The sequence below is a fragment of the Lentzea sp. NPDC020367 genome, from assembly GCF_044387305.1.
Classification (GTDB): Bacteria; Actinomycetota; Actinomycetes; order Mycobacteriales; family Pseudonocardiaceae; genus Lentzea.
This window is the reverse complement of sequence record NZ_JBIRVV010000001.1, coordinates 1-113,669: the sequence shown is the minus strand read 5'-3', so window position 1 is coordinate 113,669 and position 113,669 is coordinate 1. Positions and strand designations below refer to the sequence as shown.

Annotated in this window: 106 protein-coding genes, 1 tRNA gene and 1 pseudogene (1 of these 108 running past the window's edge); 49 read left to right on the top strand and 59 right to left on the bottom strand. The window is 68.6% G+C overall.

What is annotated here, in order from left to right; translation table 11 throughout:
- The 3 genes in view from ACH413_RS00540 to ACH413_RS00530 are tightly spaced (at most 27 nt apart) and all read right to left on the bottom strand, a layout consistent with a single transcriptional unit that may run on beyond the window.
- A protein-coding gene (locus ACH413_RS00540; RefSeq protein WP_360029457.1) for a sporulation protein crosses the window boundary here: on the bottom strand, positions 1-855 show its 5' portion. 93 nt of this gene lie to the left of the window's left edge; only the first 855 of its 948 coding nucleotides appear in the window; the start codon lies at positions 853-855; the stop codon falls past the left edge of the window.
- 27 nt (positions 856-882) lie between these two features.
- Positions 883-1,914 (bottom strand): hemolysin family protein, encoded by a 1,032-nt coding sequence (locus tag ACH413_RS00535; protein WP_360029456.1) that lies wholly within the window; start codon positions 1,912-1,914, stop codon positions 883-885.
- The gene (locus ACH413_RS00530; RefSeq protein WP_360029455.1) at positions 1,911-3,152 is read right to left on the bottom strand and encodes a hemolysin family protein; all 1,242 of its coding nucleotides are present in this window, start codon (positions 3,150-3,152) and stop codon (positions 1,911-1,913) included. The genes ACH413_RS00535 and ACH413_RS00530 overlap by 4 nt, the downstream gene beginning before the upstream one ends.
- Positions 3,153-3,261: 109 nt before the next feature.
- On the opposite strand from ACH413_RS00530, the gene ACH413_RS00525 reads away from it, so the two are divergent.
- The 7 genes from ACH413_RS00525 (at position 3,262) to ACH413_RS00495 (ending at position 10,622) form a co-directional block, all read left to right on the top strand.
- Positions 3,262-3,657 carry a MerR family transcriptional regulator gene (locus ACH413_RS00525; RefSeq protein ID WP_360029454.1) on the top strand — a complete coding sequence of 132 codons (396 nt, stop codon included), beginning with the start codon at positions 3,262-3,264 and terminating at the stop codon, positions 3,655-3,657.
- 33 nt (positions 3,658-3,690) lie between these two features.
- A complete protein-coding gene (locus ACH413_RS00520; RefSeq protein ID WP_360029453.1) occupies positions 3,691-5,394 on the top strand; it encodes a dihydroxy-acid dehydratase in 1,704 nt (567 codons plus the stop codon).
- A 298-nt stretch (positions 5,395-5,692) separates the two neighbouring features.
- Positions 5,693-7,258: an ABC transporter substrate-binding protein gene (locus ACH413_RS00515; RefSeq protein ID WP_360029452.1), complete on the top strand. Its 1,566-nt coding sequence runs from the start codon at positions 5,693-5,695 to the stop codon at positions 7,256-7,258.
- The gene (locus ACH413_RS00510; RefSeq protein WP_360029451.1) at positions 7,225-8,229 is read left to right on the top strand and encodes an ABC transporter permease; all 1,005 of its coding nucleotides are present in this window, start codon (positions 7,225-7,227) and stop codon (positions 8,227-8,229) included. The genes ACH413_RS00515 and ACH413_RS00510 overlap by 34 nt, the downstream gene beginning before the upstream one ends.
- Entirely contained in the window at positions 8,222-9,106 is an 885-nt protein-coding gene (locus tag ACH413_RS00505) for an ABC transporter permease (protein ID WP_360029450.1), read from the top strand. The genes ACH413_RS00510 and ACH413_RS00505 overlap by 8 nt, the downstream gene beginning before the upstream one ends.
- Positions 9,100-10,002, top strand: a complete 903-nt coding sequence (locus ACH413_RS00500) for an ABC transporter ATP-binding protein (protein WP_360029449.1) — start codon at positions 9,100-9,102, stop codon at positions 10,000-10,002. Before ACH413_RS00505 ends, ACH413_RS00500 begins: the two co-directional genes overlap by 7 nt.
- A complete protein-coding gene (locus ACH413_RS00495) occupies positions 9,984-10,622 on the top strand; it encodes an ATP-binding cassette domain-containing protein (RefSeq protein ID WP_360029448.1) in 639 nt (212 codons plus the stop codon). The genes ACH413_RS00500 and ACH413_RS00495 overlap by 19 nt, the downstream gene beginning before the upstream one ends.
- Here the strand turns inward: ACH413_RS00495 and ACH413_RS00490 are convergent.
- From ACH413_RS00490 to ACH413_RS00475, 4 genes are read right to left on the bottom strand one after another with little or no spacing between them, the layout of a single operon-like run.
- Positions 10,594-11,118, bottom strand: a complete 525-nt coding sequence (locus tag ACH413_RS00490) for a class F sortase (protein ID WP_360029447.1) — start codon at positions 11,116-11,118, stop codon at positions 10,594-10,596. The two genes, ACH413_RS00495 and ACH413_RS00490, sit on opposite strands and share 29 nt — an antisense overlap.
- On the bottom strand, positions 11,118-11,861 hold the full coding sequence (locus tag ACH413_RS00485) for a DUF4397 domain-containing protein (RefSeq protein WP_360029446.1): 744 nt from the start codon (positions 11,859-11,861) through the stop codon (positions 11,118-11,120). Before ACH413_RS00485 ends, ACH413_RS00490 begins: the two co-directional genes overlap by 1 nt.
- A 45-nt stretch (positions 11,862-11,906) precedes the next feature.
- On the bottom strand, positions 11,907-12,656 hold the full coding sequence (locus ACH413_RS00480; protein WP_360029445.1) for a hypothetical protein: 750 nt from the start codon (positions 12,654-12,656) through the stop codon (positions 11,907-11,909).
- Positions 12,657-12,681: 25 nt separating this feature from the next.
- Entirely contained in the window at positions 12,682-13,806 is a 1,125-nt protein-coding gene (locus tag ACH413_RS00475; RefSeq protein ID WP_360029444.1) for a GAF domain-containing protein, read from the bottom strand.
- A gap of 128 nt (positions 13,807-13,934) precedes the next feature.
- Between ACH413_RS00475 and adh the strand changes: the two genes are divergently transcribed.
- The 6 genes from adh to ACH413_RS00445 all read left to right on the top strand — a co-directional run bounded on the left by adh (position 13,935) and on the right by ACH413_RS00445 (position 19,343).
- Positions 13,935-15,458: an aldehyde dehydrogenase gene (gene adh / locus ACH413_RS00470; protein WP_360029442.1), complete on the top strand. Its 1,524-nt coding sequence runs from the start codon at positions 13,935-13,937 to the stop codon at positions 15,456-15,458.
- Positions 15,458-15,808, top strand: coding sequence for a DUF779 domain-containing protein (locus ACH413_RS00465; RefSeq protein WP_360029440.1), 351 nt, complete (start codon positions 15,458-15,460; stop codon positions 15,806-15,808). Before adh ends, ACH413_RS00465 begins: the two co-directional genes overlap by 1 nt.
- A 9-nt stretch (positions 15,809-15,817) precedes the next feature.
- On the top strand, positions 15,818-16,672 hold the full coding sequence (locus ACH413_RS00460; RefSeq protein ID WP_360029439.1) for a DUF2199 domain-containing protein: 855 nt from the start codon (positions 15,818-15,820) through the stop codon (positions 16,670-16,672).
- Positions 16,669-17,520 carry a hypothetical protein gene (locus tag ACH413_RS00455; protein ID WP_360029438.1) on the top strand — a complete coding sequence of 284 codons (852 nt, stop codon included), beginning with the start codon at positions 16,669-16,671 and terminating at the stop codon, positions 17,518-17,520. Before ACH413_RS00460 ends, ACH413_RS00455 begins: the two co-directional genes overlap by 4 nt.
- Positions 17,521-17,588: 68 nt before the next feature.
- Positions 17,589-18,860: a hypothetical protein gene (locus ACH413_RS00450; RefSeq protein ID WP_360029437.1), complete on the top strand. Its 1,272-nt coding sequence runs from the start codon at positions 17,589-17,591 to the stop codon at positions 18,858-18,860.
- 96 nt (positions 18,861-18,956) lie between these two features.
- Positions 18,957-19,343 (top strand): SgcJ/EcaC family oxidoreductase, encoded by a 387-nt coding sequence (locus ACH413_RS00445; protein ID WP_360029436.1) that lies wholly within the window; start codon positions 18,957-18,959, stop codon positions 19,341-19,343.
- Here ACH413_RS00445 and ACH413_RS00440 read toward each other — a convergent pair.
- Complete coding sequence (locus ACH413_RS00440; protein WP_360029435.1) at positions 19,340-20,383, bottom strand: chitinase; 1,044 nt, start codon at positions 20,381-20,383, stop codon at positions 19,340-19,342. The genes ACH413_RS00445 and ACH413_RS00440 overlap by 4 nt on opposite strands.
- Before the next feature lie 102 nt (positions 20,384-20,485).
- On the opposite strand from ACH413_RS00440, the gene ACH413_RS00435 reads away from it, so the two are divergent.
- Positions 20,486-20,995: a hypothetical protein gene (locus ACH413_RS00435; RefSeq protein WP_360029434.1), complete on the top strand. Its 510-nt coding sequence runs from the start codon at positions 20,486-20,488 to the stop codon at positions 20,993-20,995.
- Positions 20,996-21,004: 9 nt separating this feature from the next.
- Here the strand turns inward: ACH413_RS00435 and ACH413_RS00430 are convergent, their stop codons facing one another.
- Positions 21,005-21,928: an NADP-dependent oxidoreductase gene (locus ACH413_RS00430; protein WP_360029433.1), complete on the bottom strand. Its 924-nt coding sequence runs from the start codon at positions 21,926-21,928 to the stop codon at positions 21,005-21,007.
- A 106-nt stretch (positions 21,929-22,034) separates the two neighbouring features.
- The gene (locus ACH413_RS00425) at positions 22,035-22,430 is read right to left on the bottom strand and encodes a MerR family transcriptional regulator (RefSeq protein WP_360029432.1); all 396 of its coding nucleotides are present in this window, start codon (positions 22,428-22,430) and stop codon (positions 22,035-22,037) included.
- Positions 22,431-22,508: 78 nt separating this feature from the next.
- Between ACH413_RS00425 and ACH413_RS00420 the strand changes: the two genes are divergently transcribed.
- Positions 22,509-23,558: a serine hydrolase domain-containing protein gene (locus tag ACH413_RS00420; RefSeq protein WP_360029431.1), complete on the top strand. Its 1,050-nt coding sequence runs from the start codon at positions 22,509-22,511 to the stop codon at positions 23,556-23,558.
- Between the two features lie 18 nt (positions 23,559-23,576).
- Here ACH413_RS00420 and ACH413_RS00415 read toward each other — a convergent pair whose 3' ends face one another.
- Positions 23,577-24,317, bottom strand: a complete 741-nt coding sequence (locus ACH413_RS00415) for a maleylpyruvate isomerase family mycothiol-dependent enzyme (RefSeq protein ID WP_360029430.1) — start codon at positions 24,315-24,317, stop codon at positions 23,577-23,579.
- A 142-nt stretch (positions 24,318-24,459) separates the two neighbouring features.
- Positions 24,460-25,935: a class I SAM-dependent methyltransferase gene (locus ACH413_RS00410; RefSeq protein ID WP_360029429.1), complete on the bottom strand. Its 1,476-nt coding sequence runs from the start codon at positions 25,933-25,935 to the stop codon at positions 24,460-24,462.
- Between the two features lie 796 nt (positions 25,936-26,731).
- On the opposite strand from ACH413_RS00410, the gene ACH413_RS00405 reads away from it, so the two are divergent.
- The 5 genes from ACH413_RS00405 to ACH413_RS00385 all read left to right on the top strand — a co-directional run bounded on the left by ACH413_RS00405 (position 26,732) and on the right by ACH413_RS00385 (position 30,700).
- Positions 26,732-27,142, top strand: a complete 411-nt coding sequence (locus ACH413_RS00405) for a hypothetical protein (protein ID WP_360029428.1) — start codon at positions 26,732-26,734, stop codon at positions 27,140-27,142.
- A 125-nt stretch (positions 27,143-27,267) separates the two neighbouring features.
- The gene (locus ACH413_RS00400; RefSeq protein ID WP_360029427.1) at positions 27,268-27,996 is read left to right on the top strand and encodes a DUF2695 domain-containing protein; all 729 of its coding nucleotides are present in this window, start codon (positions 27,268-27,270) and stop codon (positions 27,994-27,996) included.
- Positions 27,997-28,288: 292 nt separating this feature from the next.
- Positions 28,289-28,645 (top strand): hypothetical protein, encoded by a 357-nt coding sequence (locus ACH413_RS00395; RefSeq protein WP_360029426.1) that lies wholly within the window; start codon positions 28,289-28,291, stop codon positions 28,643-28,645.
- Positions 28,626-29,837: a hypothetical protein gene (locus ACH413_RS00390; protein ID WP_360029425.1), complete on the top strand. Its 1,212-nt coding sequence runs from the start codon at positions 28,626-28,628 to the stop codon at positions 29,835-29,837. The genes ACH413_RS00395 and ACH413_RS00390 overlap by 20 nt, the downstream gene beginning before the upstream one ends.
- Positions 29,834-30,700, top strand: coding sequence for a transporter substrate-binding domain-containing protein (locus ACH413_RS00385; RefSeq protein ID WP_360029424.1), 867 nt, complete (start codon positions 29,834-29,836; stop codon positions 30,698-30,700). Before ACH413_RS00390 ends, ACH413_RS00385 begins: the two co-directional genes overlap by 4 nt.
- Before the next feature lie 365 nt (positions 30,701-31,065).
- On the opposite strand, the gene ACH413_RS00380 is transcribed toward ACH413_RS00385, so the two are convergent.
- The gene (locus tag ACH413_RS00380) at positions 31,066-31,470 is read right to left on the bottom strand and encodes a DUF4231 domain-containing protein (protein ID WP_360029423.1); all 405 of its coding nucleotides are present in this window, start codon (positions 31,468-31,470) and stop codon (positions 31,066-31,068) included.
- Positions 31,471-31,619: 149 nt separating this feature from the next.
- Here ACH413_RS00380 and ACH413_RS00375 point away from each other — a divergent pair, with 149 nt between their 5' ends.
- Positions 31,620-32,090 carry a DUF2716 domain-containing protein gene (locus tag ACH413_RS00375; RefSeq protein ID WP_360029422.1) on the top strand — a complete coding sequence of 157 codons (471 nt, stop codon included), beginning with the start codon at positions 31,620-31,622 and terminating at the stop codon, positions 32,088-32,090.
- A 217-nt stretch (positions 32,091-32,307) separates the two neighbouring features.
- On the opposite strand, the gene ACH413_RS00370 is transcribed toward ACH413_RS00375, so the two are convergent.
- The 3 genes from ACH413_RS00370 to ACH413_RS00360 all read right to left on the bottom strand — a co-directional run bounded on the left by ACH413_RS00370 (position 32,308) and on the right by ACH413_RS00360 (position 35,491).
- Complete coding sequence (locus ACH413_RS00370) at positions 32,308-32,997, bottom strand: M15 family metallopeptidase (protein ID WP_396424838.1); 690 nt, start codon at positions 32,995-32,997, stop codon at positions 32,308-32,310.
- Between the two features lie 608 nt (positions 32,998-33,605).
- Positions 33,606-34,550, bottom strand: a complete 945-nt coding sequence (locus ACH413_RS00365) for an SDR family NAD(P)-dependent oxidoreductase (protein WP_360029420.1) — start codon at positions 34,548-34,550, stop codon at positions 33,606-33,608.
- Positions 34,547-35,491: an SDR family NAD(P)-dependent oxidoreductase gene (locus tag ACH413_RS00360; protein ID WP_360029418.1), complete on the bottom strand. Its 945-nt coding sequence runs from the start codon at positions 35,489-35,491 to the stop codon at positions 34,547-34,549. The genes ACH413_RS00365 and ACH413_RS00360 overlap by 4 nt, the downstream gene beginning before the upstream one ends.
- A gap of 113 nt (positions 35,492-35,604) precedes the next feature.
- On the opposite strand from ACH413_RS00360, the gene ACH413_RS00355 reads away from it, so the two are divergent.
- Positions 35,605-36,156, top strand: a complete 552-nt coding sequence (locus ACH413_RS00355; RefSeq protein ID WP_360029417.1) for a helix-turn-helix domain-containing protein — start codon at positions 35,605-35,607, stop codon at positions 36,154-36,156.
- On the opposite strand, the gene ACH413_RS00350 is transcribed toward ACH413_RS00355, so the two are convergent.
- On the bottom strand, positions 36,092-36,562 hold the full coding sequence (locus ACH413_RS00350) for a MarR family transcriptional regulator (RefSeq protein ID WP_360029416.1): 471 nt from the start codon (positions 36,560-36,562) through the stop codon (positions 36,092-36,094). The two genes, ACH413_RS00355 and ACH413_RS00350, sit on opposite strands and share 65 nt — an antisense overlap.
- A 65-nt stretch (positions 36,563-36,627) precedes the next feature.
- On the opposite strand from ACH413_RS00350, the gene ACH413_RS00345 reads away from it, so the two are divergent.
- Genes ACH413_RS00345 through ACH413_RS00335 form a run of 3 tightly spaced genes read left to right on the top strand, consistent with a single transcriptional unit; the run spans position 36,628 to position 39,790 of the window.
- Positions 36,628-37,146 carry an FAD-dependent oxidoreductase gene (locus tag ACH413_RS00345; protein ID WP_360029415.1) on the top strand — a complete coding sequence of 173 codons (519 nt, stop codon included), beginning with the start codon at positions 36,628-36,630 and terminating at the stop codon, positions 37,144-37,146.
- Between the two features lie 11 nt (positions 37,147-37,157).
- Entirely contained in the window at positions 37,158-38,672 is a 1,515-nt protein-coding gene (locus ACH413_RS00340) for an alkaline phosphatase D family protein (protein ID WP_360029414.1), read from the top strand.
- Complete coding sequence (locus ACH413_RS00335) at positions 38,669-39,790, top strand: hypothetical protein (protein ID WP_360029413.1); 1,122 nt, start codon at positions 38,669-38,671, stop codon at positions 39,788-39,790. The genes ACH413_RS00340 and ACH413_RS00335 overlap by 4 nt, the downstream gene beginning before the upstream one ends.
- A 1-nt stretch (position 39,791) precedes the next feature.
- Here the strand turns inward: ACH413_RS00335 and ACH413_RS00330 are convergent, their stop codons facing one another.
- Positions 39,792-40,826 carry an aldo/keto reductase gene (locus ACH413_RS00330; RefSeq protein WP_396424909.1) on the bottom strand — a complete coding sequence of 345 codons (1,035 nt, stop codon included), beginning with the start codon at positions 40,824-40,826 and terminating at the stop codon, positions 39,792-39,794.
- 68 nt (positions 40,827-40,894) lie between these two features.
- On the opposite strand from ACH413_RS00330, the gene ACH413_RS00325 reads away from it, so the two are divergent.
- Genes ACH413_RS00325 through ACH413_RS00315 form a run of 3 tightly spaced genes read left to right on the top strand, consistent with a single transcriptional unit; the run spans position 40,895 to position 42,515 of the window.
- On the top strand, positions 40,895-41,425 hold the full coding sequence (locus ACH413_RS00325) for a hypothetical protein (protein WP_360029411.1): 531 nt from the start codon (positions 40,895-40,897) through the stop codon (positions 41,423-41,425).
- A 21-nt stretch (positions 41,426-41,446) separates the two neighbouring features.
- Positions 41,447-41,836 carry a MerR family transcriptional regulator gene (locus ACH413_RS00320; protein ID WP_360029410.1) on the top strand — a complete coding sequence of 130 codons (390 nt, stop codon included), beginning with the start codon at positions 41,447-41,449 and terminating at the stop codon, positions 41,834-41,836.
- A gap of 10 nt (positions 41,837-41,846) precedes the next feature.
- On the top strand, positions 41,847-42,515 hold the full coding sequence (locus ACH413_RS00315; protein WP_360029409.1) for an MOSC domain-containing protein: 669 nt from the start codon (positions 41,847-41,849) through the stop codon (positions 42,513-42,515).
- Here the strand turns inward: ACH413_RS00315 and ACH413_RS00310 are convergent.
- Positions 42,512-42,934: a protein-tyrosine phosphatase family protein gene (locus ACH413_RS00310; protein WP_396424837.1), complete on the bottom strand. Its 423-nt coding sequence runs from the start codon at positions 42,932-42,934 to the stop codon at positions 42,512-42,514. The genes ACH413_RS00315 and ACH413_RS00310 overlap by 4 nt on opposite strands.
- Before the next feature lie 97 nt (positions 42,935-43,031).
- On the opposite strand from ACH413_RS00310, the gene ACH413_RS00305 reads away from it, so the two are divergent.
- A complete protein-coding gene (locus ACH413_RS00305; RefSeq protein ID WP_360029407.1) occupies positions 43,032-44,366 on the top strand; it encodes a hypothetical protein in 1,335 nt (444 codons plus the stop codon).
- Here the strand turns inward: ACH413_RS00305 and ACH413_RS00300 are convergent.
- On the bottom strand, positions 44,332-44,805 hold the full coding sequence (locus ACH413_RS00300) for a hypothetical protein (protein WP_360029406.1): 474 nt from the start codon (positions 44,803-44,805) through the stop codon (positions 44,332-44,334). The genes ACH413_RS00305 and ACH413_RS00300 overlap by 35 nt on opposite strands.
- Before the next feature lie 30 nt (positions 44,806-44,835).
- Positions 44,836-45,240 carry a VOC family protein gene (locus ACH413_RS00295; RefSeq protein WP_360029405.1) on the bottom strand — a complete coding sequence of 135 codons (405 nt, stop codon included), beginning with the start codon at positions 45,238-45,240 and terminating at the stop codon, positions 44,836-44,838.
- Positions 45,241-45,348: 108 nt separating this feature from the next.
- Here ACH413_RS00295 and ACH413_RS00290 point away from each other — a divergent pair, with 108 nt between their 5' ends.
- The gene (locus tag ACH413_RS00290) at positions 45,349-46,314 is read left to right on the top strand and encodes a WYL domain-containing protein (RefSeq protein WP_360029404.1); all 966 of its coding nucleotides are present in this window, start codon (positions 45,349-45,351) and stop codon (positions 46,312-46,314) included.
- On the opposite strand, the gene ACH413_RS00285 is transcribed toward ACH413_RS00290, so the two are convergent.
- Positions 46,268-46,933: a Clp protease N-terminal domain-containing protein gene (locus ACH413_RS00285; protein ID WP_360029403.1), complete on the bottom strand. Its 666-nt coding sequence runs from the start codon at positions 46,931-46,933 to the stop codon at positions 46,268-46,270. The genes ACH413_RS00290 and ACH413_RS00285 overlap by 47 nt on opposite strands.
- Positions 46,934-47,026: 93 nt before the next feature.
- Between ACH413_RS00285 and ACH413_RS00280 the strand changes: the two genes are divergently transcribed.
- The 3 genes from ACH413_RS00280 to ACH413_RS00270 all read left to right on the top strand — a co-directional run bounded on the left by ACH413_RS00280 (position 47,027) and on the right by ACH413_RS00270 (position 51,022).
- Entirely contained in the window at positions 47,027-48,829 is a 1,803-nt protein-coding gene (locus ACH413_RS00280; RefSeq protein ID WP_360029402.1) for a serine/threonine-protein kinase, read from the top strand.
- A gap of 7 nt (positions 48,830-48,836) precedes the next feature.
- Positions 48,837-49,574, top strand: coding sequence for an SDR family oxidoreductase (locus tag ACH413_RS00275; protein ID WP_360029401.1), 738 nt, complete (start codon positions 48,837-48,839; stop codon positions 49,572-49,574).
- A gap of 182 nt (positions 49,575-49,756) precedes the next feature.
- Positions 49,757-51,022, top strand: coding sequence for a glycosyl hydrolase family 18 protein (locus tag ACH413_RS00270; protein ID WP_360029400.1), 1,266 nt, complete (start codon positions 49,757-49,759; stop codon positions 51,020-51,022).
- Here ACH413_RS00270 and ACH413_RS00265 read toward each other — a convergent pair.
- Both ACH413_RS00265 and ACH413_RS00260 read right to left on the bottom strand, forming a co-directional pair.
- On the bottom strand, positions 50,915-51,322 hold the full coding sequence (locus ACH413_RS00265) for an SMR family transporter (protein ID WP_360029399.1): 408 nt from the start codon (positions 51,320-51,322) through the stop codon (positions 50,915-50,917). The two genes, ACH413_RS00270 and ACH413_RS00265, sit on opposite strands and share 108 nt — an antisense overlap.
- A complete protein-coding gene (locus ACH413_RS00260; RefSeq protein ID WP_360029398.1) occupies positions 51,322-51,636 on the bottom strand; it encodes a multidrug efflux SMR transporter in 315 nt (104 codons plus the stop codon). Before ACH413_RS00260 ends, ACH413_RS00265 begins: the two co-directional genes overlap by 1 nt.
- 51 nt (positions 51,637-51,687) lie before the next feature.
- Here ACH413_RS00260 and ACH413_RS00255 point away from each other — a divergent pair, with 51 nt between their 5' ends.
- Positions 51,688-52,560: a 5'-nucleotidase gene (locus ACH413_RS00255; protein WP_360029397.1), complete on the top strand. Its 873-nt coding sequence runs from the start codon at positions 51,688-51,690 to the stop codon at positions 52,558-52,560.
- Here ACH413_RS00255 and ACH413_RS00250 read toward each other — a convergent pair whose 3' ends face one another.
- The 5 genes from ACH413_RS00250 to ACH413_RS00230 all read right to left on the bottom strand — a co-directional run bounded on the left by ACH413_RS00250 (position 52,561) and on the right by ACH413_RS00230 (position 60,816).
- Complete coding sequence (locus ACH413_RS00250; protein ID WP_360029396.1) at positions 52,561-53,247, bottom strand: DUF2625 family protein; 687 nt, start codon at positions 53,245-53,247, stop codon at positions 52,561-52,563.
- A 65-nt stretch (positions 53,248-53,312) separates the two neighbouring features.
- Complete coding sequence (locus tag ACH413_RS00245) at positions 53,313-58,778, bottom strand: carboxyl transferase domain-containing protein (RefSeq protein ID WP_360029395.1); 5,466 nt, start codon at positions 58,776-58,778, stop codon at positions 53,313-53,315.
- Between the two features lie 160 nt (positions 58,779-58,938).
- Positions 58,939-60,162 carry an MFS transporter gene (locus ACH413_RS00240; RefSeq protein ID WP_360029394.1) on the bottom strand — a complete coding sequence of 408 codons (1,224 nt, stop codon included), beginning with the start codon at positions 60,160-60,162 and terminating at the stop codon, positions 58,939-58,941.
- A 1-nt stretch (position 60,163) separates the two neighbouring features.
- Positions 60,164-60,655 (bottom strand): Gmad2 immunoglobulin-like domain-containing protein, encoded by a 492-nt coding sequence (locus ACH413_RS00235; RefSeq protein ID WP_360029393.1) that lies wholly within the window; start codon positions 60,653-60,655, stop codon positions 60,164-60,166.
- 77 nt (positions 60,656-60,732) lie between these two features.
- Positions 60,733-60,816, bottom strand: a tRNA-Tyr gene (locus ACH413_RS00230).
- Between the two features lie 230 nt (positions 60,817-61,046).
- Between ACH413_RS00230 and ACH413_RS00225 the strand changes: the two genes are divergently transcribed.
- Together ACH413_RS00225 and ACH413_RS00220 are read left to right on the top strand one after the other, a co-directional pair.
- Positions 61,047-63,611, top strand: coding sequence for an AAA family ATPase (locus tag ACH413_RS00225; RefSeq protein ID WP_360029392.1), 2,565 nt, complete (start codon positions 61,047-61,049; stop codon positions 63,609-63,611).
- Between the two features lie 48 nt (positions 63,612-63,659).
- Complete coding sequence (locus ACH413_RS00220; RefSeq protein ID WP_360029391.1) at positions 63,660-63,935, top strand: hypothetical protein; 276 nt, start codon at positions 63,660-63,662, stop codon at positions 63,933-63,935.
- On the opposite strand, the gene ACH413_RS00215 is transcribed toward ACH413_RS00220, so the two are convergent.
- From ACH413_RS00215 to lnt, 4 genes are read right to left on the bottom strand one after another with little or no spacing between them, the layout of a single operon-like run.
- Positions 63,928-64,401 (bottom strand): TspO/MBR family protein, encoded by a 474-nt coding sequence (locus ACH413_RS00215; RefSeq protein ID WP_360029390.1) that lies wholly within the window; start codon positions 64,399-64,401, stop codon positions 63,928-63,930. The two genes, ACH413_RS00220 and ACH413_RS00215, sit on opposite strands and share 8 nt — an antisense overlap.
- Before the next feature lie 17 nt (positions 64,402-64,418).
- On the bottom strand, positions 64,419-64,706 hold the full coding sequence (locus ACH413_RS00210; protein WP_360029389.1) for a hypothetical protein: 288 nt from the start codon (positions 64,704-64,706) through the stop codon (positions 64,419-64,421).
- A 56-nt stretch (positions 64,707-64,762) separates the two neighbouring features.
- The gene (locus ACH413_RS00205; protein WP_360029388.1) at positions 64,763-65,527 is read right to left on the bottom strand and encodes a polyprenol monophosphomannose synthase; all 765 of its coding nucleotides are present in this window, start codon (positions 65,525-65,527) and stop codon (positions 64,763-64,765) included.
- A complete protein-coding gene (gene lnt / locus ACH413_RS00200; RefSeq protein WP_360029387.1) occupies positions 65,511-67,058 on the bottom strand; it encodes an apolipoprotein N-acyltransferase in 1,548 nt (515 codons plus the stop codon). Before lnt ends, ACH413_RS00205 begins: the two co-directional genes overlap by 17 nt.
- Before the next feature lie 36 nt (positions 67,059-67,094).
- On the opposite strand from lnt, the gene ACH413_RS00195 reads away from it, so the two are divergent.
- Positions 67,095-68,471: an AMP-binding protein gene (locus ACH413_RS00195; RefSeq protein ID WP_360029386.1), complete on the top strand. Its 1,377-nt coding sequence runs from the start codon at positions 67,095-67,097 to the stop codon at positions 68,469-68,471.
- 27 nt (positions 68,472-68,498) lie between these two features.
- Positions 68,499-69,104 (top strand): TetR/AcrR family transcriptional regulator, encoded by a 606-nt coding sequence (locus ACH413_RS00190; protein WP_360029385.1) that lies wholly within the window; start codon positions 68,499-68,501, stop codon positions 69,102-69,104.
- Here the strand turns inward: ACH413_RS00190 and ACH413_RS00185 are convergent.
- Positions 69,008-70,264 carry a hypothetical protein gene (locus ACH413_RS00185; RefSeq protein ID WP_360029384.1) on the bottom strand — a complete coding sequence of 419 codons (1,257 nt, stop codon included), beginning with the start codon at positions 70,262-70,264 and terminating at the stop codon, positions 69,008-69,010. The genes ACH413_RS00190 and ACH413_RS00185 overlap by 97 nt on opposite strands.
- 135 nt (positions 70,265-70,399) lie before the next feature.
- On the opposite strand from ACH413_RS00185, the gene ACH413_RS00180 reads away from it, so the two are divergent.
- Positions 70,400-70,594 (top strand): PspC domain-containing protein, encoded by a 195-nt coding sequence (locus tag ACH413_RS00180; protein ID WP_319980008.1) that lies wholly within the window; start codon positions 70,400-70,402, stop codon positions 70,592-70,594.
- Positions 70,595-70,663: 69 nt separating this feature from the next.
- Here ACH413_RS00180 and ACH413_RS00175 read toward each other — a convergent pair whose 3' ends face one another.
- Positions 70,664-71,443 (bottom strand): hypothetical protein, encoded by a 780-nt coding sequence (locus tag ACH413_RS00175; RefSeq protein ID WP_360029383.1) that lies wholly within the window; start codon positions 71,441-71,443, stop codon positions 70,664-70,666.
- Between the two features lie 263 nt (positions 71,444-71,706).
- Between ACH413_RS00175 and ACH413_RS00170 the strand changes: the two genes are divergently transcribed.
- The 5 genes from ACH413_RS00170 (at position 71,707) to ACH413_RS00150 (ending at position 78,153) form a co-directional block, all read left to right on the top strand.
- Entirely contained in the window at positions 71,707-73,782 is a 2,076-nt protein-coding gene (locus ACH413_RS00170; protein WP_360029382.1) for a hypothetical protein, read from the top strand.
- Positions 73,783-73,856: 74 nt separating this feature from the next.
- Positions 73,857-74,411 carry an EF-hand domain-containing protein gene (locus tag ACH413_RS00165; RefSeq protein WP_360029381.1) on the top strand — a complete coding sequence of 185 codons (555 nt, stop codon included), beginning with the start codon at positions 73,857-73,859 and terminating at the stop codon, positions 74,409-74,411.
- A gap of 1 nt (position 74,412) precedes the next feature.
- Positions 74,413-75,129 carry a GNAT family N-acetyltransferase gene (locus ACH413_RS00160; RefSeq protein WP_360029380.1) on the top strand — a complete coding sequence of 239 codons (717 nt, stop codon included), beginning with the start codon at positions 74,413-74,415 and terminating at the stop codon, positions 75,127-75,129.
- A gap of 52 nt (positions 75,130-75,181) precedes the next feature.
- Positions 75,182-77,578 (top strand): excinuclease ABC subunit UvrA, encoded by a 2,397-nt coding sequence (locus ACH413_RS00155; protein WP_360029378.1) that lies wholly within the window; start codon positions 75,182-75,184, stop codon positions 77,576-77,578.
- A gap of 17 nt (positions 77,579-77,595) precedes the next feature.
- A complete protein-coding gene (locus tag ACH413_RS00150) occupies positions 77,596-78,153 on the top strand; it encodes an EF-hand domain-containing protein (RefSeq protein ID WP_360029377.1) in 558 nt (185 codons plus the stop codon).
- On the opposite strand, the gene ACH413_RS00145 is transcribed toward ACH413_RS00150, so the two are convergent.
- Together ACH413_RS00145 and ACH413_RS00140 are read right to left on the bottom strand one after the other, a co-directional pair.
- Entirely contained in the window at positions 78,150-78,575 is a 426-nt protein-coding gene (locus ACH413_RS00145) for an SRPBCC family protein (RefSeq protein WP_360029376.1), read from the bottom strand. The two genes, ACH413_RS00150 and ACH413_RS00145, sit on opposite strands and share 4 nt — an antisense overlap.
- A 9-nt stretch (positions 78,576-78,584) precedes the next feature.
- Positions 78,585-79,724 carry a Glu/Leu/Phe/Val dehydrogenase dimerization domain-containing protein gene (locus ACH413_RS00140; RefSeq protein WP_360029375.1) on the bottom strand — a complete coding sequence of 380 codons (1,140 nt, stop codon included), beginning with the start codon at positions 79,722-79,724 and terminating at the stop codon, positions 78,585-78,587.
- Positions 79,725-79,803: 79 nt separating this feature from the next.
- On the opposite strand from ACH413_RS00140, the gene ACH413_RS00135 reads away from it, so the two are divergent.
- Positions 79,804-81,282 (top strand): APC family permease, encoded by a 1,479-nt coding sequence (locus ACH413_RS00135; protein ID WP_360029374.1) that lies wholly within the window; start codon positions 79,804-79,806, stop codon positions 81,280-81,282.
- On the opposite strand, the gene rho is transcribed toward ACH413_RS00135, so the two are convergent.
- The 6 genes and pseudogenes from rho to ACH413_RS00105 all read right to left on the bottom strand — a co-directional run bounded on the left by rho (position 81,263) and on the right by ACH413_RS00105 (position 92,044).
- Positions 81,263-82,288: a transcription termination factor Rho gene (gene rho / locus ACH413_RS00130; RefSeq protein ID WP_396424835.1), complete on the bottom strand. Its 1,026-nt coding sequence runs from the start codon at positions 82,286-82,288 to the stop codon at positions 81,263-81,265. The two genes, ACH413_RS00135 and rho, sit on opposite strands and share 20 nt — an antisense overlap.
- 249 nt (positions 82,289-82,537) lie before the next feature.
- A complete protein-coding gene (locus ACH413_RS00125) occupies positions 82,538-87,646 on the bottom strand; it encodes a hypothetical protein (RefSeq protein ID WP_360029373.1) in 5,109 nt (1,702 codons plus the stop codon).
- A gap of 239 nt (positions 87,647-87,885) precedes the next feature.
- Positions 87,886-88,029, bottom strand: a pseudogene (locus ACH413_RS00120) (thiamine pyrophosphate-binding protein); the annotation flags it as partial.
- A 15-nt stretch (positions 88,030-88,044) separates the two neighbouring features.
- Positions 88,045-88,605: a DUF4360 domain-containing protein gene (locus ACH413_RS00115; RefSeq protein WP_360029372.1), complete on the bottom strand. Its 561-nt coding sequence runs from the start codon at positions 88,603-88,605 to the stop codon at positions 88,045-88,047.
- A 197-nt stretch (positions 88,606-88,802) separates the two neighbouring features.
- Positions 88,803-90,884 (bottom strand): acetate--CoA ligase family protein, encoded by a 2,082-nt coding sequence (locus ACH413_RS00110; RefSeq protein WP_360029371.1) that lies wholly within the window; start codon positions 90,882-90,884, stop codon positions 88,803-88,805.
- Positions 90,881-92,044 carry an acyl-CoA dehydrogenase family protein gene (locus tag ACH413_RS00105; RefSeq protein ID WP_360029370.1) on the bottom strand — a complete coding sequence of 388 codons (1,164 nt, stop codon included), beginning with the start codon at positions 92,042-92,044 and terminating at the stop codon, positions 90,881-90,883. The genes ACH413_RS00110 and ACH413_RS00105 overlap by 4 nt, the downstream gene beginning before the upstream one ends.
- 231 nt (positions 92,045-92,275) lie before the next feature.
- Here ACH413_RS00105 and ACH413_RS00100 point away from each other — a divergent pair, with 231 nt between their 5' ends.
- Positions 92,276-92,668, top strand: coding sequence for a DUF6228 family protein (locus tag ACH413_RS00100; RefSeq protein ID WP_360029369.1), 393 nt, complete (start codon positions 92,276-92,278; stop codon positions 92,666-92,668).
- On the opposite strand, the gene ACH413_RS00095 is transcribed toward ACH413_RS00100, so the two are convergent.
- From ACH413_RS00095 to ACH413_RS00035, 13 genes are all read right to left on the bottom strand, one after another.
- Positions 92,665-93,015 carry a GntR family transcriptional regulator gene (locus tag ACH413_RS00095; RefSeq protein WP_396424834.1) on the bottom strand — a complete coding sequence of 117 codons (351 nt, stop codon included), beginning with the start codon at positions 93,013-93,015 and terminating at the stop codon, positions 92,665-92,667. The genes ACH413_RS00100 and ACH413_RS00095 overlap by 4 nt on opposite strands.
- A gap of 74 nt (positions 93,016-93,089) precedes the next feature.
- Entirely contained in the window at positions 93,090-93,401 is a 312-nt protein-coding gene (locus tag ACH413_RS00090; RefSeq protein WP_360029367.1) for a hypothetical protein, read from the bottom strand.
- A gap of 15 nt (positions 93,402-93,416) precedes the next feature.
- Complete coding sequence (locus ACH413_RS00085) at positions 93,417-94,727, bottom strand: sulfite exporter TauE/SafE family protein (protein ID WP_360029366.1); 1,311 nt, start codon at positions 94,725-94,727, stop codon at positions 93,417-93,419.
- Positions 94,724-95,752, bottom strand: a complete 1,029-nt coding sequence (locus ACH413_RS00080) for a tetratricopeptide repeat protein (RefSeq protein ID WP_360029365.1) — start codon at positions 95,750-95,752, stop codon at positions 94,724-94,726. The genes ACH413_RS00085 and ACH413_RS00080 overlap by 4 nt, the downstream gene beginning before the upstream one ends.
- A 15-nt stretch (positions 95,753-95,767) precedes the next feature.
- Positions 95,768-97,180 carry a DUF4331 domain-containing protein gene (locus ACH413_RS00075; protein WP_360029364.1) on the bottom strand — a complete coding sequence of 471 codons (1,413 nt, stop codon included), beginning with the start codon at positions 97,178-97,180 and terminating at the stop codon, positions 95,768-95,770.
- Between the two features lie 68 nt (positions 97,181-97,248).
- Entirely contained in the window at positions 97,249-97,617 is a 369-nt protein-coding gene (locus ACH413_RS00070; protein ID WP_396424908.1) for a hotdog domain-containing protein, read from the bottom strand.
- Positions 97,618-97,643: 26 nt separating this feature from the next.
- Complete coding sequence (locus ACH413_RS00065) at positions 97,644-98,396, bottom strand: OAM dimerization domain-containing protein (protein WP_360029363.1); 753 nt, start codon at positions 98,394-98,396, stop codon at positions 97,644-97,646.
- Entirely contained in the window at positions 98,389-99,960 is a 1,572-nt protein-coding gene (locus ACH413_RS00060; RefSeq protein ID WP_360029362.1) for a lysine 5,6-aminomutase subunit alpha, read from the bottom strand. Before ACH413_RS00060 ends, ACH413_RS00065 begins: the two co-directional genes overlap by 8 nt.
- A gap of 3 nt (positions 99,961-99,963) precedes the next feature.
- A complete protein-coding gene (locus ACH413_RS00055; protein WP_360030351.1) occupies positions 99,964-101,511 on the bottom strand; it encodes an amidohydrolase in 1,548 nt (515 codons plus the stop codon).
- Positions 101,504-102,514 carry an L-erythro-3,5-diaminohexanoate dehydrogenase gene (locus tag ACH413_RS00050; RefSeq protein ID WP_360029361.1) on the bottom strand — a complete coding sequence of 337 codons (1,011 nt, stop codon included), beginning with the start codon at positions 102,512-102,514 and terminating at the stop codon, positions 101,504-101,506. The genes ACH413_RS00055 and ACH413_RS00050 overlap by 8 nt, the downstream gene beginning before the upstream one ends.
- A 70-nt stretch (positions 102,515-102,584) precedes the next feature.
- Complete coding sequence (locus ACH413_RS00045; RefSeq protein WP_360029360.1) at positions 102,585-106,511, bottom strand: P-loop NTPase fold protein; 3,927 nt, start codon at positions 106,509-106,511, stop codon at positions 102,585-102,587.
- A gap of 30 nt (positions 106,512-106,541) precedes the next feature.
- On the bottom strand, positions 106,542-108,047 hold the full coding sequence (locus tag ACH413_RS00040) for an alpha-amylase family protein (protein WP_360029359.1): 1,506 nt from the start codon (positions 108,045-108,047) through the stop codon (positions 106,542-106,544).
- The gene (locus ACH413_RS00035) at positions 108,044-109,003 is read right to left on the bottom strand and encodes a TIGR03885 family FMN-dependent LLM class oxidoreductase (RefSeq protein WP_360029358.1); all 960 of its coding nucleotides are present in this window, start codon (positions 109,001-109,003) and stop codon (positions 108,044-108,046) included. Before ACH413_RS00035 ends, ACH413_RS00040 begins: the two co-directional genes overlap by 4 nt.
- 101 nt (positions 109,004-109,104) lie before the next feature.
- Here ACH413_RS00035 and ACH413_RS00030 point away from each other — a divergent pair, with 101 nt between their 5' ends.
- Positions 109,105-109,500, top strand: a complete 396-nt coding sequence (locus ACH413_RS00030; protein ID WP_360029357.1) for an SsgA family sporulation/cell division regulator — start codon at positions 109,105-109,107, stop codon at positions 109,498-109,500.
- Between the two features lie 112 nt (positions 109,501-109,612).
- Positions 109,613-110,083, top strand: coding sequence for a hypothetical protein (locus ACH413_RS00025; protein WP_360029356.1), 471 nt, complete (start codon positions 109,613-109,615; stop codon positions 110,081-110,083).
- On the opposite strand, the gene ACH413_RS00020 is transcribed toward ACH413_RS00025, so the two are convergent.
- From ACH413_RS00020 to ACH413_RS00010, 3 genes are read right to left on the bottom strand one after another with little or no spacing between them, the layout of a single operon-like run.
- Entirely contained in the window at positions 110,080-111,339 is a 1,260-nt protein-coding gene (locus ACH413_RS00020; protein ID WP_360029355.1) for a tetratricopeptide repeat protein, read from the bottom strand. The two genes, ACH413_RS00025 and ACH413_RS00020, sit on opposite strands and share 4 nt — an antisense overlap.
- Positions 111,340-111,900, bottom strand: coding sequence for a GNAT family N-acetyltransferase (locus tag ACH413_RS00015; RefSeq protein WP_360029354.1), 561 nt, complete (start codon positions 111,898-111,900; stop codon positions 111,340-111,342).
- Positions 111,897-112,361: an FxsA family protein gene (locus ACH413_RS00010; protein WP_360029353.1), complete on the bottom strand. Its 465-nt coding sequence runs from the start codon at positions 112,359-112,361 to the stop codon at positions 111,897-111,899. The genes ACH413_RS00015 and ACH413_RS00010 overlap by 4 nt, the downstream gene beginning before the upstream one ends.
- A gap of 130 nt (positions 112,362-112,491) precedes the next feature.
- Between ACH413_RS00010 and ACH413_RS00005 the strand changes: the two genes are divergently transcribed.
- Positions 112,492-113,669, top strand: a 1,178-nt coding sequence (locus tag ACH413_RS00005) for a lysine 2,3-aminomutase (protein ID WP_360029352.1), incomplete at its 3' end; no start/stop codon positions are given.

Sequence of the window (113,669 nt, the reverse complement as noted above, 5' to 3'; positions counted from 1 at the left end):
GACGACCGTGCCCATGCCCATGCCGCCGCGACCGTGGTGACCGCCGTGGTGGCCACCGTGCTGGTCGTAGCCGTGCATACCGCCGCCGCGCTGGGCGACCTGGGAAAGCCAGCCGTTGATCGCCGACGCCCAGTCGGTGCCCTCGGACTCCTGGTGGGACACGCGGAAGTGACCGAACGCGTCACCGCCCGACGAGAACATCCCGCCGCGCTTGTCGGCCTCCAGGATCACGAACAGCTCGTGCGGCGAAGCCACGAACGTCAGCTCGACCTGCTGGACGGCACCGGCGAACTGCGCGGGCGGGAAGAACTCGATCTCCTGGTAGAAGCCGAGCTCCTGCGGCACGCCGTGCAGGCGGCCGGCCTCGACGTCGGCGCTGCGGAACGAGAACCCGAGCTGCCCGAACGCGGTGAGCACCGCGTCCTGCGACGGCAGCGGGTGGACCAGCACGGGGTCGAGGTCGCCCTTGTCCGGCGCGCCCGCGATCACGAGCTCGGTCCGCACGCCCACGGTCATGCCGGGCAGCTGGCCGCCGCCGACCGCGGTGATCGGGGTCTCCCACGGGATCGGCAGCTGGAACGGGATCGCGACCAGCTGACCGGCCCCGACCCGCACGCCCTGCTGCACGACGACCCGCAGGAACTCGGACACGCCGCCGTACTCGTGGTCACCGCGCTCGACCTCGACGCGGGTGACGAGCGACAGCACGACCTGGCCGATCTCGGCGTCCGCGCTGCCACCCTGGATGCGCACCTGCCCGGTGACGACCTGACCGGGCGAGGCGTGCGGCGAGTCCAGCACGGTGTCGACCGACGGGCCACCGACGCCGAAGGCGCTGAGCATCCGCTTGAACATTTGTGTTTCCTCCCTGGGAAACTCCGGTCAGCGGGCGCTGACCGGACGGGTGTCGGTTTCATCCTCGAAGTCGCCGATCAGCTCTTCGAGGAGGTCTTCCAGTGCGGCGATACCAACAACACCGCCAGCTTCGACCAGCGCCAGCTGCGAGCGTTCGGCACGCATCGCCGTCACGGCCTGGGCCACCGGCATCGACGCGGGCAGCGTCAGCACCGGGCCCATCAGCTCGCGGGCAGAGGGATCCTCGCCGCGGGCCGTGGCACGCATGGCCTCGCGGATGTGCACGAGTCCGACGTACCGGCCGTCGAGCCCGGTGACCGGGAAGCGCGACCGTCCACACTGGAGGCTGCGCTGCTCGATCTCCCGCGCGGTGGTGTGCTCGGTGACCGTCGAAGTCTCGGCGACCGGCACCATCACCTCGCTCACGGTCGTGCGCTGGACCTGCAGCATCCTGGTCAGCAGCCGTTGCTGGGCCTCGGGAATCAGGCCGTGCTCCGCGGACTGGCGCAGCAGCATCCGCAGGTCGTCCGGCCGGTGCGCCTGCGCCAGCTCGTCCTGCGGCTCGACCTTCAGCAGCCGCAGCAGGGCGTTCGACACCGCGTTGAGTCCACTGAGGAGCCAGCGGACCGAGCGGGCGAACGCGCGGAACGGCAGCGCCAGGATCAGCGCGGACCGTTCGGGGTGCGCGATGGCCCACGACTTCGGCGCCATCTCGCCCACGACCATGTGCAGGAACACCACCAGCACCAGGCTGATCGCGAACGCCACCCCATAGGCGAACGCCTCCGGCAGGCCGGTCAGCCGCAGCGCCGGTTCCAGCAGGTCCGCGACGGCCGGTTTCGCCAGCGCGCCCAGACCCAGCGTGCACAGCGTGATGCCGAGCTGCGCGCCCGCGAGCATCAGCGACAGCTCACGAACGCCCGCCACGGCGGCGCGGGCCGCCCTGGACGTCTCGGCGGCCTGCTCCAGGCGGTGCCGCTTGGACGCGATCAACGCGAACTCGGCGGCCACGAAGAAGCCGTTCAACGCCAGCAGCACAAGGGAGATGACGATGCTCATCGGGACAACACCACCGAGTCAGGCACGTTGCGCGCCACCGTGGTGACCACCAGGCGCACTCCGTTCATCTCGATCTCGTCGCCGGCCTCGGCCACGCGGCCCAGCCGGTGCAGCACCAGACCGGACACCGTGTCGTACGAGTCGTCGGCCGGGAGTTCCACGCCGGTGACGTCCTCGACCTCGTCCAGCCTCATGCGGCCGGGCACGCGCCAGTCGTCGCCGACCTTCTCGATCATGTCGGCCACCCGGTCGTCCTCGTCGTGGATCTCACCGACGAGCTCCTCGGCCAGGTCCTCCAGCGAGATGACGCCGGCGAACCCGCCGAACTCGTCGACCACGCAGGCGAGCTGACGGCGTTCGGTCCGCAGCCTTTCCAGCACCGCGGGCAACGGCAGCGTCGCCGGGACGACCAGCGCGGGCGAGGCGATCTTCCCGATGGCGATGACGGACCGCTGATCCGGCGTCAGGGTCAGCACCTCGGCCAGCCCCACGACACCGCGCAGGTCGTCGAGGTCGTCACCGATCACGGGGAAACGCGAGTTCCCGGTGTCCAGCAACGAGACCACGCGAGCGGCGGGTTCGTCGCACCGCACGGTGTGGACGTTGACGCGCGGCGTCATGGCCTGCTCCGCGACCAGTTCGCGGAAGCCGATGCCGTGCTCCAGCAACCGGGTCAGCTCGGCGTCGAGATGGCCCTGCTCCCCCGCCTCCTCGACGATCTGCCGGAAGTCCTCCGGCGTCGCGCCCTGCGGCAGTTCCTCGACGGGCTCGATGCCGATCGCGCGCAGCAACCGGTTCGCGGCCGCGTCGAACAACCGGATCACGGGACCGGCGATCTTCAGGTACACCAGGGTCGACGAGCTCAGCGCCAGCGCGAGCTGTTCTGGCCGCGCGATCGCGAGGTTCTTCGGCAGCAGCTCACCGAGCACCATCTGCACGAAGGTGGCGAAGGCCAGCGCGATCACCATCGAGCCCGGCACGCCCAGTCCGGTGCCGAGCAGCGGCTCGGCCACGTACCCGACCAGCAGCGCCGTCACCGTGATGCCGAACTGGGCACCGGACAGCATGAACGAGAGCTTCTGGGTCACGCGGTAGGCGCGGTCGGCGGCCTTGGAGCCGCCCTCGGCCATCTGCTGCAGGCGGCCGCGATCGACCGCCATGTACGCGAACTCCTGAGCCACGAAATACCCCGTGGCCACGGTCAGGACCACGATGGCGAGCAAGCCGGATGCGATCAACAAGACGCACCCGGCCACGTACTACAGCCGTCTACACCGGCTTCATCAGGCATGTTCCAACAGTAGCACGTGGCACTGTATGGTTTCGGTGACCGGGGAGGTGACCGCTGTGGCCGAGGCACTGCTGAAGATCGGCGAACTCGCCGCCCGCGCCGGCGTGAGCATCCGCACCGTCGACTACTACACGACGCTGGGCCTGATCAGCCCCGCCCAGCGCACCGCGAGCAACTACCGCCTCTACCGCGGCGACGACGTGGACCGCATCCACCTCGTACAACGCCTGGAGGTCCACGGTCTTCCCCTGGAGGACATCGCCCGCGCGTTCACCGCCGCTCCCGCCGACACCGCGGCCGTTCTCGGGCAGATCGACATGGACCTGCGCACGCTCCAGGAGGCCGCCGACGCCGCGTCGCCGGCGATGCACGGCCTGCTGTCGGTGATCGCGAACCGGGTCCACTCGCTGATCACCATCGCGCTGCAACTGCCGCCGGACCTCCCGATGTAGTTAAGGTCGGAGGTGACCGCAGGGAGGCGCGCAGTGGGACTACGCAGCGAGCACTGGTACGCAGGTCAGGACCGCAACGCCTACATCCACCGCGCCTGGATGCGCCGCGGCGTCCCGGACGACGCCTTCTCCCGGCCCCAGATCGCGATCGCCAACAGCGCGTCGGATCTCACGCCGTGCAACGCGCATCTGAACGAGGTCGCGCAGTCCGTCTCCAACGGCGTGTACGAGGCCGGCGGCATCCCGCTCAACCTGCCCGTGGTGTCGCTGGGCGAGACCAACGTCCGCCCCACCGCGATGCTGTGGCGCAACATGGCCGCGATGGCCACCGAAGAAATGCTGCGCGCCAACCCCGTGGACGGCGTGGTGCTGCTCGGCGGGTGCGACAAGACGATCCCGGCGCTGCTGATGGCCGCCGCGTCCGTCGACATCCCGGCGGTCGTCGTGCCCGGCGGGCCGATGCTGACCGGCACGTTCCGCGGCACTCCCCTGGGCTGCGGAACGGACGTGTGGCGGCTCTCCGAGGAGGTGCGGGCCGGCACGTTGTCGCAGGAGGCGTTCGTCCGCTCGGAGTCGGCGATGATCCGCAGCCGCGGCCACTGCAACACGATGGGCACGGCGTCGACGATGGCGTTGGTCGCGGAGGCCCTGGGCACCACCGTCCCCGGCGTCGCGGGCACTCCGGCGCCGGACAGCAGGCTTCTGGAAGCAAGTCACGGCACCGGACGGCTGATCGTCGAGCTGATCGAGAAGGACCGGCGTCCCAGCACGTTCCTGACCAAGGCGAACTTCCACAACGCGATCGTGGCGCTGGCCGCGATCGGTGGCTCGACCAACGCGGTGGTGCACCTGCTCGCGATCGCCGGGCGCCTGGGCGTCGACCTGACGCTGGACGACTTCGACCGCATCGGCTCCGGCGTGCCGTTGCTGGTGGACCTCCAGCCCGCCGGCCGGTTCCTGATGGAGGACTTCCACCGCGCGGGCGGACTTCTGGCCGTGCTGCGGGAAGTCCGCGACCTGCTCGATCCCAACGCCTTGTCGATCACCGGCAACCCGCTGGTCGACTACCTGGACGACGCGCCGATCTGGGAGCCGGAGGTGATCAGGAGCCGCACCGAGCCGATCATCGCCGAGGGCGGCATCGCCGTGCTGAGAGGCAATTTGGCGCCATCAGGATCTTTGATCAAACCGGCAGCCGCGTCGGCGCATCTGTTGCAGCACCGGGGCAGGGCCGTGGTGTTCGACAGCATCGAGGACTTCCACGCCCGCATCGACGACCCGGATCTCGACGTGGACGCGGACTCCGTGCTGGTGCTGCGCGGTTGCGGACCCCGCGGCTACCCCGGCATGCCGGAGGTCTCGAACATGCCGTTGCCGAAGAAGCTGCTGGAACAGGGCGTGCGCGACATGGTCCGGATCTGCGACGGGCGCATGAGCGGCACCGCGTACGGAACCGTTGTGCTGCACGTCGCACCGGAGGCGGCGGCAGGCGGACCACTCGGGCTCGTCCGGACGGGCGACGTCATCGTGCTGGACGTGGCGAACCGCCGCATCGACGTGGAGGCGCCGGACTTCCTGTCCCGCACGCCGAACGCCGCGACGGTGTCGGCGTTCGCGGCACCGAAACGCGGCTGGGAACGGCTCTATGTCGACCACGTCCTGGGCGCCGACACCGGAGCCGACCTGGACTTCCTGGTCGGCTCCAGCGGTAGCGACGTCACCCGCGAATCACACTGAACTCAGTGCGCGTGCTGGTGTTCCTCGACGTGACCCGCGTCGTGCACGTGCGTGTGTGAGTGCGTTTCTCCGTCGTGCGTATGGGTGTGCTCGTGCTCGACGTGATCGTGCGAGTGTTCGCCATGCGGATGCGTGTGAGTCGTGTCGCCGTGACTGTGCTCGTGGGTGTGCACTCCGTTGGTCATGCCCTTGATGCTGGCATGAGTCCGACTTGAGCGCACAGATGCAAGATCTTGCCTATTGCAACTCCCTTGCTGTTAGCTGCTGGCGGCAACACGGACTTCTGGGGAGGATCTGCATGCGGCGAGCTGTTCTGGCGGCCCTCGTTCTGGTGGCGGGGTGCTCGTCCCCCGACGGCGCGACGACCGGTTCGGCCACGTCGATCGTCATCGGCGCGGGCAGTGAGCCGGAGAACCTCAACCCCGTGCTCGGCTACGCCCCAGATGGCGCCGCGAAGATCTTCGACGGCCTCGTGACGCGGGACGCCTCGCTGGCACTGAAACCGGCGCTCGCCGCGGAACTCCCGACCGCGTCGGCGGACGGGCTGACGTGGACGGCCAAGCTGCGCAAGGACATCACGTTCTCCGACGGCACGCCCGTGACCGCCGAGGACGTCGTGTTCACCTACAAGTCCGTGGTGGACAAGAAGGTGAACTCCACGGTGGCCTCCCGGTTCGACGCGCTGACCGACGTGAAGGCGGTCGACGCGAGCACCGTCGAGTTCACGCTGTCCTACCCGTACGCCCCGTTCGCGCAGCAACTCGCGCTCGGCATCGTGCCCGCCGCGAAGCTCACCGGCACCGACATCAACAGCGCGCCGTTCAACACCGCGCCGGTCGGCACCGGCCCGTACACGGTCGAGTCGTGGCGCAAGGGCGACCGGCTGATCCTCAAGGCCAACGAGAAGTACTGGGGTGGCGCGCCCGCGATCAAGACCGTGACCGTGGTCTTCGTGCCGGACGACAACGCCCGCGCGACCCGCATGGCCGCCGGCGAGTTCGACGGGACGGTGCTGCCACCCAAGCTCGCCCAGACCTACCGCGACCGGTCCGGCTACCAGATCGTGCAGAACCCGTCCGCCGACTACCGCGGTCTCGGCATCCCGTCCGAACTGCCGTTCACCTCGTCCCCGCAGGTCCGGCGCGCGATCAACCTCGGCATCAACCGCCAGGCCATGATCGACGCCGTGCTGGCGGGCTCCGGCAAGCCCGCCTCCACGCCGATCTCGCCGTACCTGAAGGACTGGTACAACGACAGTTCCGCGTTCGGCTACGACGTCGCCGAGGCCGAGAAGCTGCTCGACGAGGCCGGCTGGCGCAAGGGTGCGGACGGCAAGCGCGCCAAGGACGGCCAGCCCGCGAAGCTGCCGGTGCTCTACCCGGCGCCGGACGTGCTGCGCAAGGAACTGGCCCTCGCCACGGCCTCCGACATCGCGAAGCTCGGCATCGACGCGCCCGTCGAGGCCACCACGTTCGAGATCATGCTGCAACGCCAGAAGGAAGCGGCGGCGGTGTGGGGTGGCGGCGACCCGTACGACCCGGACACGGCCGCGTACACGTTGCTGCACTCCCGTTACGCGGGCCAGTCGGGCTACGTGAACATGACGCTGTACAAGAACTCCACTGTGGACACCGCGCTCGACACCGCGCGTCGCAGCCTCGACCCGGCCGCACGCAAGAAGGCCTACGACGACTTCCAGACGGCTTACGCGGCCGATCCCGGCTGGGCGTTCCTGGTGTTCCTCGACCACACCTACGTGCTGCGCGACAAGTGGAACGGCCAGGAGACCCAGGTCGAGCCGCACGACCACGGCCTCGTGCACGCGGTGTGGTGGAACCTCGAGCGCTGGACGCCGAAGTCGTGACCCGGTCGATCGGCCTGGTCGCGTTGCGGCGCCTGGCCTTCGCGGTCCCGGTGCTGCTCGTGGTCAGCTTCGCGCTGTTCGTGCTGGCCAAGGCCAGCCCGTTCGACCCAGTCGAACGCTATTTCGGTGTCCGGATCATCGGCGCCTCCCCGGAACGCGTCGCGCAGCTGCGCGAGAACTGGGGCGTGGACGAGCCCGTCGTCACCCAGTACTGGGCCTGGCTGCGGCACGCTCTGGCGGGCGACCTCGGCGACTCGCTGTCGTTGCAGCAGCCCGTGTCGGCGGTGATCGGCGACCGTCTCGGGTGGACGGTGCTGCTGGTGTCGGTCGGCTTCACGCTGGCGTTGCTGCTCGGACTGGTGCTGGGCACGCTCGCGGCGTGGCGGCAGGGGTCGTGGCTCGACCGTTCGATCACGGGCAGCTGCTACGCGCTGGAGGCCGCGCCGGTCTTCTGGCTCGGCCTGGCGGTGCTGTACGTGTTCGCATTGCAGTTGCGGTGGCTGCCCGGCGGTGGTGTGACCACGGGCTCCGAACCGGTGTCCGTGGGTGGGGTCGCCGTCCACATGGTCCTGCCGGTCGCGGTGCTGGCGATCTCGCAGGCGCCGTGGTTCGTGCTGTTCGTGCGGCAGAACCTCCTCGAATCGTTCACGCAGGACCACGTGATCGGCGCGCGGGCTCGCGGGCTGCCCGACCACCTGGTGGTCTCGGGGCACGCGTTGCGCACCTCGCTGCTGCCGTTCCTGACCCTCCTCGGCGCGCGACTGCCCGAGCTGATCACCGGGGCGTTGCTGGTGGAGACGGTGTTCTCGTGGCCGGGCATCGCGCGGGCGACGGTGGAGGCGGCGCTGAACGTCGACTTCGCGTTGCTGGGCGCGCTGACCGTGATGGCGACGGGTGTGGTGTTGCTGGGCAACCTGCTGGCCGACGTCCTGTACGCGCTGGCCGACCCGAGGGTGGCGCTCGATGGCTGACCTGCTCTGGCGTCCTGCCCCGCGCAGCCGCCTCACCGCCGCGAGCCCGCCGCGGTCGCCTCGCTGGCGGCTGCTGCCGTCCGCGATCATCCTGGGCGTCGTCGCACTGACGGTCCTGATCGTGCCGCTGGTCGTGGAGCTCAACGAGCAGTACGTCGACCTCGCGATCGCCAACCAGCCGCCGTCGGCCGCGCACCTGTTCGGCACCGACGAACTGGGACGCGATGTGTTGCTGCGCTGCGTCTACGCGCTCAGGGTCTCCCTCACCGTCGGTGTGGTCGCCGCCCTGATCTCGGCGCTGGCCGGCACGGCGGTCGGCGCGCTGGCGGGATCGATCGGCGGCTGGTTCGACCGGATCCTGATGCGGGTGGTCGACGCGATCGCGTCGGTGCCGCACCTGTTGCTGGGCATCGTGATCGTCGCGATCCTGCGGCCGAGCCTCTCCGCCGTGATCATCTCGATCGCGCTGACGCACTGGCTCACCGCCGCCCGGATCGTGCGGTCGGAGGTGCTGTCGTTGCGCACCAGGCCGTTCATCGACGCGGCGATCGTCGGTGGCGCTTCGAGACTTCAGGTGATGACCCGGCACCTGCTGCCGAACGTCGCCCCGCAGGTCCTGCTCGCGACCACGCTGATGGTGCCGCACGCCGTGTGGCACGAGACCGCGTTGTCATTCCTGGGTCTCGGTCTGCCGCCGCACGCGGCCAGCATCGGCAACATGATCAACGACGCCCAGCGCTCGTTGCTCATCGGCGGCTGGTGGATGTCTTTGGCGCCAGGACTGCTGCTGATCATCACGACGCTGGCGGTGTCCGGCGTGAGCGGTGTGTGGCGGGATCGGCTGAACCCCAAGCGGCGCACGGAGTTGACGTGGTGAACCTGGAGATCGACCGGGTGTCGGTGCGGTTCGCGCTCAAGGGCGCGACCGTCGAGGCCGTGAACGACGTGTCGTTGCGGATCCGGCCCGGCGAGTGCGTGGCGCTGGTCGGCGAGAGCGGCTGCGGCAAGACGGTGCTGGCGTCGGCGTTGCTCGGGTTCCTGCCGGGCAACGCGGAGACCTCCGGCAGTGCCCGGCTCGGTGACGTGGACCTGCTCGCGGCGACCGACCACGAGCTCGCGACCACGATCCGCGGCCGGCAGATCGGCCTCATCCCGCAGAGCCCGGCGAGCCACCTGACGCCGGTCCGCACGGCGCGTTCCCAGCTCGAAGAGGCTGCACGGGTACTCGGCGGAGACGCTGCGAATGCCGCAGAACGGGCAGGTCTGCTCCCCGAGCACCTCGACCGCTACCCGCACGAGCTGTCCGGGGGCATGGCGCAGCGCGTCGCGAACGCGTTGGCGCTGGTCGGCGACCCGTGGCTGCTGATCGCCGACGAACCGACCACAGGCCTCGACCGCGATCTCGTGGACGGCCTGCTGGACGAGTTCCGCAGGCTCGTCGACGACGGCCACGCCGTCCTGCTGATCACGCACGACCTCGCGGCGGCCCACAAGATCGCCGACCGGATCGCGGTGATGTACGCGGGACGGATCGTGGAGGTCGGCCCGGCCCACGAGGTGCTCGACCACGCGAAGCACCCCTACAGCCGGGGACTCGCCAACGCCCTGCCGGAACGGGACTTCCTCCCGATCCCCGGCCAGCCGCCCCTGCTCACCGACCTGCCCGCGGGCTGCGCGTTCGCCCCGCGCTGCGAGCAGGCCACCGCGATCTGCGAGGACCGCCCCGTGCTCACCGACGACCCGCACGCCGTCGCGTGCCACCGCCCGTGCTGACCGCGAACGGCATCACCGCCGGCTACCGCGAACCGGTGATCACCGACGTCAGCCTCACCGTCCAGCCTGGACAGACCGTCGGCCTGGCCGGACCGAGCGGGTCCGGGAAGTCCACTTTGGCCCGTGTGCTCGCGTTGCTGCACAAGCCGTTCGGCGGCACCGTGGAGATCGACGGCGAGACGGTCACCGGGTTCCGGTTCAAAGCGACTCAACGCACCAAGATCGGTGTGCTGTTCCAGCAGCCCCGGCTGTCCGTCGACCCGCGCTTCACCCTCCGGCAGGCGATCGCGGAGCCGTTGAAGAACCAGGACCGCGTCGAGGAGCTGGCGTCGTTGGTGATGCTCACCGACGACCTGCTGGGCCGCCGTCCGCACGAGGTCAGCGACGGCCAGTTGCAACGCGCGTGCCTGGCCCGTGCGCTCGCACTGAACCCGCGCTACCTGATCTGCGACGAGATGACGACGATGCTGGACGCTTCCACGACGGCCGCGCTGGTCGGCGTGATCCGTGCCTACCAACGTGAATCGAACGCGGGAGTTCTCGCGATCTCGCACGACGCCACGCTGCTGACGAGGTGGGCCGACGAGACCGTCAGACTTTCAGCACCGCGTCCACGATGACGTTGTTGCGGTAGCTGCCCGCGACCCGGTCGAAATCGCCCCCGCACGTCACCAGCCGCAGTTCCGACAACGGCGTCGGCCCGTACACGGCGTCCGTCGGGAACGCGGTCTTCTCCGTCGTGTGGGTGCTGCTCACGACGAACGTGAGCTTGCTGCCGTCCTCACGCTCGACCAGCACCTCAGCACCGGGCTGCAGCTCGGGCAGCCGGAAGAACACCCCTGGCCCGGTCTTCGAGTCGACGTGGCCCGCGATCACGGCCGGACCGGCGTCCCCCGGCGCGACGCCCTTGGCGTACCAGCCGGCCTTGTCCGCGCGCGTCGGCGGCTCCAGCACGCCCGCGGAGTCCACCTTCAACGCCTCCAGCGACGTGTCGACCCCGATCGACGGGATCAGCACCGTCACCGGTTCCGGCACCTCGTCGCCGCCGGGTCCCTTGACCACGTAGATCAGCGTGACCAGCACGGCCGCCCCCATCAGGAGCTTGCCCTTGGCCATCAGCCGAACCGGAACAACCGGCCGCGCACCGAGTACATCGCGACGCCCACGATGAGCGCGATGACCAGCGCGGTGAGCCAGTCCCAGCCGCCCGCCATGCCGCCGAACCCGGTCTCCTGCCCGCCACCGGGCACGACCTCGGCTGCCTTGGCGTCGGTGCGCAGCTCGATCCGCCGGGCGCTGACCAGCAACGAGTAGACGCCGCCGGGTTCGAGCGTGGCCTCCAGCGTCGTGGAGTCCTTCCCGCGCGGCAGCACCTGCAGCCCGTCCTTGCCGGGCAGCATCACGACGTAGCCGGTCGTGGAGTTCGCCTGCACGTTGCGGTGCACGAACACGCTGCCGCGCAGCAGGTCCATCTCGGCGTCGCCTGCGTTGATCACCCGCAGGCGCGCCTGCCCGTTCGGCGGCAGGCTGACGTCGTCCTCGAGGACCTTCATCGAGGACGCGATGTCGATGACCGTGTACGCCTTCCCGGCTTCGGCCTTCACGAGCACGGATCGCAGCACCGGGCTCCCGGGATCGGCACCGGCCGTGCGGAAGTCGACGACGTGCTCCCCCGCCTCGACCCGGCGGTACTCGTAGAGCTGGGCGTAGTCGAGGGTGCCGAGCTTGACGCCGTCGAGCGTGGCGTCGACGCGCGCCTGGTCCATCGAGAAGTGTCCCAGGCGCACGTACGTGCCTGTCGCGGCGTGCGCGGGCGTGGCCGTGAACAGCAACAACAGCACAACTGCGAGCACTCGCACGTGGACACCTCCCCTCACTGGAGGTGTCCACGATAACTCGGCTGATCAGCTCCGTGGGAACTGATCAGTGACGTCCAACCCGTCCGGCAGCACCGCGAACAGGTCGACCGGCGTTCGCTGCGACACCATCTCGCTGCGATGCGCGCGCTTGAGCCGGTCCCTGGCGACGACGACCTGCTGGCTCGGCGCGGACAGGACGAGCACGGGCACCGCGCCCTGCGCGACGTGGGCGCTCACCCGGTCCGCGGTCCCGCGCCCGAACTTGAGCACCTTCCCGTACCGCGCCAGGTAGAGCAGGTTCTCCTCGCCGCGCAAGCGTTTGAGCTGCCGCACCTCCCCCGTCTCGTCGTCGCGTCCCCACGTGCCGTGCGACTTCGTGAGCCAGCGGAACCCGGTCCACGGCAACCCGTGCACGTCCGTCGCGAGCACGGTCCAGCCGGGCCGGAAGTACTTGGCGAGGCGAACCTTCACGGTCGTCGCGGCGATGAACTCCGAGTTCTCCCGCCAGGTGCCGTCGAGCTCCAGCCGGTGCGCGATCTTCTGCACCGCCGGGTCCGGCACCGACCTGTCGTCCAGGCACACCAGGCACCTCGTGCGCCAGCCGACACCGCACGAGCGCGCGACACCGCACCAGCCGCACTGCTGGATCTGCACGGGCGCACCGCCTGGCCGGTCGAGCAGCACTTTCATCTGGTCGGACACGACCTGCAGGCACGGCGCGCACAACGAACACCACGCGACCTCGGTGACATCCTTGCGCGGCAACCGGGTCATGCAGTTGATGCACTGCTTCACTTTTGCCCTCCCCTTGCGGGAAAGCCTATTCCAGCGCCCTTCGCAGGCGCGAGGAGACGAGAGCGTGACGAGGATCGGTGACCGGGAGCAGGAGGTGCAGGCGTTCGAGCACCTCGGCGTCCTCCCCGCTGTCCGCGAACGACAGCAGCGCGTCGAGATCTCCCCGCTCCAGCACGCCCTTGCGCACCGCGGCGGCGAGGTCGACCCGTTCCTCGCGGACCACCGGAGCGTCCGAACGGGGCAGCAGATCACCGCTGTAGTGCCGGGTGGCCTTGCCGGCGTCGCCGGAACGCAACGCCGTCCGCACGTCGAGGAAGTCGCCGCGCACCACCGCATCGAGCCGATATGGCCTCGTCAACAGGACACCACCGAGCTGCGCACGCAGCCGATGCAGCTCCGCGCGGACCGTGGTCGGGTTCCCACGTTCACCATAGAGCAACAATGCGAGTTGCTCCGCCGTCAGACCCTTGGGGTGCAGCGCGAGCGCCGTCAGCACCTCCGCGTTGCGCAACGTCAGCCCCAGCGGCCGTCCGTCCAGATCGGCGTGTAGCCCGCCCAGGAAGTTCAGCGTGAGCACGTGCTGCCGCGGCGCGAACTGCCCCAGGTGGTGCTCGGCCAGCCGGGCGGCGGCCGACACGAGCTGCGCGACGGCCGGGTGCATGGTCTTGAGCGGCCCGCTGACGTCGACGACGCCCAGCAGCAACCCCGTGTGGGGGTCGTGGATCGGGCTCGCCGCGCACGTCCAGCCGTGGTAGGTGCGCACGAGGTGCTCGCGGGAGTGCACGGTGACGGACCTGCCGGTCGCCAGCGCGGTGCCCATCGCGTTCGTGCCGATGACGTCCTCGCTCCAGCGCGAGCCCTCGGTGAGGTGGACGCGTTCGGCCTGGTGCCGGATCTGGTTGTCGCCCTCGCACCAGAGGATGTGGCCGCGGGTGTCGGTGACGATCATGATCGTGTCGTCCATCGACAGCGTGTGCGTGAGCAGCGGGACGGTCGCGGCCAGCGGGTGCGCGCCCCGCAGGTCCGCGATCTCGTCCGGCCCGTAGACGACTGGCGCCTCGTGCCGGTCCGGATCGACGCGCGCGTCGAGGGACCGCCGCCACGACTCGAAGATCACCGGCCGGGCGGAGCCCAGTTCGCCGGGGTCCATCGGTCCAGGATGCAGCCCGTACCACCGCACCGGCAACCCTGCGGCTACTCCGATCGGATGCAACGTGGGTGAAACGTTCGCGGTTCTACGTTCGCCGCCTGTTCGCAACGACGCGGAAGGCAGGCCCCATGGCGAAGTACGCGGCTCCAGGACAACCGGACAGCGTGATCACCTATCGCGACCGGTACGACCACTTCATCGGAGGCGAGTACGTGCCGCCCGCCAAGGGCCAGTACTTCGCCAACCCCACCCCGGTCACCGGCGAGGACTTCACCGAGATCGCCCGCGGCACCGCCGAGGACGTCGAACGCGCGCTGGACGCGGCCCACGGCGCCGCCCGTTCGTGGGGGAAGACCTCGGTCGCGGACCGCGCCAACGTGCTGAACAAGATCGCCGACCGCATCGAGGCCAACCTCGAGATGCTCGCGGTCGCGGAGACGTGGGACAACGGCAAGGCGGTCCGCGAGACGCTCGCCGCCGACCTGCCGCTCGCCGTCGACCACTTCCGCTACTTCGCGGGCGCCCTGCGCGCCCAGGAGGGCGGCATCTCGCAGATCGACGAGGACACGGTCGCCTACCACCTGCACGAACCGCTCGGCGTCGTCGCGCAGATCATCCCGTGGAACTTCCCGATCCTGATGGCGGTCTGGAAGCTCGCGCCCGCACTGGCCGCGGGCAACGCGATCGTGCTCAAGCCCGCCGAGCAGACGCCGGCGTCGATCCACGTCCTGATGGAACTGATCGCCGACCTGATCCCGCCGGGTGTGCTGAACGTCGTCAACGGGTTCGGCGTCGAGGCGGGCAAGCCGCTCGCGTCCTCGCGCCGCGTCGCGAAGGTGGCGTTCACCGGCGAGACCACCACCGGCCGGTTGATCATGCAGTACGCCAGCGAGAACATCATCCCCGTCACGCTGGAGCTCGGCGGCAAGTCGCCGAACGTGTTCTTCAACGACGTGGCCGCGCAGCGGGATGCCTTCTACGACAAGGCACTCGAAGGCTTCACGATGTTCGCGCTGAACCAGGGCGAGGTCTGCACGTGCCCGTCGCGGGCGTTGATCCAGAGCGACATCTACGACAGCTTCATGGGCGACGCCGTGGCACGGACCCGCGCGATCAAGCAGGGCCACCCGCTCGACACCGAGACGATGATCGGCGCGCAGGCGTCCAACGACCAGCTCGAGAAGATCCTGTCCTACATCGACATCGGCAAGCAGGAGGGCGCCCGCGTGCTGACCGGCGGTGAGCGCGCCGACCTCGGCGGCGAGCTGTCCGGCGGCTACTACGTCACGCCGACGATCTTCGAAGGCGACAACAAGATGCGGATCTTCCAGGAGGAGATCTTCGGCCCGGTCGTGTCGGTCACCCAGTTCTCCGACTACGACGACGCCATGAAGACCGCCAACGACACCCTCTACGGCCTCGGCGCGGGCGTCTGGTCCCGCGACGGTTCGGTCGCCTACCGCGCCGGCCGCGACATCCAGGCGGGCCGCGTGTGGGTGAACAACTACCACGCCTACCCGGCGCACGCGGCGTTCGGCGGCTACAAGCAGTCCGGCATCGGCCGCGAGAACCACAAGATGATGCTCGACCACTACCAGCAGACCAAGAACCTGCTCGTCAGCTACTCCCCGAACGCCCTGGGCTTCTTCTGATGCCCCGCGTCGCACTGACCTCTGAGGCCGCGGACGTGCTCCGCGGCCTCAGGGCTGAGCACGGCGACCTGATGTTCCACCAGTCCGGCGGCTGCTGCGACGGCTCCGCCCCGATGTGCTACCTGGCCGGGGAGTTCCGCACCGGCGCGTCCGACGTGCACCTCGGTGATCTCGCGGTCGACGAGTTCGTCATTCCTGTGTGGATGTCCGCGGCGCAGTTCGAGTACTGGAGCCACACGCACCTGACGATCGACGTCGTGCCCGGTCGTGGGAGCGGTTTCTCGCTGGAGGCACCGCTTGGAATACGTTTTCTGGTGCGCTCTCGACTGCTCACGAACGAGGAGCTCTAGCATGCCCGCATGACCGTCCAATGCGGATGCTGCGGAGCCGAGATCACCTCTACGGACCGCATCGACTACAGGCTCAACCGTCCGGAGCAACTGCTCGGCGTGCCCGGCGAGCAACTCGGCGCCCCCACAGGCGGGTTGCTCGTCGGACCGGACGGCGACTCCTACATCCGTTGCCTGCTCCCGGTTCGGCTGACCGGCGGAACCGAGCTCGTGTTCGGCGCGTGGACCCAGATCAGCAAAGTCGACGCGATGTACGCGCACGCCGTGTGGGACAACGACGAGCAGTACGCGAACCTGCGGATCTCCGGCAGGTTCGCGAACGTGATCAAGCCGTGGGACCTGCTCGGCGTGCCCGTCGAGGCCGCGGTGCTCAACACCGACGAGCTGCCGTACTTCACCTCGCACCCGGTGCTGGAGCGGGAATGGGACCGCGACGAGGTGCTGTGCCGCATCCGGCACCCGTTGCCGATCCCCGTCCGCGAGACGCTCGGCGAGGTCTGGACCATCGAACGCACCGACGGCATGCGCTGCGCGGTCGACGGCCGCACGGTCAGGTTCACGAGCCCGGACCGCCGGGTGGCGCTCGACGTCTACGCCGACCTCACCGGCGGCAGCGTGAGCGACTTCCTGGGCGCGGTCCTCGACGGCTACCCCGCGAGCGCCGAGCACTCCGTCTCGCACGACGGCCCGGAGTTGCGTCACGCGTTCTGGCTCAGCGAGGTGATCGACGGCCACGAGGAGCAGGTGTTCCACGGGCACGTCGTCCGTCCCGGCACGATGATCTCCGTGCGTTGCGTGTACCGGTATCCGGTGGACAGGGCGTGGGCGCAGCACGTGCTCAACAGCGTCCGGTACGTCGGGTGACGGCCTGCGCGTGCTGCGGCACCGAGACCGACGATTCCGGCGCCATCGACCTCGACCTGGGCCTGCCCTCGGGGGTGCGCAACCCGAAGCTGCTGGCCGGCGGCAACGTGCTGCTGGCCGACGACGCCTCGTTCGTCAGGAGCGTGCTGCCCGTCGAGCTGACCGGCGATCTGGAGCTGTGGTTCGGCGCCTGGATGCGGGTCGGTCTGCAGGAGGCCCTGCACGCGGCTGATTCGTGGGACGGCCCCGGCTACGCCTCACTGAGGTTCACGGGCACGTTCGCGCACGACGTCAAGCCGTGGGACGGCCTGCGCGGCGCGGAGGTCGTCGCCGAGGTCCGCGAGCCCGATGACCTGCCCGAATACGTCCAGCACCCGTTGCTCGGCACGACCTGGGACCGCGACGAGGTGCTCAGCGGGTACCTGGTCGAACTGCCGGTCTCGATCCGGCAGAAGCTGCCCGGCCAGTGGAGCATCGAACGGACCGCGGGCCTCACCCCGCACGTGCTCGAGGAGGGCCTGCGCTTCGCCGGGCCCGGCCGCGCGGTCTTCGTGGACGTCCGCAGGGCCATCGGCACGTCCGCCGAGAAGTTCCTGGAGCTCGCGCTGGAGGGCGCGCCGGACGTGCCTGAGGAGCAGCAGTTCCTCGTGCGCGACGGTGTCGAGCTGCGGCACGCGTTGTGGCTCACGGCCAGTTCGGACGGCGTGACGCGGCACGAGTTCCACGGCCACGTGGCGCGGTTCGGCGAGATGCTCGTCGTGACGTGCGTGCACGACGATCCGGCCGACCACGCGTGGGCGCGGCACGTGCTGAACAGCGCCCGCTTCCGTCGCGTGACTCGCTCGTAACGTCAGGGAAATCCCAAGTTTGTGTGAGTGAACTGGACCACTTATCGAGCTGGACCCACGATTCCGCCATGAACGTCCTGCTGGCATTCGCACTCACCGCGAGTCTCACGTCGCCGGTGCACCTGCCCCCGACCGCACCGTGCCCGGAGAACGTCCCCGCAGGCACCACCTGCTACGAGGGCCGGGACCCCAACGGCGCGTACTACACGATCGCCGTGCCGAAGAAGTGGAACAAGACGCTGGTCGTGCACTCGCACGGCGGTCCCGACCTGGGCGAGCCCACGCCCGAGCGCACGCGTGACGACCTGAACCGCTGGGCGGTCATGGTCAAGGAGGGCTACGCGTGGGCGGGCACCTCGTACCGGCGCGGCGGCTACGGCACGCGGATGGCGGCCGAGGACACCGACAACCTGCGCAAGATGGTCGTCGGCATGCTCAAGCCTTCGAAGGTCTACATCCACGGGCAGTCGTGGGGCGGCAACGTCGCGGCCAAGACCATCGAGCTGTACAAGGGTTACGACGCGGCGCTGCTCACGAGTGGTGTCATGGCAGGCGGTTCGCGCGGCTACGACTACCGCGTCGACCTGCGAGTGGTCTACCAGTACTACTGCGGCAACCACCCGCGGCCGTCCGAGGCGCAGTACCCGCTGTGGCAGGGCCTGCGGCCCGGCTCGACGATGACGACCGCCGGGCTGCGGAGCCGGATCGAGGAATGCCTTGGCGTGGCCGGAAGTCGCACGCCCGAACAGCAGCAGAAGCTCACCGACATCCTCACGGTCACGAAGATCCCCGAGGAGACGCTGAACTCGCACCTGAACTTCGCGACGTTCACGTTCCGCGACATCGTGCACCTGCGGCTGGGCGACCGGAACCCGTTCAGCAACACCGGTGTGGTGTACAAGGGTTCGCACGACGACAAGGCGCTCAACGCGGGCGTCGAACGCTTCGCCGCCGACCCCGCCGCCCGTGCGGAACTCGCCTACGACAGCGACCTCACCGGGAAGATCGACATCCCGGTGCTGTCGGTGCACGCGATCGGCGACCCGACCGCGTTCGTGGAGCACGAGTCGGCCTACAAGGACGCCGTGACGAAGGCCGGGCGCTGGTACAACCTCGTGCAGACCTTCACGACCGAGGCCGTGCACAGCGCGTTCAGCGACTCCGAGTACGCCGCGGCCATGCAGTCGCTGGAGGCCTGGGAGAAGTGGGGCATCCGCTCCAACGCGTTCCTGATCTCGGCGGCCTGCCCCGGCCACGACAAGAAGTACGGCACGGGTTGCTTCTACAACCCCTGGTACAAGCCGAAGTCCTACGAGTCCCGGGTCGCGCCCCGCAAGTGACCCGACGGGGCCCGGCACACCGCCTCCACACTCGCTGTGCCGGGCCCCGGTTTCGCCCTTGACCTCCACATTGGTCGAGGTACGACGATCTTCACCATGACCGACATCGCGGAGATCGAAGAGCTCGTCGCCACCGTCCAGCACTCGCAGCAGAACGAGCTCGCCGAGGAGTTCATCGGCCTCTTCCGCGCCGACGCGATCTGGACCACCGCGCACGGCAAGCGCCTCACCGGCCGCGACGAGATCGCCTCCTTCACCCGCCAGGTCCTGCCCGGCGCGACGAAGGAGTCGACCGCCACGTACGAGGTGGCGCACGTGCTGTTCATCCGCCCGGACGTGGCGGCCGTCAAGATCCGCCAGCGTCCGGTGAAGCCCGACGGCACGGTGATCCCCGACCAGAACGAGGGCTCGCCGCTCTACGTCCTGTCCAAAGAGGACGGCGCGTGGAAGATCGCCGCCGGGCAGAACACCATCGTGCTCTAACGGCCCTGCAACGACTTCACCTTGTCGCCGAAGGTCCAGTTCTTCGAGCCGTCCCAGTTGATCGACCAGGTCATGAGGCCCTTGAGCTGGCCGCCGAAGCTGTTCCACGCCTGCCCCACCAGCGTGGGGTTCATGTAGCCGCCGCCGGCACCGGGCTGCGCGGGCAGGCCGGGAACCTGCTTGTCGTAGGGCACCTTGATCGTGGTGCCCTGCACGACCAGTCCCTTGTTCAGGCACTGAGTCTGCGCCACGAACCCTTGCACGGTCCCGGCCGAGTAGCTGTCGCCGGCACAGCCGTACATGGATCCGTTGTAGTACTGCATGTTCAGCCACCACAGGCGGCCGTTGTCCGCGTACTTCTTGATGATCGGCAGGTACGCGCCCCAGATCGAGCCGTACACGACGCTGCCGCCCGTCACGTAAGCGGTCTCCGGCGCCATGGTGAGCCCGAACCCGGCGGGCATCGCCGCGAGCACGCCGTCGATGATGCGGATCAGGTTGGCCTGCGAGGCAGACAACGAGTTGATGTTGCCGCTGCCGACGAGCCCGGTCTCGATGTCGATGTCGATCCCGTCGAAGTTGTACTTCTTCAGAATCGGCACCACCGTCGCGACGAACTTGTTGGCCACGGCGGTCGAGCTCAGGTCGATGCCCGCCGCCGCGCCACCGATCGACAGCAGGATCGTGGACCCGGCCGCCTTCGCCGCGCACATCTCGGCGGGCGTCGCGACCTTCACCCCGGCGTCCATGCCGTCCTCCCACAGCACGGTGCCGTCGGAGCGGATCACGGGGAACGCCGCGTTGATCACGTTGTAGCCGTGCTGCTTGATGCGGCTGTCGGTGATCGGCGTCCAGCCGAACGGCGGGTGCACGCCGTTCGACGCGCCGTCCCAGTTCTCCCAGTACCCGTGCAGGACCTTGCCCGCCGGACGGGGTTTGAGCGCGCACGTGTCGGCCGCCTGGGCAGCGGACGGGATGAGCAGGGTGCTCATGAGCAGAAGCAGGGCGGTCAGTGCCCTCAGCAACAAGCGGGCAGACATTCGCTCACCTTTCGCTTACAGGCGGCGACCCGCTGTCATTGAAGCACGAAATGGTCCAGACCTCTACCGTCAGGATCCCCGTCGCTCGGCTAGGGTCCGCCTGTGACGAACGTCGGAGTGCCTGAGGCAGAGGGCCCGGTGAGTCGCCCGGCGGTCTTCTTCCAGCAGCCGTTCTGGACCGCGCTGGGGCTCGCGGTCATGGCCGCCGGTCCGCTGGCCCTGGTGGCCGCGTTGAGCGGATACGTCCCTGACGACGACAAGCTGGCCGTCGTCGTGACCGGCCTCGTCCTGACCGCCGTCACCGTGGTCGTCACGGTCGTGGCCGCCGTCGGCACCGCACGGGACCGGCGCGTGTGGCGCGACCTGGACACGGCCGGCGTGCGCGTCCTGGGTCAGGTCACGTCCGCCGAACGCGTGTGGTGCGGCGAGGACCGTTGCACCAGGGTCCGGATGCTGGTCACCGTGCCGGGCCGGGCGCCGTTCACCACGAGCCACCTCGTGCACGGCGCGAAGATCGTCGAGGTCGGGACGAGCATCCCGGTCGACGTGCACCCGGCCCGCGACCTCTTCCGCCTGGTCGACGACGCGTCCTCGAACGAGGCGTCCCGCTAGTTCTCGCTCTCACGCCACCTTGATGACGACCTTGCCCGAGGTGTGACCGTTCTCGACGGTGGCGAGGGCGGCCGGGGCGTCGGAGAGCGAGTGGACCGCGGTGATCGCAGGCGCGAGGACTCCGTCGATGGCCAGCCGCGCGGACCGTTCCAGGTTCTCGCGGTCGAGGCGACGTTCGACGAAACGTCCGCCGACATCGGTCACCGACGCGTCCCCCACGGCGATGACGGTGCGGGGATCCCTGGCCAGCGGCGCGACCGTCCGCAGCGAGGTGCCCCCGGCCAGGTCGACGATCCCGTCGAAGCCCTCCGGAACCAGCTCGCGCGCCGCGGCGACCACGTCCTGCGCGGTGTAGTCGATGAACCGCGCCCCGGCGGCTTCGGCGGGCTCGCGCTTGGCGGTGCTCCCGGTGCCGATCACCCGCAACTCGCGGCTGACGGCCAGCCGGGCGACGGCGAGACCGACCCCGCCGCCGACCCCGTTGACCAGGATCGCGGCACCGGCCGGGAGGCCGAGCTGGTCGAGCGCGTCCACCGCGGTCGTCCCGGCCACCGGCAGCGTTGCCGCCACGAGCGCGGACAAACCCGCCGGGACGCGTGCGGTGTTCGGCGCTGACAGCACCGTCGTCTCGGCGTAGGTACCGCCACCGGTGAGCGCGAAGCCGAAGACCGCGTCCCCCACCTCGAGCCCGTCGACGTCCTCACCCAGTGCGAGAACGGTTCCCGCTGCCTCCATGCCCAGCACGCGGGGGAACGGACGCCCGCCGTCGAGTCCGGGAACCAGACCCGAGCGCACGAGGTGGTCGAGGGGGTTCACGCCGGCGACCTCGACCCGGATCAGCACCTCACCGCGACCGGGGACAGGATCGGGACGATCGAAGAACTCCTGCACCTCGGGCCCGCCGTGCCTGCCGAAACCCCATGCCTGTCCCATTTTCTGCCGCCTCCCAGGTGACCGGCCCGGTGTTTCCGGGCCCTGTCACCACCTTCACCCCTGACATCGATGTGAAGGGCAAGCGGCTGAGGCGCGGGTCACAGCGTCAGGCGGGCTGCGCCACCGGTTCCGAGGTCCTGGACAACTTCGCCCGGTGGCGACTGTTGATCTGCATCAGCGCTTCGAGTGCGTCCCGTTCCTCGGTCAGCTGCGCGATGTCGGCGTCGATCCGGTCGCGCTCACGCATCATCGCCGCGTACGTCTCCTCGGCGACGCCGAGATCGTTGGGGAGGTCCACGCACGGCAGCACCGTCGCGATCACCCGGCTGGGCATGCCCGCGTCGAACAGCTGCCGGATCAGCGACACGCGGTCGACCTCGGCGTCAGAGTAGTGCCGCTGCCCCGCGCCGGAGCGCGAGCTGGTCAGCAGTCCCTGCTCCTCGTAGTACCGCAGTGAGCGCGGACTCACGCCCGTGCGCTTGGACAGCTCGCCGATCCGCATTCCTCGAATTTACTCTCGCGTGCTCCAGCTGACCGGAGTTGCTCAGCGCGCACATGCCGCGATGCGATGATGTTGACCATGGAGCGGGTGGCTGAGTTCATCGAGAACGAGGTGTCGGCTGACCGGTTGCCGGGCGCTGTGGTGGGGGTCGTGCACCGCGGGCAGGTGGTCTTCCTCGAGGCTTTCGGCTACCTGGACAAGGCCGGCGGCGTTCCGATGACGACGGACGCCTTGTTCTGGATCGCGTCGATGAGCAAGCCGATCACGGCGGCTGGCGCGTTGCTGCTGGCCGAGCGGGGTCAACTCGTGCTGGACGAACCGATCGGCACGTACCTCCCCCAGTTCGCCGGACGGTCGGTGCAACCGTCGGTCCTCGACCTGCTCAGGCACACGGCGGGCATGCCGGAAGGTCTGCTCGGCGACTCACCGGTGCACGAGCTGTACGCGGAAGCGGTCGGCGACGGCATGACGGACCTGACCGGCGAGGAGTTCGTCAGCAGGTTGAGCGCGCTGCCCCTGCTGCACGAACCGGGCGCGATGTGGCACTACGGCTGGGGTTTGGACCTCACGGGGCTGATCATCGAGTCCGTGGCGGGCATGTCGCTGGGCGACTTCCTGCGCAGTGAGGTCTGCACGCCGCTGGGGATGCCGGACACCACCTTCGGTGTGCCGGAAGACCATCGTGACCGGTTCGCCCGGCCGTTGCCGCCGCACGTGCTCCCCGACCTGTCGATCGCGCGGTTCCACTCCGGCGGGGCGGGACTGGTCAGCACGGCGGGCGACTACCTGCGGTTCGTCCAGATGTTGCTGGACAAGGGAAACCCTCTGCTCGGCCGCAAGACCGTGGAGTACATGTTGTCCGACCAGCTCGCCCCCGGCACGGACACCAGCCGGTTGGAGAAGCCGGGCTGGAATCCCGGGCACGGCTTCGGCATCGGGCTCGCGGTGCGGCGGCGGATCGGTGGTTCGCCCACCCCGGGATCGGTGGGCGAGGTGACGTGGCCGGGCGCGGGCGGCACCACGTGGTGGGCGGATCCGAGCGAGGACCTCGGTGTCGTCGTGATGGCGCACACCACAGCCAAGATCGAACCGCAGCTCCGAGCGATGGTGCTGCGGTCCCTCCTTTGAACGCCTGACGGCGGGTCGTCAGAAGCCGGGAAACACGCGACGCAGGTCGTCGAGCGTGACGCCGCCCTCGACGGTGACGCCCTTGTCGTACGGCGCCTTGAGACGGCCGCTGATCAGGCGGACGACCGCTTCCTGCGGCCCGTTGAACGTCGCGGAAGGTGCCTCGAGGTGGTCCACCACGGTGACCGCGTCGTCGATCACCAGACCGGCACCGGGAATCGCGACGGACACGGGCGCCTCGAGCTCGGCAGGCTTCGCGAGGAAGCCCAGCAGGAAGCCCAGAGGCCCGGCCAGGAGGTCGACGAGCACCGCGGCCGAGTCGGCGTTCACCCCGGCGTCGGGGTCGAAGGCCACCCGCACGTCCCACGAGTGGTTGGCCACCTCGTTGAGCCGCATGCCCACGGCGGTCAGCAACGGAATCGGCTCCGGCAGGAAGCCGAGGTCGACGGTCAGCGACGAGCGCTGCTCGGGCGTCAGAGCCTCGACCATGTCGAGCCAGCGGCCGTTGTGCTCCAGAAACCCCTCGGCCTGCGCGCGCGGCGCGGACGCGTCCCAGCGAGCCCAGATCGTCTGGTTGTCCTCGACCGTCACGGTCTCACCGGCGGCCGAGGCGATCGGCGCACGACCGATCTCCGCACCACTGCCGAGATGCGACAGGGCCTGCGCGACGGTCCATTCCTCGGCACCACTGGTGAGGCCCAGCTGTTCGTCGGTGAGGGTGCGGACGAGACCGGCGAGCACGTCGTACTCGGCACGCAAGGCAGTGATCGTACGGTCCACGAGTTGACTCATAACCAACCCCAACTCACGAACCCGCGGATGTGTTCCACCGATCAACGCCACACCGACTGGCCGTCGCGAAGGCCGGGTCGTCAGTACGCCAATCCCGGCCAACGGGCGGCTATTTCCGCACCACGTGCAGTTGGCGCTGGCGCTCAGGGTCGTAGAGGTTGATGACGGTCAAGCCGTGCTTGCGGTGTGTAGCCGCGTTCACCAACAACGGCGTCAGGCCGCCGTAGACGCCGAACCCGCCCTGCTTGAGCAGGTGGGCGAACATCAGGTTGAACTTCTCCGGCGTGTCCTTGGTGTTGCCGATCTGGTTGTTCAGCAGGCCACCAGAATTGATGATGACGTCCGCACCCTGCGACACGCCGAGATCGGCCGCCGCCTTGGTGGCGTCGTAGTTGTAGCTGAGCATGTCTCGCAGCAGGGCGTTGGCGGTCAGGTTGAACGTGGGCGGCACGGACAGCTGCCGGAATCGGCGGGTGGCGACCTTGATGTCGGTCGGGCTGTAGTCCACCAGGACGTAGTTCAGGCTCATCGCGGGAAACAACGCGGCCAGCTCCTTGATGACCCGTTCGGCCAGGTCGCCGTTGCCGCCGGCGATGTCCAGGACAGTGATCTTCTTCGGGGTGGACGTGAACGGCACGACGCTGCACAGGTACTGGGTGATCTTGGGATGGACCTCGGTGTAGTAGGTCATGCGGTTGCCGCCGAGGCCCAGTCGCCAGTCGGCGGCTTTGTCCTGCCAGTGGGCGTCACCGGCCGTCTGCGTCGCCATGTTCGCTGTGTCGTCCTCGCAGAGGTTGCCGTCCAGGCCGTAGCGCAGGCTCAGCACCTGTCCGACGAAGTGGCCTTCGGTCTGGCGGCGGAGGCTGCGGTCCGCGAGCCTGACCACGCATTCCGCCGCCGACAACGACACGCCCTTGATCATCGTCGCCTCGATCGTGACGATCTGCAGGTTGTCGACCTGGAAGTGGAAGCCCGACACGTCGATCCGCATGATGCGATAGTTCGCGCCGCACAGTTTCAGCCACTCGGCGTCGGTGATGCGCTGCCACTTGGACTCGTTCGCCGCACTGGTCAGCTTGGCGTGATCGGCCAGTACACTGTTGACGGTCGGCGTGCCGACGCCCTTGACCACTGGGAGCTTGCAGAGCGCGCTCATCGGCTTGTCGGCGCCGACGAACAGGATGTCGGGGTTTTCGATGAGCCTCTTCAGCAGGTCGTTCCGTCCGGCGACGACTGCCTTCAGCGCGTTCTTGCGGGCGAAGTAGGTGTTGTCCTCCTCGGTGCCCTGCTGCGTCTTGGACAGCTCGTCGATGTACGCGCACATGTAGGAGAACGCCAACCAGGTGATCGCGCGGCGCTCGTCGTACCCCGGGTGGTTCGGCTGGACGACGCTGAAGAGCGTCCTCAACTGGTCGGACTCGCTGAGGGCGCTGTCGGTGAGCAGCTGGCTGGTCGCGTCGCACTCGGTCAGCAACTGGATCAGGCCGCCACCGAGGAACACCTCGGTGGCGATCTGGTCGATTCGCGCCACACCCGTCCAGCGGCCCGGCATTCCCTGCATCTCGGTGCCCAGACTGTGGGTCATGATCCCCCAAACACCCTATGTGCCACTGGAAATCCATGGCCGACGAGACCGTATCGACGCGGCCGGGCCCCCGACAAGGTACGAAGGACCTTGGGCGGCCGGACCGCTTCGTACCGATGGTGCCCGGAGTTGCGTTGTGCTGCCTCCCGCGCCACCGGCGCGTTCTCGTTCTGGCTGCACATCGACACGACCGAGAACACCACGAACAAAGTCGACGACACCCCTGCCAAATGTGCTGGTATGAAACAGCTATGGAAACGAGGCGGTTCGTTGCACCGGTTGCCTTGGGTGTCGTAGTCGCGGCCGTGTTCGGAATTTGGGGGTTCACCACGCGACACTCAGCGACTGCCGATGTCGTCGAGGGCTGGGCGATGCCGAACGCGAGCGGGACGGCGATCGCGTTGCACGACAGCGACGACACCCGTGACGGTAGCGGCTACATCATCGTCGGCGCGTCGTGGGCAGGCAGAGACGGCGTGTGGCATGACGGTTCGGACGGGCCTACTTGTGTCGGTACCGACACTGCCGTGAAGACCCGTGTGCGGTTGGGCATCGTGGATGTGGAGGCTGGCCAGGAGGGGGTCGGCGGACCGCGTGTGGTGTGGTTGCGCTGCCTCGCATAGGCCTCACCAGCCGCGCTCGGCACGGGCGTCGCTTGCCCATGATCAGCCCGAGAACGCGCGCGGTCATGCCGATGGGCGTGCGCCCGAAGGAGCGCAGGTACAACCCCCGGTCGCGGCGGCGGATGATGACTCCGTTGCAAGAGGATGCGGCTCGATCGAACTGGAGGCGTCCGATGTTCGAACTGAGCATCGAGGAGGTGGTTGCGAGGAGCGATCTCGAACTCTTCACGCGTGTTGACGGATTCAAGATCGAGCTGTTTCAGCGCAGCAGCAGTACCGCGCTGCGGTTCACCGATGACCAAGGCGAGGAGATCGCCGGCTTCCCCTGGTGGGACGACGTCGACCAGGATCTTCGTAGGTGGACTGCGGAAAACATCCCTCTGGGCAACACCCTGCAGCCGTACACGGACCTCGACCAAGGCTGGGGCATCCTGATCTGGCGCCAAGCAGATCGGGTGTACATCGCGGAGGGCAACGGCGAAAAACTGTTCCACAGCCTGCGCTGGGTCATGGCAGATGAGTACACCAACGCATGGACTGATGCTCTGGCACGAGCGCGCCGAACCGCCGAACCAACGGATTGACTTGCTCTCATGCCGCCGAGCGCCCTCATGCCCATGAGCGGAACGAACAGTCCGACCTGGCGGCTCTCATCGCCTGGACAGGATTAGGCTTCGCCCGCCACCGCGTACGACGAGGAGCAGACCCGATGACCACGATCTCCTCGTTGTCGGACGACGAGGCCCGGGAACTGTGGGCCGGAGGCCGGCCCGGCCGCGAGGAGTACTTCTTCACCACGGTCGCCGCCACCGGAACCGTGTGGGCGTGGGACTTCGAGACCGGCCTGCTGGAGATCGACGACCAGGACAACGCCCTGGTCCCGTTGTGGCCGCACCCCCGGCTGGCCAGGATGGCCGCCGAAGCGATGGGGTTCGAGGACGCCGAACCGGCGGTCCCGGTCGACGTCGACACGCTGCTCGGCGAGACGTTCGAGCGCTTCCACCGTGAGGGGCACGAGATCGCCGTCCTTCCCACCGACGGCACCTTCACCACCATCCTGTCCCTGGAACGGTTCCGGGTGAACGTCTTCGAGGCGCGGCTGCGAACCTCCGGGCTGACCGACCAGGCCGCCCGCGCCCGGCGGGAGGAGTTCTACGCGGACCGGGTCCGACGCGCGGACCGGCGACTCGATCTGACGCCGGACGACCGGCACGCCCTCGTGGAGCACCTGCGGGAACGCCTGGCGAGCACGGCGTGCGAACACCGGATCACCTTCCCCGCCGTACGGAACTGGATCGAAGCCCGCGGACTGTCCTGGGACCTGCTCTCCCGATCCGCGGTGAAGGTGCTGGGCTCCTGCGACTGCGAAATCCTCGACCACCTCAGGCGAAACCCCGGCCATACCGACACACGACCAGCCCGGACCACCGAATCCTGACGACACAGCTCAAGCCATCAGCAGACCGCTGTATCAGCACCTCGTCCACACAGCACGAACACCGCTCATGCCGCTGATCGTGTTCCGAACAGAGACGCGCGCATGCCGATGGCGCTCCATGATCTCCAGCACTGCGGCAGACAACCAGCATTTTCTCCTCGTCAGCAAACCACCACTACTCGGTGAAGATGGCCGCCGGAATTCCACCTGTGTTCGCAACATTTGTTTGCCATCAACAGAAGTAACACCGCGCGCAGTCACGTCGATCTCCACTCAGCCGGAAGGAGAATCGATGAACTTGCTCGTTGACGCGGGCGATGAGACCGGCGTTCTGTGGACCTGGCTCAACCGCGAGGACGACCTTCGCGGAAAGATCAGGACCAAGTCCGTGCCGCCACCACCGGAGTCGATGTCCATGGACGTGGTGATCGCCGCCGACGGCGACGCCATCGCCGCTCTGGCCCGGTCGGTCTGCCGTTACCTGGAAGTGCGCGAACCCGACCGCGGGACCGAACTGGAACTGACCGTGACAAGACCGAACGGGGAGAAGGTGCGGATCGTGGTCGCCAGGGGAACCGCCCACGGCTCGATCGTCGACCTCCTCCTCGGCGCACACCTCGAAGGTACTGATGCGTCTTCCCGTTCCTGACAACTCCCGGGTCGTCCTCATCGGCACCACGACCTATTCGGGCGAGCTGGCCGAATCCTCGCTGGAAAGCGTGCGCAACAACGTCATCGACCTGATGGAAGTGCTGACGCACAAAGAGTTCGGCGGTTTCCGGCGCGACCATTGCGTGCAGGTGCTCGACGAGCCAGATCCGCGCCGCGTCCTCCGTGTACTCGGCGAGAACGCCGACCTCGCCACCGATGTGCTGCTCGTGTATCTGGCCGGTCACGCACGACCCAAGGACCCGGTCGGCAACGAGCTCTACGTCTGCCTGCAGAAGACAGATCCGGCGGAACGGCTCTGGTGGCTCGACGCGTTGTCCTTCGGCGACGTTCGGAACGTGGTGCGGCACAGCCCGGCGGCGAACCGGATCATCATCGTGGACACGTGCTTCGCAGGCCTGGCCTTGCCGGATGCGATGGGTGAGGGCGACCTGTTCCAGGTCGCCGGCGCGTACACGCTGACGGCCGTCTCGGAGAACGAGCGGGCGTTCGCCTCGCAGAACGCGCGGAACACCGCGTTCACCGGAGCACTGACCCGCCTGCTCACCGAGGGTGTGCCCGGTCATAACGACTTCCTCTCGCTGCCAAGGGTGTTCCCCATCCTGAGGAACACCTTGATGGCGGAGGAACTACCGCAGCCGCGACATCATTCGACGGAGACAGTCGATCACCTGGCCGTCGTGCGCAACCGAGCCACCCGGCCGAGCACCGCGCTCCCCGACGACGTTCGCGCTCTGCTGATCGACCCCATCAACACGGTTCGCCTCAGCGCGGTCGGCAAACTCGCAGTGCTGCATCAGACAGGTGATGACGCTGTGCGCAGCGAGTCCAGAGCCGCGCTTGTCCGGCTCGTCGAAGACGACAGCAGAACCGTGGCGAACGAGTCCCGGCGAGTCCTCGACGACATCGACGACAAACCCGCCACCGTGCCACCGACGCTGTCACCGCCGACACCCACGTCGCCGGCGCCCGCCCACAGGACGCCCACCCCACTGACCGACCGCTGGTGGATCGCCAGCGGAGGAGCGTGTGGAACTCTCACCGGCCTGGTGCTCCTGCTCCTCGGCTGCGTGGCCGAGCAGGCGCTGCTCGCGGGTTCGGTGGCCGCGGTCCTGAGCTATCTGGCGGCGGTCGGAACCGCGTCCTCCCAGAAACGGAACCGTACTTCATGACCCGTCCCCGACTGCTCCCCCTGCTCGCCGCCGTCGTGATGTCGACCGCCTCGGCCGGTGTCGCCTACGTCTCCTTCGACTTCCCCGCCAAGTACCTAGGCTCCGAACTCGTCATCGGCATCAACGGCACGTTGCCGGGATGGAGCCACCCGTCGGGGCAGACGATGACGAAGGGCTTCGACATCGACCTGGCGAAGTTCATCGCCACGGAAGTCGGTGCCGATCACGTGCGCTACGAACCGCTCAAGCCAGGCGACCGCGTTACCGCGCTGCTGGAGAAGAGGGTCGACCTCGTCATTTCAAACTTCTCGATCGAGGGCAAAGCCTGGCCCGACACCTCGAAATGGCGGCGCGAGCTCATCGACTTCGCAGGGCCGTACTACAAGGACAACTCGGGAATCATGTACTCCGAACAAAAGCTGGCCGCGTTGCCTGAGGTCCGTTCAGGCATACCCGTGGCGAGAGTGTGCGCCAGCAACGGCACAACCGCGGTCGACTATCTGAACGGCGGCGGTGTCAAACTCGACCAGCCCGAGTGCTTCAAACGGTTTGCCGATCCCACCGACCTGGGAGTCGTCGGGGTCGTGACCGACCAGTCCATCCTCACCGCGTACACCCTCGACCAGAAGACCACAGTCGCACCGGCGGAGTGGGAGGACGAACCCGAGTTCCCCATCAAGGACAACGAGTTCTACGGCGTGGGGATGCGCAAGGACGTGCCTGGCCTGTGCGTCAGACTCAACGCGGCGATCAAGAAGTTCCTCGGCGGCCCGTGGGACAACGCGTTCGAGGCGAATCTGAAGGAGATCAAGCAGCGAGATTCGCACAAGCCGCGATCCATCGACTCGACGTTGTGCGACTAACACATCGCCAGCGCGCGAAGTCCCAACGCGGTCCGGCGACCTGACCACGCACAAGGCTCCTACAGCTTCCTAGTCGTTGACCAGCCCGCCACGAACTCGCCTGCGGTGCATCGGGCCACGGCCTGCTCCACGCTCAGGTGATGCTGGTCGTCGGTGAAGATGCGGACAAGACCGGCGAGCACCTCGTGCTCGGGTGATCTTGCGGTCCACGATTTGACTCATGACCATTCCCGCACTGCCTCGCTGTGGCGAAGGCCGGGCCGCCGGTGCACCAGTTCCAGCCAACGCGCGCTCATGCGGCGAGCAGAACGGCGCACTGTTTCCTCCACCACCGACAGTTGCTCGTTGTTCCCTGATCTCTTGGTTCAGTTGGTGGCGGGAGGTTGTTGCGCGGAGGTGACGCTGCGGCGGTCGGCCTCCCACGCCCGGCCCTCGGCTTCGGTTATCTCTTCGACGGTCGTGACCAAGGTCGCAGCGTTGGACCTGGTGTCGTAGGGCGGCACGCGGTGCTTGTAGTAGGTGATCTCCCGCTCGATCGCATACCGCGTGCGGCTCCGGGAGATCCAGTTCTCCTGCCACCGGTAACTGCTGCGGATCCCACCGACGATGACTGCCGCCGTACCCAGCAAGGCACCGATCACCGGTTGGTCGACTGTCAGGGTGATTGCCGGCGCCAGAGCGGCAAGCGCGAGATTGAGCACCTCGAAACGATGCGACAGACCGCACGCCCGCTTCGACGTCGTCCGGTACCAGCTCCACTTCGCCAGCACCGAGTCAGGGATCGCGGGGTCCTCCGCCGCAGTCTCGTTGATCCAGTGCGAATCCCTGAGCATCCCTGCTTTGACAAGGCATTGGTCACGACACGACCACCTCCTGCACCAACAGTCGATCTCAGGCCCGCTGACGTTTCCGTGCCGAGGTGCCGACGTGCGCGTCGATCCGCGAGCCGGTCCCGTCGGTGACGTGGACGTTGCCTCCGTGCGGCACCTCGGACCGACCGTTCCCTGACGCCACGCTCCTGATCGCCCAACTGGTGTGCGACGTCCTGCGCGACTGCGTCGAATACTGGGACTCGGTGTTCCACCACGACGGTGTGCACCCGTCGACCCAGTACCGTCCCCACCGGGTCACCGACATACGGGACCTGGACCGCTGGGAGTACTCGCACTACCCCAACCGCGACTACTCGATCTTCGTCGCGAAAGACCTGTCCTTCGGCGTGGCCGGCGATCCCTACGAGCAATCCCTGTGCTTCTTCGGCGCCCAGGCCGTCACCGCCGCGGAGAACCACAACCACGGCGTGCTGGCCCACGCCCTCCGCCGCAACGGCATCTCTGTCCTCGAACACCCGCCGGGGCGACCGGCAAGCCCTTCGGATCCAGGTATGTGATGGAGACTGGCAGAACCGGAACAACACCCCGGTGCCTCACTGCGGGCACCGTGAACGCACTCACCTGCCGATGATCGGCTGTTGGGTCGAGTCGGTGGACCCGAGCCTTCGCCTGTCGCCGTCGTGGCACCCAGATCGCCGCCGCCCCATCCGGCGGCGATCCTGGGCGCTGTTCGCGTTGCGCGGTGCCACGCGCCGACTGCTTCTCGGGCTGGTGTCAGGGCTTTTCGAAGTGCTGGTAGTCGATCGGGGTGTCCCAGAAGCCGCCCCAGGTCCAGCCGCGTGTGGTGAACGCCTGCTCGGTGGCGTCGCCCGCGTGGATCATGCCGGGCACGTTCTGGGTGCGGTCGACGTACGGCGCGCCGTTGGGCGGGTAGACCGCGCCGCTGCGGGAGATGTAGGGGTTCTGCACGGTGTTGATGTCGATGGCCCGGCCGTAGGAGTGGTTGGACCAGGCGGTGCCGCCGGTGATCGGCCGGCAGTTGAACGCCGAGGTGTTGTTCGCCGCCATCGACGCGTCGTCGTCGGAGTCGTACTTCTCGATGGTCTCCATCCGCTCGATGGGGAACCGGCCGAAGTACAGGTCGGCGAAGGTGCGGGCGACCTCGGTGGCGAGATCGGCGTTGACGATCAGTTCGCCGCGGTGCACGGCACCGTCGAAGCCGACGAAGTTCAGACTGACCAGCCGCAGCTGATCGGGGCCGACGGGGCAGCCTTCGCGCCAACTGGAGGCGAGCCGTTTTGCGGTGACCGGCTTGATGACGGCGATGTAGGGCGGCAGGCCGCTGCCGGCCGGCGCGGCGAGTTTCAGGGTCTGGGCGGTAGCGGCGGGTGCGGGCGTGGTGCCGACCAGGACTGTGGACAGAGTGAACGTGATGAGCGCAAGAACTCTGGTTCTCAACCTCAAAGAACTTCCTCTCGATCTCTGCTACGACAGAGCGGGATCCGCCGTGGTTCGAGCAACCCAGGCGTTCGTGCGGAATCACCTACCGGGCCGCGTAGAAGAAGCAGCTCATCGACAGCGATCGTCAGTGGACTGTTTCCGGCTGTTCACCCCCAGCCGCGCGAAGACGCCCTCGGGATCGACCCTGCCAGCGGTGCGCGAACAACGTCAACTTCGCTGAGACGTTTCGGCCCTGCCCAAAACGTCCGGTCCCGCGGGAACCGGGATGGGCCGAGGCCGCCAGTCCCTCGTGTGTTCGGGACAGCGCCGTCGGGATGGGGATCATGCAAGATCGACGTGCTGCTCGCGCAGACGGACCCGGCGTTCACTCGCGAACGCAACACCGGGCGGCGAGCGCAAGGCACGTCGTTAGCGGGTGGTGCATTACCTGGAGGAGTACGGCTAGCCAGGCTCAGTCGACGAGCCTGGCCAGTTCTTCCAGTGGTTGTTGGGGTGGACGACATCAACCGACATCGCACGGTGACTCGCGCCGCCGTCTCGGCCGCGGGGCCTTGAGGTTGGTGGCCCAGGCTTGCCCCGCCTGGCCACCAACAGGCGCCGCCTCTGCTGGGTCAGGCCGCCTTCAGGGACCAGAGGGTCTCCTCGGAGACCTTCCACAGTTGGGCCGCTGCCTCTGGGTCCTGCGCGTACGGTGCGACGCCGCGCAGGGGGCTGGCGTCTGAGACCGGGGTGGCCTCGTTGCAGTCTTCGAAGTACCTGCCCGAGATGCCGTCCAGCAGTGGGGTGGTGGCTACGACCAGTGTGGTCGCGGCGCCTTGTTCTGGGGTCTTCACGCGGCGGGTGGCCGCTGCGCCGCTTTGGCGGATGCGCTCCTGCAGTTCCTCTGGGGTGAGGTGGCGTTGGAGGTTTGTGGCGATGCTGCCGGGCATTAGGGCGTTCATCGTGATGCCCTCGCCGGACCAGCGGCGGCCTGCCTCTACGCCGAACAGGATGTTCGCGGTCTTGGACTGGCCGTAGGCCTGCCAGCGTTCGTACTCGCGGTGGGCGTAGTGGGTGTCGTCGAAGACGACGTCGCTCATGAGGTGTGCGGACGAGCTGACGTTGACCACTCGGGCGCCTTCGGCTCGCAGCGAGTTGAACAGGCCCGCGGTGAGGGCGAAGTGGCCGAAGTGGTTCGTGGCGAACTGGAGTTCCCAGCCCTCCGGGGTGCGGGTGAACGGGGTGGCCATGACGCCCGCGTTGTTGATCAGCAGGTGCAGCGGGCCGTCCCAGTTGCGGGCGAACGCCTTCACCGACTCCTGGGAGGCGAGGTCGAGGCGGGCGACGGAGATCCGCTTGTTGCCGGTCGACCTGCAGAGCGACGTGGCCACGCGCTGGCCCGCGTCGATGTCGCGGGCCGCGATGGTGACCTCGGCGCCGGCCGTGGCCAAGGCGCGCACCGTTTCCACGCCGATGCCCGAGGCGCCGCCGGTGACGATGGCGCGACGACCGGTTAGGTCGGCGGCGTTCGCCACTTCCTGGGCCGTCGTGTCGAATCCGAATCCTGTGGTGATCATGCCTGCACCTTCAGCGTTTCCTCGGAGACCTTCCACAACTGGGCGGCGGACTCGGGGTCGGCCGCGTAGGCGGCCAGACCGTTGGTCATGCCCTCGGCGTGGGGAACGGCCTCGTTGCAGTCTTCGAAGTAGAGGCCCGAACGGCCCTGGACCAACGGGGACACGGCGAGCACCAGCGTGGTGGCCGCGCCCTGCTCCGGCGTCTTGAGCCGCAACGGGTTGTCGCCGCCGCGCAGCTTGATGCGCGCCTGGAGTTCTTCCTGCGAGATGTGGCGCTGCAGCGCCGTCAGGATGCCGCCCGGCATCAGGGCGTTCATCGTGATGCCGTCGGAGGCCCAGCGCCTGCCCGCCTCGACGCCGAACAGCACGTTCGCGGTCTTGGACTGGCCGTACGCCTTCCAGCGGTCGTACTCGCGGCGCTCGAAGTGGATGTCCTCGAACACCACCGGGCTCGACAGGTGGCCCGCCGAGCTGACGTTGACCACGCGGGCGCCCTCGGCGCGCAGCGACTCGAACAGGCCCAGCGTCAGCGTGAAGTGGCCGAAGTGGTTCGTGGCGAACTGGAGCTCCCAGCCCTCCGGCGTGCGGGTCAGCGGCGAGGCCATGACACCCGCGTTGTTGATCAGCAGGTGCAGCGGGCCGTCCCACGCCACGGCGAAGGCCTTGACCGACTCCTGCGAGGTCAGCTCCAGCGGAGCGACCAGAACACTCTTGTTGCCAGTAGAAGCGGACACGTCGGCGGCGACCCTGCGGGCCGCCTCCAGGTCGCGTGCCGCGATGGTGACCTCGGCGCCCGCGGCGGCAAGCGCCCGCACGGTCTCGACGCCGATGCCCGACGCTCCACCGGTGACCACGGCGCGACGGCCCGAGAGGTCGACGCCCTCGACGACCTCGAGAGCCGTGCTCCCGAACCCGAACGGGGTGGTGATGCGCTCACTCATCCTGTTTCCCCAACCTGTGTCGTACACTGAAACGGAGGTTCCTCCGGTTCGGGTTCCACCGTAAGCGGAGGGGCCTCCGTTTAGCAAGTGACGTACCCCATAGGAGTGATGAAGTGCGTGCAGACGCGGTCCGGAACCGGGGGCTGCTGATCGAGGTGGCGCTCGACGCGTTCACCCACGAGAAGGACGCGACGCTCGGCGCCATCGCCAAGAAGGCGGGCGTCGGGATCGGCACGCTGTACCGCCACTTCCCCACCCGCGAGGCGTTGATCGAGGCGGTCTACCGCACCGAGCTGGAGAAGCTCTGCGACGCCGCGCCCGAGCTGCTGAAGACCCACGAACCCGAAGCCGCGCTACGGGAGTGGATGGACCGCTTCATCGCCTACGCCGCGACGAAACGCGACCTCAAGGACGCGCTGCAGGCCGTGATCGCCCTGGGCCTCAACCCGTTCGAGCACAGCCGCGCGAAGATGACCGAGGCCGTGTCGAGCCTGCTCGCACCCCTCGGCGCGCACACCGAGCCGATGGACCTGATGGCGCTGCTGATCGGCGTCGCGCAGAACGGCGACCCGGCTCAGGCGAAGCGGATGCTGGACCTGATCATGAACGGGGTTCTCCACGACGCTGCCGCTCGAACCGCTCCACCAGCACCGGCGCCTCGTTGATCAGGAACGTGTAGAAGTCCCGCATGTACTCGAGCCGGTCGTGCGCGAGGCCCGGCCCGACCGCCTCGACGCCCTTGTCCACGGCGCGAAGCACGTCGTCGACCACGGAGTGCTGGCGCGAGTAGAGCGTCGTCCAGGCGTTGTCCAGCATCCGGAAGTGCTCACGCCGGCTGCCCGCGACGTAGATCCGCTCGATCAGGCCCATCTGCGCGACCATCTTGATCGCGCCGGACACCGATCCCGCGCTCACGCCCAGCTCCTCGGCGAGATCGCCCGCGGTCAGCGACTCCTTCTCGGTGAACATGAACGCGGCGATCGTCCGCGCGCCCATCCGCTGCATCCCGGCGCCGACCAGCGTGAGCGCCAACTGCTCGGCGGCCTCCCTGCGCTCTGTCTCGCCCGTCACAGTCATCCTGTCTTCAGAAATTTCTGAACGTTCGCTAGCCTCAATCCTAGGGGAAGGGGCTGGTCATGGCCACAGCACTCGTCGTCGGGGCCGGGATCTCCGGTCTCGCCACCGCACTCAGGCTCGCCCGCAGCACGTGGGACGTGGTCGTGCTCGACCACGGCACCCACCACGACCCGGTCGTGCTCACCGGCCCGGACCGCCTGGCCGCGAAACGACTCGCCGCGCTGCCCCACCCGCTGCACTACGAGACCCGCCACAGCAAGGTCACCGCGCTGCACCCCGACCGGTACGGCGTCACGGTCGCGTTCAACGACCACGACGACGAGTGGTTCGACATCGTCGTGTGCGCCCAGCCGTGCTGCGAGGCGGAGCGATTACCCGGCCTGTGCCTCGAAAGATGGTCCCGCGACCACGTGGCCCTGCTCTACCGCGCCGTCCGCGACACCGGCCTCCCGCTCAGCGCCGCCGAACTGCTCGCCGACGCGTTCGACATCCACAACGACGACATCGCCGCTTTTGCTTGGTGGGAAACCACTCTGAAGCCGCACGCCGTTAGGCGGACCTTTACCCGCGTTCGGTAAGCCTGCGGGTCATGACCACGTTACGGAGACGCACCTTCATCGTGGGCGGCCTCGCGGGAGCGAGCGCCGGGGTTCTCCTTCCCGCACTGGCCAACGCCATCGGCTATCCCTTCACCCTCGGAGTCGCGTCCGGCGAACCGGCGGCCGACGGGTTCGTGATCTGGACCCGCCTCGCCCCCAACCCGCTGAACGCCGACGGTCTCGGCGGCATGCCGAACACCAACACCGCCGTCGAATGGCAGGTCGCCACCGACGAACGCTTCACCGCCATCGTCCGCACCGGCACGTTCACCACCACCCAGGCAAGCGCTCACGCCGTGCACGTCACCCTCACCGGCCTGGAGCCGGGACGTGAGTACTGGTACCGCTTCCGCACCAGCGGTCACATCTCCCCCGTCGGCCGCGCCCTCACCGCACCGGCCGTCGGCACCTCGCCCGCACTGACCATGCTCTTCGCCTCGTGCGCGCACTACGAGGAGGGCTACTTCACGGGCTACCGCCGGATGGCCGAGGAACACCCCGACCTGATCCTGCACCTCGGCGACTACATCTACGAGGGCGCCGCCACCACCACGAAGATCCGCAAGTTCGCCCCCGCCACCGAGATCAGCACGCTCGCGAACTACCGGGTCCGCCACGCCCAGTACAAGGCCGACCCGGACCTGCAGGCCGCGCACGCCACCGCACCGTGGCTGGTCGTCTGGGACGACCACGAGGTGGAGAACAACTACGCCGATCTCGTCCGCAACGACAGCAGCCCCGCCGGTGACTTCACGGCCCGGCGCGCGGCCGCGTACAAGGCCTACTACGAGCACATGCCGCTGCGCTCCGCCCAGGCACCGACGGCGGAGAACATGCTGCTGCACCGCAGGGTCCGCTGGGGCAGCCTCGCCACGTTCCACATGCTCGACACCCGCCAGTACCGCGACGACCAGGCGTGCGGTGACGGCACGAAGGTCTGCCCGGAAGCCGACGCCACGGCGCGCACGCTCACCGGAACGGCGCAGGAGACGTGGCTGATCGACGGCCTCAGGCAGAAGCTCGGCACCTGGGACTTCCTGGGCCAGCAGGTGTTCTTCGCCCAACGGCTCGCCGCGGCGGACGGTTCCAAGAGCATGGACGCGTGGGACGGCTACACGGCCAACCGCACGCGCATCCAGAACGCGTGGGACGCCAACGGGAACAAGGGCACGGTCGTGCTCACCGGCGACGTGCACCGCAGCTGGGGCGCGAACCTCATGCAGAACTACGGAACGCAGAACCGGATCATCGGCACCGAGCTCGTCACGACGTCGATCACGTCCGGCGGTGACGGCAACGCGGCCGACAACAGCCTCAACCCGACGCTGAACCCGCACGTGAAGTACTTCAAGAACCTGCGCGGCTACGTGAAGACCCAGACCACCTCGACGGAGATGCGGGTCGACTACCGGGCCGTCGACAAGGTCACCGTGCGCGACTACCCGGTCAAGACCGTCGGCAGCTACGTCGTCGAGGCCACCAACCCCGGATTGCAGGCACCGTGAAGACACTCCTGATCGCGAGCCTCCTGCTGGCACCAGCCCCGATGACGTGGTCCACGGTCAACAGCGACTCGACCGGAGACCAGGACAACGCGTCCGTCTCCGCCACCCGCAACGGCTACACGGCCGTCGTGTGGGAGGACGACCGCGACACCACGGCCCCCACCGACCCGATCCACTCCGACGTCTGGATCCGCCTCTTCAAGGAGGGAGCGGCGGTCTACGAGAAGAAGCTCTCCACCGGCGGCACCGGCGACTGGCGGCACTGGCAGCCGGACGTCTCGCTGCACGAGGACGGCAGCGCGGTCGTCGTGTGGTCGGAGGACCCGGACGGCAACGGCTACTACAACATCGCCGTCCGCTCGATCAGCGCGTCCGGGACCGTGTCGGGTTCCGGCACGGCCAACGCGAGCGCCGACGGCCAGCAGTACTTCCCCAGCGTGGCGGCGGATCCGGACTCCGGCGGCTTCGCGGTCACGTGGGAGGACCAGCAGGGCACGGCCGCGCCCACCGTGCGGGTGAGCGTGTTCGCGTCCATCAGTTCCAAGACCTACGAGGCCCAGGTCAACAACGCCGGCGGCACGCACGCCAAGCCCCAGGTCGCGATGAGCGCCGCCGGCAACGCGATCATCGCCTGGGAGGCCGACGCGAACGTCGCCCGCAAGATCGTCACCGCGTCCGGTGGCGTGAAGCAGGCGCAGACCACGACGGGGCAGGGGAAACGCCCCGCCGTGGCGGCGAACTTCAACGGCGACTTCGCCATCGCCTGGGAGCAGTCCGGGGTCCGCACCCAGTCGTTCACGGCGGCCGGCACCTCCCGTGGTGCCGTCGCGTCGACCACCGGCACCGATCCGCAGATCGGCATCGACGACCAGCTCGGCGTCGCGGTGACGACGACGGAGGCGCAGGACGTCCACACCGTCCTCTACAACCCCGACGGCACCACCACGGGCCGTCCCGAACGGCAGCTCACGGTCTCGAACGCCACCGGCAGGCAGGACGAACCCGCCGTCGGCGTCGACCCGTGGGGTCGCGTCACCGTCGTCTACACCGACGACAACGACGGCAACGGGTTCGACCAGATCTACCTGGGCACCGGTCTGACCACCCAGCAGTGGTGACCTACCTCTGATCGAGCGGCCTGCGGCGCTGGTGGACCTCCAGCAGCGCCGCGGGCTTCCAGAACCCGTGCACGTCGTAGGTGTCGACACCGGGCGGCACGATCTCGTCGATCCGGTCCAGCACGTCGTCGGTCAGCACCAGCGAGGCGCCCTCCAGCAACGACTCCAGCTGCTCCATCGTGCGCGGCCCGGTGATCGCCGAGGTCACGCCCGGATGCGTCGTCACGAACGCGACCGCCAGCGCGGGCAGCGACACGCCCATCTCGTCGGCGAGCTTCGCGAACTGCTCCACGGCCTCGAACTTCGCCGCGTTGCCCGGCAGCGACTCGTCGAACCGCTCAGGCGTCAGCGTCGCCCGGAACGCCTCCGCGGCCGCTCCCCTGCGGTGCTTGCCCGACAGGAAACCGCTGGCCAGCGGGCTCCACACCAGCACGCCCATGCCGAGCCGCTGTGCCGTCGGCAGCACCGACCGCTCGACCCCGCGCGCCAGCAGCGAGTACGGCGGCTGCTCGGTCCTGAACCGCAGGTAGCCGCGGTTCATCGACACGTGGTGCGCCTCGACGATCTCCTCCGCCGGGTACGTGGAGCACCCGAACGCCCGGATCTTCCCCTCCCGCACCAGGTCGGTCAGCACCGACAGCGTCTCGTCGATGTCGGTGCGGTAGTCCGGCCGGTGCACCTGGTACAGGTCGATCCAGTCGGTGTCGAGCCGCCGGAGGCTGTCCTCGACGGCGTTGAGGATGTGACGACGTGAGTTGCCGCTGCGGTTGCGGCCCTCCCCCAGCGGGAAGTGCACCTTCGTGGCCAGCACGACGTCGTCGCGCCGGTCCTTCAACGCCTTTCCGACGATCTGCTCGGACTCACCCGCCGAGTACATGTCGGCGGTGTCGACGAAGTTGATGCCCGCGTCCAGGGCGCGATGGATGATCCGCACGCCCTCTTCGTGGTCGTTGTTGGCCACGGATCCGAACATCATGGCGCCGAGGCAGTGGTGGCTGACCTCGATGCCGGTTCCCCCGAGAACGCGATAGCGCATGTTCATGGCGAGAACCTACGAACTAGAGCCGTCTCTAGGTCAAGAAGCACGTTGTTACTCTCGGGATCATGACCTCCGAAAGCGACCGACAGGCGTTCAAGCCCCTGCCCGGTCGCACGACCATCAGTTCGACCGCCTGCGAAGCCGTGCTGCGAGACCTGTTGCCGCTGGTGGGGGCCGAGATTCCGGCCGCGGACCAGCCCGACGTCAAGCCCTCGTGGCGCCATCGGGCCCGGCGTGCCGTCGGCAAGGCGGTGGCGGCGACCGAGGAAGCTCCCGAGGAATGGTTCGAACCGTTGATGCAGGCCGCCGTCCTCGAACCGGACTCCGGGTTCAGCCGGGAGCTCGTCAAGCCCGCCATCACGGCGTTCGGCCGGCGCCGCGTCCAGCTCGCGCTGCTCGACTACCTCGACAAGGGCACCGCGGCCGACGTCGCGGGCGCCACCCGCGCCTGGCACGGGACCGAGGTCCAGATCGCGTACGAGCCCGGATCCAAGACGCCCACGCCGGAGAGCCTCGCGGAGTGGGAGGAGTCCAGCGATCTGCGCGAGCGCTACCAGCAGCTGCGCGAGCAGGTCGAGGTGCGTTCGGCCGGGTAGTCCGGCACCTATGCTCGGAGCATGGGGCTGAGCATCGGACAGGTGGCGGAACGCACCGGACTGAGCGTGCACGCGCTGCGGTTCTACGAGAAGGAAGGCATCCTCGCGCACCAGGTCCACAGAGGACCGGGCGGCCGCCGGGTGTACACGCAGCAGGACATCGACTGGCTGAAGATGTGCATCATGCTGCGCATGTCGGGGATGCCCGTGCCGGAGATCCGCCGCTACACCGACCTGGTCCGCCAGGGCGACGGCAACGAGCTGCAACGCCTGGACATCCTGAAGGAGCACCAGCAACGCGTGGCCCAGCAGATGGTGCAGCTGCAGGAGTGCATGGACCTGATCACGCACAAGGTGGGCATCTACCAGGACTACGTCAATTCGATCGCTGCCAGGGCGGTCGGCCAATAGTCTCGGCCCCATGCCTGTCGTGCTCTCGCTGAACGTCGCCCAGAAGACGGTCCCGGTCGGCTACGCCCGCACGGGCGCCACCGGAATCGACAAGCGTCCGGTGGACGGACCGCTGCGGGTCAGCCCGCCGGGCGCCAAGGGGTCGGCGGGCAGCGGCGTCGCGGGTGACTCGATCGCCGACTGGTCCGCGCACGGCGGCGACTACCAGGCCGTGTACGGCTACGCCCGCGAGGACCTCGACTGGTGGCAGTCGGAGGTGGGCGCAGAGTTCCACGCCGGCCAGTTCGGCGAGAACCTGACCACGCAGGGCATCGACCACACGACCGCGCTGGTCGGCGAGCAGTGGCGGATCGGCACGGCGTTGCTCGAGGTCAGCGGGCCGCGCATCCCGTGCCGCACGTTCGCCGAGTTCCTCGGCCAGCGCGGCTGGGTCAAGCGGTTCACCCAGGTCGCCCGGCCAGGGGCCTACTTCCGCGTGCTGGAAGCGGGCCTAATCGGGCCGGGCGACGAGATCACCGTCGTGCACCGGCCCGACCACGACGTGACGGTCGAGCTGTTCTTCCGCGCCGTCACCACGGAGGCCGCGTTGCTGCCCCGGCTGCTCGCGGCCGGCGACTCGGTGCCGCCGGAGGTCGTCGAGCTGGTGCACAGGCGTTCGGTGGTCGAGCTCGATTCCTAGTTCGGCGGGAAGTTCCTGACCCAGCGCTTCTGCCACGGCGTCTCGACGGCGCGCTTGTGGTAGTTCGCGCGCGTCCACGCCACGGCCTCGGCCGCCGGGACGCCCGCCAGCACGGCCAGGCACGAGATCACCGTGCCGGTCCGGCCGATGCCGCCGCTGCACGCCACCTCGACCAGTTCGCCGGACAGCGCCCGCGCGTGCAGCGTGCGGATCAGCCTGATCGCGGCGTCGTGGTCACGCGGGAGGCGGAAGTCCGGCCAGTCGATCCAGTCGTGCGGCCACGGCACGTCGACCGGCTTCGGCTGCAGGTACACCCCGTACCGCGGGTGAGGCTCCACGATCTTGCCGTCGCGCAGGCCACGCCCTCTGATCACGGCGCCGTCGGGTAGCTCAATCGTCTTCAAGGAACGTTCCCCCATGAGTACCGAGCGAGTGCTGAGCGAACAACAGTACTGAGACCGAACACAGGACTCTCGGCGGATCCGCCGGGCAGGTCGTTCTGCCAGCATGACCGCCATGTACTCCGACCGCGCCCTCGTCATCGGCGCCGGCTTCGCGGGGCTGCTGGCGGCGAGGGTGTTGTCCGAGTCGTACGGCGACGTCGTGCTGGTCGAACGGGACAGGCTCACCCCCGACACGGGCTACCGCGCGGGCACCCCGCAGGCCTCCCACCCCCACGCGCTGCTGGCGCGCGGGGCGGACGCGCTCGAAGCGCTCTTCCCGAGACTCGGCACGGAACTGGAGGACGCGGGCGCGGTCCGCGCGGACCTCGGCAGCGACTTCCTGATCCGCACCCCGTCCGGCTGGGCACCGCGCGGCTACCTGGGCCTGAGCGTGCTCTCGACGACGCGGGTGATGCTCGAGCGGACCATCCGCCGCCGGGTGCTGAGCCTGCCCAACGTGTCCCTTGTGGACGGTGTGACGATCGACGGCCTGCTGCACGACCGGGGCACGGTCACCGGGGTGCACGGGCGGCACGACGACAGGCCGTTCACCGACTACGCCGATCTCGTGGTCGACACCTCCGGCCGCGACGGCAAGCTCGTGTCGTGGCTCGCGGAGCTCGGCGTGCACTGTCCCGCACCGATGATCGTCAACGGCCACCTCAGCTTCACCTCACGCCTCTACGAGGTGAACCGCGACCTGAAACTCGACTGGAAGACCGCTTTCGAGGTCACCCACGCCCCCGCCGCGCGACGCGGCGGTTCGGTGTCCACAGTGGACGGCAACCAGTGGTTCGTGACGCTGTTCGGCGCGGACGGCGACGCCGCGCCCACCGACGACGACGGCTTCCTCGACTACGCCGCGACCCTGCACTGCCAGGACATCGCCGAGATCATCAAGACGGCCACCCCGGTGTCGAAGATCTACCAGGCGGGCAACCTGCGCAGCCGGTGGAACCGCTTCCACCAGGTCCCGGACTGGCCACGCGGCCTGCTCGCGCTGGGTGACTCCGTGGTCTCACTCAACCCCGTGCACGGCCATGGCCTCACACTCGCCGCCCTGTACTGCCTGGATCTGCGCGCACTGCTGCAGGAACACGACCTCGCCAAGGAACCGCTCGTCTTCCAGCGCGCGGTCGCCAGGACCGCCCGGACCCCGTGGAGGTCCGCGACGACCGCCGACCTGGGCTGGAGCGCCAGGAAACTCTCGCTGAGCACCCGGTTGCTGCGCTGGTACACCGACCGCGCGTTCGAGGCCGCTCCAGGAAACCGGCAGGTCTACCGTGCGTTCATCCGCGTCTCGCACCTGGTCGACCACCCGGCCACGCTGTTCCGGCCGGCCGTGCTCTTCCGGGTGCTGCTCGGAAAAGCGTTCAGCGGACGGCGCCCTCGGGCCACAGAACCGTGACCGGTACGCCCCGCGACCGCGCGTAGGCCACCACGTCGGCCGTCCCGCCGGGTCCACGTCCTGGGAGCCCGTCCCACACCGCGAGCAACGAGTCGGATTCGTCGACCATCCGCTTGCCCGCCTCCATGTACGCGTGCGGATCCGGCGTGACGTACTCCAGTTGCACGACCTCGGCCGCCCGCGCGAGCAGCCCGTCGTAGACGGCCCGGTAGTCCTCGGGCAACGTCTCGCGGTACCTCGAGGCCGGCAGCACCGCGACGAGAGCGCCGCCCACTTCCAGCACGGCCTGCGCGAACACCGCGTCCGCGCCGTCCGCCAGGCACGACACCCCGGCCACGTCGCCGTGCTCCGCCACCGAGGCGCGGATCATCTCGTCGATCCGCGCCTCCAGTTCGGCGGAGAGTCCGCGATGTCCTGTGATGGCGAGGCGAGTCGTCATTTCAGCAGGATATGCGGCAGCGGACGGCTTTCAGTCGCGGCGGTTCTGCTCCGCGATGGCCAGGTAGTGCGTGTTCGTCATGACCCCGAGGATGTTGCCGAACGGGTCGACCACCGACGCCGTCACGAAGCCCGGGCCGCGCACCTGGGGTTCGTCGTGGACCTTGGCGCCCAACTCCTGCAACCGTGCGAACGTCGCGTCCAGGTCGTCGACCGCCCAGTAGAGGATCTGCCCCGCCGGTCCGTCGGACGGCGTCACCTCGAACCGGCGGTTCACGAGGCCGAGTTCGGCCTGGTAGTCGCCGATCCGGAACTCGACGTAGGCGAGCGTGCCGTCCGGGGTGCTCCGCTCGAAGTAGGCGTCGACCCCGAGGAACCGCGCGTACCAGTCACGGGCCTCGGTCAGGTCGTCGGCGTAGTAGGACACGGTCGACATTCCTCGCAACACAACTGCCTCCAGGAGAACTTCGCTTCGGTCTTGTAGCTCCAAGCTTCCGCCGTAAAGTGCTCATCGAGTGAGCACTTTTAGCGGGAATCTGGAGACATGCGCGCAGACCGTCTAGTCGCCACGTTGTTGCTGATGCAGGCTCGCGGCCGGGTGACCGCCGCCGAACTGGCCGCGGAGCTCGAAGTCTCGAACGCCACCGCCCGGCGCGACCTCGAGGCCCTGTCCGCGGCGGGGGTACCCGTGTACCCCCAACCGGGCAGAGGCGGAGGCTGGTCGTTGATCGGGGGTGCCCGCACCGATCTGAGCGGCCTGACCTCGGCGGAGGCCCAGGCGTTGTTCCTGGTCGCCGGACCGGCCACGTCCGTGGCCCCGGAGATCAAGTCGGCGTTGCGGAAGCTGGTCCGCGCGCTGCCGCAGACCTTTCGAGCCGAGGCGGAGGCCGCCGCCGAGTCGACCATCGTCGACACCGCCGGATGGGGCGAGGTCACCTCGGACAGGCCGGGCCTCGTCACCGCGCTGCAGCAGGCCGTCGTCAAGCAGGTGCGGGTGCGGCTGAGCTACCAGAAACGCGGTGAGGCACCGAAAGAACGTGTGGTGGACCCGTGGGGACTCGTGGACAAGGACGGCATCTGGTACTTGATCGCCGGTACCGACGAGGGCCGGCGCACGTTCCGGCTCGACCGCGTCACGGGTGTGATCCCCACCGACACCCCGTCCTCGCGGCCCGCCGACTTCGAACTGGCGGGCGCCTGGGGCGAGGTCGTCACGGCCATGGAGGAACGGCGTTCGGAAACGTCCGCGACCGTGCTCGTGCCCACGAGGTTCCTGAAGGTCTTCCAGCACCAGCACGGACGCCACTGCACGGTCGTCGAGGACCAGGGCGAGTTCACGCTGGTCGAGCTGACGGCGCCGCGACCGCTCGACATCGCCCGCAACGTCGCCGGGTGGGGCGGCCTGATCACCGTCGAGTCGCCGGAAGTGCAGGAACACCTGGCCCGCATCGGCGCGGAGCTCGTCAGCCGATACCGGCGTGCTGTTCCAGCCGCGCCAGCCGGGCCATGATCATCTCGAGGATCTTCGCCGCGTCCGGGGCGGCCTTCTGCTGCTTCTTGAGGTGGACGATGCCCGCGAGCGCCGTCTGGACCGCGCGGCGCGCGCCCTTGATCTCGATGCCCAGCTCGCGCAGTTCCTCGCCGCCCGCGCCGTTCGGTTCGGCGACGATGCCGAGCAGCAGGTGCTCGCAGCCCACGTAGTTGTGACCCAGGGCGATGGACTCGACGACCGCGAGCTCCATCGCCGCCGCCCCGTCGTCGGCGAACCCTGGTTTCCCGCCCGTGCCCGCGGGGACGGAGGAGGACAGGCCTCTCGGTTCGACGTCGAGCGCGCGGAGGACGTCCATCGCCAGGTTCTCGCCCTCCCCGACGATGCCGGCCAGCAGGTGCGAGGTGCCGACCTTGGCTCCCTGGGCGACCTCGGCGGCGATCTGGACGGCCTTCCACGCGCGCTCGGTGAACTGCGGGGGTGCCTCGCGCTGGAGGTCTCTGATGTCGAGCGCCCGGATCGCGGCGATCCGCTTGACCGAGCCTTCGAGCGCCCGCTGGCAGATCGCCGAGACGGGAATGTTCATGTCCTTCACGGAGTCCGCGAGCTCGTCGGGCAGGTACACGTTGATTTTCGGCATAACCCCATATCTACCCCCAGATGGGGTTACAGTCAACGACGAACGCGGCAACCGTCACACTTGTGAGTGATCAGAGGGGACGGGAGCACCCGCGTGGAGGACAGCAGCAGGCTCATCGGCAGCCGCTACCAGTTGAAGCAGAAGGTCGGCCAGGGCGCGATGGGAGTCGTCTGGCAGGCCTACGACGAGCAGCTTCACCGCGTGGTCGCAGCCAAGGAGTTGCTCGCGCTCGACGGCCTCGACGAAGCCAGGGTGGACCGCGCGAAGGCCAGGGCCATGCGCGAGGCCCGCCTCGCCGCGCGTCTGGAGCACCCGAACGCCATCCGCGTCTACGACGTGGTGGAGGAGGACGGCCGGCCCTGGCTGATCATGGAGTACCTCCCCTCCCGCAGCCTCGCCGCCGTGATCACCGAGCAGGGCACGCTGCCGCCGCGTGAGGTGGCCCGCATCGGCTGCTACACCGCCGCTGCACTGGCCGCCGCGCACCGCCACGGCATCCAGCACCGCGACGTGAAGCCCGGCAACGTCCTGATCGGCGACCAGGAAGTCAAGATCACCGACTTCGGCATCTCCCGGGCCACCGACGACGACGGCACCGCCACCGCGACCGGCACCGTCGGCACCCCCGCGTTCTTCTCCCCCGAGGTCGCCCGCGGCGAGGACGCCGGTCTCCCCTCCGACGTCTTCTCGCTCGGCGCCACGCTCTACAACGCCGTCGAGGGCGGCCCGCCGTTCGGCACGGCGGACAACAACCTCGTGATGCTGCACCGCGTGGCCGGCGGTTCGATCATGCCGCCCGCCAACGCGGGCCCTCTGCTCGCACCCGTGCTGTTCCGGCTGCTCGCGAACGAACCCGAGCGGCGTCCGAGCATGCAGGAGGCCGTCCACCTGCTGGCCGCCGTCGTGAACGAGACGCCGCAGGCCTCCCAGGCGACCGTGGTCATCCCGGCGACGGTCAAACTCCCGGTCGAGGCCCAGCCGGAGGAGAAGGCGAAGCAGGAGGCCGCGGCCGCCGCGGCGGGCCTGATCGCGGGTGCGGCTGCTGTCGAGGCAGCCGGATTGACCGCACCGGCCAAGGCGGAACCCGAACCCGAGCCGACGCCGGAACCCGAGCCCGAGCCGACGCCGGAACCTGAGGCGACGACACCGGTCGCCGAGGTGGCGGCTCCGGCGGAGGCACCTGCTCCCGTGGAGCAGAAGGCGCCGGAGGCGGCTCCGGTCGCGACCCCGCCGCCGGTGGTTCGCGAGACCGTCGCGCAGCCGCCCACGCCGGTGCTCCCCGTCAGCCCGCCGCCCGCACCCCCGGCGGAACCCGACGAGAACCGCCGCAAGTTCCCCCTGGTCCCCATCGCGATCGTGCTTCTCGTGCTGGCCGTGGGCGTCGGCTCGTTCCTGCTGTGGCCCAAGGGCAACGGCAACCAGAACAACGCCCAGTCGCCGACCAACAGCCAGACCGGCTCCCAGTCGAACCAGCAGACGACGAGCCAGACCCAGCCGCAGCAACCGGCGGACAGCCAGACCCCGCCTCCGGAGAACTCCCAGACGAACCCGCCGGCCGGCACGCCGAGCCAGGGCCAGCCGGAGCCGCCCGCCGGGCCGAAGAACGCCCAGGAGGCGATCACCGCCTACTACGCGCTGATCCCCGGCGACCTGCAGACGGGCTGGTCCCTGCTCACCGACAGCTTCAAGGCAGGGCGAAACCTGAACTACGACGGCTACCAGGGGTTCTGGCGTCAGTACTCCTCGGTGCGGCTGTCGAACTTCGTGCCGCAGGGCGACAACGCCGTGACCGTGACGTTGCAGTACATGCAGGGCGAGAACGTGGCCATGACGGAGACGCCCACGTTCACGTTCGTGCAGCAGAACGGCAAGTGGCTGATCAACAGCCAGGGATGATGGCGGCATGACTCGACGCGCACTCGTCACCGGAGCCTCCCGCGGCATCGGCGCCGCCATCGCCCACGCCCTCGCGGCGGGCGGCCACCAGGTGGCCGTCCACTACCGCTCCGGCGCGGACGAGGCCAAGGCCGTGGCGGCGAGCCTGCCCGGCGACGGCCACGTCACCGTCCAGGGCGATCTCGGCGCGAACCAGGCAGGACAGGTCGTCAGCGAGGCCGCCGAGCAGCTCGGCGGTCTCGACGTCCTGGTGAACAACGCGGGGATCTACTTCCACCACCCGATCTCGAGCACGAGCTTCGAGGAGTGGCAGGACGCCTGGCGCCGCACGATCGAGCTCAACCTGTACGGCCCCGCCGACCTCGCCTGGCACGCGGTCCGGCACATGACCGCGGGCGGCCGCATCATCAACGTCGGTTCGCGGGGTGCCTACCGGGGTGAGCCCGACGCCCCCGCGTACGGCGCGGCGAAGGCCGGTCTGCACGCGATGACCCAGTCACTGGCCCAGTCCCTGGCGCCACAGGGCATCGCGGTCGCGGGCGTCGCGCCGGGGTTCGTGCGCACCGACATGGTCACCGACCTCCTCGCCAGCCCCGAGGGTGAGCGGATCCGCGCGCAGAGCCCGTTCGGGCGCGTCGCCGAGCCCGAGGAGGTCGCCGCCGCGGTCGCGTGGCTGACCACGGAGAACGCGATGTGGGCCAGCGGCACGATCATCGACGTGAACGGCGCCTCACACCTCCGATGATTTCGCGGAACGACCGGAACCAGTTCCGGTCGCCAGTTGATCTTCCAGCAACCGGTCTAGACCACTAACGTCGCGGTGGGCGCTCGACGAAGTGGAAGGCCTCCCCTGCAATGCGTTCATTCCGTTCACGCCTCGGTGCCGCTGGCCTCGCGCTGGCCGCCGCCGCGGCGACAATGACAGTCATGGCGCCTGCCGCGCAGGCCGCCTATCCCGCCGGGTTCAAGAGCGTCGGCTACATGCCGTCGTGGTCCGGCAGTGTCAGCTCGATCCAGTACAGCAAGCTGACGCACATCAACTACTCGTTCGTGCTGCCGAACTCGAACGGCACGCTCCAGGGCGTGCCGGACCCCGGCAAGCTGCAGCAGCTGGTGAGCCTCGGCCACCAGAACGGCGTCAAGGTCTCGATCGCGGTCGGTGGCTGGAACGACGGCAACGACGACAACTTCGAGATCCTGGCCGCCAGCGCGAACGGGCGCACGACGTTCGTCAACGCACTGATCAACCTGGTCAACCAGTACAACCTCGACGGTGTCGACATCGACTGGGAGTACCCGGATCCGGGCGCTGAGGGCAACAACTACACGTCGCTGATGACGCAGCTGGGCAACGAGTTGCACAGTCGCGGCAAGCTGCTCACGGCCGCGGTCGTGAGCGAGGGCGGCACGGCGAACGGCGTGCAGCCCGCGGTGTTCGGCGTCGTCGACTGGCTGAACATCATGGCCTACGACGGTGGCAGCCCGCACGCGAACTACGACTGGTCGATCGCTTCCGTCAACTTCTGGAAGAACCGCGGACTGCCGGCGAGCAAGGCCGTCCTCGGTGTGCCGTTCTACAGCCGGCCGACCTACATCTCCTACCGCGACCTGGTCGCGCAGGACCCGGCCAACGCCAACCGCGACAGCTACAACGGCAACCAGTACAACGGCATCCCGACGATCAAGCGCAAGACGACGTGGGCGCTGTCGAACGCGGGCGGCATCATGAACTGGGAGCTCTCCCAGGACACGACCGGTGCCACCAGCCTGCTCAACGCCATCTGGGAGACCGCCGGCAACGGCAACCCCCAGCCTCCGACCGGCGGCACCATCACCGGTTTCGGCGGCAAGTGCGTCGACGTGGCCGCGGCGAACTCGGCCAACGGCACCGCGGTGCAGCTCTACGCGTGCAACGGCACCAACGCCCAGCAGTGGACTCGCAACGGAAGCACGTTGCGCGCCTTGGGCAAGTGCCTCGACGCGTCGGGTACGGCCAACGGCTCGGTGACCCAGCTGTGGGACTGCACGGGTTCGGGCAACCAGCAGTGGACCTCCGAGTCCAACGGCCAGTTGCGCAACACGGCGTCAGGAAGGTGTCTCGACGCCACCGGCAACAGCTCCGCCGACGGCACCAGGCTTCAGCTCTGGGACTGCGCCGCCACCGCCAACCAGCGGTGGACCATCAACGCCTGAGGCTCCTGACTTCAGGAACTTCAGGCCGATGACGCAGGCGATGATCCCGGTGAGGAACACGATCTTCCACGCGGAGACCGCTTCCTCGCCGGTGATCATCGCCCACGTCACCGTCAGTGCCGCGCCGATGCCGACCCACACGGCGTACGCGGTCCCGACCGGAATTCGTTTCATGCCAACGGAAAGCCCGACCATGCTCAGCGTCGCGGCGACCAGGAAGACCACATAGGCCCCCTGGGACAACGCCGTCGCCCACACCGCTTCGAGCACCGCGCTTCCCAGCAACACGGCCCAGTACATCAGCTCACCACCTTCAGGCCCGCGACGCAGCCGACCAGCGCGACGAGCAGCAACGCCCTGGCCACCCCGAGCTTCTCCTCACCGCGCAGCACCGCGACGAGCACCGTGAGCACGGCCCCCACGCCGACCCACACCGCGTACGCCGTGCCCACGGGAATCCCCCGCATCGCCCACGCGAGCCCGACGACGCTCAGCGTCATCGTCACGGCGAACACCACCACCGGCCACAGCCGGCGGAATCCATTCGACGCCGACAGCGCCGTGGCCCACACGGCCTCCAGCACTCCCGACGCGACCAGCACCACCCAGTACATTGGTACGACCGTACCAGAAAAGCCCCTGGCCGGGCGTCTACGATCCGTGATGTGGCTCCCAGCCTGGAAAACCTGCTGGTCGTAGGCGTCGCGTCGAGCGCTCTGTTCGACCTGACCGCGTCCGACGCCGTCTTCGCGTCCGAGGGCGAACAGGCCTACCGCGCCTATCAGGAAGCCCACCTCGCCGAACCGTTCGCGGCGGGCGTCGCGTTCCCGTTCATCCGCCGCCTGCTGCAACTCAACGCGCTGGCACCGCTGGTCGAAGTGATCGTGCTGTCGCGCAACTCCCCCGACACCGGCTTGCGCATTTTGAGGTCCGCAGCCCACCACGGCCTCACGATCACCCGCGCGATCTTCACCGAGGGCCGCGCCCCGCACGAGTTCATGCCGGCCCTGAACATGTCGCTGTTCTTGTCCGCCAACGAATCCGACGTCCGCAAGGCCACCCTCGCCGGTCTCCCAGCGGGCCAGGTGCTCAAGTCTTCGTTCCAGGACGACGACGATCCGGCGCTGCGCATCGCGTTCGACTTCGACGGCGTCCTTGCCGACGACGCGTCCGAGCGGATCTACCAGAGCGGCGGACTCGACCAGTTCCAGCAGCACGAGGCCACGAACGTCGTCACGCCGCTGGACCCCGGTCCGCTGAGGAACTTCCTCGCGGGCGTGAACCGCATCCAGCGTCAAGCGGAGGACCGGATCCGGGTGTCCGTCGTGACCGCCCGCTCCGCTCCCGCGCACGAGCGGGCGATCAACAGCCTCAAGGCCTGGGGGCTCACGGTGAACGACGCGTTCTTCCTGGGAGGGTTGAAGAAGGCGCCGATCCTGGACGTGCTCAAGCCGCACATCTTCTTCGACGACCAGCGCGGGCACCTGATCCAGACGGTGCCGTGCGTGCACGTCCCGTTCGGCGTGAGCAACGAGTGATCAGCCGAGCTGCCGCGCCATGTCCTGATGAACAGCCACGAGCTCGTGCAGCGGAACGGCCTTGCGGCTGGTGCTCGCGAGGTCCGCCCTGCCTTCCGCGGACCACAGGGGCGGGAAGAACGAGAGCCCGTCCCGCAGCCCGACCGCCGACACCTCCTCCTGCCACGACGGCCAGAAGAGCGACTCGTAGAACTTCGCGGCCCCACCCGCCAGCATCACGTCGAGCCAGTGGCTGTAGCCGCCGTCGAAGGTCTCCCACTCCAGCGCGTCCGGCGCGAAGTAGACGATCTGCCCCGGCTCCCCCGGCCTGCCGAACCGCGCGGGGTCCATGCCGTTCCAGACGAACTCGCCACCGAGCACGTCGTGCCCGACGACCAACCCTCCCGGCGTTCCCCAAGCGGGGTCGACCGCCGCGGGAAACCCGTTCACCTCGGCCAGGCTCGCCATCGCGCCGCCGGACCCGCCGTACACGCGCAGCCAGCCGTCCGCCAGGACCAGGCCGCCGCTGTTCAGCACCACGGCGCCCAGCAACGACCGCGCCGTCACCTGCAGTTGCAGCAACGCCGCCCGGCACGCCTCGGGATCGCCGGGAAGCACGGTGCACGAGGTCGGCCCCTCGGCGATGGCCTCCAGCACGACGGGCCAGCCCGGATCGTCCACGTCGGTCAGTTCGGTGATGTCCCGCACGGTTCTCCCCCAAGAGAAAAGGCCCGGCCGTCCCGCAACGGGAAGGCCGGGCCTGATCCTAGAGATTACTTCGCGAGACCGTCCTCGATCGCCTTGATGATCGCCGGCCGCAGCTGAGCAGCCGAGATGATCGCGTCGACCGCCCCGACCTCGACCGCGCGCTGCACGCTGTGCACCCGGTCGAACTCCGCGGCCATCTCGTTGAGCTTCTCGGTCCGCACGCTCTGGCGCGTCGTCACCAGCTCGGCGGTCAGGGCCGCCCGCTCGGCGCCGGACGCCTCGGCCACGGCGGACTCCAGCTTCTTCACGCGCGGGTCGTTGGCCGTGCGGCCGTCGACCTCGCGGGCGAACACCACGGCCGCGGCGGGCGCGCCGCCGATGACCGAGGCGAAGGAGCCCTCGACCGCGAGCACCGTCATGGACGGGTTCAGGGCCTTCGAGAAGACCACGAACGCGCCGCCGTGGTACCGCGAGATCACCGTGAAGACGATCGGGCCGCGGAAGTTGACGATCGCGCGGCCGATCTCGGCGCCGTACTCCAGCTGCAGTTCCCGCATCGACTCCGGCGAGCCGTCGAAGCCGGACAGGTTCGCCAGCACCACCAGAGGCCGGTTTCCGGAGGCCGCGTTGATCGCGCGGGCCGCCTTCTTCGACGACTTCGGGAACAACGTGCCGGCGGTGTAGGTGTCCGGGCCGTCGGTGGGCGGGAAGCCGGTGCGGGACACACCGCGCGACTCGACGCCCAGCAGCGTCACCGGGATGCCGCCGAGGTGCACGTCCTGGACGACGGCCGTGTCGGCGTCGGCCATGCCGGCCCAGCGCTCCAGCACGTCGTGGTCCTGGTCGCTGAGAGCACGCATCACGGTGCGGATGTCGAACGGCTTCTTGCGGTCCGGGTTCGACTCGATCGAGAAGATCTCGCCGACCGTGGTGAACGGGCTGTCGCCGACGATGTGCGGGTACGACGACACATCACGCGACGAGGGGTCCGAAGTGGACACCCGGCGCGGTCCGGACTCGCCCGGCGCGATGTAGCTGTGCTCGTAGTGGCCCAGCAGCACGTCGAACGCCGCCCGCAGGTTCGGGGCCCAGTACTGCGCCTGGCCGTTCGGGCCCATGACGCGGTCGTAGCCGCCGATGCCGTAGTTGTCCTCGGCCGAGACGCCGCCGGAGAAGTCGAGCGCCTGCTTGCCGGTCAGCACCATCGCCGAGTCCGGCGTCATGACCAGGATGCCCTTGGTGTGCATGAGCATCGTGGCCTCGGCGTTCCAGTACGGCTGGGCGCCGACGTTGATGCCGTTGACGACGACGTTGATCTCGCCACCGTCCTGCGTGAACTCGACGATCCGCTTCAGCGCCGCGGCCACCCAGTCCATGTTCTCGACACCGGAGTTCATCGAGATCTTCGCGCCGGACGAGAGCGAGAACCACTCCAGCGGAACGGAGAGCTCCTCGGCCAGGTCGATGGCGTGGATCACCCGCGAGCACTCGGGTTCGGCCAGCGCGCCCAGCGACTTGGTCGGGTCGCCCAGCAGCACCACGCGCTTCATGCCCTCGGGGTACGCCGGGGTCGGCGTGGTCACCACACCGACGACGATGCCGGCCTTGTTGCCACCGCGCGGGCGGTCGACGGGCACCAGCGCGCCCTCGACCAGGTCGTGCTCCACGAAGGACCCGCCGTCGCCGACGAGCATGTCGACCAGCTCGTACGGGTAGATCGTGCCGCGCGACTGGGCGCGCAGGACGTTCTGGCGGTAGTCGTCGAGCGGCTGGATCGGGTCGGTCGGCGGCTGCACGAACGAGAACCGCACGCCGGAGCCCGCGTCGTTCGCGATCCGCACGCCGATGTCGGTGAGCTCACCGGACACCGGGTCCCTGCGACGCGCCAGGAACAGGACCTCTTCCAGGTCCAGGCCCGCGGTCGTCGGCAGCACGCGCTGACCGATCGCGTCCAGGTCCTTCGAGGACAGCTCGGTGGGCGGCCACGCGTAGAGCACCACGCGGTTGGTGGCCAACCGAGTGCGGCCACCGGCCTGCGCGCGAGCCCTGCGGATGCCGTCCAGGCACGTGGCCAGCACGTCCTCGGCGGCGGGCAGGGCCACGATCCGGCCCTCGTCGTCGCGCAACGGCGTCAGGTCGCGGACCTGGCCCAACGCCACGAGCCGCTCGTCGGACTTGTTCGCCTTGGCCACGGCGCGGAACAGGTAGACGTCCTCGTCCACGGAGGTCAGACGGGTGAGGTCGAACTCGCGCAGCCGTTCGAGCTGCATGCGTTCGGCGATGCGCGGGTGCAGCCCGCGCACCAGCCTCTCCTCCGCGAACCCGTTGGACGACGGGCGGAACGTGAAGTGGTGGTGCATCGACTCGCCACGACGACCCGCGACCGTGGTGGTGATGCGGGTGATCGTCGGCGGCAGCTGGTGCGCGGCCAGGGCGGCACCCAGACCGGCGGCCATCTCGTCCTGGTCGGACGGGCCGTCGACCCAGTTGACGTAGAGGTCCGCGACGACCGCGCTGCCGGTGCCGTGCTTGACGACGTCACCGACGGCGTCGATCAGCGACGGGAACTCCACCGCCGTCGAGATGAGCCGCGTCTGCTCCGGCTCGTTCTCCGCGAGGAAGAACGCGCCGTTCACGCGCGGGTTCTCCAGCGCCTTCTTCGTGTAGTAGCGGCGGGCCAGCACCTCCAGCAACGGGGTGTTGTCCGCGCCGGGCTTGCCGATGCGCTGGCCGAGCAGGCGCACCAGCGGTTCGGCCGAGGCGACCATCGCCGCGATCCGCTCCTCGCGGTCCGCCGCCTGTGGCTGCGCGTCGAGGTGGATCAGGTGCTTGCGGACCTCGCTGTGCACGCGGGCGCGGTTGCGGCGCACCAGCGGCTGGGCGAACCAGGTGAACACGACGCTGCGGGCGAGGTCGGCCACCGCCGGGTAGCGGACCTGCGTCGCGGCGACGATGTGCTCCAGCACCAGGCCGATCTGGACCTGCTCGGACTCGACCGGCGGCGCCTCCTGCACCCACTGGCGCAACAGGGTCGTCGCGACGGCCGCGTCGAACACGCCCCGGCGCGACGCCACGAAGATCCGGAAGACGGCCTGCTCCAGCTCCGGCGTGCGGTCGAGCTCGGTGATGCCGTAGTGGCCCATCACGTTCTGCAGGCGGGCGCGGAAGCCCTCCGGCAGCGCCGCGCGGTCGGCGTCGAGGGTCTTGAGGTAGGTGTGGAGGTGCTCGCGCGGAGAGTGGATGTGGTTCTCCGGCTTGGTCTCCTCACCGGCGGGCCGGTTGCGCGAGAGGTCGCAGAGGTCGGCGAAGATGCCGAGCAGCTGGGCCTCCTGCACGAGCGGCCGCTCCAGCAGGTCGTGCCGCGCGCCCATGTAGTCCGTCAGGACCCGCTCGGTGTCGGCGGCGGTGGTGTCGAAGCCCAGCAACAGGTTGCGCAGGTCGTCGAGACCGCGGGCGACGAGCTCCTCCGGCCGGACGTCCGTGCGCGGCGCGGGCAGTTCCAGCTCGACCGCGGACTCGGACTTCTGCTCCTCGACGGCGCCGGCCTCGTCCTCGATCTCCTCCAGCTTGAGCAACGCGCCACCGGCGGGCACCTGGGTGCCGACGACGACGTTGAGCTCTTTGAGGCGTGCGCGGAACGGCGCGCGCAGCACCGTCTCCATCTTCATCGCCTCGAGCACGAGCACCGGTGCGCCGGCCTCGACCTCGGCACCGACCGCGAGCGGGGTGGCGACGACGAGCGCGGGCATCGGCGAGCGCAGGACGCCGCCCTCGTCGCGGGTGACGCGGTGGGTGACCCCGTCGACCTCCACCTGGTGGACCACGCCGTGCGTGCCGGTGACGACGCGGAACCGCTCGCCGTTGACGGTGATCTGGCCGACGTGGTGGTCGAACCGCTCGACGTCGACGTCACCGGTCAGCACCGTGTCGGAGTCCGCGGCGGACACGCCGACGCGGTACTTCGCGGCACCGATGCGGGCGACGTTCACGACGTAGGGCTGGCCGCGCAGGACGAACTCCAGCTTGACCGCGCCCTCGTGGTTCGTGCGCGGCTGGCCGCCACGCGAGGACGCCAGCAGCTCGGAGCGGTTGATCTGCTCCTCGTCCTCGTACACCTCGATGCCGGCCGCGGCGAGCGCGATGGCGGAGTGGCGGTGCGAGATCAGGCCACCCTCGGCGCGGACGCGGTCGATCCACGAGGTGTCGGCAGAGCCGTCGATCACGGCGGGCTCGTCCAGCAGGTCGAGCACGAAGCTCTTGTTGGTCGTGCCGCCCTCGATGATGACGGTCGTCTCGGCCATCGCGCGGCGCAGCTTGCCCAGCGCCTCGTCACGCGTGCGGCCGTACGCGATGATCTTCGCGATCATCGAGTCGAAGTCGGCGGGGATCTGCGAGCCCTCGGCCACGCCGGTGTCGACGCGGATGCCGGGGCCGGCCGGGAGCTCCAGCCGAACGATCGTGCCGGGACACGGCGCGAAGTCGCGGTCCGGGTCCTCGGCGTTCAGGCGGGCCTCGACGGCGTGGCCGAGCTCGACGGGTTTGTCGCCCTCGAGCTTGCCGCCACCCGCCACGTGCAGCTGCGCCTTGACCAGGTCGAAGCTGGTGGTGATCTCGGTGATCGGGTGCTCGACCTGCAGGCGGGTGTTGACCTCGAGGAACGCGAAGAGCTTCTCACCGGGGTGGTAGAGGAACTCGACGGTGCACGCGCCGCGGTAGCCCACCGCGTTCGCGAGCCGCTCGGCCGAGGACTTCAGCTCGTCGACCTGGTGCGGCTCCAGCACGCACGACGCCGACTCCTCGATGATCTTCTGGTTGCGCCGCTGCACCGAGCAGTCGCGGACGCCGAGCGCCCACGCCGTGCCCTGGCCGTCGGCGATGACCTGCACCTCGACGTGCCGGGCGCCGGTGACCAGGCGCTCCAGGAACATCACGCCGGAGCCGAACGCGCGCGCGGCCTCCAGGCTGGTGCGCTCGAAGTTCTCTTCCATCTCCGCGGGGGAGGTGATCTTGCGGATGCCCCGGCCACCACCACCGGCGGTCGCCTTGAGCATCAACGGGTAGGTGACCTCCTCGGCCACCTTGAGGGCGTGCTCCAGGTCCGTGACCGCACCGCGCGACCACGGCGCGACCGGGACACCGACCTCCTCGGCGATCAGCTTCGAGCCGATCTTGTCACCGAGCTTGCGCATGGCCTCGGCGGACGGGCCGACGAACGTGACGCCGACCTTCTCGCACAGTTCGGCGAACTCGGGGATCTCGGCGACGAAGCCCCAGCCGACCCACGCGGCGTCGGCCTTCGTCTCGACGAGTGCCTTCTCCAGGACCTCCAGGTTGAGGTACGGACGGTCAGCCGCCAGGCCGAGGTTGTAGGCGAGGTCCGCTTCCCTGACGAAGGGCGCGGACTTGTCGACATCGGTGTACAGGGCGACGGTCTCGATCCGTTCCCCTGACTCGGCGGCGAGCTCACGGACGGCGTGGATCAGCCGCATAGCGGCTTCCCCGCGGTTGACGATCGCTACACGACTGAACAACGACTTGGCTCCTCGCGGACATTACGACCTCAGCGGCAAACGCCGCCCAATCGATGTACACACTCTCGTCTACTACCCGGTAGGAAAACCGCTAGATCGAAGCGAGTTGAGCAGCGTGGTTTGTATGAAACCAACAAGCCACCAGGTCCTCGGCACAGCATCACTTGAGCCCGTGTCCCAACTCACCACCACGCTCGGCGTTCACCCGGGACCACCCGAGCCCCGCGACGAACACGAGCGGTAACGCCGTGATCACCAGGGCGGTGCGCACCGACAGCGCGTCGGCCAGAACTCCTCCGGCCAGCGCCCCGGCGGGTTGCCCCACCCCGAACGTCATCATGCGCCCCACCAGGTTGACTCTCCCCTGAAGATGATCAGGGGTGATCAGCTGGCGCACCGTGATGCCGTTGACGATGACGATCGTCGAGGTCAGACCCCACAGCGCGGTGCTCAGTACAGCGAGCCACCACAGCTGCGCCCCCACCAGCAACCCCATCACCCCCACCCCGGCGGTCAGGCCGATCGTGGTGGTGCGGCGGGGTTCACAGGTGTCGCTGATCGCGGGCATGAGGACCGTGGCGACGAACGACCCGGCGGCCAGCGCGCTGAACAGCACGCCGATCCGCACGTCGTTCTGCGGCACCTCGAACGCCCGGAACGCGTAGACGACCAGGAGCCCGGACACCGCGCCGCCCGCGACCGCCTGACCGAGACCCAAGGCGAGGAAGAGCCGGACTGTGGGTTCCCTCCACAGGAAGTCGAGTCCTTCCCGGATGTCCGCTTTGAGGGAGGTGCGCGGTGGCCGGCTCAGGTTCAGCGGCCGCAGGATCGTGCGGATGAGCGCCGCGGACACGGCGAAGCTCAGCGCGTCGAGCGCCATCGTCCCGGCCGGCCCGTGGATCACGAACAGCACTCCCGCGACCGACGGCGCCGCGATGTGCACCGCGGTGGCGGTACTCCAGATGGCGCTGTTGGCCCGGACGAGGTTCTCGCTGCCCACGAGCGCGGGCACGGCGCCGAAGGTGGCCGCGTCGAACCAGACGCCGACGCTCGCGACCCCCGCCGCGACCAGCAGGAGGTGCGACGGGGTCAGTGCGTCCAGAGCCGACGCCACCGGCACGCTGACGAGCAGCCCGGCGCTGACCAGGTCGGTGACGACCATGACAGTGCGCCGGTGCGTGCGGTCGACGAGCGCGCCCGCGACGAGCCCGAACGCGAGGTACGGCACCGCGGTCAGCGCCGCGAGCGCTCCCGTGTACGCGGCGCTGCCGGTGAGCGAGTACATGAGGACGGGCAGCGCGACGCCCGACACCGCGGACCCGGCCGTCGAGATCAGCCTGGCGAGCCAGAACTTCCCGAACTCCCGGTCGTCCCAGAGGGTCACATCAGGACTGGGGAATGCGGATCACGCTCCCCGGGGTGATCACGTTGGGGTCCGTGATGACGTGCGGATTGGCCCGCACCAGCCGCGTGTAGGTGTTGCCGGAGCCGTAGAACCGCGTGGCGATCGACCAGAGCGTGTCACCGGCCTTGATCACGTACTCCTGGTACACCCGGTAGCCGGGCACGATCCGCGGCCCGTACACCACCGGCACGATGACCTTGTCGAGCTCGGCGCCGTCCTGCGGCGACACCCAGAACACCTCGACGAAGAGCCGGTCGAGCACGAACGACGCCCCCGACACGTCGACCTGGACCTGGAACTGGCCGTGGCCGCCGACCCCGTCCCCCGCGGTGAACCCGCCGACCACCTCGTCGTGGCCCTCGTGGATCCGGTAGCCGAACTGGGCCTCGAACGCCCCGCCCGCGGTGCCGCCGACGTGGACGTGGCTCCCGACCAGGCCGAGCGGGCGAGGCTGCTGAATGTCGATGGACATGGTGTCCCCTTCCTCCGCTAGTAGGTCGTGAGCGGAGCAGGGGTCGTTGCCGGGGTTCACCCCGGTGGCGCAACGGCTGGTGGTGGAGGTCGGAGTCGAACCGACTCTGCGCGGGGCTCCCGTTTTACAGACGGGCGGGGCTCCACAGCCCCATCTCCACCATTGTCGTGCACATTTCCGCGCACGAAAAAGCCGCCCTGACCCGTTCGCACGGGCGGGCGGCTCTCGACGTCGGCGAGGCCTTACGGCGTCACGACGGAGAGCCTGAGCTGGGCGGATAGCTGCGATAGGTGCGCATGCGGACAACCTTGCCGGACCGTCCGCGCCGCCGCCAGCCATTTATCGGGCTATTTGCCGGAAACGAGGTTCCTGGCGTGGACGATATCCAGGCGTGAGGGTTGTGGGGCGTGGTCGTGAGCTCGCCGCGGCGAGGTCGTGGCTGGCGGCGGAGACCGGGCGGCTGGTGCTCTGCGGAGGCGAGCCGGGCATCGGCAAGACGCGGCTGGCCCAGGAACTGGCCGGGCACGCGCTCGCAGTCGGCCGGGAGGTCGTGTGGGGGCACTGCGTCGAGACCGCCGGGGCGCCGGCGTTCTGGCCGTGGCGGCAGGTGCTCAAGGCGACCGGCGCGGATCCCGATCTCGTGCTCGCGCACGACGCCGAGGTGCCGCAGGACAGGTTCCGGGTGTTCGACGCGATCGCGACCGCGCTGGACCGCGACGGCCTGGTGATCGTCGTCGAGGACGTCCACTGGGCCGACGAGGCGTCGCTGCTCGTGCTCGCCCACCTCGCCACGCAACTGCGGAACGTGCTGGTGTTCGCGACCTTCCGCGACCCGTGCCCCGCGGTGGCGGACCTGATGCGCTCGGCTGACCGGATCGACCTGCACGGGCTGTCGCCCGACGAGGTCGCGGAGCTGGTCGGGGCCGAGCACGCGGCCACGATCACCGAGCTGACCAGCGGGAACCCGTTGTTCGTCACGGAGATCGCCCGCGCGGTCGACGACGGCACGTGGCATGCGGACCAGCCACCGCGCAGCGTCCGCGACATCGTCACCGCCCGCCTCGACCGGCTCTCCCCCGACGCCCGCGAACTGATCAGGACGGCCGCGCTGATCGGCCGCGACTTCGACCTCGACCTGGCGGCCCGAGCCTCCGGCCTGCCGATCAGCGCGCTGGACGAGGCCACGACGTTGATCGACGCGACCGGGCACCGGTTCGTGCACGCGCTGACCCGCGACGCCGTCGAGGCCGCGCTCACCCCGGCCGAACGTCGCGCGCTGCACCGCCGGATCGCCGAGGCGATGACGAGCAGCACGCACTTCGCCGACGTGGCCCGGCACTGGAGCGCTTGTGGCGCAACAGAAGACGCCCGCACGTGGACGATCCGCGCGGCGCAGGACGCGGTCACCAGGCTCGCCTACGAAGAGGGCGTCCGGCTCTACCGCGCCGCCGCCGAACTGGGCGACAGCCACGAGATCCAGGTGGCGCTGGGCAGAGCCGCCTACTTCGCCGGGGACCTCGCGGGGTGCGTCCAGGCCGCCCAGCGCGCCGCCGAACTGGCCGGGACGCCCGAGCAGATCGCGGAGGCCGCCCTGGTCCTCGAAGCCGCACCCGGCGCGGGCGTCAACGCCGTCGCGACCCCGTTGTGCGACAACGCCCTTCGCCAGGACGTCCGCCCGGCCACCCGTGCCCGGCTGCTGGCCCAGCGCAGCCACCTCGCGTTCTACCGCGGCGAGCAGCACCGCCTGGACGAGCTCAGCCGGGAGGCGCTGAGGCTGGCCCGCGGCGACGATGGCGCGCTCGCCGAGGCGTTGCACGCCAGGCAGGAGGCGTGCCCCGGCCCGGCCGGACGCGCCGAACGCCTCGACCTCGCCGCCGAGATGATCGACCTCGCCCACCGCACGCACAGTCCGCGCGGCGCGATGTGGGGCTCGCTGTGGCGCATCCACGCGTTGGTCGAGAGCGGCGAATTCGCTGCCGCACAAGAAGAACTCCCGGCGCTGAAGCTGGCCTGCGAACGGGTCGGCGGCCAGGTCCCGTTGTGGCACCTGGACGTCGTGACGGCATGTCTCGCCCAGGCACAGGGACGTTTCGCGGAGGCCCAGGAGGTCGGCCGCAGGGCCTACGACCGCATGCGGGTGATCGAGCGCGAACCGGCGTCGGGCGCCTACTTCGCTTTGCAGTGCGGGCTTTCCTGCCATCTCGGCGTCACCGAGGACGGCCTCGCGCTGGCCCGCCACTTCCACGACCCGCCACCGCGGTTCCGGCTGATGTCGAAGCTCACGCGGGCGTTCCTGTTGCTGCGCGCGGGTTTCCGCGACGAGGCCCTGGACTTCTACCGCCGTTCCGGCCCGATCGCCGAGTGGGACCTGCCCGCGTTCTTCGTGCTGCCCGGGCTGGTCGACGCCGTCCTGGTGACGTCAGGACTGGGCCTGACCGACGACCTGCGGCTGATCCTGCCCCGCCTCGCGGAGTTCCGCGGCGAGCACGCGGCCGGCAACGGCGTCGCGTACATGGGCCCGGTCACCCTCGCCCTGGGCCGCGGGCATCTGGCCCTCGGCGACCACGAGCAGGCCATCGCCGACCTCACCTCCGCCGTGGACGAGGCCTCCCGCGCCGGCGCGCCCGCGTTCGCCGCCGAGGCCCGCTGGCACCTCGCGGCGGCGTTGCGCGCAGCCGGACGTGACGCTGACGCCGTGCACCGCGCCGCCGACCGCGCGATCCGCACGCTGGGCATGACGGCGTTCACCACGACCGAGCTGAGCGGCCGCGAGCACGAGGTCGCGTCGCTGGTCACCGAGGGCATGACGAACCGGCAGATCGCGCGCCGGCTGGTGATCTCCGAGCGGACCGCGCAGAACCACGTCCAGCACATCCTCACCAAGCTCGGCTTCAGCACGCGCAGCCAGATCGCGGCGTGGATGAGTACCGCACCGAGTACTCCGGCGGATGGCTGACCAGCGCGAACTTCCTACCTTGGGAGCACACCGACCGAGGAGGACCCCATGTGGCTCACCATCGCGACCCCGCCGATCCAGTCCCTCGACCAGCTCGACCAGGTGATGGGCGCGGCTACGCCCGACGGCCTGCGCGCCCGCTACGCCTGCCGGGCCGACGGCGAGTTCCGCGTCATCGCCGTGTGGGAGTCGAAGGAGCACGCCGACCGCTTCTTCCGCGAGGTGCTCGGCCCGATCCTGGCCCGCGTGCTCGGCCCGGAACCGTCCGGCGCGCCCGCGATGACGGGTATGGAGGTGCTGCGCGAGTTCGTGCCCGTCAGTTGAGCACGGCGATCGACACGTTCAGGGCCGTCGCGAAGCTCACCCAGGCCAGATAGGGCACGAGGAGCGCGCCGGCGGCCCTGCTGCGCCGCCAGAACGCCACGATCACCGCGACGATCGCCAGCCACAGCACGAGGATCTCGGCGAACGCCACCCAGAACCACCCGAGCCCGAAGAACAACGGCGTCCAGGCCGCGTTCAGCACCAGCTGCACGCCGAACAACGTCAGCTCGTTCCGAGTCGCCCCGGCACGCCAGGCCAGCCAGCCCGCGGCCGCGATCATCACGTACAGCAGCGTCCACACCGGACCGAACAGCCACGCGGGCGGCGCCCAGGACGGCTGCTGCAGAGCCATGTACGTCGATCCGGCCGAGACGGAGAACAGCGACCCGACCACGGCGGTCACCAGCACAGCCCCCGCGAAGAGTCCGAGAGCGCGAACCGGATGCCGTTGCGATACCAGCGTCATATCAGGGGTGTACCCGTTCAGGAGTCGGCCAAAGCACGGACGATCTTCAGCACCGCCGCCCGGCTCGGCCGCACCCGCTCGGCGGCGTTGAGCAGCGTGAGCTCGTCGACCAGCACGGCCTCGCGGATCTGCGCGTCATGTCCGGGCAGCTCGGCCCGCAACGCCTTCACCAGCCGCGACCGCAACGCCCGGCCCAGCGGGTCGTCGCTCGGCAGCTGTCGCCAGTGCGCCAGCAGCAGCCGTTCCGCCACGTCCTCACCGCCGACCGCCCAGAGCAGGCGGATCATCCGGTCGGCGAGGCCCATGCGGTCCACCCTGGGGTCCGGCGGTCGCACTCGCAACCGCCGGACTCAGCAACGACCTACTTCTTGCCGCCGAAAAGCGCCTTGACCTGGTTCCCGCGCCGGCGCAGGCCCCACTTCGTCACGCGGATCAGCGCCTCGCGCACGATGTTGCCGCTCATCTTCGACTCGCCGAACTCGCGCTCGAGGAACGTGATCGGCACCTCGCGGACCCGGAAGCCCAGCTCGATCGTCCGCCACAGCAGGTCGATCTGGAAGCAGTAGCCGGCCGACGCGACCGAGGCGAGGTTCAGCTTGCGCAGGGTGTCCGCGCGGAACGCCCGGAAGCCGCCCGTCATGTCGCGGACGTTCGCGCCCAGCGCGAGCCGCGAGTACAGCGAGCCGCCCAGCGACAGGAACTTGCGCTGCGCCGGCCAGTTCACGACCTCACCGCCGGGCACCCAGCGCGAGCCGATGACCAGATCGGCCTGCGGCAGCGCGTCGAGCAGCCGGTGCAGCTGCTCCGGGGCGTGCGAGCCGTCGGCGTCCATCTCGCAGATGACGCCGTAGTCCCGCTCGAGCGCCCACTGGAAGCCCGCGACGTACGCGGCGCCCAGCCCGGCCTTCTCGGTGCGGTGCATCACCTGGACCCGCTCGTCGGCGGCCGCCATCTCGTCGGCGAGCTGGCCGGTGCCATCGGGGCTGCCGTCGTCGACCACCAGCACGTGCACGTCGGGCAGTGCCGTGTGCAGTCGCTTGACGATCTTTCCGATGTTGTCCCGCTCGTTGTACGTCGGGATCACCACCAGCACCTGCCCGAGTTCCTGGTCAGGCTGCCGCGCCATTCGAGTCCTTCCGTCGTCGGGTGAAGCCCAGCGCCAACGCCACAAGGCCCGCAGCGGCAATCACCCACTCGGGCCAGGCTCCTAGCCAAGTCGCCAGCGTAGTCTGTGACCGCAGCGGCAGTGTCGCGACCAGGGCACCCGGCTCGAAAAGCCCAGTCTTCTGAGTGACGGAACCGTCAGGTTCGACGATGGCGCTGACCCCCGAGGTGGCCGCCACGACCACGGCCCGGCCGTGCTCCACCGCACGCAGTCTGGACATGGAAAGCTGCTGGTAGGTCATCTCCGTGTAGCCGAACGTGGCGTTGTTCGTCGGGATCGCGATGATCGTCGCGCCGGCCGTCACGGAGTCGCGGACCACTGAGTCGAACGCCACTTCGTAACATGTGTCTATCGCGACCTTCGCGGGCCCCAGGACGAAACCTTCCGGGTCCGTGCCGGGCTGGAAGACCCCCGCCCGATCGACCTCGGACGCGAACAGCCGGAAGAACGACCGCATGGGCATCGTCTCGCCGAACGGCTGCAGCTTGCGCTTGGTGTAGGTGTCCGTGGCCCCCTTCTCGGGGTCCCACAGCACCACCTGGTTGCGCGGCAGCCCGTCGGTCTTGTCGACCACCACGGCGCCCACCGCGATCGGCGCCTTGATCGTCTTCGCGGCCCTGTCGATGAGCGCGGCGGCGTCGGTGTTGCGGAAGGGGTCGATGTCGGAGGAGTTCTCCGGCCAGATCACCACGTCGGGCTGCTTGACCTTGCCCGCGGCCACGTCGGCGGCCAGTTCGAGAGTGCGCTTGACGTGGTTGTCGAGCACGGCCCGGCGCTGCGAGTTGAAGTCGAGCCCGGCGCGCGGCACGTTGCCCTGGATCGCGGCGACGGTGACGGTCCCGGCGGACGCGTCCACCCCCACCGGTACGACCAGGCCCACCGCCAGCGGCACCACGACCAGCGGCAGGCCGAGCTTCCAGTTCTTGACGAGCCAGAACAGCCCGAACCCGGTCAGCACCACACCGAACGTCACCAGCGGCGCACCGCCCAGCGACGCGAGCGGCAGGAACCAGCCCTCCGGCTGCCCGAAGGCGATCTTCCCCCAGGTGAAGCCGCCGAACGGGAACACGCCGCGCAGCGCCTCGTCCGCCACCCACAGGCACGCCGCCCACAGCGGCCAGCCCGGCACGCGCGACGCGAACGCCATCGCCGCCGTGCCGATCGAGATCATCAGCGCGCACGCGAGCGCCAGCGGCAGCCACGCGATCAGCCCGACGAACTCACCGGTCCACCGGAGCAGCGGCACCATGAACCCGAGCCCGAACAACAGCCCGTACCCGAATCCAGCGCGCGCACGCCTGTCGAAGATCACATAGGCGAGCAACGCGAACCCGACCGGCGCCAGGAACCACAGCGGGCGCGGCGGAAAGCTCAGGTAGACCAGCACGCCGCCGACGACGGCGAGTGCCATGCGCAACAGCACCGGAGTGCTCAGTTTTCGCCTGCGCGCGGGCAATTCCGGCGATTCCGGCGCGATGGGGGGTGCGACCACCCGATCAGCCTACGAGGCCTGGAGTACACAGGACGTATGAGCTACGTCGATCTTGTGTTGGAGCGACTGTCCACAGACGACGAACGTGAGTCCGTGATCGGCGGCGACACCAGACTCACTCGCGCACAAGCCCGTGACCTGCTGTTCCGTCTCGCCGACGGCCTCGCCCAGCGCGGCATCCGCCCCGGCGACGGCGTGGCCGCGTACCTCGGCAACACGCCGGAGGCGGTCCTGCTGACCGTGGCCGTCCACCTGCTCGGTGCCCGGCTCGTCTACGTGCCACCGGAGCCCGGGCCGAGCGAGCTCAGGGCGTTGATCGAGAGAGCGGACGTGGCCGGGGTGGTGGTCGACCCCACCTTCAGCACCCGGCTCGACGGCTGGGACCTCGCCGACCTCCCCGGTGACCCCGTCGAACGCGTCCCGGCGCCGGACTTCACCACCGTCATGTACACCGGCGGCACGACCGGCCTGCCCAAGCTCGCGGTCCACCGCTCCGACGACCGGTGGGCGACCTCCGCGCAGACGCCGCCGATGAACCTGCTCTGCAACACGCTCATCACCCACGGCAGCGGCGCCGGAGCGGCCCGGCTCGCCCTGATGACCGGGTCGAAGCTGGTGCTGGGCCCGTCGACGTTCGACGCGGACACGTTCGTGCGCCTCGCCCGCGACGAGGAGATCAACGCGACGATGTTCGTGCCGCCGATGATGTACGAGGTGCTCGACCACCCGGACTGCCCCGGCCGGCAGTTCGGCGTCGTCATCGTCGGCGGGTCCCCGCTCGCTCCAAAGCGGCTGCGCCAGGCGATCGAGAAGTGGGGCCCGGTCGTCATGCAGGGGTACGGCATGACCGAGGCGATGGCCATCACGGCGATGCCCGCGGGCGATGTCGACCTCTCACGGCCGGACACGTTGCGCACGGTCGGAAAGCGCAATCCGGCGATGGAGGTCGAAACCCGCGACGGAGACGTGTGGGTGCGCGGCCCGCACGTGATGGAGGGCTATTGGGGCGAACCCCCATTGAGCGAAACGGCCGATGGGTGGTTCAACACCGGAGACGTGGGCTATTTCGACTCCGACGGTTACCTCTACCTCAACGACCGCAGCAAAGACGTCATCGTCACTGGTAGAACGTCCGACAACGTCTACTCACGCCTGCTTGACGACTTTCTCGTCACGCTTCCCGGTATCCGGCAGGCGGCGGCGGTCGCCCAGCCGGACGAGGCGCTGGGCGAGGTCGTGCATCTTTTCCTGGTCACCGAGGGACCGGATGTCGATGTCGACAGAATTCGCGATTCGGTCGTTGCCGAACTGGGTGAGCTTTACCAGCCCAGAGGGGTCACGATCGTGCCTCGACTTCCCTTGACCAAGGTGGGAAAGGTCGACAAGCGCAAGCTTCGTTCCCAGTTTCGGTAAGGTTCAGGACAAATCAGGAGGTGACGGATGCCCCGTCCAAGTGTGGAAGCCGAACGCAAGGCTCAGATCCTCGCGTCCACCTGCAAGGTGATCGCGGCAGAGGGCTTCCGTCATCTCCGGGTGTCCGACGTGGCCAAGGACGCCGGCGTGTCCGGTGGCACGGTCCACTACTACTTCGAGACCAAGCGGGAACTCACCGACGCGGCCTTCGAACACTGCTTCGAGCTCTCGGTCCGCCGGCGCCGCTGGATCCTCGAGTCCGACGAGCCCCCGTTGTCGCGCCTGCGCATGGTGGTCGAGTCGTACCTCCCCGAGGGGGCCGAGACCGTCGAGGCGTGGAAGGTCTGGGCGGAGCTCTGGGTCGAGGCGATCCGCAGCCCCGAACTGCAGGAGCTCAACGAGCGCTTCTACGGCGAGTGGCGCGACATCGTGGCGAGCATCTTCCGCGACGGCCAGGCCTCCGGCGACATCCACTCGCCCGGCGACCCGCTCGAGCTCGCGAACATGATGGTCAGCATGCTCGACGGCCTCGCACTTCAGGTGCTCGCGGGTTCGAGGGCCATGACGGTCGACGCCATGCGCACCACGTGCCTGAGGTTCGTGGACCAGCTCTCGACCGCGTCCGTCGGATAGCTCAGCCCGCTCGTCAGCACGCACAGCACCAGCAACAGCGCTACCGGCGTGCGCGTGAAACCGAGGAACAGCAACCCTTTCGGCACCGGCACGGTCTCCGCGAACCGCTGCGCCTCGCTGAGCAACAGCCCGGCGAACATCAGGAACACCACGGCCAGCGGAAGCGCACGCCCGATCACGCCCACGGTGATCAAGCCGGCGGTCGAGGTCACCACAACCGCGGCCGTGAACCACCAGTGGTGCGGCGAGTGCGACGGCCCCTTGCCGCCCCGCGCCATCAACCAGTCCCCGAACAACACCGCCACCGTGCACAACACCAGCACCCGCATCGCCGTCAGCGCGTTCTGCCCGTCGTACGCCATCGGCACGTAGGCGATTCCCAGGGCTACCAACGGGGTTACGGCCAGCCCCCGTGCCACCCGCATGACCGCGGGCCGTTGTTCCGCGGTCGGCCTCATCGCCACCCTGGCCCGGATCTGGTCGGCGTCCCCGAGCTTGCTCTTCGCGGCGGCGGCGTCGTCCAGTTCCCAGACCACCCACACCAACCCGAGCAACACGACCAGCCCGAGCACGATCGCGTACCCGGTCAGCTGCCGCGGCCCGTAGATCCACCCGACGCCCGCTACGAGGACGCACAGCCCAAGCCTGATCAGCGCCCCGAGTTCAGGCCGCGCACTGCGCCACGTCTTCTGCGCCCACGACGTCAACACGAGCCGCCGCATCACGAACCACACGCTCGCGCCCATGGCGACCGCCGCGACGAACATCGCCAGCCCGACCCCGGGACGGGTGAGCGACCGCGTGTCGCCGAACACCATCAGCCCCGACGCGAGCACCACCACCGTCGCCTGAACCCTGAGGCGCCCCAACGCCCACACGTGCTGCCGAACCCAGCGATCCCGGTTCCGCCACGCCGACTCGACGGCCACCGTCACGAGAAACCCGAGCGCGATCAACCCGGCCGGATTGCCCGCGAGATGCCCCACGGCCAGAACCGTGATCGGCACCGCCCGCGGATACGGACTCTCGACCAGCGTCAGGCTGCGCAACGGCGACGGCGGCCCATTTCGCTCTTTTGCGCGCAACCACTGCCAGGCGTGCCACAACAGCGGCGCGTAGACCGCGATGAACACCGTGTCGATCAGGAAGTCAACGCTCATCTCGGCCTCCCCAACGTTCGGGACAACCGTGCTGTCGCAGGTCACAGCCCTGGAGTTACGTGATGTAGCTCATCCGGGTGAAATCAGGGTTCATCCCCGATGCAACAGTTGAGCAAAAGTGGGCATTCTGGGTATATGACCACGACAGTTGCTTTGAGCAGGCCCAGGACCAACCGGATGATCGCGGGTGTCTGCGCGGGGCTCGCCCAGCGCTGGGGAATGAAGGCGAGCACCGTGCGCCTTCTGTTCCTGCTGTCCTGCCTTCTGCCCGGACCGCAGTTCGTCGTCTACATCGTGCTTTGGGTGATCATGCCCGACCGCGGTTACTGATCGACCGCAGGGAGCGCCGCCCACCAGTTCGGTGGGCGGCCGTCCCTGAGGCGCCGTCGCCGAGGCTCCTCAGCGGTTCTCCTCCACCGGTATCCCGGCCAGCTCCTCTGACAGGCCCGTGAACGACTCGGGTTCCACCCGCAACACCCCGCTGAACGGCTGCGTCATCCCCACGCACAAGACGCACACGAACGCCAGCACCGCCGCCGTCAGGCTCATCTGCAGCACGTGCCGCCTCCGTGCCGTGAACCCGATCAACAACGGGAACACGATCATTCCCACTGCTCCTGCGATCGTGCCGATCAACATCAACATGCCGGTGTTGTCCAGCCCGCCGGCCGAGTCGATCCGATCCCGCCGCAGGTCGGTGATCTCCCGCAGCCGTTCCAGCGACCGCTCCCGCGCGCTCTTCACCTGGTCGGGCGAGGCGGGCAGCGACAGGATCTCGGAGTGCAGCGAGTGGAGCGTCTCGGTCGTCGTGTCGTCGGACTCGCCGACGGCCAGGCGAGGCCATTCCTTGTCCGCCACCAGTTTCGGGTACTCGGTGAGCAGCGAGCGGATGTGGTCGCGCTGGGGTTGCGGCAGGACGGCGGTCTGCCAGTAGACGTCGGCGACGGCGGCGGCCTCGCGGGAGGCGTTGTCCTCGGCCGCGCCGCTCTCCTCCCAGACGATCACCACGTAGAACGCCAGCGCGACGATGAACAGGCCGCTGATCACCGCGCCCAGGAAGCCTCGCGAGTCCGCGTCCCGGTCGTCGGCCTGCTCGTGGGCACGGGAGCGCCCGAACAGGATGCAGGCGATGGCGGTCACGACCACCGACGCGAGAACGATGACTAGCGCGGTCCACATGGGGTCCATCTCCCCACAGCGGACACCGTTTGACCACCAACACCACGCTTCCCGGCACTGTTCTGCGCCCGTCAAGAGCAACGCAGGGTGGATCACGCACACGGCAAGTCCACATCGGAGCGCGTGCCCGCAACCCGTTGACACGAATAGGAGAACCGCACCCCGCCAGCGGCGACGGAGAGTGAGGAAGGCGTGATCAACGGGCGGTGACAACCACCGGGAAGCGTGCCAACCTGTGCCCCGACCCGACCGGAAGGCGTGGCATGCGTGTACCGATCCTCATCGCCGTCGTGCTGCTGATCCCACTGCTCACGCCTGGGCCGGTCGCCGCGGCCGAGGTGTGGCGCACCCAGTTCGACGAGGCGGTGTACGGAGACGTCACGGTCATCGGCAACTCCGTCCTCACCTGCCCGACGCCCGAGCAGGCCGGACACCATCCGAAATATCCGCCGCAGTCCTGTGTGGACGCTCTGAACCGCAAGGGGCAGGGGCCTTCCGCGCTCAACAACGGGCATCGCATGTCGTGGACCGACGTCGACGCCGACCCGGCGACGGTCAACTCGTCCAGCGCCGAGCTCAGCATCCCGGCGGGCGCGACCGTCGCCTACGCCAAACTCGGCTGGGCGGGCAGCGCGAGCTGCCGCGACGCACTCGACCCGCCGGGAACACCCAGCGACCCGGTCACCTTCAACGGCGCCAAAGTCGCCCCCGACAAGTTCGTCATCGACGCGCCGGACGACCTCTCGCACACCGACAACGCCTTCTACAGCGCCGAAGCCGACGTGACCCGCGCGCTGACGAGCGGCACCGTGACGGTCGGCAACGTCTGGGCGCCGCAAGGGTTCGACTGCTTCGGCGGCTGGTCGCTGACGGTCGTGTGGAAGTTCCCGAACGCCACCGCGACGGCACCCGCCAAGCGGCACGTGGCGGTGCACGGCGGGCACGTCCGCCTCCCCACCAAGAAGCCCGTGCTGAGCACGCCGATCGCACCGACGCACCCCGCGGGCGGGGTCATCCGCATGGGCATCACCGCGTACGAGGGCGACTGGGCCACGGACGGCGACCAGATGCTGGTCAACGGCGCGTCGATCGGCGGGTTCAACGCGTTCGTGTCGTCCGCACAAGGTGCCGCGTATCCCAACAACATGAGCGTCGACGCGCGCACGGTGACCATCAGCGAAGACGCCCTCAAACCCGGCACCAAGAGCGCCGAACTCAGCTTCAAACGGGCGGACGACGCGTTCCTCGTCCAGAGCATCGCGTGGTCGTTCCCACTGCCGGAACTCACGCTCGCAGTCGCCCCGGAGACACCCGCCGCCCATTCCGGGGACACCGTCACCCAGACCGCGACGATCACCAACGTCGGTGACGCACCCACCGCTGACGTGACCGTGTGCGGCCAGCAGATCGGCACGATCGCTTCACGCGCCACCGAAACGCGAACCTGTTCGTCCACAGCGGCCGACGACGACTACCCCGCGACCGTCGCGGTGAGCGGCACCAGCCTCGCGGGCGATCCACTCGCGACGCAGAAGGCGACGACCGTCGACGTGCTGCACCCGGCGCTGAAAGCGACCACCGCGCAGGAACCGATGACCGCGCTCCCCGGCCTGGCCGTCAAGTTCACGACGACGGTCACGAACACCGGCGACACCCCGCTGTTCGGCCTCGCCGCCCGCTCGGCTCAGGGGTGTGACCCCATGCAGGGGCAGCTCGACCCCGGCGCGACGTCCACGGTGGACTGCACGGCCCCCGCCGGCGACGAGAGCGGCGCGCTGACCTCCACCGTCACGGCGGCCGACAAGATCGGCGGCAAGGTCGAAGCGACGGCATCCGCGCAGGTCAAGGTGGTCTACCCACGGCTGACGATCAGCGCGGCGTGGTCGAAGGACCGCGCGCTGGAAGGCGAGGACGTCACGGTCACCGTCACGGTCGGCAACCCGTCGGACCTGCCGATCGCCGACGTCCGCGTCGACGGTGAGCCCGCCGCGTGCCGGCGGGAGTTCCCGGTCCTGCAGCCGCGCGAACGCGTCACCTACACCTGCCTGGCCACGGCCCCGATCAACTCCCGGTTGACCGTGTCCGGCGCAGGTGCCGCTGGGGCCGTCAGCGAAAGCGCGGTCGTGCGCATCGCGTCGCTGAGCGCCCCGCTGCCGCCCGCTCCCCTGCCGCTCGCTCCCGAGCCGCCCGCACCGGTGCCTGACGAACCAGCGCCCCCGCGCCCGGTCGCGCACGTCGAACAGGTGTCGAAACCGGCGGTCGGTGGCATCGCCGCGGTAATCGGGATGATCGGCATGGTGGTCGTCGCGAGTGCGTTCTCCGGGTTGGGCCGCCGTTGAGAACTGGGAGAATTCGCATTCACGGCACTAACAGAGGCGTTTTACTTCGGAGCGGAATGCGGTAGAAGGGCCTTATGGAGATCACCGCCTTCCTAGACCGCAAGCTGGCCCGCCGGTTCCGGACGTACGACTCCGACGGCGACGGGTTCATCGAGCGGGAGGACTTCACACAGGCGGGCGAGCGCACCACGAAGGCATTCGGCCTGGCGCACGACGACCCGAAAGCCGTGCGGTTCCACGACATGCTGATCGGGCTGTGGGAGCAGCTCTCGGAGGTCACCGACCAGGACCGGGACGGGCGGATCAGCGTCGAGGAGTACAAGAAGGCGTTCGCGAACGGGCTGCTGGAGACGCCGGAGTCGTTCGACGAGGGTTATGTGCCGTTCCTCGACGCGCTGATGGCGATCGCGGACGAGGACGACGACGGCAAACTCACTCTCGAAGAGCACGTGACGTGGACCGGCGCGTTGATGAACCTCTCGGAGGCCAACGCGCGTGGAATTCACGACCTGCTGTCCGACGAGGACGGACTGATGTCCACTCAGGCCTTGCTCGAGGCGATCCGGGAGTTCTACTTCTCCGAGGATCCCGCCGAGGCCGGCAACTGGTTGCTCGGGTCGTTGGACTGACGTGCTCTTAAAAACCCTGCAGGAGTACGCGGCCCACGCCCAGCCCGCCGAGCACGTCGAAGAGGCGGGCGGCTGGTGGCTGCGGCACTCCCCCGGCGACGCGTGGTGGGTCAGCGCCGTCCTGCCGCACGACCGCGAGGACCGGGTCGAGCGCGCGGAGGAGTTCTGCGCCGAACACGGCTCCGGTGTGCGGTTCCAGATCACGCCGGGCGTGTGCGCGGACGACCTCGACCTGCGGCTGGAGGACAGGGGGTACACGAGGGGTCATGACATGTCCCTGCAGATCGCCTCGACCGCCGAGGTGCTGCGGCACGCCGATGCCGACGCCGGCGAGGTGAGGCCCAGACCCACCGACGAGTGGCTGGCGGCGTGGCAGAAGGTGACCAAGCGGGACGTCAGCGCCGAACGCGACCTGCTCAGCCGCGTCGAGCACCCCAGCGCCTACGCCTATGCCGAGGTGGACGGCCAGGTGGTGGCCGTAGGACGCGCGGTGGCCGAGGACGGGTGGGCCGGGGTGTTCGGCATGGCGACACTCCCGCACGCACGCGGTCAGGGCGCCGCACGGTCCGTCCTGGCCGCCCTGGCCTCATGGGCTGCCGCGCGCGAGGCGAACCACCTGTACTTGCAGATGGAGAAGGCGAACACCACGGCGTTCCGGCTGTACGAACGCACGGGGTTCCGCGAGGTGTGCACCTATCACTACCGGATTCGTGCATAACCAATCAGGAATCAAGAAGGCAGAGCCGAGGTGCGCGAGTTAGTTTTGCGCCATGACCAGGACAGCTCCGACGGCGCATGATGCCGACACCCACGATCTGATCCGCGTGCAGGGCGCGCGGGTCAACAACCTGCGCGACGTCGACGTCGAGATCCCGAAGCGCCGGCTGACGGTCTTCACCGGTGTCTCCGGGTCCGGCAAGAGCTCGCTGGTGTTCGGCACCATCGCCGCGGAGTCGCAGCGGCTGATCAACGAGACCTACAGCGCGTTCATCCAGGGCTTCATGCCGACGCTGCCGCGTCCCGAGGTGTACCTGCTGGAGGGCATCACCACGGCGATCCTGGTCGACCAGCAGCGGATGGGCGCCGACCCGCGCTCGACGGTCGGCACCGCGACCGACGTGAACGCGATGCTGCGCATCCTGTTCAGCCGCCTCGGCGCACCGCACATCGGCGGCCCGCAGGCGTTCTCGTTCAACGTCGCCTCGATCTCCGGCGCGGGCGCCGTGACGATCGAGAAGGGCGGCCAGAAGGTCAAGGAGCGCCGCGAGTTCTCCATCACCGGCGGCATGTGCCCGCGCTGCGAGGGCCGCGGGCAGATCTCCGACATCGACCTGACCGAGGTCTACGACGAGTCGAAGTCGATCCTCGAGGGCGCGATCAAGGTGCCCGGCTACAACGTCGACAACCAGTGGACCGTGCAGACGTTCGCGCAGTCCGGTTTCATCGACCCGGCCAAGCCGATCCGCAAGTACACCAAGAAGGAGCTGCACGACTTCCTGTACCGGGACCCGATCAAGATCAAGGTCAACGGCATCAACCTGACCTACGAGGGCCTGATCCCGAAGCTGCAGAAGTCCATGCTGTCCAAGGACCGCGAGGCGCTGCAGCCGCACATCCGCGCGTTCGTGGACCGCGCGGCGACGTTCGGCACCTGCCCGGACTGCTCCGGTACCCGCCTGACCGAGGCGGCGCGGTCGTCGAAGATCAAGGGCGTCTCGATCGCGGACCTGTGCGACATGCAGATCACCGACCTGGCGGACTGGATCCGCGGCGTGAAGGACAAGTCCGTCGCACCGCTCGTCGACAAGCTCGCGCACACGCTGGACTCGTTCGTGGAGATCGGCCTCGGCTACCTGTCACTGAACCGGCCCGCGGGCACGTTGTCCGGCGGTGAGGCGCAGCGCGTCAAGATGATCCGCCACCTCGGTTCGGCGCTGACCGACGTGACGTACGTGTTCGACGAGCCGACGATCGGTCTGCACCCGCACGACATCGAGCGGATGAACAACCTGCTGCTTCGGTTGCGGGACAAGGGCAACACCGTTCTGGTCGTGGAGCACAAGCCCGAGACGATCGCGATCGCGGACCACATCGTCGACCTCGGTCCCGGAGCCGGGCGGGGCGGCGGCACGATCTGCTTCGAGGGAACGCTGGAGGGGTTGCGCAAGAGCGACACCGTGACCGGCCGCCACCTGGACGACCGCGCGTCGCTGAAGCCGGAGGTGCGCGAGAGGACCGGCGTGCTGGAGATCCGCGGCGCGTCCACGAACAACCTGCGCGACGTCGACGTCGACGTCCCGCTCGGGGTGCTGACCGTGGTCACCGGCGTGGCCGGCTCCGGCAAGAGCTCGTTGATCCACAAGTCGCTGCCGCGCGACTCCGGCGCGATCGTGGTCGACCAGACGCCGATCAAGGGCTCGCGGCGGTCCAACCCCGCGACCTACACCGGTCTGCTGGAGCCGATCCGCAAGGCGTTCGCCAAGGCCAACGGCGTGAAGCCCGCGCTGTTCAGCGCGAACTCCGAGGGCGCCTGCCCGAACTGCAACGGCGCGGGCGTGGTGTTCACCGACCTCGGCATCATGGCGACGATCGAGTCCCCCTGCGACGTCTGCGAGGGCAAGCGGTTCGACCAGGCCGTGCTGGAGTTCAAGCTCGGCGGCCGGGACATCTCCGAGGTGCTCGCGATGCCCGTCGCCGAGGCCGTGGAGTTCTTCGGCGCCGGTGAGGCCCGCACGCCCGCCGCGCACGCGATTCTGGAACGGCTGAACGACGTCGGCCTCGGCTACCTGTCGCTGGGCCAGCCGCTGACGACCCTGTCCGGCGGCGAACGCCAGCGCCTGAAGCTGGCCACGCACATGGGCGACAAGGGCGGCGTCTACGTCCTGGACGAGCCCACGACCGGACTGCACCTGGCCGACGTCGAACAGCTGCTGGGCCTGCTGGACCGGCTCGTGGAGTCCGGCAAGTCGGTGATCGTGATCGAGCACCACCAGGCCGTGATGGCGCACGCCGACTGGATCATCGACCTGGGCCCTGGAGCGGGTCACGACGGCGGCAAGATCGTGTTCGAGGGCACGCCCGCAGACCTCGTGGCCGACCGTTCGACGCTGACCGGCGAGCACCTGGCTGATTACGTTGGTGCCCCGGCGCGTCGCAAGCGGCGCTGACCGGGTACCAAGGGGGCATGCACATCACCACGTTCCTGGACCGCAAGCTCAGTCGCAGGTTCGAGACCTACGACAGCGACCAGGACGGGTACGTCAACCGAGCGGACTTCGAACTGGCGGCGTCACGGACGACCGCCGCGTTCGGCCTGGGTTCGGACGACCGGCGGGCGAGGCGGTTCCAGGAGCACCTGCTGGGTGTGTGGGACCACCTCTCCGCCATGACGGACACCAACGACGACGGCCGGATCAGCGTGGACGAGTACAAGGCCGCGTTCGCGAAAGGCCTGCTGGAGCGGCCGGAGGCGTTCGACGACGTCTACGTGCCGTACCTCGACGCGCTGATGGCCGTCGCCGACCAGGACGGCGACGGCCAGCTCGGCGTGGACGAGTACATGCGCTGGACCACGGCGTGGATCAGCCTGCCCGAGGCCGACGCACGGGCCGTGCACGCCCGCCTCGATCACGACGGTGACGGCCTGATCGGGACGGAGGACCTGCTGGCGGCGATCCGGGCGTACTACTTCTCGGAGGACCTGGACGGGCCGGGAGCGTGGCTGCTGGGCCCGCTCGACTAGTCGGCGGCCTCGGCGACGCTCTTGATCGAGGCGGCCTCGGTCTCGACGTACCGCCTGGTCAGACTCTTCGTGAACAGCCAGCCCAGCCCGGACAGCGGCCCGGACACGCTCAGCGCGAGGGTGAGCCGGGCGCCGTCCGGGTGCGGCTCGACGACGTGCGAGGCGACACCGAGGACGCCCGGTGACTTCGACTCCCAGGTGTAGGACATCCCGCGGGTCAGTTCGGTGACCGTCCACACCGCCTCGGGCAGCTTCGGCTGCCTGAGGCGGGCGCTGGAGCCGACGGCGAACGGGCCGTCGTCGAGGCGTTCCACGGAGTCGACCGTCGGGATCCGTTCCGGCCAGCGCTCGACGTCGACGAGCACCTCCCAGACGCGTTCCGGCGGGGCCGCGATCGTGATGGCGTGCTGCAGGCCAGGCATCCGGCGAGTCTACGACCGCGGGAAGCGTTGTTCGATCTCCTTGACAGCTGTGGCAGCGAGTTCTGCCGCGGCCGCTCGCGGTGAGGGCCTGTCGACGATCTTGGCGACGAGCCGGCGCATGTTCGTGCCGATCTTCGCGAACGCCGACTCCGCCGTGGCGTCGATGTCGCCGAACAGGGTCCACCACCACCAGGAGTTCGTGGCGGAGTTCGCGACGACGTCCGGGATGACCAGCGCGTCGATCTTGGCCTCCGCCTCCGCCGTGACCGGCATGTTGGCGGCTTCGACGATCAGCTTGGCGTTGACCCGGTGCGCGTTGTCCTCGTTGATCGCGTAGCTGGTGGCGGCCGGGACGAGTACGTCCGCCTCGACGTCGAGCCAGCTGTCGCGGTCGCGTTGGTGGTCTTCCGGGCGCAGTTTCGTGCGGTCGATGGCGCCGTGCGAATCCCGGGACAGCAAAAGGGTTTCCACATCGAGCCCATCAGGGTTTGCTATGACACCGTGGACGTCCGCGAGCCCGACGATCTTGACGCCGGCTTTGGCGAGGTAGCGGGCCGTGGCGCCGCCCATCGAGCCGAAGCCCTGCACGAACGCGGTGGGGTTGCTCAGGTCGAGGTGCTCGATCCCCGCCAGCGCCGCCTCGGCGACGCCGTAGCCGCCGACCAGTTCGTCGAGACCGACGCCGTCGACGGTGACCGCGAAGGCGTCCGCGAGGCGTTCCCTGGCCTTCTGCTCGTCGTCCAGCAGCGGGTAGACCGCCTGGATGGACGACTGGAGGCCGATCTTCTCGATCGCCACGTCGATGGCCTGCTGCCGCAGCCCGAGGTCCTCCCCCATCGTCCAGAAGCGTTCGATGTAGGGCGACATAGCGTACAGGTAGGCCGTGAGGACTTCTTGCGCGCGCGGGTCGTAGGGGTCGAAGTCGATGCCGCCCTTCGCGCCGCCGAGCGGAACGTAGCGCGCGCCGGGGTCGTAGTTGAGGGCCTCCTTGGCGGTCATCCCCTCGGCCAGCCCGCGGACCTCGTCGAGCGTGCAGCCCGCGCGCATGCGCAGACCCCCGCTGCTGACCCCGCGCACCAGCCGGTCGATGACGAGGTAGCCACGCGCTCCCGTCGCCGGGTCGACCCACGTGACCTGGAGATAACTCATCGCCTGCTCCCCTTGGCTTCAGCTGGTGGCCGCGTCCCGAATAACTGACTGACGAGTCAGTCAACCACTTGGAGGGCCCGTGAGCGAGGTACAGCCTCTCAGCGGCAACTGGCTGGGCGAACGCACCCACCTGCGCAAGTCGCTGCGCCGGGTCGACGTGACGTTCTACCTGCTCTGCACCCTCGTCGGCCTGGACACGATCGGCAGTGTCGCCGCGAACGGTCCTCAGGGGCTCGTGTGGATGGTGATCCTGGCGGTGGTGTTCTTCCTGCCGTACGGGTTCCTGACCACCGAACTCGGCACGGCGTTCCCCGTCGAGGGCGGCCCGTACGTGTGGACCAAGCTCGCGTTCGGGCGGCTCGCGGCCGGGGTGAACCAGGTCCTCTACTGGCTGTCCAACCCGCTGTGGATGGGCGGCACGCTGGCGATCATCGCCGTGACGACGTTCGAGACGTTCTTCCTGCCGTTGGGCATGGCGGGCAAGCACGTCGCGGGCCTGGCGTTCATCTGGACCGGCGTCCTCGCCGTCGCGGCGTCGTTGCGGATCGGCAAGTGGGTCCCGATCGCGGGTGCGTTCGCGCGAATCGTGCTGCTGGGGTTCTTCATGGTCTCGGTCGTCGTCTACGCGGTGAAGAACGGCGTACAACCGTTGTCCGGCGGCGATTTCGTGCCGACCTGGACGGGTTTCGTGGTGCTGGTGCCGGTGCTGATCTTCAACTACGTCGGCTTCGAGCTCCCGTCGACCGCCACCGAGGAGATGACCGATCCGCAGCGCACCGTGCCGTTCGCGATCCTGCGCGCGGGCATCGCGGCGTTTCTTCTTTACGGAGGCCCGATTCTCGGGATCCTGCTCGTCGTGCCGGCCGCACAGATCCAGGGCCTGGGCGGGTTCATCGACGCCGCCAAACAGGTGCTGACCGTCTACGGCGGATCGGTGTCGCCTGATGGGACGGTTGTTCTGACCGGCGCGGGTGCGGTGCTGGGAAGCGTGTGCGCGGCGGGTTTGATCATCGGCGTGCTGACTTCCGGTGTCTCGTGGGCGATCGGCGCGCATCGGGCGCAGGCCGTGGCGTGTGCGGACGGCGCCGGGCCCGCCTATCTGGGCCGGTTGTCCCCTCGTCACGGCACCCCGTTGCGCGTGAACGTCCTATCCGGACTGTTGGCTTCTCTTGTCCTGGTGACAGCGCTGAACTTGTCCGGCGGCGACTCCGAGAAGTACTTCACCGCCGGGCTGGCACTGGTGATCTCGACGACGTTCGTCAGCTACCTGCTGACGTTCCCGTCGATGCTGGTGCTGCGCCGCCGGCTGCCGGACGTCGAACGCCCGTTCCGCGCGCCTTTCGCTGTGCTGACAACGATCCTGACGACCGGCCTGGTCGCGTTCACCGTCGTGGTGCTGATCTGGCCGCCGGAACTGCCCTCGGCGTTCGAGGGCGAACGCACGCAGTACACGTTGTCGCAGGTGGTCCCACTGCTGATCGTGATCGGCCTCGGCTTCTTGTTCTACGCGCTGGGCTCCCCCACTCGTGCCCGCGACGTCACCTCTGCATCTGCATGAGGAACTCGGCGTTGCTCTGGGTCTTGCGCAACCCTTCGAGCAGCACGTCGATGTCGCGCTCGGACATGGCGCGGCGCATCGTGTCCGTGATGGCGAGTTCTTGGGCGCCGACCAGCAGCTCCGCCTTGCGGGTGCTGGACTGGTTGAGGTCGATCGCGGGGTAGATCCGCTTCTGCGCGGCCTTGCGGTCGAGCTTCAGCTCGGCGTTGCCGGTGCTCTTGAGCTCCTCGAAGATGGCCGTGTCGGCCAGCGACCCGGTCTCGACGAGCGAGGTGGCGAAGATCGTGAGGCTGCCACCGTCCTCGATGTTGCGAGCGGCACCGAGGAACTGCTTGGGCGGCGTCAACGCCCTCGCGTCGATGCCACCGCTGAGGATGCGCCCACCGTTGGGCTGCGCGAGGTTGTAGGCCCGCCCGAGCCGCGTCAGCGAGTCGAGCAGGATCACGACGTCCTGACCGTCCTCGACGAGCCGCTTGGCCCTTTCGACCGCGAGCTCGGCAACGCGAATGTGCTCGTTGGGGTGCTCGTCGAAGGTGGAGGTGAACATCTCGCCGGGAATCGTCTTGCGCATGTCGGTGACCTCTTCGGGCCGTTCGCCGACGAGCGCCACGATCAGGTGGACGTCCGGGTAGTTCTTGGCGATCGCTGCCGCGATCTGTTGCAACACAATGGTCTTGCCGGCCTTGGGCGGCGCGACGATCAGCGCCCGCTGCCCCTTGCCGATCGGCATGACCAGGTCGATGGTGCGGCTCGTGAGCTCGTTGGGGTCGTGCTCCAGCCGCAGCCGCTCGTTGGGATAGAGCGGCGTGAGGTCTTCGAACCGTGGCCGCTTGTGCGGCTTGCGCCCGTTGACCGTGTCAACGCTGACGAGCTTGTCGCCTTCGGTCTCACCGCTGATCTGGTCGCCGCGCCGCAGGTCGTGCAGTCGCACGAGACTCTGCGGAACCTGCGGCCCGTCAACGAGAAACGCCTTGTGGTTACGTACGTCGAGTACACCGATGTGCATCGGGTCTGTCCTTTCAGGAGGGTTGTTCGAGACGCGCTTCATCGACTCCGTGCACGGGTGCGACGGGAGGAGAGCGCTGCAGATGCCGTTGATCCGACTGCATCTGATGTGTGGGTCCGCCGACGTGAGAAGCCGGGGGATTAGCTGCGGCGTTGTGATCGTCCAGCAGCTGGTCGGAGCTTACGTGCGCTTACCTGCGCACTGCCGGGCACAAACGGACTGTAGCAGAGAACGTCAACCGCCCGCTTGTTATTCCGTGCACTTCTTCTCGACCAACGCAATGGCGTCCGCACGCATGACCTCGCTCCACCGCGCCAAGCACCTGGCCGCACGTAGTCTGATCTGCCACGAAGCGTTGCTGTCGAAGGCGATGTCCTTCGCCACCACCGCACACCTGTCCCGAAGGTCCCTGCGTCTTTCCACCACACTTCGCGCACACCACAGCCGGATGCGGGGTGACAGCGCAAGGTCAGCTGCCAGCGCAAGCAACTCATCCAGAGCTTCCTGCGACGGCGCCCAACTGATCGACCGCAGCAGGTAGATCCGGCCCAGCACCGTCGGCGCCACGAGCTTTCGCTGAATAGCGAGCACCTCGTCCTGGCTGGTCCACAGACGGTTGCGGAGCCAATTCCCCGCGTTTGACCGCACCCAGACCGGAAGCCCTTCTTCAGCGAGCATCGTTCGCACGAGCAACTCGGCCTTCGCCCGCCCACGTGTGCCGAGTTCACCCAGATCCTCTGCCGCCCGCAACCGCTGGGAAGGCCGCACGAACGGATCTGAGGCGATCTTTTGGTAGAGAGCGGCCGCTGACAACCTGTCGGACGCCGTGAGTTCGACCATCTTGCTCGCCGCTCGCCACCGTTGGACCAGCAATCCAGCCTGATCATCCCGCAGCGTCCGCAGCTCGTCGAACCGCCCGACGTACGCCAGCACGTCGACCTTGTCGCGCCATGACAGGTGCGGCTGCCGCATCAGCATGTCCCGCACCGCACTGTTCGCCGCCATGTTGGGTAGCCGAAGCACCGTGGCCAGTCGTTCGCGCCATGGACGAGCCTCGTCGAGCACACGATCGAGCACAGGTTGCCATTCACCGAGCTTCGCCGCCTCGGCCAGCGCATCAGGCGAACCATCCGCCAGCAACATGCCCACGGCCTCTGACACGTGTTCACCGGACAGCCCGGCGAGTTCTTTCGCAGCCTCCCTGCGTTCCTCGCGGCTGCTCATCGGGCAGGCAAGAACCTCCCGGACAACCGCCTCGCTCTCCCGGACGAACGATCTGTCACCCCAGGCATCAATGCGCGGAAGGCGATGAGTCAACCGTGCTGACCGGTCAGCCAGCAGCACACGTTCCACCTCAGTGCGATGAGAACGAGAAAGGAACACCACCAGCCGGAAGCGCGACATGTCGTTCAACGAGGGATCCCGGCACAGACCGACGAGAATCTGCGCCAGCCTCGGTGACACAGGTTCGTCGAAGCTGGCCAGCCGGAGCGCCGCCGAAGCCCGCTCCCAGACGTGGAGTTGCGGTGATTCAGCGAGTCGCCACAAGAACGAAATGACGGATGAGGTCATCGAACGGTCGAATCTCGTCAGCGCTACAGCAATGGCGCAACGGATCCTGACCGGCTGGGTCAGATCGTCCATCACCGATCGATGGAAGGCGACGGCTTCCGGCATCAACGCCGGATCTATGGCCGCAAGAAAGCTGTAGGCCTTGCTTCGCAATTCAAGACTGAGATGAGCATCGTCCGCCTGGGCACGAAGTTCCGGGATTCCCTCCCTGCCGAGCAACGCGGCCGCTGCCGCCCTGACCCCGCAATTCGCGTTCGAGTCCGCGACCATGACACGCAGCCGACCGTGGATGTCCGCTCCTGCCCGTGCCGCTTTCGACGCAAGGTTTTGCCACGTCAGGAACGACATCTCCGCAGCGCCTCGCTCGTGCAGGCTGATCGCGACCGCCAGGAACTTCTCGTCCCGGTTCGCCAACATGAGCGCACATTCCACCCGACGCCAAAAAAGTATGGTTTCGTCAGCGACGATCGCACGGAGCACCTCATCCGGAACTCGATGACCAAGGTATGCCAACGACTGCACCGCTGACCACACGCGAACAGAACCTGTGCGCTCACTGCGCAGTATTTCGTGCAACGCCTCCGCCAACACCGCACGCACTCCGGGGCCGGAGTCGGCGAACATGGAGGTGGCGAGGCTCAACCCGACGGGGAGACCGGTCCCGATGAGTTCGCTCATCAGCACTGCCGCCTGCCGGTGATGCCCCCGCCCCAGGCGATGCAGTCCACGAGCCGCATACAAACGAGGGCGAGTGGGGCGACTCTTGTCGCGCGCCACGGCCGTCAACAGATCTGCGCCCACAGCGCGATCTGCAGCACCGGAGGAACTGAACATCCGACCGAGCGCCAGTGGCGCATCCGTGCAATCAGGTGCGTGCTCTGTCAGCGCGAGAAGGGCCGACTTCGCCTCGCGACACAGGTCGGGTCCGAATGAGAACAGCTCACGCCAGGCACTGACCAGAACAGACGAGTCACCACCGGCCTGAATGATTTCCTTCAGGTACTGAGCGACCTCAGATTGACGCTCGGGGACGAACTGAACGAGGTCCGATGCGACCGCGCAACGACTTTCGGGGTCCGCGTCGGGGTCCGTCAGCAACGCCCACATCAAGCCCAGAGCACGATCGCGGTGCGGTTCGCCGATGTCAGCCAACCTTCGAAGCGCCAACTGGTACTCATACCCCTTGGGCAGCATGTTCTTGAGCGCACTCTCGAACTGCAAAGCGGATTCCGTGTAAAACGCCGGCCCGAGATCAGCAAGGTTCATAGCCGCCTGGTTGGAGTGGTTCCAACTCAATGCCGGGTCTGCGAGCAGTTCCCGAAGGATCGCGACGGCATGGTCCCGATGCCCCAGACGGGCAAGGTCCGGCGCGCGGATCAGCTTGTCGACCGGCGACGCCATCGGATTGGCCAACTCGGACAAGAGGAATGCTCCGGCAGCAACGCGGTGCTGTGGCCCCAGAAGGGCGATCATGGTGGCGACACTGGAACAGAGTCCGCTCGGAAGCGTCGCGCTGGTGAGGATCGCCGTCAGCGCTTCGGCGACCTGTTCCCTCCGGCCGAGCGACGCAAGGCCCACAGTCGCGTCGTACCAACCGCTTGAGCTGTGCGCGTGATCCCTGAGAACGGTGAGGAAGGCGTCAGCACATCGATCTTGGAATTCGGGATCGATCTCCAGCAGACCGGTGGCTGCATCCACGACGTCCCGGAGAGGGGTGTCCACATCGGACATCAGCTTTTCAAGGGCCGATACGGCGAAGGCGCGGGATTCCTGGTCGAAGGCGGACAGGACGACCGCCGCACTGCGATGATCAGCGCCCGAGGCGTCCTGGTCCTCCAGCACCGAGCGCAAGCCACGTTCGGCGGCTTCTCTCTCGCTGCTTCCACTGTGTGCCAGTGCTTCCGCGGCGACAAGACGGCCGTCAACACCGGCAGACAGGTCATCGACGGCAGTTCTCAGCAACTCGATGGCGGCATCCGTGTACGCACAACGCAATCGCACGCCCAGGGCGACGGCCGCTTCAAGCCGTGACTCCCACGGTGCGGCAGGATCGTCCATCAGTTGCGCCAGCCACTCGGCCAGGCCGGTGTGGCGGGTGGCACGGCTGGTTTCTCGCAGGATCAGCCGCGCCGGATAACGGGTGGTCATCGCCCACGCCCGTGCCGTCACCAGAAACTCTTCCACCACGGGCGTGCTCGCCGGCAGATGGCGGGCAAGCAGACGGGCAGCCAGGAGATGTTCGTCCGAGCCACCGACGTGCAACCAGCGCAGTGTCCGGTCAGCCTCACCGTGGTTCAAGTGAGAGTGGTGCAACAGCACGGACCTGGCGAACGTGCCGCTGTCGTCCTTGTACGCCTCGTGCAGGAGTTCCGCGAAGGAATCGTGTCGCGGCGTGAACTCCGACGACAGTTCGCGCGCCTTCGAGGTGGCGGCGACGTGCTCGGCGAAGCTCTGGTGGAGAAACGCGATGTCGTTGCCTCGTTTGACGAACGGTCCCACGTTCAGCAGGTATTCGAGCAGGTCGTCGATCTCCCGGACGCCGTTGCGACTACCCCACTCCCACGCGGCGGCGGTCAACGAGGACTCACTGACCAACCGGGTGCGACCGAGGTGCTCGATGAGCGCCACGCGATGATGTTCGAAGGCTTCGACAGTGGGACGGGACGACAGGATGAAGTTGAGGTAGCTCTCGTAAAGCTCGTACTGGTTGCCAGGCAGTGGGCGATCGCGGTACTGCTCGAAGACGATCGCGGCGATGGTGGCCAAGAGCGGCACCTCGACGAGTTCTGCCAGATGCGCCTCGTGGATCTGCTGTAGGAACCGTTCCGCGTGATCCTCCCCGAGCTCCTCGAACCAGTTGTGCGCGAAGCGATGCAAGGCTTCCTGGTCGAACGGCTGCAGTTCGTAGCGTGCGGCTCCGGCCCGCTGCAGGGCGGCCAGCGCACCACCTTCGGTCGGTCTGGTCGTGAGGAGCACGCGGTGGACGCCACGAGAGGCCCAGGCAGACAGCGTGTGCACGAGCGTTGCGCGCAACGCACCGTCGGTCACCTCGTCGAGTGCGTCCACCAGCAACAACCAGCGGCAGCCCGCGACCCGGTCAGCGAACAGCGCCGGGTCGAGCGGGCCGTTCAGGTAGCGGCCGTGTTCGATGAACGCGCTGTCCGCCAGTGCCTGGATGAAAGCGCCGTCGAGATGCTGAGCGAGGGTGCGGGCGGTGACTCGGAGCGGGATCACCGGCTCGGCAAGCGGCGCGTCGTCGGGCGCCCTCCGCGTCCACTCGGCGGCGATGTCGGCCGAGAGCCGGAGAGTGAGTGTCGACTTCCCCTGTCCCGGACCGCCCAGAACGAGCACGTGCTCGTCGGCGTCGAGCGCGGCGCGCAACAGTTTCGAGGGTGGGCGGACAGCGACGCGCACCGACGGCGTTGTGGGGATCTCGACCAGCCTGCCGTGCTCGTCCAGCATCGGAGCCGACCTCGCGTGGGGCGTGGTGCTGTCCTCCACCCCTCCACCAAGGTCCTGACGCACGTAGATCGTTCCCAGGGCTGGTGTCCGCGTCCCGGGAAGCTGGTACGGCAGCAGATCCGCGGTCTGCTGCTGCGCCCACAGCAGATGCTCGACCTCGGCAGAAAGGCCGGTGGCCTCCGCCCAGGTCGCAGGCGGTGCGCACGGCAGATTGTCGGCCGGCGGAGAGCCGTTGAGATAGACATTGCCGTGGACGGTATGGGCTTGGAACGCGATTCCGTGGACGTCGCCCGTCGAGTTGCTTGTGAGGTCCTCGTCCGCCACCGACGGATAGTCCCACGACATCAGGGGCCTTGAGTGGACAATTCAAGGACGTCGTGCGCCCACCAGGCTCGATCACAGGTCTAGGGCGCATCTTGGCGCCGAGGCTGCGGGGAAACCTCAGCCGAGTACCAAACCAATGGGTACAAGAAGCTTGCTGACGTCGACGGGTGGGTGCGCTACCTGGAAACGGGGCCACCTCGCTGCTCTCTCGTCGACTACGTCGATCAGGTCAAGCACCATCAAGGTGAGCTAGGCGGAGGACCTGAGGTCATGTGCATGAAGACTTGTGAAACGGCTGGGCCGCTGGTGGTGAGGCAGATCCGTGGTTTGGCGGTGACGCGGGCGTATCCGTCGGCCGCGAAGCCGGCGCCCAGCTCGTGGCAGGACGTGACCGCTTGTTATTCCGCGCACTTCTTCCACGAGAGCCGGAACGTCGTGCTCACGCTCGAGTCGGTCGAGTCCATGGTCATGAAGCTGCCGCTCCCCTTGCCGGTGAGCTTCAGTTCGGTCTCGACGGTCAACGGCTTGCGATCCTTGCACGGCCCGTGCGCGACCCCGTCCGGCGTGTCGGTGACCTGCCAGTTGTCACTCATCGGCGCCTGATAGGTGCGGCTGCTGTGCCGCGTCGGAAAGCCGGGGAACCAGTAGTCGTTGCGCACGACCCCCTTGGCCTTGTCCGTGAGGTGCGCGAACCCTCGGTAGTCCGTCGCCGCGATGCCGTAGGTGTACCCGGCCGTGTGGTTGATCCTGAGGGCGATCGTGCAGCTCCTCTTGGCCTCGTTGCCATTGCCCTGCACCAGGAAATCGCTGTAGGTGACCGTGAAGGCCTCGTTGTCCTGGGACATGGCGACGTTCGTCGTGCCGGCCGCGCATCCGGACCCGCTGACGCTGACCACGTCGATCGTCACCGGGCCGGGCGGCGGCACGAGGGATGCCAGCAGTGCCAGCACGACCAGCATCGAGGCCTCCTCACGTCACTGCGGAAGAACCTATCGAGGCCCGCAATCCGGCGAACGGCGCAGAGGGTCACGGCCGGCCGGTCCGCGGCGAGCGCCTTGCGTAGTGCGGTGGCGAGCCCCTTCTCGTCGTCGGTGGTGAGGCCCTGGCAGTTGAGGCCCCCGGCACCTTGATCGGTTCGTGGCGGTCCACCATCCGCTCATGCCACGCGTTGTCCGCTCGTGTCGTTCACCGGGTCCCCCGAAGGGATGATCAGCGCGTCGACGGCCAGCACGCCGTCAGGCCCCACGCGCACGGGGTTGAGCTCGATCTCGGCGAGGTCCGGTCTGGCCGCGAGCGTCTCGGAGACCTTCGCGATCACCTCGGCCAACGCCGCCACGTCGACCGGCGGCGCACCCCGCGCGCCGGACAGGAGCGGGGCGGAGACGAGGCGGGCCAGCATGTCCCGCGCTGTGGCGGGAGTCACGGGCGCGAGCTCGATCGCGGTGTCCCTGAACAACTCCGCGTGGATGCCGCCCGCGCCGACGAGGATCACCGGGCCGAACGAGTGGTCCCGCTTCGCGCCGATGATCAGCTCGACGGTGTGCTCGCGCGTGTCCATCTCCTCGAGGACGTACCGGCCGGGACCGAGCCGTGCCCTCATCTCTTCGAAGGCCGCTGCGGGGTCGGTGAGGTTGATCTTCACGCCGCCGTGCTCGCTCTTGTGGGCGAGCCAGTCGGCCTTGAGGGCGAACGGGCCTTGGAGGCAGGTCGCCCGCACTTCGGCCGCCGACGTGACGGCGTGCGCCCTGGGAAACTGGACGAAGCCGAGCAGCTCGCGGGCCGCCAGATAGCCTGGCTCGAACGGCGCGAGGGGTGCGCTGAGAGCTTCGGGCGAGCTCACGCAGGGGTCCCCTCCAGGGGGTCCCCCAAATTCAATTCTTCCAGCCGACACCGACAGTTCCGGGGCGTCTGGCGCGCGAGTGGACCGTTGATCAAGCGCGCCGAGCCGTGCCGCGTCACCGAGTGCGGCCACCGCCCGCTCGATCGTGTGCTGCACGGGCACCCCGCCCGCTCGCAACGTGCGCACCGCGGCGGAGTCCTCGCGCATGCTGTGCACGACCACGGGCACGCCGGTTTCCCTTGCCAGCGAACAGATCCGGACGGCGATGGCCACCTCGAGAGACTCCAGGGAAGGCGTGTCCTCTCCGTAGCTGCCGAAGTAGCCGGACAACACGACCGTGTCGACTTCACCGCCGCGCACCAGCACCTCGACCGCACGGGCGTAGTTCGCGAGGTCCTGCTCCCCCGCCCCGGCCAGGTCGATCGGGTTGCGTTTCGACGCCCCCACCGGCAGCCCGTCGACAGCGCACAACGTCGGCACCGTCAGCCCGGCCGCCGCCGCGAGATCCGCCGCGATCGCTCCCTGCCCGCCCGAGTCCGAGATGACCCCGACCCTGCCCCCGCGGGGCACCCCGGACGTCAGCACCGCCGCCAGGTCGACCAGAGCCGCCGGCGTCGCCACCCGGACCGCTCCCGCGAAGCGACAGGCCGCGTCCACCACGTCCAAAGAGGACGTGAGAGCACCCGTGTGCGTCAGGGCGGCTTCCTGCGCGGCGACGGAAGATCCGACGGTCAGCAGCACCACGGGTTTGCCGGCCGCCCGCAGTTCCGACATGGCCGCCACGATCCCGGGGCCGAAGCTCTCCAGATAGACCCCCACGACGGTGGTCAGGTCGTGGGACACCAGGTCCAGCAACGCTTCCGTCGCCGTCACGTCCGCCTGGTTGCCGACCGAGACGAACCGGGAGATCCCGATGTCCGACGACGCCGCGAGCCCGGCGATCTCCAGCCCGACCTGGCCACTCTGCGACACCACGCCCAGCGAACCGGCCTGGAACCGGCCCCACGCGAGGTGCAGCGACGTCGCCGCGTCGAACACGCCCAGGCAGTTCGGGCCGAGCAGCCGCGCGCCCGCGTCCCGGATCCTGCTGATGACGCGATCGTCGATTCCCGAGGTGATGCCGACGAAACCGCGTACGCCGACCGCCAAGGCCTCGTCCACCACGGCCGGCACGTGGGCCGCGGGGACGGCGAGCACGACCAATTCGGGGGCCTCGGCCAGTTCGGAGAGCGAGCGGACGGTGGGTTGCCCCAGAACGGCGCCACCACCGTGGTTCACGAGGTGCACGGCGCGGCGGTCGTGGCCGACGAGGGCACCGCGGGCCAGCCAGTGACCCCACTTGGCGGGGTCGTCGCTCGCACCTACGACGGCGACGGACGCGGGATCGGAGAAGATCATCTGACACCGAGGCCGCGGGAGATGATCAGGCGCTGGATGTCCGAGGTGCCCTCTTCGATCTCCTCGAGTTTGGCGTCGCGCATCCAGCGCTCGACGGGATACTCCCGGGAGTACCCGTAGCCCCCCAACGTCTGCACGGCCGCGTGCGTGCACCACATGGCGTTCTCCGACCCGACGAGCTTCGCCATCGCCGACTCCTGCGCCACTGCGTGGCCCGCGTCGTACAGAGAGGCCGCGCGCACGGCCAGCAGGTGCGAGGTGTCGACGCGCGTGGCCATGTCCGCGAGCCGGAACGCCACCGCCTGGTGCCGGATGATCGGCACCCCGAACTGCTCGCGCTCAGCCGCATAGGAAGAGGCGAAGTCCAGCGCGGCACGGGCGAGTCCCGTCGTGGCCGCGCCGATGAGGATGCGCGACGCGTCGAACGTCCGCATCAGGCCGGCGAACGCCTGCCCCTCCTCACCGAGCCGGTTCTCCACCGGCACGCGCACGTCGTCGAGGAACACCTCGGCGTTGACGATCGCGCGCTGCCCCATCTTCCGGAACGGCGGCCCGACCGTCAGCCCCGGTGTGTCCCGCGGCACGACGAAAGCCGTGACACCACGGGACCTCAGCGACGGATCCACCGTCGCGAAGATCACGAACATCGAGGCGTAGGGGGCGTTGGAGATCCAGGTCTTCTGTCCATTGAGGACGTACTCGTCGCCCTCACGCCGCGCCGACGTCTGGATGCTCGCCGCGTCCGACCCGCTGCCGGGCTCGGTCACGGCGACGGCGGTGAGCGGCGGCTCCGCGCTCCCGAGCGGTCCGAGGAACCGCTCCTGCTGCTCAGGCGTGCCGAGGTGCTCGACCGGCGCGCTGAAGAATCCGTTGGACGTGACCAGGTTGCCGATGCCGATGTCGCCGTGACACAGCTCCTGCTGGATCAGCACCTGGGTCAGCAGGTCGACGCCACCGCCGCCGAGCTTCTCGGGGAGCATGAACGAGGTCAGCCCGAGCGCGGACGCCTTCTGCCACACGTCGAGCGGCGACTCGGTGTCCGCCTCGTCGACGGCACGCCCGCGTGGACGGATCTCCTTGGCCGCGAACTCCCTGGCCAGTTCTACGAACTGCTCCTGTTCGGCCGTGAGCCGCAGGCCGTCGCGGACGGTCCGCCCCATCTCGCACCCCTAAGTTGACTGACGAATCAGTTATTCACGATCCATCGGGCAGCCTAGCTCTGTCGAGGCGGGTCAGCAGGGTCGCGAACGGGTGACTACCAGGGCATATGGGGAACAGGGAATGACCACTCCGCGACGCCGACACCGACGTACGGTGGGCCCTGCCGAGATGGTGATCACCTGCTTGGAGCAGCCGGAACGAACGATGTTCGGCTGTGCCAGGGTGGCACCGTGGAGGTAACCATCACCTGCAAGGACTACAGCAACTCTCGAGTCCGTTTTTTCGACTGCGTGTACGAGGAAGACCTCTCCAGCGTCGCGGCCACCATCGAGTTGCGCAGCTCCCGCGTCGTGGTGCTGATCGAGTGCACGGACGTGCAACCCGAACTGCCCGACTTCCTGGAATCGCTCACCGCGGCCGGAGGGAGCCATTCGGTGTCGGCACTCCCGGAACTGGTCGTGTCGGCCGAGGTGAGCGATGACGGAGCGATCCGGCTGGAATGGGTTTTCCGGGAGACGGACGGGCATTGCGGGCCTTCGAGCGCGTCGGTCGACATCTGGCTGGACTCCCTCGACGACGTGAGGATCGCGGCAGCCCAGATCCGCGCGCTCCTGCCGGCCTAGCTCCCGAGAGCAGCGCCGACGATCTCCAGAGCCTCCTGCCGCGACAGCCCCAGCTCCGCGGACATCGCCGCGTAGTGGGCCGCCGCCGCCCGGACGCGCTCCCGGTTGCTGTCACCGTTCGCGCTGACCACGGTCCCGGCACGGCCCCGCGTCTCCACGAGGCCGGCCTCCTCCAGCTCACGGTAGGCGCGTGCCACCGTGTTCACGGCCAGGCCCAGGTCCTTCGCCAGGGCACGCACCGTTGGCAGCTTCGCGCCCACCGGCAGTTCTCGGTTCGAGATGGCGTGCGCGTAATGCACGCGCACCTGCTCGTAGGGAGGTGTCTCCCCCTGGTGGTCGATCTTCACTGCGCCCCATCCTCCCCGCATGTAGCTACTTCTGTATTGACCAACGGGAGAAAGGGGCGGAGGTTGCGGTCGATTCAGCGCAGATTGTTCTTCTCGGCTCCCATCTGCACGTAGAGCTTGCGCCAGCCCTGGTCGGCGCTGGTGGCGGCTTTGCCGTCGCAGTAGGGCTTTGCGCCGTTCGACGTGTAGTAACGCAGCAGGGATAACGAGACGACGGTGTCCCAATTACCTTCGTCGAAGTACTCCTCCCCCGGTGTCTGCTCCTGGTGCTTCATGCAGGAGATGTCGGACTGCCGTTCGTCGTCGAACTGCGCGGTGGGGGTTCCTTCGGTGCTGCACGCGGCCAGGCCCAGGGCCAGAGCGGCCAGCACGACGATCTTCTTCATGATCCTTCTCCTTGACTAACCGGCCAGCGCACGCGTGGCCAGACCGACTCCGACGAGCATCACCAGCGCCGCGGTGCCCAGCGGCGTGAAGTCCGCGAACCTGCGGAAGCGGGCCAGGCGCGGCCCGAAGCGGTCCCGCAACGAGACCAGCAGCAGCCCGGCGGCGGTGAGCATCGCCGCCATGCCCAGGCCGTAGGCGAGCACCAGCACCACGCCGAACCAGGTGCGGCCGAGCGCGATGGCGCCCAGCAGCACCACCAAGGCCGAGGGGGACGGCACCAATCCGCCCGCCACCCCCATTCCGACGAGCCCCGCCCGGCGGTGCCCATGACCATGGCCGTGTCCATGTCCGTGCCCATGACCATGTCCGTGGTCGGGCCGCTTCCGACCACGGGAACGCACCGCCGAGCGGAGCAGCACTCCTCCGATCACCGCGACCAGCAGACCGCTCGCCACGCCGAGCCAGCGCAACACCGACTCGCCCGCGATCGCGCTGGACGCACTGATCAGCAGCCCCAGCACCAGGACACCCGCCGTGTGGGTGATGGTGACGGTGGCGCCGACGAGGAGTGCGTCGCGGCGGGTTCCCCTCGAACCCGCCAGATAGGCGGCCATCACGGTCTTGCCGTGGCCGGGCAGCGCCGCGTGCGACGCGCCCAGCACCAGAGACAGCAGGACCGCACCGATACCGACCACCGGGGTGAGATCACCCACCAGTCCGACGGCCGCCTTCGTGGCTTCACCCAGAACCCCAGGTGGGGTGACAACCGTTCCCTCACCTGGTTGTGCGAGGAACCGCACCGCACGGACGTCCAGCGGCGACGAGAGCAGATCGTCCGGGTACGTGCGCAGTTCGTTGCTGATCGTCTCGGCCGGCGCGCCGGACACCGCGACGTCGACGCCGACGACGGTGATCTCGCGCCAGCCGGGCTTGTCCTTGAGGTAGGAGTCGCTGAACGTCACCTCGACCTCGCCGCGCGAAGGCAGCATCGCGGTGTACTCGCAGGTCAGGCGCATCGTGGGCAGGCCTGCCTCACCGGGCGGGCGCACGACGTCGGCGTCGCGCACCTCGAACCGCAGTTCCTGCTCGTCCGCCATGGCGTTCAACGACTTCGCCCGTTCCGTGCAGCGCTTGCGGGCGTCGACGAACTCCCTGTCCTGCAGGGTCGGGATCTCCGCACTGTCCACAACGGACCGCAGCTCGATCCGGTCCGCGAACACCCGCAGCCCGTCGTAGTGGTTCACGCTGAGATTGCTCACCGGATGGGCCTGCGCCACTCCGCCCATCAGCAGCATCCCGAACAGCACCAGCAGGAGGACTCTCATCTCAGGCTCCCCAGGATCGCCTCGCGGTGCCGCAGCACGTCGGGATCGCGCCAGCCCAGCGCGACCGCCTTGTCCGAGTACGGCAGCGCTTCCGCGGACCGCTTGTTGACTTGCAGAGCCCACGCCATGGCGTCCGCCGTGAAGACGCTCTGCCGCTTGGCCCACTCCTTCTCCGCGAACCGCAACGCCTCGGCGGGGTCGCCGTGATCGGCGGAGATCAACGCCGCCGTCAGGTCGTCACCGCCCAACGCGCGCAACTGCTGCAACGCGAGGTCGTACTGCGCCCGCGCCTCGGCGGACCTGCCCGCCCGATCCAGGGCCTCGCCGTACTTCACGAGGTGGTCCGGTGACGGCACCTTCGACGCGAGCTCGCGCGTGGTCTCGAGCGACTCGTCGGTCCGCCCGTCCAGCTTGTCCAGGTGCAGCCGGCAGAACGCGACCTCGTCCGGCGAGGAAGCCGACTCCAGCGCCCGTTCCAGCGCCCCGCGCGCCTCGTCGAGACGGCCGCGCAACTCGAAGTGGTAGGCCGCGCGGGTGAACGACGCGACGCCTGGCCGGAGGTCCAGCATGCGTTGCAACGCAACGGTTTCACCCTCGGTGTCACCGAGCTGGGTCAGAGCGTCGACCAGCACTCCCTGCGCGGCGGCGGAGTCCGGCAACGCCGACACGGCGCGCTGTCCCCAGTCACGGGCGGCAGTGAAGTCGTGCTGCGCGTTGGCGAGCGCACCCCGTCCGATGAACGCCTCGCCGTTGCCTTCCGGCTTGAGCCGCAACGACTCGGTCAGCGCCTTCTCGGCACGGGGGTAGTGCTGGGGGTCGAACGTGACGCGGGCGAGCTCCACGTGCGTGGCCCCGAGCTGGGCCCAGGCAGCGGCGTCCTGCGGAGTTCGGCGGAGCTTGGCCTGCAACGACTCGGCGTTGCGCTGCAAGGAAGAGGTCTGCGTGGCGGCGGGTGTCGCCGCCTGCGGGGGAGCGCAGGCGGCGACAGCGAAAAGGGCAGCCAGCAGCGGAAGTGTTTTCCACATGGGAGGCACCCTCGTTCAGCGGGAGTTGACCGCCTGGTTGCTGGGCAGTCCGACGTACGGGAACCGATCTCCGAAGCGAACGTCGTTGCCGTTCACCCGGTCACCCTTCGCGAGCGCCGGCACGAGCTTGCCGGTCTGCGCCGCGCCGACCACCGCCTGGATCTCGATGTCCACGACGTCGTCGGTGAGCCTGCGCCCGTTCGGGAACCCCTGCAGGTCCCCGCCGAGCACGCCCAGCCGGTTCGGATTGCGCGTCACCGGCGTGGACATGTTGAGCCGCAACATCTCCGACGGCTGGAACTTCTTCGGGTTCACGTCGGCGTTGTTCAGCTGCGAGTTGAGATCGGCCTTGATCGGGCCGCCCGCCTTCGTGGTGATCCCGGTCAGGAAGATCTCCACCAGGTCGGCACGAGGCGTCTTCGGCGCGGGGATGCCGTAGATCGCCTGGATCAGCCGGGCCAGCTCCGGGTCGTTCACCCGGTCCAGCAAGGCCTGAACCTTCGCGTCACCAACAGGTTCGAGCCCGTTGAACGCGTCCTTCAACGGTGCGGACGACACCACCTCGTTGACCAGCGGGTTGCCGAGCCTCGACACCTGCACGAAGTTGCCCTGCGGGGTCGCCTTGCCGGGGTCGAGCTTCAACGTGCGGCGCTCGGTGTCGCTCCACACGCCGATCACCGGGTTGCGCTTCGGGTCGCCCTTCAGCGCGAGCATCGTCTTGGGCACCTGGATGGCGATGGTGTTGACGTTGTAGCCCATCAGGGTGTCCTGGTTGACCTCCTTCAGGTTTCCGCCGTACAGCAGGTCGAACACCCTCAGGTCCAGGAAGAACGAGTCCTCGGACGGTCCGATGTAGACCTGGCCGCCACCGGGGATCTTCGCGGTGGCCTGGTCCCTGATCGCGCCGAAGTTCGGGAACGACGCGGGTCCGGTGTTCGACGGCGCCGCACGGCCGTCCTTCACGAGCTGGGTCGACTTCCCCTGCTCGATGAGCTCCAGGGAGTAGTTCTGGCGGAACAACAGGTTGTCGTCGTTGATCGACGTGACCGGCCCGTTGTTGTAGAGGAACGTGTTCGCCTTGCCCCGCCGGTCGTCCGTGCTGAAGGTGATCCGGAACGTCTTGTCCGGCACCGCGTCGCCGTCCGCGTCGACGTTGATGTCGTAGCGGGCGTCGGTGGCCCACGGGTAGAAGTTGGGGCCACCGTTGGGTTCCTGCAACCCGAACCAGTTCGCGATGAGCGTGACGGTGTCGGGTCTGTCGGGGCTCGTGAAGGCGTACACGTCTGTGTTGTCGACCGCCGGGTCGGCCGCGATCAGTGGTGCCTCGCGGTGACTGGAGGCCTGTGCCGCCGGTATCGCCGCCGCCACCGCGACCACGGCCGCGGCGATCGCACCCCGGCGTAATCGCTGTTTGTTGTTACTTGGCATTGTCCTGCTCCCTTCCCACGGCGGGGATTCGAAGCAGGACGCCATCCGGTTCGGACTAAATTTTGGAGTTATTCCGCGGCTTTCGGCGCGACGACCGTGCCGCGGGCCCGCGTTACGACGATCGGCTCAACCAGTACGTCGGCCGCCGAAGGTCCGCGTTCGGGCGCCGAACGGCACACCACCCGTGCCTCGAACTCGATCTCACGCGACCGCTTCCCGATGCGCACCAACGTCGCCGAGGCCTCGACGACGTCGCCGGCCTGGATCGGCGCCGCGAACTCGACGGAGCTGTACCCGGCGAACAGCCCCTCGTCGGAGTCCGTGTGGATGAGCAACTCGGTGGCGACGTCACCGAACATGCCGAGCCCGTAAGCGCCGTCGACCAGATTGCCGCCGTAGTGCGCGTGAGAGTGCGGGACGTACCGGCGGTGCGTCACCGAAAAACCCTCGACCAAAGCTCCGCTCACGCGGCGACCCCCTTCTTCTCCTGCATCGCGTGCACCAGATAGCTCGCGACCTCGCCCGGCGTGGTACCCCGGGAGAACACTCGATCAACCCCCAACTCGCCCGCCATCAACGGGTCGAACCGCGGCCCGCCGGCCACCAGCAGCGGTCGCCGGTCCCCCATCGCCTCGCGGAACGCCGCCGACATCTCCTGCGTGTTCAGGATGTGCGCGTCCCGCTGGGTCACGACCTGGGAGATCAGCACGGCGTCGGCCTTCTCGGTGCGGGCGGACCGCACCAGTTCGGGCACGGAGACCTGGGCGCCGAGGTTCACGACCTTCAGTTCCCGGTAGTACTCCAGGCCCTTCTCGCCCGCGAAGCCCTTGATGTTGAGGATCGCGTCGATGCCGACGGTGTGCGCGTCCGTGCCGATGCACCCGCCGACGACGACCAGCTTGCGCCGCAACACCTTCTTCAGCGCATTGTTGACTTCGGACGGGCTGAGCAACGGGTACTCGCGCTCGACGACCCTGACCTCGTCCAGGTCCACCAGGTGCTTCACCGAGCCGTAGACGACGAAGAACGTGAAGTCGTCGCCGATGGGGTTCGAGTGGACCACCATCGCGGGGTCCATGCCCATCTTGTTCGCGAGCTGCAGCGCCGCGCCGTCCGCCTTGGGGCCGAAGGGGATCGGCAGCGTGAACGACGTCTGGATCATGCCGTCGCCGGTGGTGTCACCGTACGGTCGCACGTACCTCTTCGCGTCAGACATCCTGCGCCTCCAGCATCTCCGAAGCCGGGTTGAAGTACTCGGCGGCCTTCTCGACCACGCCGTCCGCGCCCTTGCCCTTGTCCGCGGGGCGCTTCATCAGGCCGAACGTGCCGTCCGCGATGGCGTTGAGCAGGCCGTCGTCGACGATGCGTTCGAGGAGGTCCACGGCCTCTCCGAGCACCTGGTGCGCACGCTTGACGATCAGCCCGTCCGGGGACGGCCGGAAGTCCTCCGCGAGGCTGCCCGCCGCGTTCAGCACGTACCGGACGTTCTTCAAGGCCAGGTCGCGGTCCGACAGGAACGGCGTCACGACCGCTTCCGTCATCATGCCGACGAGCAGAATGGACTGTCCGGTCAGGACACCCGCGAGGTTGAAGAACCCGTCCAGCAGATAGCCGTCGAAGACGTCGCCGGTCATGTGCTTGGTCGGCGGCATCCACTTCAGCGGCGCGTCCGGAAAGAGTTCGCGGGCCAGCAACGCGTGCGCGAGCTCGAGCCGGAACGAGTCGGGCACCTTCGGGTTGATCTCGAACGCGTGGCCGAGGCCCAGCAGGTGGTCGGGCAGTCCCGCCTCGTGGGCGAAGTGCTCGTTGAGGAGCTGGGAGACCGTGACGGTGTGCGCGGCGTCAACGGCGTCCGCGGTGGTGAGGTAGTTGTCCTCGCCGGTGTTGATGATGATGCCGGCGCGCGCGTGCACCTGGCGGGAGAAGCGCTGGTCGACGAACGTGCGGATCGGGTTGATGTCGCGGAACAGGATGCCGTACATCGAGTCGTTCAGCATCATGTCCAGGCGCTGAAGTCCCGCCAGGACAGCGATCTCCGGCATGCACAGGCCGGACGCGTAGTTGGTCAGCCGCACGTACCGGCCGACCTCCTTCGACACGTCGTCGAGCGCCGCGCGCATGATCCGGAAGTTCTCCTGGGTGGCGTACGTGCCCGCGAACCCGTGGTGCGTGGCGCCTTCCGGGACGTAGTCGAGCAACGACTGCCCGGTCGAGCGGATCACCGCGATGATGTCGGCACCGGCGCGGGCCGCGTTCTGGGCCTGGATCACGTCCTCGTCGATGTCACCGGTCGCGACGATCAGGTAGATCCACGGGCGTTGCGCGGGATCGCCCCACTTGCTGATCAGCTTGTCGCGCTGGGCCCGGTTCCGGTCGACCGTCTTGAGGCCCTTCGACACCGCGGACGTGGACGCCTTGCGCGCCGCCGTCAGGTCCTTGCCGGTGGGGATCCTGAACTGGATCTGGCCCGCCGCCGTGGCCTCGGCGAGTTCGGTGAGAGAGCCGAGGTTGTGTTCTTTCAGCGCGTGGAACGCCGGAAGGACGACGCCGTGCTCCAGCCCGCACTGCTCGCGAACCGTGTCGATCACGCGGTTTACCCACGGGACGTCACCGGCGCGGTGCGTGGAGTCCGCGCCGGTGATGCCTGCCAGGCGAAGCGTGGCGCGCTCGACGGCGACCGTGGTGTGCGCCTTCGCGAGGGACACCACCGGTTCGGCCGCCCGCGCCGCGAGCTTGCGGGCGGTGGCGACCACCTTCGGGTCGAGGTCGAGCAACGCCATGAGTCACTTCCTCTCGTAGATCGTCCGGCCGTTGAGAACGGTCCGCACGCAGACGGGCGCGGGACCGGTGAGATCGGGCAGTCCGGGCACGCCCGAACGCGGGTCGGTCGACCAGCGCTGCACCCGTGCGTCCGAGCCAGCGACGACGAGGTCGCCGGTCTCCCACACCGCGTACGTCGCGGGCGCGCCGGGCTGGAGGGTGCCGGTCAGGCCGTCGTTCACGCCCGCCGCACGCCAGCCGCCGCGGGTGTGGGCGGTGAAGGCGGCACGCGGGGAGACTCCGTGGCCCTCGGTCCTGTGGTGGACGGCGGCTTTCACCGTGGCCCACGGGTCGATGGCGGTCACCGGGGTGTCCGAGCCGAACGCGAGCGCGACGCCGGCCGCCGCCAAACGTGAAAAGGGGTTCAGCCCCACTCCGCGCGCGTCGCCGAGCCGCTGGACGTACATCCCGGCCGGGCCGCCCCATTCGGCGTCGAACAGGGGCTGGACGGAGGCGATGACGCCCCACCCGGCCAGTTGCCGCGCCTGCTCGTCCGACACCATCTCGACGTGTTCGAGGCGGTGGCGGGCGGAGGCGAGTTCCGGGGTGCCGAGCGTCTTCTCCGCGATCGCGAAACCCTCGATCACGGCGGCCATGCCCGCGTCGCCGATGACGTGGAACCCCGCCTGCACCCCCAGCTCGGTGCACTTGATCAGGTGGTCGGCGATCTGCCGAGCGTCCAGGTAGAGCGCTCCGGACGTGGCGGCGTCGGCGTAGGGCTCGGTCAACGCGGCGGTGCGGGAGCCGATCGCGCCGTCGACGAAGTGGTCGCCGGCGAGTCCGCGCACGGGAACGTCCGGAAGCTCGTGGGCACCCCAGTAGGCCACCACCTCGGGGCCTTCGGTGTGGGCGAGGAGTTCGCGCAGGTCGTCCTCGCCGGAGATGTCCGGGCCGGCGCACTCGTGCACGGACGCGATGCCTTTCGACGCCGCGTGACGCAGGAACGTCAGTTGGGCGGCCTCGCGCTGTTCGGGCGTGATGGCGGCTTTCGCCGTGCCGCGCACAAGGTGGTGTGCGGCGCGCGAGAGAGGGCCGTCCACATCGAACCCATCGGCGGTGCGAGCCTCGTCGGTGATCAAGTCCGAGGAGACCAGGGCCGAGTGCACGTCGATGCGCGACAGGTACACCGTCTTGCCCTGGGCGGCCTCGTCGATCTCGGCGCGCGTCGGCGGGCGGTTCTCCGGCCAGCGCGTCTCGTCCCACCCGTGACCCCACACGAGGGGGCCCTCGGCGGCGCGCACCTTCTCCAGCAGTTCGTCCACAGAGGACGTCTTCGTCAGGTCGAGGCCGGTCAGCAGCAGGCCGGCGGACGTGGCGTGCACGTGCGCGTCGACGAACGCGGGCGCGACGAAGGCGCCGTCGAGCTCGATGACCTCGGCGTCCGGGTGCAGCGCGCGCCCGACCGAGTCCTGTCCGATCCACACGACGACACCGTCCGTGACGGCCATCGCCGTAGCATCCGGTGCGTAGATGCGGCCGCCGACCAAAAGTTGCGTACTCACGTCACGCAGTCTGCCGTTGCTCGAACAGGGCCCGCACACCCGCCCGCGTCCGGACCAGGTCCAACGCGAACTGGGCGTGACCAGGCACATATCCGTTGCCGACGATCATCTCCACGTCCGCTGCCAGACCCTCGGCGCCGAGGGCGGCCGCGCTGAACGAGGTGGCCATCGAGAAGAAGATCACCGTGCCGCCGTCCGCGGTCGCGAGGATGGCGCCGTGCTCGCACCCCGGCACGTCCACACACACGACCGTGACGTCGACCTGCTTGCCCACGGCCTCGGCCACGGCCACCGGATTGCGTGCGTCCGCGATCACGACCTCGTCCGCGAGACCCGACTCACGAACCTGCGCGGCCTCACGCTCAGTCGGCACCAACGCGACGAGGCGCGACGCACCAGCCTGACGCGCGGCCGCGAGAGAGAGCGACCCGGACTTGCCGCCACCGCCGAGCACCAGCACCGACCCACCAGGGTGCTTGCGCACCACACGGTCAGTCAGCGCCGGTGCACCACACACGTCGAGCACGGACAACGCCAGTTCGTTCGGCATGTCTTCGGGCAGCACGGCCGCGATGGACCGCCCGAACAGCACCGCGGTCCCCCGGCACGGCACCTGCTCGTCCTCGCCGTCCCAGTCCTGCAGGCCGTCGTTGATCCGCAGCGGCGTCAGCGTCAGGCTGACCAGCGTCGCGATCCGGTCGCCCGCCTTGAGCCCGAGCGGCGACTCCGGCCCCACCTCGAGCACCGTGCCGAGCAGCATGCCGCCCGACCCGGTGACGGGGTTCTGCATCTTGCCGCGCTCGCCGACGATGTCGAGCACGGCCTGCCGGACCGCCGCGCCGCTGCCGTGCTGCTCCCTGAGCTGCCGGAACGACGCCGCGTCCAGGTTGAGCCGCTCGACCGCGACGATCACCTCGTCGGGGGCGGGCACGGGCTCCGCGTCGAGCCGCCACGCCTGCTGCGGCAGGACACCGGCAGGCTCCAGGACGCGGTGCAGTCCGTACGCGCTCACGCGAAAATCCTTCGGTCGACGACGCTGTCTCGAAGATATCTTCGCGTGAGGCGTAAAGATTACGCAAGCATCACTCGACGAGACGGGTGACAACTCCCCGGCCGTCATCGGTCGTGAAGCGGTCGCCCACCTCCAGCACCATTGGAACGTCCAGCGAGAACCCCACCTGAGCGACACCGTCAGGAGCGCTCCTCTGCCCGACGTCCACGACCTTGGCGTGGACGCTCATGCCACGCAGGTAGAACCGAGTCTCCCCCGAAGAAGGCGCCGTCAGCATGAACGCCTCGACGCCCTGAACCGCCTTCGCCGTTCCGGGTGCCGACGCGACCATCCCGGCCAAGACCTTGTTCGAGTCGAGGGCGGGCAGCAGCAACCGCACCTGGTCACCCGCCCACGCGATGGGAATCGGCTCCTGACCGAGCTTGATCGCCGAGATCCTGGCCTCCATCGGCTCGGTGCGGAAGCCGCCGAGCTCGATCACGTCGTCGACGCTGACCCGTCCGCGCGCCAGCCGGCCCCTGACCTCGGGCGCCCCGCCGGTGAGCACGTTGACGGCGTCCACCGGCATGACGAACGACCGGTCCGTCAGTGATGGCACGCCACTTACCAGCGCATGCTGCCGCACGGACACGTCGTCGGAATCTTTGAGCCCGACCACCGCCGAGTGCTCGAAGGCCAGTTCCTCCACCAACTCCTCCAGGTCGGTGAGCACGGAGTCGTTGGGTGCGCCGAGCAGCACCGTCACCACGGCGCGCACACCGATCTGCGCGGCCAGCATCAGCTCCGCGTCGGCCTCATCCGTGACCCCCTCGCTCGCGGCGACGACCAGCAGGACGCAGTCGGGCCGGAGCTCACCCGAGATGAGGTAGTTCCGGCGGAAAACGTGTCCGTCGCACTCCACGTGGGCGAACTGCCGATAGTTCGCGGTGTACCGATGAACCACGCCCATAGGGCCTATCTCGGGGTTGTCCGCATCCGTCAGCAGGCTCCCGCCGAGCGAGACGACCACGATCTCCGGCTTGCGATGTTCTATCGCGTCCAGCAAGGACATGGCCGCGAGGTGATCCGGATGCACCCGAAGTGCCTCGGTGACCAACCCGCGTGAGTAATCGGTGTCCCCATCTACCAGACACCGCCTGCCGATGTCCGCGAGGAGATCAGCACCCAGCCGGGTGTTCGCTTTCTCGCGGACCGCAACCTCCACCACGCCGCGCGCCTGCAGCGCGAAATCAGCGAGAGGGAGGCCGTCGTCCACCGTCGGCTGCAGAGCCCGGAACGCCGCGAGGGTCCTGTCGATGAGCGAAGGGCCGATGGTGTCGTGGATCTGCTCGCGAACCAGCCGCCGCACGAACGGGTGCATGGCTATCCGCCCGTAGCGCACCGATACCAGCGCCAGCTTGCTCAGTCCGGCCACCGCGTTGTCAAAGGCCGCCGACTCGGCTGCCACGGCCTCTCGCACCATCTGCCGGTCCACACCGATGTCAGGCCCGCCCAGCACCAGCACCTTCAGGATGTCCATGGTGATCTCGTCGAACTCGCCGACCCGCCCTGCGACGTCGTCGAGAGCAGGATGCAGGGGCGTGCCGCGCTCCCCCAGCAAAGCCCGGTACTCGGCTACGGACGCACCGGTCTCGCGCATGTAGCTCGCAGCGAGCGACAACGCGAGCGGAAGGCCGCCCAACTCGTTCGCGAGGTCTCCGAGAAGCGCGGGATCGCCTGGCCCCAGCAAGGCGACGGCTTCGTCTCGGGACATCTCCTCCACCTCGACGACCCGGCCGTAGTCGGCCCAGGCGAGATCGCGGGAGGTGATCAGCACGTCGCCACCACCACGGCCAGGAAAGAAGCCGACCAGCGTGTCGGGATTGTCCGCACCGTCGAACACGAGCAGCCAGCGACCACGCGCGGACAGTTGGGACATGACCTGTTCCTTGGGGACCTGCAGCGCAGCGGCCAGTGCCGCGAGATCCTCGGCCGCGGCATCCGCGCGGATGAACCAGGTGACCTCGTAGGTACTCGCATGAGCTTCGGCGTAGGCCCTCGCGAGGGTGGTCTTCCCGGCACCTCCGATGCCGACCAGGACGCAGATCCGCGGCCGTCCGGCGGGCGCGGCGGCGAAGCAGTCCTCGATCTTCTTCAACAGAGCGGGCCGTGACACCTCGGCGACCCTGGCGACCGGCACGTTGGCGATCACCGAACCACTGCCGGGAAACGCGCCTTCGCCTTTCTCCTCCGTCAGCGCGGCACCGAGCCAGCCCGCGAGCCTGGCGCGGGCCGTTCCTCGGTCGAGGTCGACCATGCTCGTCACGTGACGATCGGCGATCGAGGCGGGAACCTCGGTCTGTTCCACCATCACCGGTAGGAAGTCCAGGTTCGCCGCGATGGCCGCCGCCCACGACCGCTGGGTCTGCTCCCCGCTGACCGCGGCGGGCGACAGCAGCGCGATCATCCGGCTGTACCCGTCGAACTGGGTCGCGTCCGGGTCGGCCACAGTCACTCGGACGCCGAAACCGGTCAGCTGGGAGGCCACCCACTCGCCCCACCTCGCGTCCTCCGGCGCATAGCTCAGCAGCACACCAGCCGGTGTGCGCGCCACGACAGGTCGAGGCGAATCCACAGTGGACACCGACTTCACGAACGTCACGTAGCGTTCCATGTCGACGCCCGCGAACGTGTCCAGTTCGGAGATCTTCAGCGACAACAACGCTTTGAGCGTCGGATACAACTCGGAGAACCGCTTGACCTGCTCCACCAGCAGGAGGTCGGCATCAGGGACGTTCAGCACCGCGGGTGTGCGGTAGACCTCCTCGAGGCGGGCCAGCAGTGCGTGGTCGTCGACCACGGCCCGGTACACCTGCCGATACTGCGCCTGGATCACCACCAGCTTGGCGAGCACCGGTGGCACGACGCCGTCGGCGAACTCCTTGAGCAGGCTGAACGCCTGCACGCTGCGCTTGATGCGACGCGGGTTGTACGGAGCGCTGCCTCGCAGGATGGGCACGCAGTCGTGCACGTCGGAGTCGTCGGACAGCGAGCGGATGAACTCCTCCACCCTCGTCTCGGCGGCGGGCGGCAGCGAGTAGGGCAGCTGGACGACCTTCTCGAAATAGGTCTCGCCCAGCTCACGTCCGCCCGTGTGGAGGTCCTTGTACTTCACGGCGATGGCCTGCTCGATGATCTCCCGGTCGACGGCGAGCAGGAAGACGCAGCCGGGCTCGTCGAGCACCAGTTTGACGGTCTCCACGATCTGCAGCGTCTGCTCCGGCAGGCACCGGTCCAGGTCGTCGATGATCACCACCAGCGGCTTCGACCCGTACACGACGTCGAGCACGGCGCGGAACTCACGGTTGAAGTCGTCCAGCAGCGCGGCCTGCTCGCGGTGGGCCTGCCTGCGGCGGAACTTCGTGAGGTCTGCGCCGAGCTTGATGTCGAAGAGCTTCAGCAAGGCGTCCGGTTTGGATCCCAGCCCCGCGAACAGCCCTACCAGGACGCGACCGACCGGTGAGCTGAGGACCGGGAGCCCTGCCAGTTCGTTCGCCACCGGGTTCGACGGTACCGGCACCAGGCTGACCGCCATCAGGATGAGCACCGCCAGCAGGCCCACTCGGAACAGCAGCACGAACGTCTTCCGGCAGAGCTCCCACGCACCAGCACGGAAGTCGATCGACCTCCACCACACCCGCAGGCGGGCCCACGGGCGGCGGTACCACGGCACCGACAGCTTCGCCTCGGTGATGATCCGTTCGATCAGGGCTGCCCAGAGGTTCTCCTCGCGGACGTACTTCCACGCGTTGAACCAGATCGGCCGGACGCCCCGCGCCGTCAGCGCCTCGTCGATCATCATCAGGAAGCTGGTCTTGCCGCTGCCCCACTCCCCGTAGACACCGATGGTCCACGGCGTGCCGGCCCGGTTCGTCGTGGCGATCCTGGCCGCGAACGGCCCCACGAACTTGTCGAAGCCGAGCTTGTCCTTGCCGGTCGGCTGGTCGGGCACTGGCATGCCCATTAGTCGCCGACCGGCCCGGATTCGCTACGTGACCAAACGGAACCAACGGCAGTCGTACGGTGCCAGATCGACCTTGGCACCGATCTTCGCGGGCTTCACGGACCGGCCGGTGAACAGGTCCGTGAGCACCCCTTCGGCCGGAACCCGCACGGTGACCTCCTGGTCCGTGAAGTTGTGCACGGCGATCACCGAGCCGCCGTCGCAGTCCGCGCGGTGGGCGAACACGGTCGGATCGCCGACGTCGAGCACCTGCACCTCGCCCCACGCCAGCTCGGGGCACTCCCGGTAGCGCTCGATCAGCAGCCGCATCCAGGTCAGCAACGAGTCGGGGTCGTGGCGCTGCTCCCCCGCAGCCTCCCAGTCCATCGGCACGCGCACCGCCAGCCTGCCCTCCAGCGACAGGTCCTCCTCCAGCCCGAGTTCCTCGCCGTAGAACAGCACCGGCGTGCCCGGCAGCGTGAAGAGCAGGCTGTAGACCATGCGGATGCGGCGCTGGTCGCCGTCGAGCATGCCGGGCAGTCGCCGGCGCAGTCCGCGGCCGTAGAGCTGCATGTCAGGGTCGGGGCCGAAGGCGTCGAAGACCTCCTGGCGCTCGTCCAGCGGCAGCTTGTCGAGGGTCAGCTCGTCGTGGTTGCGCACGAACGTCGCCCAGTGGCCGTCGCGCGGCGGGGCCGGCCGTTCCTGCAGGGCCTTGGCCATCGGACCGGTCGACTTGCGTGCCAGTGCCAGGTACATCGCCTGCATGCCGACGAAGTCGAAGCACATGGTCAGCTCGTCGCCGACGCCCTGGCCGTAGAAGGCCATCGTGTCCTTGTACGGCAGGTTGACCTCGCCCAGCAGGACGGCCTCGCCGTTGCGGCGGTTGAGGAACGCGCGCAGGTCGGTCAGGTAGTCGTGCGGGTCGGGCAGCGACAGGGCGTCGATCGGGTCGTTGTGCTCCAGCAGGAACGGGACGGCGTCCACGCGGAAGCCGCTCAGGCCCAGTTCCATCCAGAAACCCATGATGCGGGCGATCTCGTCGCGCACCTCGGGGTTGGAGACGTTGAGGTCGGGCTGGTGCTTGTAGAAGCGGTGCAGGTAGTACTTGCCGACCTCCTCCGAGTACTCCCAGAGGCTGTTCTCCTTGTCGGGGAACGTGATGCCCTGCGGGCCGTCGGCCTGGGGCTCGTCCGCCCAGACGTACCAGTCGCGTTTCGACGGGTCGTGGAACCACGGGTGCTCGTCGGACGTGTGGTTCACGACGAGGTCAGCGATCACGCGCATGCCGCGGTCTCGTGCGGCGCGCACGAACTCCACGAAGTCACCCAGCGAACCCAGCCGTGGGTCGACGCCGTAGAAGTCGGTGATGTCGTAGCCGTCGTCGCGTTCGGGGGTCGGATAGAACGGCATCAGCCACACACACGTGACACCCAAGGCGTGGAGGTGGTCGATGCGTTCGGTGGCGCCGCGGAAGCCGTCGCCGGAGAACGTCTCCACGTCCAGGCAGTACAGAACGGCGTTCTTCCACCAGACGTCGGACGTGCGGATCACGCGGTCACCTCCGGTAACACGTGCTCGCCGAACGCGTCGACGAACGGGATCAGGTCCTGGCCGACGTGGTGCAGGTAGATCTCCTCGAAGCCGAGGTCCACGTACGTCCGCAGCTGTTCGGCGTGCCACTTCAGGTCCGCGGACACGTTCACGACCTCGGCGACCTGCTCCGGCGTGACGTGTTCGGCGACCACGTCGAAGTGCTCGGTCAGTTCGAGGTCCCAGCACACCGGCGGGCGGAACACGTTGCTGCGCCACTGCTCGTGCGCGATCGCGAGAGCCGTGTCGTCGTCATCGGCCCAGCTCAGGTGCACCTGGAGGTGGAGCTTGCCCTTGCCGCCGGCGTCCCGGTACGCGTCCGCGACCTCGCGCAAACGGTCTGGCGGCGCGTTGACGGTGATCAGTCCGTCCGCCCACTCGGCGCACCAGCGGGCCGTCTGCGGGCTCACGGCGGCGCCGATCAGCAGCGGCACCTCGTCGGGCAACGTCCACAGCTTGGCGCGGTCGACCGTCACGAGGCCGTCGTGGCTGACCTCCTCGCCCTTCAGCAGCGCCCGGATCACGTCGACGCACTCGCGCAGCCGGGCCGTGCGGACGTCCTTGCGGGGCCAGCCGTCGCCGGTGATGTGCTCGTTGCTGGCCTCGCCGGTGCCGAGCGCGGCCCAGAACCGGCCTGGGTTCATCGCGGCGAGGGTGCCGATCGCCTGGGCGGTGATCGCCGGGTGGTAGCGCTGTCCGGGGGCCGTGACCACGCCGAACGGGAGTTCGGTGGCCTGCAGTGCCGCGCCGAGCCACGACCAGGCGTACCCGGACTGGCCCTGGCGCGCGCTCCACGGCGAGAAGTGGTCTGAGCACATGGCCGCGCCGAACCCCGCTTCCTCGGCCCTGCGCACGGCGGTGAGGAGGTCAGAGGGATGTATCTGCTCGTGGGACGCGTGTATGCCGAAGACCGTCATGGGTCTGAGGTACCCAGCAAAGAAGTTCTGGAAAGCTTTGAACCGATCCTGAACGGGGTCCGTGTTGAGTGCAGCACCCTCACCGCGGAGGAGGAACGGCGATGTTCAACGAGACCCGGGTCGGCACGGCGACCGTCGTTGAGTTCGTTCGGCCGGACGGCTCGGTCGAGCCGATGAACGTCGACCTCCAATACCGCTCAGACGATCCGCACGCCGTGACCATGCGTTTTCACGCGCGGGACCAGGAGTCGGTCTGGCTCGTGGGACGTGAACTGCTCGCGGACGGGATCCTGTCGCCCGCCGGGCTCGGGGACGTGCGGCTGCGGCCGGGCGACGGGGACGTGCTCTTCCTGGAGCTGTTCACCGAGGACTCGCACGCGGTGTTCCAGCTGTCGGCGACCGAGTTGCAGCGGTTCCTGGACTCCACCTACGCGGCGGTGCCGGCCGGTCGTGAGGTCCTCGACTTCGAACTGCTGATGAAGGACCTGCTCGGCTGACGTTCCGGCGCGTTCCGCGACGTTCCGGAACAGCCGTTTCCCCTCACCTGCTCGGGCAGGGTTCCGCCCGGTTCCGGAAGTCGCCGGGACCGCGGAACGTAAGGGGAGATGGATGCGGACCACCCTCCGCCGGGGGTTCCCGGCACTCGTGGCGCTGTTCGGGGCGCTCGCGCTGGTTCTCGGCCTGTCCGGCACGGCGTCGGCGGCCTCGGCCGAGTTCTACGCGCCCAGCATTCCGTGGAGCACGTCCACGAGCCCGAGCCAGCCGTGGACGAACTCGACGAACATCTGCTTCGGCGGCGGTCACTGCGGCGGTTCGGGCAGCAACGTCATCGTCCGGACGCCCTCGGCGTACATCAGCTCGGTGCACGTCAACGTGCATGACAACGTCAGCAACAAGCACCAGGGCACGGTCTTCGTGTTCGTCGACGACGTGCTCGTGGGCTCCGCCGACGTCCTCGCCGCCGGCAGCGTTCACGCGTTCCCGGTCAACCGGGCCGGCTCGACGATCAAGGTGACCGCGGCGCCGCACCCGTCGGCGTGGTCCGACGAGGTCGTCCTGCTGGGCATGCTGGTCCTCTAGGACGTTTCGTGGCCGTCCCGCGCCTCCTGGAGGAACGGGGCGGCCTCGGTCGTTCTGCCCTGGTCGAGGTACAGGGTGCCGAGTTGCAGCAAGGTCCTTTGAAGCGCGGATCTCTCTTCGATCGACCGGTGCAGGGCCAGGGCCTTGTAGGTGATCGCGAGTGCCTCGTCGTGGCGGCCCAGTCCCGCGTAGCTGATGCCCAGGCTCGTCATCACGGCGCCGCGGCCCGCGTGGTCCTCGACCTCCGCGTACTGGTCCCGCGCCCGTTCCAGCAGCTCAAGGGCCTTGTCGAAACGTTGCGCGTGGTTGTGGGCCGCTGCGAGTTGGGTGAGGGCCTGGAGCTGAACCGCGTGGTCGCCCTCCCGTTCCGCTGCGGTCAGGAGGGCTTCGAACACCTCCACGCAGTCGTGCTCGACGTGGGCGTCGTGCGGCCACATCGTTCGGAAGGCGCTTAGTAGGTCGTCGGGGGCTTTGGTGAGGTTCTTAAACAGGTGCAGCACGTCCTCCAACGGCAAGACGTCGAGCACGAACCGTTGCGCGCCGTACTTCACGACCAGATCGTTCATGGCGTCTCGGCTCGTCACGACGACCGCGGACCGGCCCGTACCTGGTAGCAGTGGCAGGACCTGAGCGGCGTCACGGGCGTTGTCGAGCACGACCAGCACTCGCCGCCGCGCCAAAGTGGTGCGCAGCAACGAGACCTGTTCGTCCGGCTCGTCGGGCGGGGTCGCGTCCAGGCCTCGCAGGAGTGCCGCGACCGGCCGTTCCGCGTCCTGAAGTTCGAGGTAGAGCACGCCGTCGGGGAAACGGTCGGCCACCCGGTGCGCCCAGCGGACGGCGAGCACGGTCTTGCCGATGCCGGCCGGTCCTGACACCACGACGATCGGTCCGTCGATCGCCGCCAGCACGTCCTCCCGGCCGACGAAGCCGTGCACGTCCGGCGGGAGTTGCATGGGTGCCGTGGTCCTGGGCCTGCGCCGGGCCTCCTCGACGCGGTCGCGGGCGGTGGCGAGCGCGGCCTGTTCGTTCGCGGTCGCACCCAGGATCCCGATCAGCACGTCGAACCGGTCCGTCGGCGGGAGGGTGACGCCGCTGAGGTACTCGGACACCCTGCCGACCGCGTAGCCCGACTTCGCCGCGATCTCGCGGACCGTGAGTTCCTTGTCGTTCTGCGACCTCGCGTGTCGTCGGCGCAGCGCACGCAGCAGCACCGCGAGTTGCTCGGTCGTCGTCACGTCCTCGACGCCGTCCATCATCTAGAGACGCAGCCCCAGCACGAGCTTGTCCGCGGAGTCGACGACCCGGAAACCGATGTGCTCCCAGAAGCCGATCGCGTGTGTGTTGTGGTGCCGCACGTGCACATGGACGCCCTTCTCCAGACGTTCGAGCACGCTGCGAACGAGCGTGCCACCGAACCCCTTGCCCTTCGCGCGGGGCAGCAGGTTCGCGTGCATGTGCGCGGGATAGTCCCGGATCATCATCAGGTCGGCGCGGGCCGGCTGGTGGATCTGCTCGACGATCCGGTTCGCGTTCGGTCTCAACGGATAGCGAACGCGCAGGTCAGGCCACCAGTCACGGTCGCAGCGGTCCTCGAAGGCCTCCGTGTCGGACGCCGCGAGCGCATAGCCGCAGACCCCTTCGTCGTCCTCCGCCACGAACACCAGGTCGGGCTCGAACGCCACGTACGGACCGACGTAGGCGTGGCCCATCAGCCGCGGATCGTCGAACAGGTGGCGCGCGCCCAGGCCGCCGTTGCCGGTGTCGAGGCAGATGTCGTACAGCGCGTCCAGGTCAGAAGGCCGGTACGCGCGGATCACGTGAGCTCGCGCCGTTCGGTGATGACGACGGGGTCGGCGTCGACGGTGATCACTTCGCCCTCGACGACCTGGCCGGCGCCGAAGCGGCGTTCGTGCTCGAACTTGAGCGCCGCCGCCTCCGCCTTGCGGGCGATCCGCCTGCTCACGAGCTTGCGCGTGGGCGGGAAGAGCAGGAACAACGCGGCCACGTCGCTGATGAAGCCCGGCACCATGATCAACGCACCGGCGGCCGCGATCAGCACGCCGTCCGCCATCTCCTGGTGCGGCTGCTGGCGCTGGAACACCGACTCGCGGAACGCGGCCATCGTCTGCGCGCCCTGACGGCGCACCAGCGACAGTCCGACGAGGGTGCCGAGCAGGAGCAGGGCGATCATCCACAGCCCGCCGATGGCGTTGCCGACGGCGACCATGACCGCGATCTCGGCGAACATCCCGAGCAGCAGCAGCGCGAAAAGGGGCATGTCTGGTCAACGTACGACAGCCGTCAAATGCTCCCGACCAGCGTTCCACCAGGGCTTGAGCTGAAATATTTACGGCACGCTAGCGGTATGACAGGATATCTTTACGCGACCTCGACGCTGAGGAGTACGGATGACTGCGCTGCACGACGCCACCACGGCGCTGGAGCGGCTGGACCGCCAGCCGTACACGTACGTCCGCCGAGAGCTGGTCGAACCCGACTGGCGACGCTTCCCCGGCTGGTCGCACGTGACCGAGGCGCAATGGCGCGACGCCCAGTGGCAGCGGGTGAACTGCGTCAAGAACGTGAAGCAGCTCCGCAAGGTCGCGGGCGACCTGCTCACCGACAAGTTCTACGACGACCTCGCCGCCGACATGGGCGCGTTCGCGACGATGTCGATGCTGATCCCGCCGCAGATGTTCAACACGATGGCGGTCGACGCCGAACTTTCTCCGGACGCCTTCACCGAGGCGTTCCTGAACGACCCGGTCCGCCGCTACATGCTGCCGGTCGCCTCCGACCGAGACCCCCACTGGCCGTCACACCCGCACTCCCAGCGCGACTCGCTGCACGAGGCGGAGATGTGGGTCGTGGAGGGCCTCACCCACCGCTACCCCACCAAGGTCCTGGCCGAGATGGTCTCGACCTGCCCGCAGTACTGCGGCCACTGCACCCGCATGGACCTGGTCGGCAACTCCACGCCGTTGATCGACAAGCACAAGCTCACCTTGAAGCCGGTGGACCGCCAGGACCAGATGATCGAGTACCTGAAGAAGACCCCGGGCGTCCGCGACGTCGTGGTCTCCGGCGGCGACGTGGCGAACGTGCCGTGGCCGCAACTCGAGTCGTTCCTCATGCGCCTGCTGGACATCGAGACCGTCCGCGACGTCCGCCTGGCCACCAAGGCGCTGGCAGGTTTGCCGCAGCACTGGCTGCAGCCGCGCGTGGTCGAGGGCCTGGAACGCGTCGCCCGCACGGCCTCGCGTCGTGGCGTCAACCTCGCGATCCACACGCACGTGAACCACGCACAGTCCGTGACGCCTCTCGTCGCCGAGGCCGCGCGCACGGCGCTTGAGGTCGGCGTGCGGGATGTGCGCAACCAGGGCGTGTTGATGAAGGGCGTCAACGCCACGTCGGACGACCTGCTGGACCTTTGCTTTGCGCTGCAAGGGGAAGCGAACATCCTGCCGTACTACTTCTACATGTGCGACATAATCCCCAACGCAGAACATTGGAGGGTGTCCGTCTGGGAAGCCCAGGAACTTCAGCACGCGATCATGGGCTACCTGCCCGGCTACGCGACGCCGCG

Excerpts from the sequence above, each read along its gene's own strand:
- ACH413_RS00075 (WP_360029364.1), bottom strand. The coding sequence starts at position 97,180 with ATGCCAAGTAACAACAAACAGCGATTACGCCGGGGTGCGATCGCCGCG.
- ACH413_RS00180 (WP_319980008.1), top strand. The coding sequence starts at position 70,400 with ATGACCACGACAGTTGCTTTGAGCAGGCCCAGGACCAACCGGATGATC.
- ACH413_RS00315 (WP_360029409.1), top strand. The coding sequence starts at position 41,847 with ATGCCTGTCGTGCTCTCGCTGAACGTCGCCCAGAAGACGGTCCCGGTC.
- ACH413_RS00090 (WP_360029367.1), bottom strand. The coding sequence starts at position 93,401 with ATGAAGAAGATCGTCGTGCTGGCCGCTCTGGCCCTGGGCCTGGCCGCG.
- ACH413_RS00270 (WP_360029400.1), top strand. The coding sequence starts at position 49,757 with ATGGCGCCTGCCGCGCAGGCCGCCTATCCCGCCGGGTTCAAGAGCGTC.
- ACH413_RS00310 (WP_396424837.1), bottom strand. The coding sequence starts at position 42,934 with ATGGGGGAACGTTCCTTGAAGACGATTGAGCTACCCGACGGCGCCGTG.
- ACH413_RS00460 (WP_360029439.1), top strand. The coding sequence starts at position 15,818 with ATGACCGTCCAATGCGGATGCTGCGGAGCCGAGATCACCTCTACGGAC.
- ACH413_RS00170 (WP_360029382.1), top strand. The coding sequence starts at position 71,707 with ATGCGTGTACCGATCCTCATCGCCGTCGTGCTGCTGATCCCACTGCTC.
- ACH413_RS00445 (WP_360029436.1), top strand. The coding sequence starts at position 18,957 with ATGACCGACATCGCGGAGATCGAAGAGCTCGTCGCCACCGTCCAGCAC.
- ACH413_RS00215 (WP_360029390.1), bottom strand. The coding sequence starts at position 64,401 with ATGACGCTGGTATCGCAACGGCATCCGGTTCGCGCTCTCGGACTCTTC.
- ACH413_RS00185 (WP_360029384.1), bottom strand. The coding sequence starts at position 70,264 with ATGAGCGTTGACTTCCTGATCGACACGGTGTTCATCGCGGTCTACGCG.
- ACH413_RS00265 (WP_360029399.1), bottom strand. The coding sequence starts at position 51,322 with ATGTACTGGGCCGTGTTGCTGGGAAGCGCGGTGCTCGAAGCGGTGTGG.
- ACH413_RS00365 (WP_360029420.1), bottom strand. The coding sequence starts at position 34,550 with ATGATCACCACAGGATTCGGATTCGACACGACGGCCCAGGAAGTGGCG.
- ACH413_RS00080 (WP_360029365.1), bottom strand. The coding sequence starts at position 95,752 with ATGTGGAAAACACTTCCGCTGCTGGCTGCCCTTTTCGCTGTCGCCGCC.
- ACH413_RS00390 (WP_360029425.1), top strand. The coding sequence starts at position 28,626 with ATGCGTCTTCCCGTTCCTGACAACTCCCGGGTCGTCCTCATCGGCACC.
- ACH413_RS00190 (WP_360029385.1), top strand. The coding sequence starts at position 68,499 with ATGCCCCGTCCAAGTGTGGAAGCCGAACGCAAGGCTCAGATCCTCGCG.
- ACH413_RS00165 (WP_360029381.1), top strand. The coding sequence starts at position 73,857 with ATGGAGATCACCGCCTTCCTAGACCGCAAGCTGGCCCGCCGGTTCCGG.
- ACH413_RS00535 (WP_360029456.1), bottom strand. The coding sequence starts at position 1,914 with ATGAGCATCGTCATCTCCCTTGTGCTGCTGGCGTTGAACGGCTTCTTC.
- ACH413_RS00085 (WP_360029366.1), bottom strand. The coding sequence starts at position 94,727 with ATGAGAGTCCTCCTGCTGGTGCTGTTCGGGATGCTGCTGATGGGCGGA.
- ACH413_RS00110 (WP_360029371.1), bottom strand. The coding sequence starts at position 90,884 with ATGATCTTCTCCGATCCCGCGTCCGTCGCCGTCGTAGGTGCGAGCGAC.
- ACH413_RS00420 (WP_360029431.1), top strand. The coding sequence starts at position 22,509 with ATGGAGCGGGTGGCTGAGTTCATCGAGAACGAGGTGTCGGCTGACCGG.
- ACH413_RS00210 (WP_360029389.1), bottom strand. The coding sequence starts at position 64,706 with ATGGGCCTCGCCGACCGGATGATCCGCCTGCTCTGGGCGGTCGGCGGT.
- ACH413_RS00150 (WP_360029377.1), top strand. The coding sequence starts at position 77,596 with ATGCACATCACCACGTTCCTGGACCGCAAGCTCAGTCGCAGGTTCGAG.
- ACH413_RS00295 (WP_360029405.1), bottom strand. The coding sequence starts at position 45,240 with ATGTCGACCGTGTCCTACTACGCCGACGACCTGACCGAGGCCCGTGAC.
- ACH413_RS00175 (WP_360029383.1), bottom strand. The coding sequence starts at position 71,443 with ATGTGGACCGCGCTAGTCATCGTTCTCGCGTCGGTGGTCGTGACCGCC.
- ACH413_RS00305 (WP_360029407.1), top strand. The coding sequence starts at position 43,032 with ATGTACTCCGACCGCGCCCTCGTCATCGGCGCCGGCTTCGCGGGGCTG.
- ACH413_RS00060 (WP_360029362.1), bottom strand. The coding sequence starts at position 99,960 with ATGGCGTTGCTCGACCTCGACCCGAAGGTGGTCGCCACCGCCCGCAAG.
- ACH413_RS00145 (WP_360029376.1), bottom strand. The coding sequence starts at position 78,575 with ATGCCTGGCCTGCAGCACGCCATCACGATCGCGGCCCCGCCGGAACGC.
- ACH413_RS00340 (WP_360029414.1), top strand. The coding sequence starts at position 37,158 with ATGACCACGTTACGGAGACGCACCTTCATCGTGGGCGGCCTCGCGGGA.
- ACH413_RS00450 (WP_360029437.1), top strand. The coding sequence starts at position 17,589 with ATGAACGTCCTGCTGGCATTCGCACTCACCGCGAGTCTCACGTCGCCG.
- ACH413_RS00035 (WP_360029358.1), bottom strand. The coding sequence starts at position 109,003 with ATGACGGTCTTCGGCATACACGCGTCCCACGAGCAGATACATCCCTCT.
- ACH413_RS00465 (WP_360029440.1), top strand. The coding sequence starts at position 15,458 with ATGCCCCGCGTCGCACTGACCTCTGAGGCCGCGGACGTGCTCCGCGGC.
- ACH413_RS00425 (WP_360029432.1), bottom strand. The coding sequence starts at position 22,430 with ATGCGGATCGGCGAGCTGTCCAAGCGCACGGGCGTGAGTCCGCGCTCA.
- ACH413_RS00235 (WP_360029393.1), bottom strand. The coding sequence starts at position 60,655 with ATGTCCATCGACATTCAGCAGCCTCGCCCGCTCGGCCTGGTCGGGAGC.
- ACH413_RS00205 (WP_360029388.1), bottom strand. The coding sequence starts at position 65,527 with ATGGCGCGGCAGCCTGACCAGGAACTCGGGCAGGTGCTGGTGGTGATC.
- ACH413_RS00105 (WP_360029370.1), bottom strand. The coding sequence starts at position 92,044 with ATGGGGCGGACCGTCCGCGACGGCCTGCGGCTCACGGCCGAACAGGAG.
- ACH413_RS00220 (WP_360029391.1), top strand. The coding sequence starts at position 63,660 with ATGTGGCTCACCATCGCGACCCCGCCGATCCAGTCCCTCGACCAGCTC.
- ACH413_RS00195 (WP_360029386.1), top strand. The coding sequence starts at position 67,095 with ATGAGCTACGTCGATCTTGTGTTGGAGCGACTGTCCACAGACGACGAA.
- ACH413_RS00030 (WP_360029357.1), top strand. The coding sequence starts at position 109,105 with ATGTTCAACGAGACCCGGGTCGGCACGGCGACCGTCGTTGAGTTCGTT.
- ACH413_RS00405 (WP_360029428.1), top strand. The coding sequence starts at position 26,732 with ATGTTCGAACTGAGCATCGAGGAGGTGGTTGCGAGGAGCGATCTCGAA.
- ACH413_RS00400 (WP_360029427.1), top strand. The coding sequence starts at position 27,268 with ATGACCACGATCTCCTCGTTGTCGGACGACGAGGCCCGGGAACTGTGG.
- ACH413_RS00065 (WP_360029363.1), bottom strand. The coding sequence starts at position 98,396 with ATGTCTGACGCGAAGAGGTACGTGCGACCGTACGGTGACACCACCGGC.
- ACH413_RS00395 (WP_360029426.1), top strand. The coding sequence starts at position 28,289 with ATGAACTTGCTCGTTGACGCGGGCGATGAGACCGGCGTTCTGTGGACC.
- rho (WP_396424835.1), bottom strand. The coding sequence starts at position 82,288 with ATGCACATCGGTGTACTCGACGTACGTAACCACAAGGCGTTTCTCGTT.
- ACH413_RS00260 (WP_360029398.1), bottom strand. The coding sequence starts at position 51,636 with ATGTACTGGGTGGTGCTGGTCGCGTCGGGAGTGCTGGAGGCCGTGTGG.
- ACH413_RS00045 (WP_360029360.1), bottom strand. The coding sequence starts at position 106,511 with ATGCCAGTGCCCGACCAGCCGACCGGCAAGGACAAGCTCGGCTTCGAC.
- ACH413_RS00010 (WP_360029353.1), bottom strand. The coding sequence starts at position 112,361 with ATGCCCCTTTTCGCGCTGCTGCTGCTCGGGATGTTCGCCGAGATCGCG.
- ACH413_RS00275 (WP_360029401.1), top strand. The coding sequence starts at position 48,837 with ATGACTCGACGCGCACTCGTCACCGGAGCCTCCCGCGGCATCGGCGCC.
- ACH413_RS00430 (WP_360029433.1), bottom strand. The coding sequence starts at position 21,928 with ATGGGACAGGCATGGGGTTTCGGCAGGCACGGCGGGCCCGAGGTGCAG.
- ACH413_RS00020 (WP_360029355.1), bottom strand. The coding sequence starts at position 111,339 with ATGATGGACGGCGTCGAGGACGTGACGACGACCGAGCAACTCGCGGTG.
- ACH413_RS00505 (WP_360029450.1), top strand. The coding sequence starts at position 8,222 with ATGGCTGACCTGCTCTGGCGTCCTGCCCCGCGCAGCCGCCTCACCGCC.
- ACH413_RS00320 (WP_360029410.1), top strand. The coding sequence starts at position 41,447 with ATGGGGCTGAGCATCGGACAGGTGGCGGAACGCACCGGACTGAGCGTG.
- ACH413_RS00360 (WP_360029418.1), bottom strand. The coding sequence starts at position 35,491 with ATGAGTGAGCGCATCACCACCCCGTTCGGGTTCGGGAGCACGGCTCTC.
- ACH413_RS00325 (WP_360029411.1), top strand. The coding sequence starts at position 40,895 with ATGACCTCCGAAAGCGACCGACAGGCGTTCAAGCCCCTGCCCGGTCGC.
- ACH413_RS00140 (WP_360029375.1), bottom strand. The coding sequence starts at position 79,724 with ATGAGTTATCTCCAGGTCACGTGGGTCGACCCGGCGACGGGAGCGCGT.
- ACH413_RS00410 (WP_360029429.1), bottom strand. The coding sequence starts at position 25,935 with ATGACCCACAGTCTGGGCACCGAGATGCAGGGAATGCCGGGCCGCTGG.
- ACH413_RS00515 (WP_360029452.1), top strand. The coding sequence starts at position 5,693 with ATGCGGCGAGCTGTTCTGGCGGCCCTCGTTCTGGTGGCGGGGTGCTCG.
- ACH413_RS00385 (WP_360029424.1), top strand. The coding sequence starts at position 29,834 with ATGACCCGTCCCCGACTGCTCCCCCTGCTCGCCGCCGTCGTGATGTCG.
- ACH413_RS00475 (WP_360029444.1), bottom strand. The coding sequence starts at position 13,806 with ATGGACCCCGGCGAACTGGGCTCCGCCCGGCCGGTGATCTTCGAGTCG.
- ACH413_RS00440 (WP_360029435.1), bottom strand. The coding sequence starts at position 20,383 with ATGTCTGCCCGCTTGTTGCTGAGGGCACTGACCGCCCTGCTTCTGCTC.
- ACH413_RS00025 (WP_360029356.1), top strand. The coding sequence starts at position 109,613 with ATGCGGACCACCCTCCGCCGGGGGTTCCCGGCACTCGTGGCGCTGTTC.
- ACH413_RS00300 (WP_360029406.1), bottom strand. The coding sequence starts at position 44,805 with ATGACGACTCGCCTCGCCATCACAGGACATCGCGGACTCTCCGCCGAA.
- adh (WP_360029442.1), top strand. The coding sequence starts at position 13,935 with ATGGCGAAGTACGCGGCTCCAGGACAACCGGACAGCGTGATCACCTAT.
- ACH413_RS00155 (WP_360029378.1), top strand. The coding sequence starts at position 75,182 with ATGACCAGGACAGCTCCGACGGCGCATGATGCCGACACCCACGATCTG.
- ACH413_RS00115 (WP_360029372.1), bottom strand. The coding sequence starts at position 88,605 with ATGCTGGTCGTGCTGGCACTGCTGGCATCCCTCGTGCCGCCGCCCGGC.
- ACH413_RS00345 (WP_360029415.1), top strand. The coding sequence starts at position 36,628 with ATGGCCACAGCACTCGTCGTCGGGGCCGGGATCTCCGGTCTCGCCACC.
- ACH413_RS00290 (WP_360029404.1), top strand. The coding sequence starts at position 45,349 with ATGCGCGCAGACCGTCTAGTCGCCACGTTGTTGCTGATGCAGGCTCGC.
- ACH413_RS00285 (WP_360029403.1), bottom strand. The coding sequence starts at position 46,933 with ATGCCGAAAATCAACGTGTACCTGCCCGACGAGCTCGCGGACTCCGTG.
- ACH413_RS00490 (WP_360029447.1), bottom strand. The coding sequence starts at position 11,118 with ATGGCCAAGGGCAAGCTCCTGATGGGGGCGGCCGTGCTGGTCACGCTG.
- ACH413_RS00330 (WP_396424909.1), bottom strand. The coding sequence starts at position 40,826 with ATGCGCTATCGCGTTCTCGGGGGAACCGGCATCGAGGTCAGCCACCAC.